At 59.2% G+C, this 88322-nt stretch carries 81 protein-coding genes and 1 pseudogene; 52 read left to right on the top strand and 30 right to left on the bottom strand.

Features of this window, described 5'->3' with window-relative positions; genetic code table 11:
* Positions 1–145: 145 nt before the first annotated feature.
* The 17 genes from AC559A_RS14210 to AC559A_RS14130 all read left to right on the top strand — a co-directional run bounded on the left by AC559A_RS14210 (position 146) and on the right by AC559A_RS14130 (position 13776).
* Positions 146–1171 carry a class I SAM-dependent methyltransferase gene (locus AC559A_RS14210; protein WP_498818411.1) on the top strand — a complete coding sequence of 342 codons (1026 nt, stop codon included), beginning with the start codon at positions 146–148 and terminating at the stop codon, positions 1169–1171.
* Position 1172: 1 nt separating this feature from the next.
* Positions 1173–2096, top strand: coding sequence for a hypothetical protein (locus AC559A_RS14205; protein ID WP_498818410.1), 924 nt, complete (start codon positions 1173–1175; stop codon positions 2094–2096).
* Entirely contained in the window at positions 2047–2769 is a 723-nt protein-coding gene (locus tag AC559A_RS14200; protein WP_498818409.1) for an acetyltransferase, read from the top strand. The genes AC559A_RS14205 and AC559A_RS14200 overlap by 50 nt, the downstream gene beginning before the upstream one ends.
* A gap of 25 nt (positions 2770–2794) precedes the next feature.
* Positions 2795–3028 (top strand): acyl carrier protein, encoded by a 234-nt coding sequence (locus tag AC559A_RS14195; protein WP_498818408.1) that lies wholly within the window; start codon positions 2795–2797, stop codon positions 3026–3028.
* Positions 3025–3765, top strand: coding sequence for an SDR family NAD(P)-dependent oxidoreductase (locus AC559A_RS14190; RefSeq protein ID WP_498818407.1), 741 nt, complete (start codon positions 3025–3027; stop codon positions 3763–3765). The genes AC559A_RS14195 and AC559A_RS14190 overlap by 4 nt, the downstream gene beginning before the upstream one ends.
* A complete protein-coding gene (locus AC559A_RS14185) occupies positions 3762–4553 on the top strand; it encodes a GNAT family N-acetyltransferase (RefSeq protein WP_498818406.1) in 792 nt (263 codons plus the stop codon). Before AC559A_RS14190 ends, AC559A_RS14185 begins: the two co-directional genes overlap by 4 nt.
* Positions 4554–4556: 3 nt before the next feature.
* The gene (locus AC559A_RS14180; protein ID WP_498818405.1) at positions 4557–6098 is read left to right on the top strand and encodes an amino acid adenylation domain-containing protein; all 1542 of its coding nucleotides are present in this window, start codon (positions 4557–4559) and stop codon (positions 6096–6098) included.
* 82 nt (positions 6099–6180) lie between these two features.
* The gene (locus AC559A_RS14175) at positions 6181–6525 is read left to right on the top strand and encodes an EamA family transporter (protein WP_498818404.1); all 345 of its coding nucleotides are present in this window, start codon (positions 6181–6183) and stop codon (positions 6523–6525) included.
* Positions 6526–6529: 4 nt separating this feature from the next.
* Complete coding sequence (locus AC559A_RS14170) at positions 6530–6880, top strand: hypothetical protein (protein ID WP_498818403.1); 351 nt, start codon at positions 6530–6532, stop codon at positions 6878–6880.
* Positions 6881–7043: 163 nt separating this feature from the next.
* Positions 7044–7535 carry a class I SAM-dependent methyltransferase gene (locus AC559A_RS14165; protein ID WP_498818402.1) on the top strand — a complete coding sequence of 164 codons (492 nt, stop codon included), beginning with the start codon at positions 7044–7046 and terminating at the stop codon, positions 7533–7535.
* The gene (locus tag AC559A_RS14160) at positions 7532–8431 is read left to right on the top strand and encodes a class I SAM-dependent methyltransferase (protein WP_498818401.1); all 900 of its coding nucleotides are present in this window, start codon (positions 7532–7534) and stop codon (positions 8429–8431) included. Before AC559A_RS14165 ends, AC559A_RS14160 begins: the two co-directional genes overlap by 4 nt.
* Positions 8432–8468: 37 nt before the next feature.
* Entirely contained in the window at positions 8469–9611 is a 1143-nt protein-coding gene (rffA, locus tag AC559A_RS14155; protein ID WP_498818400.1) for a dTDP-4-amino-4,6-dideoxygalactose transaminase, read from the top strand.
* Positions 9601–11211 (top strand): ArnT family glycosyltransferase, encoded by a 1611-nt coding sequence (locus AC559A_RS14150; RefSeq protein ID WP_498818399.1) that lies wholly within the window; start codon positions 9601–9603, stop codon positions 11209–11211. Before rffA ends, AC559A_RS14150 begins: the two co-directional genes overlap by 11 nt.
* Positions 11212–11306: 95 nt before the next feature.
* Positions 11307–12413, top strand: coding sequence for a glycosyltransferase (locus AC559A_RS14145; protein WP_498818398.1), 1107 nt, complete (start codon positions 11307–11309; stop codon positions 12411–12413).
* A 235-nt stretch (positions 12414–12648) separates the two neighbouring features.
* On the top strand, positions 12649–12888 hold the full coding sequence (locus AC559A_RS14140; RefSeq protein ID WP_028571101.1) for a hypothetical protein: 240 nt from the start codon (positions 12649–12651) through the stop codon (positions 12886–12888).
* A gap of 412 nt (positions 12889–13300) precedes the next feature.
* Positions 13301–13510, top strand: a complete 210-nt coding sequence (locus AC559A_RS14135; RefSeq protein WP_498818397.1) for a hypothetical protein — start codon at positions 13301–13303, stop codon at positions 13508–13510.
* Complete coding sequence (locus tag AC559A_RS14130) at positions 13507–13776, top strand: type II toxin-antitoxin system RelE family toxin (RefSeq protein WP_498818396.1); 270 nt, start codon at positions 13507–13509, stop codon at positions 13774–13776. Before AC559A_RS14135 ends, AC559A_RS14130 begins: the two co-directional genes overlap by 4 nt.
* A 569-nt stretch (positions 13777–14345) precedes the next feature.
* Here AC559A_RS14130 and vapB read toward each other — a convergent pair.
* A pseudogene (gene vapB, locus AC559A_RS14125) lies at positions 14346–14552 on the bottom strand (type II toxin-antitoxin system VapB family antitoxin); the annotation flags it as partial.
* Between the two features lie 266 nt (positions 14553–14818).
* Here vapB and AC559A_RS14120 point away from each other — a divergent pair.
* The 10 genes from AC559A_RS14120 (at position 14819) to AC559A_RS14075 (ending at position 27509) form a co-directional block, all read left to right on the top strand.
* Positions 14819–17176, top strand: a complete 2358-nt coding sequence (locus AC559A_RS14120; RefSeq protein WP_498818395.1) for an HDOD domain-containing protein — start codon at positions 14819–14821, stop codon at positions 17174–17176.
* Positions 17177–17304: 128 nt separating this feature from the next.
* The gene (locus tag AC559A_RS14115) at positions 17305–17724 is read left to right on the top strand and encodes a cytochrome c maturation protein CcmE (RefSeq protein ID WP_028571107.1); all 420 of its coding nucleotides are present in this window, start codon (positions 17305–17307) and stop codon (positions 17722–17724) included.
* 73 nt (positions 17725–17797) lie between these two features.
* Positions 17798–19714, top strand: coding sequence for a heme lyase CcmF/NrfE family subunit (locus tag AC559A_RS14110; RefSeq protein ID WP_498818394.1), 1917 nt, complete (start codon positions 17798–17800; stop codon positions 19712–19714).
* A 40-nt stretch (positions 19715–19754) separates the two neighbouring features.
* The gene (gene ccmA / locus AC559A_RS14105; protein WP_028571109.1) at positions 19755–20423 is read left to right on the top strand and encodes a heme ABC exporter ATP-binding protein CcmA; all 669 of its coding nucleotides are present in this window, start codon (positions 19755–19757) and stop codon (positions 20421–20423) included.
* Positions 20416–21096, top strand: a complete 681-nt coding sequence (locus AC559A_RS14100) for a heme exporter protein CcmB (RefSeq protein WP_035261191.1) — start codon at positions 20416–20418, stop codon at positions 21094–21096. Before ccmA ends, AC559A_RS14100 begins: the two co-directional genes overlap by 8 nt.
* Before the next feature lie 161 nt (positions 21097–21257).
* The gene (ccsA, locus tag AC559A_RS14095; RefSeq protein ID WP_084031800.1) at positions 21258–21932 is read left to right on the top strand and encodes a cytochrome c biogenesis protein CcsA; all 675 of its coding nucleotides are present in this window, start codon (positions 21258–21260) and stop codon (positions 21930–21932) included.
* A 229-nt stretch (positions 21933–22161) separates the two neighbouring features.
* Positions 22162–24228, top strand: a complete 2067-nt coding sequence (locus AC559A_RS14090; protein ID WP_498818393.1) for a polysaccharide biosynthesis protein — start codon at positions 22162–22164, stop codon at positions 24226–24228.
* A complete protein-coding gene (gene aroC / locus AC559A_RS14085) occupies positions 24225–25340 on the top strand; it encodes a chorismate synthase (protein WP_498818392.1) in 1116 nt (371 codons plus the stop codon). Before AC559A_RS14090 ends, aroC begins: the two co-directional genes overlap by 4 nt.
* A 34-nt stretch (positions 25341–25374) precedes the next feature.
* Entirely contained in the window at positions 25375–27024 is a 1650-nt protein-coding gene (gene pgi, locus AC559A_RS14080) for a glucose-6-phosphate isomerase (protein ID WP_498818391.1), read from the top strand.
* Complete coding sequence (locus AC559A_RS14075; protein WP_498818390.1) at positions 27021–27509, top strand: PaaI family thioesterase; 489 nt, start codon at positions 27021–27023, stop codon at positions 27507–27509. The genes pgi and AC559A_RS14075 overlap by 4 nt, the downstream gene beginning before the upstream one ends.
* A 76-nt stretch (positions 27510–27585) precedes the next feature.
* Here the strand turns inward: AC559A_RS14075 and msrB are convergent, their stop codons facing one another.
* Positions 27586–28605, bottom strand: coding sequence for a peptide-methionine (R)-S-oxide reductase MsrB (gene msrB / locus AC559A_RS14070; protein WP_498818389.1), 1020 nt, complete (start codon positions 28603–28605; stop codon positions 27586–27588).
* Positions 28606–29319: 714 nt separating this feature from the next.
* The gene (locus AC559A_RS14065; protein WP_028571115.1) at positions 29320–29763 is read right to left on the bottom strand and encodes a Fur family transcriptional regulator; all 444 of its coding nucleotides are present in this window, start codon (positions 29761–29763) and stop codon (positions 29320–29322) included.
* A 267-nt stretch (positions 29764–30030) separates the two neighbouring features.
* On the opposite strand from AC559A_RS14065, the gene AC559A_RS14060 reads away from it, so the two are divergent.
* The 3 genes from AC559A_RS14060 to AC559A_RS14050 all read left to right on the top strand — a co-directional run bounded on the left by AC559A_RS14060 (position 30031) and on the right by AC559A_RS14050 (position 32572).
* A complete protein-coding gene (locus AC559A_RS14060; RefSeq protein WP_498818388.1) occupies positions 30031–30303 on the top strand; it encodes a DUF6485 family protein in 273 nt (90 codons plus the stop codon).
* Complete coding sequence (locus AC559A_RS14055) at positions 30300–31361, top strand: GAF domain-containing protein (protein ID WP_084031803.1); 1062 nt, start codon at positions 30300–30302, stop codon at positions 31359–31361. Before AC559A_RS14060 ends, AC559A_RS14055 begins: the two co-directional genes overlap by 4 nt.
* Positions 31362–31546: 185 nt before the next feature.
* Entirely contained in the window at positions 31547–32572 is a 1026-nt protein-coding gene (locus AC559A_RS14050; protein ID WP_028571117.1) for a rod shape-determining protein, read from the top strand.
* Here AC559A_RS14050 and AC559A_RS14045 read toward each other — a convergent pair.
* The 4 genes from AC559A_RS14045 to AC559A_RS14030 form a co-directional block, all read right to left on the bottom strand.
* Positions 32569–33396, bottom strand: coding sequence for an ion transporter (locus AC559A_RS14045; RefSeq protein ID WP_028571118.1), 828 nt, complete (start codon positions 33394–33396; stop codon positions 32569–32571). The two genes, AC559A_RS14050 and AC559A_RS14045, sit on opposite strands and share 4 nt — an antisense overlap.
* Positions 33397–33591: 195 nt before the next feature.
* Positions 33592–34272 carry a DUF1007 family protein gene (locus AC559A_RS14040; protein WP_169732579.1) on the bottom strand — a complete coding sequence of 227 codons (681 nt, stop codon included), beginning with the start codon at positions 34270–34272 and terminating at the stop codon, positions 33592–33594.
* A gap of 137 nt (positions 34273–34409) precedes the next feature.
* Positions 34410–35825 (bottom strand): M16 family metallopeptidase, encoded by a 1416-nt coding sequence (locus AC559A_RS14035; protein ID WP_498818387.1) that lies wholly within the window; start codon positions 35823–35825, stop codon positions 34410–34412.
* On the bottom strand, positions 35806–37215 hold the full coding sequence (locus tag AC559A_RS14030) for a M16 family metallopeptidase (RefSeq protein ID WP_498818386.1): 1410 nt from the start codon (positions 37213–37215) through the stop codon (positions 35806–35808). The genes AC559A_RS14035 and AC559A_RS14030 overlap by 20 nt, the downstream gene beginning before the upstream one ends.
* Positions 37216–37552: 337 nt before the next feature.
* Here AC559A_RS14030 and AC559A_RS14025 point away from each other — a divergent pair, with 337 nt between their 5' ends.
* From AC559A_RS14025 to AC559A_RS14005, 5 genes are all read left to right on the top strand, one after another.
* A complete protein-coding gene (locus tag AC559A_RS14025; RefSeq protein WP_498818385.1) occupies positions 37553–38680 on the top strand; it encodes a branched-chain amino acid ABC transporter substrate-binding protein in 1128 nt (375 codons plus the stop codon).
* Between the two features lie 101 nt (positions 38681–38781).
* Positions 38782–39687, top strand: coding sequence for a branched-chain amino acid ABC transporter permease (locus AC559A_RS14020; RefSeq protein WP_028571121.1), 906 nt, complete (start codon positions 38782–38784; stop codon positions 39685–39687).
* A complete protein-coding gene (locus AC559A_RS14015; RefSeq protein ID WP_028571122.1) occupies positions 39684–40643 on the top strand; it encodes a branched-chain amino acid ABC transporter permease in 960 nt (319 codons plus the stop codon). Before AC559A_RS14020 ends, AC559A_RS14015 begins: the two co-directional genes overlap by 4 nt.
* On the top strand, positions 40640–41428 hold the full coding sequence (locus AC559A_RS14010) for an ABC transporter ATP-binding protein (protein ID WP_028571123.1): 789 nt from the start codon (positions 40640–40642) through the stop codon (positions 41426–41428). The genes AC559A_RS14015 and AC559A_RS14010 overlap by 4 nt, the downstream gene beginning before the upstream one ends.
* Before the next feature lie 2 nt (positions 41429–41430).
* Positions 41431–42144, top strand: a complete 714-nt coding sequence (locus AC559A_RS14005) for an ABC transporter ATP-binding protein (RefSeq protein WP_498818384.1) — start codon at positions 41431–41433, stop codon at positions 42142–42144.
* Between the two features lie 12 nt (positions 42145–42156).
* Here AC559A_RS14005 and AC559A_RS14000 read toward each other — a convergent pair whose 3' ends face one another.
* The 4 genes from AC559A_RS14000 to AC559A_RS13985 all read right to left on the bottom strand — a co-directional run bounded on the left by AC559A_RS14000 (position 42157) and on the right by AC559A_RS13985 (position 45813).
* Positions 42157–43041 carry an amino acid ABC transporter permease gene (locus AC559A_RS14000; RefSeq protein ID WP_498818383.1) on the bottom strand — a complete coding sequence of 295 codons (885 nt, stop codon included), beginning with the start codon at positions 43039–43041 and terminating at the stop codon, positions 42157–42159.
* Between the two features lie 76 nt (positions 43042–43117).
* Positions 43118–43960 (bottom strand): transporter substrate-binding domain-containing protein, encoded by an 843-nt coding sequence (locus AC559A_RS13995; protein WP_028571126.1) that lies wholly within the window; start codon positions 43958–43960, stop codon positions 43118–43120.
* A complete protein-coding gene (locus tag AC559A_RS13990; protein WP_211239076.1) occupies positions 43957–44748 on the bottom strand; it encodes an amino acid ABC transporter ATP-binding protein in 792 nt (263 codons plus the stop codon). Before AC559A_RS13990 ends, AC559A_RS13995 begins: the two co-directional genes overlap by 4 nt.
* A gap of 252 nt (positions 44749–45000) precedes the next feature.
* Positions 45001–45813: an amino acid ABC transporter permease gene (locus AC559A_RS13985; RefSeq protein WP_498818382.1), complete on the bottom strand. Its 813-nt coding sequence runs from the start codon at positions 45811–45813 to the stop codon at positions 45001–45003.
* Positions 45814–46298: 485 nt separating this feature from the next.
* Between AC559A_RS13985 and AC559A_RS13980 the strand changes: the two genes are divergently transcribed.
* Both AC559A_RS13980 and AC559A_RS13975 read left to right on the top strand, forming a co-directional pair.
* Positions 46299–46565, top strand: a complete 267-nt coding sequence (locus AC559A_RS13980) for a ribbon-helix-helix domain-containing protein (protein ID WP_498818381.1) — start codon at positions 46299–46301, stop codon at positions 46563–46565.
* Positions 46546–46878 (top strand): type II toxin-antitoxin system RelE family toxin, encoded by a 333-nt coding sequence (locus AC559A_RS13975; protein ID WP_498818380.1) that lies wholly within the window; start codon positions 46546–46548, stop codon positions 46876–46878. Before AC559A_RS13980 ends, AC559A_RS13975 begins: the two co-directional genes overlap by 20 nt.
* Before the next feature lie 32 nt (positions 46879–46910).
* Here the strand turns inward: AC559A_RS13975 and yihA are convergent, their stop codons facing one another.
* Complete coding sequence (gene yihA, locus AC559A_RS13970; protein WP_051434277.1) at positions 46911–47555, bottom strand: ribosome biogenesis GTP-binding protein YihA/YsxC; 645 nt, start codon at positions 47553–47555, stop codon at positions 46911–46913.
* A 107-nt stretch (positions 47556–47662) separates the two neighbouring features.
* Between yihA and AC559A_RS13965 the strand changes: the two genes are divergently transcribed.
* The gene (locus AC559A_RS13965) at positions 47663–48442 is read left to right on the top strand and encodes a hypothetical protein (RefSeq protein ID WP_498818379.1); all 780 of its coding nucleotides are present in this window, start codon (positions 47663–47665) and stop codon (positions 48440–48442) included.
* Between the two features lie 28 nt (positions 48443–48470).
* Here AC559A_RS13965 and AC559A_RS13960 read toward each other — a convergent pair whose 3' ends face one another.
* Positions 48471–48968: an acyl-CoA thioesterase gene (locus tag AC559A_RS13960; RefSeq protein WP_498818378.1), complete on the bottom strand. Its 498-nt coding sequence runs from the start codon at positions 48966–48968 to the stop codon at positions 48471–48473.
* An 80-nt stretch (positions 48969–49048) separates the two neighbouring features.
* On the opposite strand from AC559A_RS13960, the gene lgt reads away from it, so the two are divergent.
* The gene (lgt, locus tag AC559A_RS13955) at positions 49049–49867 is read left to right on the top strand and encodes a prolipoprotein diacylglyceryl transferase (RefSeq protein ID WP_028571133.1); all 819 of its coding nucleotides are present in this window, start codon (positions 49049–49051) and stop codon (positions 49865–49867) included.
* Between the two features lie 129 nt (positions 49868–49996).
* On the opposite strand, the gene argJ is transcribed toward lgt, so the two are convergent.
* Both argJ and AC559A_RS13945 read right to left on the bottom strand, forming a co-directional pair.
* Positions 49997–51187 carry a bifunctional glutamate N-acetyltransferase/amino-acid acetyltransferase ArgJ gene (argJ, locus tag AC559A_RS13950; RefSeq protein WP_498818377.1) on the bottom strand — a complete coding sequence of 397 codons (1191 nt, stop codon included), beginning with the start codon at positions 51185–51187 and terminating at the stop codon, positions 49997–49999.
* Positions 51184–53085: a sensor histidine kinase gene (locus tag AC559A_RS13945; protein WP_498818376.1), complete on the bottom strand. Its 1902-nt coding sequence runs from the start codon at positions 53083–53085 to the stop codon at positions 51184–51186. The genes argJ and AC559A_RS13945 overlap by 4 nt, the downstream gene beginning before the upstream one ends.
* 692 nt (positions 53086–53777) lie before the next feature.
* Between AC559A_RS13945 and AC559A_RS13940 the strand changes: the two genes are divergently transcribed.
* Positions 53778–54083 (top strand): hypothetical protein, encoded by a 306-nt coding sequence (locus AC559A_RS13940; protein WP_498818375.1) that lies wholly within the window; start codon positions 53778–53780, stop codon positions 54081–54083.
* A 432-nt stretch (positions 54084–54515) separates the two neighbouring features.
* Positions 54516–54713 carry a hypothetical protein gene (locus tag AC559A_RS13935; protein WP_498818374.1) on the top strand — a complete coding sequence of 66 codons (198 nt, stop codon included), beginning with the start codon at positions 54516–54518 and terminating at the stop codon, positions 54711–54713.
* 6 nt (positions 54714–54719) lie between these two features.
* Here the strand turns inward: AC559A_RS13935 and AC559A_RS13930 are convergent, their stop codons facing one another.
* Entirely contained in the window at positions 54720–55973 is a 1254-nt protein-coding gene (locus AC559A_RS13930; protein ID WP_498818373.1) for an ATP-binding protein, read from the bottom strand.
* A 211-nt stretch (positions 55974–56184) separates the two neighbouring features.
* Between AC559A_RS13930 and AC559A_RS13925 the strand changes: the two genes are divergently transcribed.
* The 5 genes from AC559A_RS13925 to AC559A_RS13905 are packed head-to-tail and all read left to right on the top strand — an operon-like array spanning position 56185 to position 60121.
* Positions 56185–57279 carry an SDR family oxidoreductase gene (locus AC559A_RS13925; RefSeq protein WP_498818372.1) on the top strand — a complete coding sequence of 365 codons (1095 nt, stop codon included), beginning with the start codon at positions 56185–56187 and terminating at the stop codon, positions 57277–57279.
* Positions 57276–58316, top strand: a complete 1041-nt coding sequence (locus AC559A_RS13920) for a DUF2156 domain-containing protein (RefSeq protein WP_498818371.1) — start codon at positions 57276–57278, stop codon at positions 58314–58316. Before AC559A_RS13925 ends, AC559A_RS13920 begins: the two co-directional genes overlap by 4 nt.
* A gap of 53 nt (positions 58317–58369) precedes the next feature.
* A complete protein-coding gene (locus AC559A_RS13915) occupies positions 58370–58723 on the top strand; it encodes a type II toxin-antitoxin system RelE/ParE family toxin (RefSeq protein WP_498818370.1) in 354 nt (117 codons plus the stop codon).
* Positions 58724–58727: 4 nt separating this feature from the next.
* Complete coding sequence (locus AC559A_RS13910; protein WP_498818369.1) at positions 58728–59006, top strand: helix-turn-helix domain-containing protein; 279 nt, start codon at positions 58728–58730, stop codon at positions 59004–59006.
* 17 nt (positions 59007–59023) lie between these two features.
* The gene (locus tag AC559A_RS13905) at positions 59024–60121 is read left to right on the top strand and encodes a GNAT family N-acetyltransferase (RefSeq protein ID WP_498818368.1); all 1098 of its coding nucleotides are present in this window, start codon (positions 59024–59026) and stop codon (positions 60119–60121) included.
* 155 nt (positions 60122–60276) lie between these two features.
* Here the strand turns inward: AC559A_RS13905 and AC559A_RS13900 are convergent, their stop codons facing one another.
* Positions 60277–61677: a sigma-54-dependent transcriptional regulator gene (locus tag AC559A_RS13900; RefSeq protein ID WP_028571135.1), complete on the bottom strand. Its 1401-nt coding sequence runs from the start codon at positions 61675–61677 to the stop codon at positions 60277–60279.
* A 45-nt stretch (positions 61678–61722) separates the two neighbouring features.
* Entirely contained in the window at positions 61723–64452 is a 2730-nt protein-coding gene (locus AC559A_RS13895) for a hybrid sensor histidine kinase/response regulator (protein WP_498818367.1), read from the bottom strand.
* A gap of 204 nt (positions 64453–64656) precedes the next feature.
* Between AC559A_RS13895 and AC559A_RS13890 the strand changes: the two genes are divergently transcribed.
* Positions 64657–65262, top strand: coding sequence for a nitroreductase family protein (locus AC559A_RS13890; RefSeq protein WP_498818366.1), 606 nt, complete (start codon positions 64657–64659; stop codon positions 65260–65262).
* Between the two features lie 153 nt (positions 65263–65415).
* On the opposite strand, the gene AC559A_RS13885 is transcribed toward AC559A_RS13890, so the two are convergent.
* Both AC559A_RS13885 and AC559A_RS13880 read right to left on the bottom strand, forming a co-directional pair.
* On the bottom strand, positions 65416–65778 hold the full coding sequence (locus AC559A_RS13885; protein ID WP_498818365.1) for a TusE/DsrC/DsvC family sulfur relay protein: 363 nt from the start codon (positions 65776–65778) through the stop codon (positions 65416–65418).
* Positions 65779–65903: 125 nt separating this feature from the next.
* Positions 65904–67505 carry a leucyl aminopeptidase gene (locus AC559A_RS13880; RefSeq protein WP_498818364.1) on the bottom strand — a complete coding sequence of 534 codons (1602 nt, stop codon included), beginning with the start codon at positions 67503–67505 and terminating at the stop codon, positions 65904–65906.
* A gap of 366 nt (positions 67506–67871) precedes the next feature.
* On the opposite strand from AC559A_RS13880, the gene AC559A_RS13875 reads away from it, so the two are divergent.
* Entirely contained in the window at positions 67872–68522 is a 651-nt protein-coding gene (locus AC559A_RS13875) for a 3D domain-containing protein (RefSeq protein WP_156932831.1), read from the top strand.
* 9 nt (positions 68523–68531) lie between these two features.
* On the opposite strand, the gene AC559A_RS13870 is transcribed toward AC559A_RS13875, so the two are convergent.
* The 10 genes from AC559A_RS13870 to AC559A_RS13825 all read right to left on the bottom strand — a co-directional run bounded on the left by AC559A_RS13870 (position 68532) and on the right by AC559A_RS13825 (position 80494).
* A complete protein-coding gene (locus AC559A_RS13870; protein WP_498818363.1) occupies positions 68532–69482 on the bottom strand; it encodes a histone deacetylase family protein in 951 nt (316 codons plus the stop codon).
* A 32-nt stretch (positions 69483–69514) separates the two neighbouring features.
* Positions 69515–70024 carry a 5-(carboxyamino)imidazole ribonucleotide mutase gene (purE, locus tag AC559A_RS13865; RefSeq protein ID WP_028571139.1) on the bottom strand — a complete coding sequence of 170 codons (510 nt, stop codon included), beginning with the start codon at positions 70022–70024 and terminating at the stop codon, positions 69515–69517.
* Positions 70025–70188: 164 nt separating this feature from the next.
* The gene (locus tag AC559A_RS13860) at positions 70189–70452 is read right to left on the bottom strand and encodes a type II toxin-antitoxin system RelE family toxin (RefSeq protein WP_498818362.1); all 264 of its coding nucleotides are present in this window, start codon (positions 70450–70452) and stop codon (positions 70189–70191) included.
* Positions 70449–70703, bottom strand: coding sequence for a type II toxin-antitoxin system Phd/YefM family antitoxin (locus tag AC559A_RS13855; RefSeq protein WP_028571140.1), 255 nt, complete (start codon positions 70701–70703; stop codon positions 70449–70451). Before AC559A_RS13855 ends, AC559A_RS13860 begins: the two co-directional genes overlap by 4 nt.
* A gap of 130 nt (positions 70704–70833) precedes the next feature.
* Positions 70834–73206: an FAD-dependent oxidoreductase gene (locus tag AC559A_RS13850; RefSeq protein ID WP_498818361.1), complete on the bottom strand. Its 2373-nt coding sequence runs from the start codon at positions 73204–73206 to the stop codon at positions 70834–70836.
* Positions 73203–73661 (bottom strand): four helix bundle protein, encoded by a 459-nt coding sequence (locus tag AC559A_RS13845; protein ID WP_498818360.1) that lies wholly within the window; start codon positions 73659–73661, stop codon positions 73203–73205. The genes AC559A_RS13850 and AC559A_RS13845 overlap by 4 nt, the downstream gene beginning before the upstream one ends.
* Positions 73662–73725: 64 nt before the next feature.
* On the bottom strand, positions 73726–75399 hold the full coding sequence (locus AC559A_RS13840) for a glutamate synthase-related protein (protein WP_028571142.1): 1674 nt from the start codon (positions 75397–75399) through the stop codon (positions 73726–73728).
* On the bottom strand, positions 75363–76493 hold the full coding sequence (locus AC559A_RS13835; RefSeq protein ID WP_498818359.1) for a class II glutamine amidotransferase domain-containing protein: 1131 nt from the start codon (positions 76491–76493) through the stop codon (positions 75363–75365). The genes AC559A_RS13840 and AC559A_RS13835 overlap by 37 nt, the downstream gene beginning before the upstream one ends.
* A 499-nt stretch (positions 76494–76992) precedes the next feature.
* Positions 76993–78942, bottom strand: a complete 1950-nt coding sequence (locus tag AC559A_RS13830; protein WP_498818358.1) for a DNA topoisomerase — start codon at positions 78940–78942, stop codon at positions 76993–76995.
* A 22-nt stretch (positions 78943–78964) separates the two neighbouring features.
* Positions 78965–80494: a GNAT family N-acetyltransferase gene (locus AC559A_RS13825; protein ID WP_498818357.1), complete on the bottom strand. Its 1530-nt coding sequence runs from the start codon at positions 80492–80494 to the stop codon at positions 78965–78967.
* Between the two features lie 414 nt (positions 80495–80908).
* Between AC559A_RS13825 and AC559A_RS13820 the strand changes: the two genes are divergently transcribed.
* The 4 genes from AC559A_RS13820 to AC559A_RS13805 all read left to right on the top strand — a co-directional run bounded on the left by AC559A_RS13820 (position 80909) and on the right by AC559A_RS13805 (position 88082).
* The gene (locus tag AC559A_RS13820; protein ID WP_498818356.1) at positions 80909–82234 is read left to right on the top strand and encodes a DEAD/DEAH box helicase; all 1326 of its coding nucleotides are present in this window, start codon (positions 80909–80911) and stop codon (positions 82232–82234) included.
* A 423-nt stretch (positions 82235–82657) separates the two neighbouring features.
* Positions 82658–85945, top strand: coding sequence for a response regulator (locus AC559A_RS13815; RefSeq protein ID WP_498818355.1), 3288 nt, complete (start codon positions 82658–82660; stop codon positions 85943–85945).
* Positions 85946–86041: 96 nt separating this feature from the next.
* On the top strand, positions 86042–87184 hold the full coding sequence (locus AC559A_RS13810) for a site-2 protease family protein (protein ID WP_498818354.1): 1143 nt from the start codon (positions 86042–86044) through the stop codon (positions 87182–87184).
* 163 nt (positions 87185–87347) lie between these two features.
* Positions 87348–88082, top strand: a complete 735-nt coding sequence (locus tag AC559A_RS13805) for a hypothetical protein (protein WP_498818353.1) — start codon at positions 87348–87350, stop codon at positions 88080–88082.
* The last annotated feature ends 240 nt before the right edge of the window (positions 88083–88322 follow it).

Genomic DNA, 88322 nt, shown 5'->3' with positions numbered 1-88322 from the left:
TTGTTCCAGGCAGCGAGAGCTCGGGCTCGCGGGTATCGAAACGTGGAGAATTTCATCATGATAGTCTACCTAATCGCGGCTCCGATTCAGATATTAATAACATCATGAATTCCACATCAAACGTCGAAGAACCAAAGAAAAGTTTATGTTTATCGAAGAATTAGCTAATTATAGATGCCCAGTGTCTATGAGGGAAATGAAAATTGTTGATTCAAAACATAATGACATTGGTGAAGTAGTTTCTGGAAGAATTCAATGTGCTGATTTTGAATATCTGATCGAAGCAGGAATACCTGACTTCACTTATCCCAAAGAACTACCAGAAGCTGATTTTAATTCAAGAGTAAGCTATAATTCAGTATCTGAAGATTATGATAATGTTCAAAACGTTACTTTTAAGATTTTAGAAGTGGACGAAAATGAAATTCGTTCAAATATGATTGATTTTTTACAACTTGAACTTGGTCATAGAGTTCTTGAAACAGCAGCTGGAACAGGCTTGAATTTCCCCTTTATTGTCAGGGCACTGAATGGTAAAGGGGAACTGTACGCTCAAGATATTTCAAATGGTATGCTTCAAAAAGCAAAGGCACAATATCATTCTAAGAAATACCAAAGCGAAATGTTTTTCTCTTATTCAATTTGCAACGCTGCTTACCTACCGTTTCCAGATAACTATTTTGATGCGGCATTTAGTTTTGGAGGCATTGGTGTTTTTAGCGATCAAAAGCGTGCTATTTGCGAAATGTGCAGGGTTGTAAAGCCACAAGGGAGAGTCGTTTTTGGTGATGAAGGCGTTGCACCTTGGCTTAGGGCCGCGGAATATGGTAAAATACTTATTGACAATAACAAATTCTATCAGAATGAAGTTCCATTGGATCTTTTACCAGTAGATGCTCGGGATCTTTGTGTACGCTGGATCATGGGTGGAGGCTTCTATCTTGTCGATTTTACTGTAGGTGAAGGTGAACCTGTGGCGAATTTCGATTATCCCATACCTGGACAACGTGGAGGAACACTCAGGACAAGGTATTATGGCAAGTTGGAAGGTGTTTCGCCCGAAACACAAGGACTTGTCAGGGATGCTGCAAAGAAATGCAAACTATCCATGCATGACTGGCTTGATGCAGTTCTCAAAGACGCAGCGAATATTACTCTAAAAGGTAAATAAGATGAAGTCATTTCGCTGGAAAAAGATAGGATTGGTCTATGAAAATGACATGGCTGGATGGTCACATAGTTCACATCCTTGCATTATAAACACGGAAGATGATAATTTTATTGTGGCATTTACTTGCCGTGATAACATGTCAAAATCGCATATTTTCTTGAGCAAGGCTATTATAAAAGATTCAACACTTCTGCTCTTCGACTCTCCAAAACTTTGCCTATCTCCCGGACCACTAGGTTTTTTTGATTGTGATGGTGCTATTAGTGTATGTTTTGTGAAGCACAACGATTTTCTCTATCTTTATTATGTAGGCTGGCAAAACCTACCTCAAAGAATGTGGATCTGCGATACTGGAAGGGTTATTGTAGATCATGTATCTTTAAAAATGGATAGAGAATTTTATGGTCCAATTATTGGGCGTGATAAGAATAATCCTTTATTTGCAGCAGCGACAGCTTTTTTAATAATAGATGGCATCTGGCATACTTGGTATAATTCAGGATTGAAGTGGGAGGAATCATCAAATGGCTTGAAACATTATTATGGAATACATCATGCAATATCTCCTAATGGTATTGACTGGAACTTTGATAATGAAATGTGCATTCCATTTGCGGATGAATATGAATATGCTTTTGGCAGGCCATCAATCATTAAAATAAATAATACATATTGCATGTGGTTTGCTCACAGAGCGACAAAATATATCGATAAGTATAGAATGGGTTTTGCGTATTCATATAATCTTAAGTCTTGGAATAGGGATGATAAGTTATCCGGAATTGACGTTTCCAATGATGGATGGGACAGCGAAATGATTTGCTACCCTTATGTGTTCGAACACAAGGGTCGTTATTTTATGCTCTACAACGGCAATGGATACGGAAAATCAGGTTTTGGTCTGGCCGTACTGGAAGAAGATTAAAATGAGGAATATCGTTATTATCGGCAACACCACTGGCGCGGAAATCCTCTACGGCTATTTGCAAAAGGATAGCCGCTACAAGGTCATGGCTTTTAGTGTTGATGCAGCATATATCACAGATTCAAAGCTTTGCGGCCTTGACGTCGTTCCCCTCGCTGAATTGACCAGACTCTACCATGCTGATCAGATCAATGTCCTGTTGGGCGTAGGCTACAACGGGCTGAACGCCGTCCGCTCCGAACTCTACCACCGAGTCAAATCCATGGGCTTTCTGGTAGAAACGTATATCCACCCCACGGCCACCATTCTCACGGAGTCCCCTGTCGGCGAAGGCTCCGTAATCCTTGCCTCCACGGTGGTCGAACCCTTTGCCGAAATTGGCTATAACAGCTTTGTATGGTGCAACTGCACCATTGCCCATCATGCCCGGGTTGGCGATCATGCCTGGATTGCCTCGAACACCATCATTTCGGGTCAAGCCGGGATCGGTGACCGGACTTTTGTCGGCGTAGGCGCGGTGGTGGCCAACAAGGTCAGGGTGGCGGAGGACAACCTGATTGGCGGCGGGGCCTTCATTTCCCGGGATACCCATCCCAATGAGGTCTGGCTGGCGCGCAGCGCGGAAAAGCATCGGTTTGACGCCCAGACGTATGCTGGACATTTTTTGGTTTGATTTTTTTCTCCAACAAGTAGAGATCATGCTCGATTCAAAATTGCAAAACATGCTCGCGGATGTGTTCGAACTTCAACCGCGGCAAATCCATGCCGCCTTGTCGCGTGAAGACGTGGACAACTGGGACTCGCTGAAACAGATGGATCTGGTGCTCAGCCTAGAACGGGGCTACGACATTTCCCTGACGTTTGACGAGATCATCGGCATCCAGTGCGTCCAGGACATTCTAGACCTGCTGGCGGCCCGGGGGGTGGGATGAACATTGCCAGAGCGAAAATTCTCGTAGCCGGTGGCGGCGGCGACATCGGATTTTTTCTGGCCAGGGATCTGCATAGCCGAGGGGCCGCCGTCTGCATCGCGGACCGGAACCTGGACCGTCTTCAAAACGCGGGGCTGGATATTCCAGGCTTTACGGTTGACGCCACTGATCCCGACTCCGTCCTGAACATGATTGCGGCGGTCATGGACACGATTGGCGGCCTTGACGTGTTAGTCAACTGCACAGGCGCCATCTACAGCGAGCCCTTGCTCAACCTGACCAATCCTCGCGACATGCGCCATAGCCACGCCGCGTTTACGCGCATCCTGGAAGCCAACCTGCACACGGCCTTTGTCCTGGGTTCGGTTGTGGCTGAACGGATGGCCCGCACCCGCACCCGCGGCCTGATCCTCAATTTCAGCTCCATCAGCGCCCGGGGCAATGCCGGGCAGACAGCGTACGCCGCAGCCAAGGCCGGACTGGAGGCCATGACCAGGGTCTGGGCCAAGGAACTGGGGCCGCTGGCCATTAGGGCCGTTGCCCTGGCCCCGGGATTCATTGACACGCCGTCCACACATCAGGCCTTGACCCCATCAATCATCAAGCACGTCCAAGCCAACACCCCCCTGCGCCGTCTCGGTCGACAGGACGAGGTGGCCAGCGCCGTGCGGTCCATCATCGAGAACGATTTCATCACCGGAATGGTGCTGGACGTGGACGGAGGGCTGACGTTTTGAGCCTGCACAGCGTTGAACCCGCGCACGTCCGTGGCCGGGCCTTCACGCAGTATGCAGCTACATCCAGTTTTTTCCCCATTATCGGGATGGTTCTGGAGGCCAAACAGGATGGCTGGATAATGGCCGCCAATCCCCTGGAACCGTCTTCACTGCTTGTTGTGCATAAATTCGGTTTTTGTCAGGTAGTCGATCTGGTTCCTAACAATCCGCTGGACCATGCCATCGTCGAAGTCTTGTCCGGCCGGACAGTATACGACTTCCTTCCATCGAAATTGCGCGTGTACGCTGTTACCAATACATGGTTCAGCGCGATCCAGGCCGATGCGCGTTATACGGTCGAGGAAAGCCAACGGGTCAGATTCTTGCCAGGTGACGCTCCGATGATTGCAAGGCCGCATGAAACTCTGACTATGGAAAATATTTATGATGTTTCCGCGGCATTGGGGCTTGAGCTTGGCTCGCGGTTCTGGAACAGTTCTGCTGATGCCGTTTTGCAGGGTCTGGGGTGTTTCCTTCGGGATGCGCACGGCAACCCGGCCAGTCTGTGCTATGCGGCTGCGGTCAGCAACAACACGGCTGAAATCGACGTCATGACCCATCCCGAACTTCGTGCGCAAGGCCTGGCTGTCCGCGCAGTGCAGGCCTTTGTCGGTCAGTGTCGCGAACGAGGGATCATCCCCCTCTGGGACTGCTTCGCAAATAATTCCGGCTCGGTCCAGACAGCTTTGCGCTGTGGGTTCAACCGTTCATACGCCTACCGTTTCCTGACCATCAAGCCGACGGAATGATCCATGCAGCACTACAACCTCTCCACCCTCCTCAACGTCTCCCTCCCCGCTTGGTCCGAGCGTCCGGCCCTGCACTACCCGGAGGCCGTGGTCACCTACGCAGAGCTGCAAGCCCGGTCCAACGGCTTTGCCGGACTGCTGCTGGAACAGGGGCTGTCCGCGGGGTGCGTCGTGGGCATTGCCTCCAGCAAGCGTCCAGACACCTATGCCCTGATGCTGGCCTGTCTGCAGCTTGGTATCCCCTACGTCAATCTGGACGTCACCAGCCCGGAGGAACGCCTGGAACGGATCTGCGTCACCTGCAGGCCGGACCTGCTTTTTGCCGATCATCCAGCACCGCTCTTTTCCAGCCTGGCCGCAAGGCTGGGCTCGATTTTCATCGGGCCTGACCGGGTCCTGCCCGAAGTTTTCCACATTCCCGAGGTCGTGCGACTGGCCGTGGACGGTTCGACCATCGCCTACATCATGTATACCTCCGGTTCCACGGGTATTCCCAAGGGCGTGGCCGTCACCCACCAGAATCTGCTGCACTTCATCGCCTGGACCAAGGACTTCTTCGGGATCACGTCCGAGGACAATTTCGCCCAGTTGAGCCCCTTGTACTTTGACAATTCTGTTTTCGACTTTTACTCCACCTTCTTCACCGGGGCCAGCCTGACCCCGATCCCCCAGGATCTGCTCACCCAGCCCAAGACATTGGTGGATCATGTAACGGCCATGAACTGCACGATCTGGTTTTCCGTGCCATCCCTGCTAGTCTATCTCCTGAACATGAAAGTGCTCACCGGCTGGGAGCTGGAGGCGGTCCGCGTCTTCACCTTTGGCGGCGAGGGGTTTCCAAAGACCGAGTTGCGCAAGCTTTACGACCTCTATGGCCACCGGGCTCGCTTGGTGAATGTTTACGGGCCAACTGAATGCACCTGCATCTGTTCCAATTGGGAGATCACTGAGGCCGATTTCACGGACATGACCAACTTGGCCCCCCTGGGGCGGCTGAACCCCAACTTTTCCTGCCTGATCATTGGAGAGGACAACCACCCGGTCCCGGACGGTCAGCCCGGCGAGCTGCACCTTTTGGGGCCGAATGTTTCCGCTGGCTACTACAACGATCCTGAGCGCAGCGCCTCGGCCTTTACCCCCTGCGAGCATCCGCCGCATCTGCTCAAGCCCTGCTATAAGACCGGCGACTTGGCCCGCCTGGAAAACGACGTCCTGTATTTCCACGGCCGCAAAGACAACCAGATCAAGCACATGGGATACCGCATCGAGTTGGAAGAGATCGAGGCTGCCTTGAACTCGTTGCCGGAAATCGGACAGGCTGCGGTGGTCTATCACCGCATTCAGGCCGCCTATGGCAAGATCGTGGCCTACGTGGCCCCGGACTATCCGGACAAGACATTGGAACCGGCACAGATCAAAAAACAACTAGAAAGCCTCCTGCCATCCTACATGATCCCCAGTAAGGTCATCGCCCTGGACCACCTACCCAGGAATGCCAACGGGAAGGTGGATCGGGTTTTGTTGAGCAATGACAGGGGGCAGTGAGCAATGAGTTGGGAATAATGGGCAATGAATTGAAAGTGAAATATCTCCATTTTTACAGCAGCAAAATCTTCTGAAGAGCAACATGACAAGCGCCCTGCTCATTGCCCTGTTCCTTCTGATCAACACGACCATCGCCGTGCTGTTCAAAACCATCGCCCTCGGCCCTGGCGGCTCCAGCTACATGGCCCTGGTCCTTGAACCCCGTTTCTATTTTGCCTGCATCCTCTTTGCGGCCCAGGCCGCAATATGGCTGGCCGTGCTCCGCCGTTTGCCCCTGTCTCAAGCCTACCCTTTCACCAGCCTGAACGTGGTTATCACTCTGGCCATCGCCGCATTCTTTTTCAACGAGAGCATCACCCTGGGCAATCTTCTGGGGGCAGTGGTGATCATGGCCGGGGTATGGGTGATTGCGCGTGGGGAGCATTGAACTCATGGCATACTACCTCATCCTCTACCTCGCCATCACCATGGCCGCTGCCGGCCAGGTCCTGCTCAAGCATGGCGCAGACAAGGGCGGTTTGAATCTCGGCATCCTGCGGCTGAATCTGTGGGTCGTGCTGGGCTTTTTGGCCATGGGTGGGTCCATGCTCATGGGAATCAGAGCGTTGAGCGTTGTGCCCTTGCGGGACATGGCATTCATCCTGCCTGCGGTCTTCATTTTTGTGCCGGTATTCGCAAGGGTATTCCTTGGCGAACGAATCAGCAGGGCAACCATGATCGGGACGATGATCATTCTGGCTGGCATGGTCGTTTTTCATCTGCCACTGGGCTGGCCATCCTGAAGTCATACTCATTTCCAATATGTGAGACACCATGGCTCAATGCACCACTGGGTGGCGATCCTGGCTCTCCCTTCCAGGTGTTTATAGTTTCTGCATGGACCTTCTGGGTGGGAAGCGGGGGGGGCAAATTTTCGTCGATACGTGCATCCGTCCCCAGTCGGGCATGTCTATTCTGGATATCGGTTGCGGACCGGCCGCGATCCTGGGTTATCTTCCAGAGGGTGTTGAATATGTAGGCGTTGATGTCAGCCAGCAATACATTGATGCGGCAACAAGGCAGCATGGGGGCAGAGGCCGTTTTTTTTGCATGTCCGTTGACGATCTCTCCGAGAATGATTTTGGCGTGTTTGACCTTGTCCTGGGTACCGGCGTCTTGCACCATCTTGACGATGCCCAGGCCAGGAGCTTTTTTAGTTTGGCGGGGCGCATGCTGCACACTGAAGGGCGCTGCCTGACTCTGGATCCCTGTTTGAACAAAGGGCAACATTGTATTGCCAGGGTGCTGATTCATCTGGACAGGGGCCGTAATGTGCGTACCGCGCAGGAATATGCCGCACTGGCAAGCGCATCCTTTTCCGATGTCTCCCAGACACTGCGCCATGACCTGTTGAGGGTTCCGTATACGCATCTGATCATGGAGTGCAGGAAATCATGATCACACCTTCCGCGCCTCACTTGGCCGCTTCTTTCGACCTTGACGCAATGATCAACCCCCATGTTGACGCATTGCTTCAGGACCATGAATTCATGCAATGCGCGTTTTCACCCATGATTCAGGAAGGGATGTCCTCATCGCCAGCGGACCAGCTGGCCATGCTGAAGCGTGAAGCTGAAAAAACGTTGCTCATGATTTCGCCGTATCTACGGCCAGGTATGCGGGTTCTTGAGATCGGCGGCGGCATCGGCTTGACGTATGCGGCCTTGCTCAACATGGACATTGACGTAACATCCCTGGAGCCGGGCGATCAGGGTTTTGGCGACCGCCATCGGGCAGGATTTCGGTTTTGCAAGATATTGGGAGTGGACCCCAGGGGATGGGTGAAGGCTGGAATTGAGGAATACCCTTTCCAGAAGCAAGGCTATGATCTTGTGTTTTCCTTCTTTGTACTTGAGCATATCCAGAACCTGAATCAAGCGTTTCGTGTCATGGCGGGCAATCTTCGACCCAAAGGCGTGATGGTGCATCGTTGTCCGAATTATTCCGTCCCATTTGAACCGCACTTCAATATCCCCCTTGTTCCCTTCTTTCCGCGGTGGACAGCCCACTTGCGCCCATGGCTGCGCAAAAGCCCGGTATGGAACGGGTTGCGGTTCACCACGACAGGCGGAATCAAAAGGCTCTGCGCCAGACACGGATTGCGACCGGTATTTCGTAAGGGCTTGATCGCCACAGCTCTTGAACAGGTGCTTGACGATCCTCTGTTCGCTTCCCGGAAACGCATGTTCATCAAATCCGCAGGCTTGTTGCGGAAAACCAAACTTCTTGTCTTATTGCACAGAACCCCGGCTGCATGGAATACTCCCATGGAATTTCTGGCCTCGAAAGTCTGATTTCCCATACTCTGCACCAAGGAACAGGTGAGCCATCGTGACCAATCGAATCCCCTTCAATCGCCCCTACATAGTAGGCAAGGAACTGTACTATATCGCCCAGGCCGTCATCGAGAACAACTGGATTTCCGGCGGCGGTCCGTTCACGAAAAAATGTCAGGTATGGCTGGAAAAAACCTTGGGCGCTCACAAGGCTCTTTTAACGCACTCTTGCACCGCTGCCCTGGAGATGAGCGCCATGCTCTGCGACATTGGTCCTGGCGACGAAGTGATCATGCCTTCGTTCACCTTTGTTTCCACGGCCAACGCTTTTGTCCTGCGTGGCGGAGTGCCTGTGTTCGTGGACATCCGGGAAGACACCCTGAACATGGACGAACGCCTTCTTTCCGAGACCGTCACGCCACAAACCAAGGCCATTGTTCCTGTACATTATGCCGGAACGCCCTGCGATATGAACGCGATTCTGGCCCTGGCCAGGAAACATGGCTTGCGCGTCATCGAGGATGCTGCCCAGGGGCTTATGTCCACCTACGGAGGCAAGAGCCTTGGCGCGTTGGGAGATCTTGGTTGCCTCAGTTTCCACGAAACGAAGAACATCATCAGCGGGGAGGGAGGTGCTCTGTTGATTAACGACCCGGCCTTGATCGACAGGGCGGAGATGATTTGGGAAAAAGGCACCAACCGCAGGCAGTTTTTTCAGGGCCAGGTGGACAAGTACACCTGGGTGGACATCGGCTCATCCTACCTGCCCAGCGATATCATCGCCGCCTTTCTCTACGCCCAACTGGAGATGGCCGATAAGATCATTTCAGCCCGATGCGCTTTGCTGGGGCTGTACATGGAGGGCTTAAAGGAACTGGAGGCCGAGGGACTTGTCCGGCTTCCGTCCGTTGACAGTCGCGGAACCTGTAACGGCCACATCATGTACCTCATCACCGGTTCATTGGAGGAACGGTCCAGGCTGATTGCCTATTTACTGGAGAGGGGCATTACCGCCGTATTCCACTATATCCCGTTGCATTCATCACCCATGGGTCTGAAACATTGCCGGATATCCGGCGGCATGGGCGTCACGAACCGGATCAGTGAGCGTCTTCTGCGCCTGCCCATGTTTTATGAAATGCAGGAAACCGAAGTGATGAAAGTGGTTGACGCCGTGCGAGGTTTTTATGATCGCTAGCGAAGTTTTCGAGCGACTGAGCGTCCAGGCCGGTAATCATCTTGAGAAGATATTGCAAAAGCCTTGGAAACTTTTTTCATTTTTTTTCTTGTTGATCGTTGCCTTGAAATGGCCGTTCTTCACAATTCCGCCAGTCTGGGACGAGGCGTTCAGCATTTTTCCCGCCGCTGACTTTCTGGTCAATAACGGATTCGACTATCGCCTGTTGCTGGAACAGCCGCGCTACCATGACGGCGGGCCGACTGCCCATGGTCTTTCCTTGTTGACCTTGTTCACGGCGCTGGTGCTGAAGATCACGGGGGGCGGGACGACGGCATGGATGGTGCTGCATACCGTGCAGTGGTTGATGGCGGCGGCCATCGGGGCAATGCTTTCAAGCATCTTCCATAGGGTATTCGAGCGCATCCCGTCCTTTCTGCTCGCGTTCGCCTGCCTTTGCTACCCGCTTGTGCTGGCCCAGCTTGGTTTCATGTACGTGGAGGTGCCGGTGCTTTTTTTTACGGTGCTGGCTTTTTATGTTTTTCTCCAGGATCGTATATGGCTCGCCTCGCTGTTCCTTGTCGTCGCATGCCTTACCAAGGGCAGTGCGCTGATCGGGGTTGGCGCTTTGTCCTTGACGGTTTTGTTTAGTTCCCCTGCTCTTTCCTGGATCAGGCGCATTGCCAACGCAATAGTTGTGGCGCTCCCGTCCCTGATAGCCGTCAAGGTCTATATGACTATGTACAGCGGAGGGCAGTCTCGAGCTGGGGTGGATATGTCTGGCATTATTCCTACTCTTGTACAAAAAAATCTGGCAGCCTATCATGGATATCTTGCTCTGGTTCCGGAAATATTGCTTCTTTTGATCGCGGGAATCGTTTTTTCATTAATTGCTATATTGATTCGGTTCAAAAACAATCAGTATGCCAATTTTTCGAAGAACAAGGTTGTCCTGATCAACGCTTTCTTCGTCGCAACATTTGTTGTTTTTTATTCGATAATTTACAATTTTTATCAGACAACAGACAGTCATTTTTTAACTCGATACCTAGCATATGTAATTCCTTCCATTTATTTTATGCTGTACTACACATTCAACAAATTGCCAATCAACTCAGCATTCAAAGTTTTTATCCTGTTAATATTTATTGCTGTATCGATTTTGAACAGAAACGGGTTGCTTTATCCACCGATACCTATATCAAGTATCGCAATGGCGGAGCGTTCGGAGGAATACATTAATGGCTACCTGGTCCAGAAAGAGTATACCGAACTTATCGAAAAAAATGTTCCGGCAGAAGTTCCAGTTTATGTCAGTCTTCCAGATTTTTATTTAATGAATTATCCTGTTTCAGGATATGTCACGGAGTCTCTGTCAAATATACACTACATCATACACACTCTCAAAAATAATGGGCAAAATTTTTATTACCCGGATCATTTCTTTCTTGTATATAGCTACCCTTGGTTAGGTGGGCAAATGATAGCGAGAATGATTCAGGACGTGATGCGTAATGACGAGTTTTCTCATGAAATTGTTGCGTCATATGAGCGTGGTTTTTTCAGCGCCTATGTGTTTGAAGTGAATAGGGTCAAAGATATCGTTCCGCAGCAATATTGATTGTTATTTGCGAATTATCGGGTCATATAACTGAAGTCTAATTCATTGATACTTAACCCAGCCAATCAAACCCAACCAGCCCTATGGCTTCCCCAATGAACCAGACACCCGTCACCCTCTCCCTGGTGATCCCCTGCTACAACGAAGAGCAGACCCTGGAACTCTGTATTGATCGTGTCCAGGCCATTGCGCATGAAGCTTTATCCCTGGAATTGATCATTGTCGACGACTGCTCCACTGACAGCAGCCTTCAGGTTGCTGAATCTCTGGCCCGGAAATACCCGAATGTTCAAGTGTTGCGCCATGAACGGAACCTGGGAAAGGGCGCGGCATTGCGCACCGGATTTGCCCGTGCCACGGGTGATTTTGTGGGAGTGCAGGACGCGGACCTGGAATACGATCCCAGGGACTTGCGGCACTTGCTGGTCCCCCTGGTCGAGGGGCGGGCGGACGTGGTTTTTGGGTCGCGGTATCTCTATGCCGGGGAACGGCGGGTGCTCTACTTCTGGCACAGCCAGATGAACCGGGCGCTGACCTTTCTTTCCAACATGTTCAGCGACCTGGGCCTGACGGATATGGAAACCTGCTACAAGCTCTTTCGCCGGGAGATCATTCAATCCATCCGCATCGAGGAAAACCGGTTCGGGTTCGAGCCTGAGCTTGTTGCCAAGGTGGCTGAGATGCGCTGCAGGGTCTACGAAGCCCCTGTTTCCTACCAGGGCCGTACGTATGCCGAGGGCAAGAAGATCAACTGGAAAGACGGGCTGCGGGCCGTGTACTGTATCCTGCATTACGGCGCTTACGCCTCCCCTCAGTCGCTCCAATTCCTGGTTTACCTGTTCATCGGGGGAACGTCGGCAATTCTGAACCTTGCCGTGTTTCTCGCCCTCTTGCCCCATCTGTCCATCGTACTGGCCGCGGGCATTGCTTTTTACGTCGGCGCGGCTTTGAACTACTGGCTCTCAACGCATATCCTCTTCCGAAAAAACATCAAATGGAAATCCTGGACGGAGCAGGTCGTGTATTATGCCGCGGTAACAGGAGTGGCCCTTGTCGACGTCTCCCTGACCAAAGCCCTGATTTCCGTTGGTCTCGCCGCCACATGGGCGAAAATTGCCGCTTCCGGAGCTGGATTGCTCCTCAATTTTCTGGCCCGAAAATATCTGGTCTTCCCAGGCAAGAAAATCCGTGACTGGAAATGAAACCGCCGGGGTGTTCGCTTTTCTCGACATTTCTTGCGAAATTTCCCAGCACTGATCATTTCCCCGCAAGCATCCTGCTTTTCACATCCCAGAAATCTCTGGGTCTCTTGAAGGGATCATCCGCCCGGCCTCTTGCCCGCCCATCCCTGCTGCCCTATACTGGAAGCATGAGGGAACGAAAACATGTATTTTGAATTTTTGATGAATGCATTCAAAGGAAGAGCTAGGAGAGATTATGACGTCAAGTGCCACGGTTGAACATATCGCGGACCAAGTAATGGCATTACAACCTTCTGAGAGAGCCCGACTTGTGGATTGGTTTTTCGACCTGGAACTCGGTCATGACAGCTGGGATGAGCAGATCGCCAAGGACTCACAACCTGGGGGGCGGCTCGAAGGAATCTTGTCAAAAGTGCGTCGCGACATTGAAGCAAAACAAACCCTTCCGCTTGATGAATTCCTCGACAACGCCTGATTTCTGGAGCGCGTATCGCGAACTGCCCTCTGATGTGCGACGCAGGGCTAAAAAAGCATATCGCCTCTGGTTGAAAAATCCACGCCATCCTTCTCTGCGGTTCAAGAAGGCTGGTCAACTCTGGTCGATACGTATCGGTTCAGAATACCGTGCCTTGGCTCTCCACCAAAATGCAGTCTATTATTGGTTTTGGATCGGAAGGCATGATGCCTATGAGCAGTTGATTGCGGATTCGTTTTTCCACAAGTAAAAATGAAATCATTTCCCCCAATCCTCCGGATTTCCTCGAAAAGAATTTGTCGCCTGAAGTGCTGGCCTATTTGGAGATTGTCACGCTACGACGCGTACCTGCTTCGTTCATCGACGAGAAGCTCTAAACCATGCAAGGCTTTACATAGGGAGGTCTATTGATATGCAGCTAACAGATGTATCACGTATTGAACTGACAACCATCATGAAAGAAGCTTTTGCAACCGTTCTCAGTGAACGTCGGGATCTGCTTGAAGACGCTGTTGCAGAGGCCATTTTGGATATGAAACTTGGCTTGGCTATCGAAGAAGGTGATGTTGGAGAATATGTCAGTGAAGAGATGGTGTTGGAGAAGCTGAGGACTTCAGCATGAAGATCAAGTATGCAAAATCATTTCTCAAAGATATTGAAAAACTTGCAGGGCAACAAAATGTTTCGGAAAATGTACTGAATATTATCAGCATATTGAAAGAAGCTCAGAGCTTAGTGGAAGTTGCAAATGTTAAAGCAATCCAGGGTTATGCCTCATACTATAGAATCAGAATAGGCAACCATCGAATCGGATTGAAGAAAACTGAAGAAGAAATTGAATTGATACGCTGTTTGCATCGGAAAGATATCTACAGAATGTTTCCTTGATGTTGGAAGAGTATCAGGATTTATTGAAGAGGCATCCAATTTTCGACAAGCAATCCAGGTACTCTAATGAACTCACGTCACCAGAACCAGCCCTTTACTTCTGGCATGCCCCGCGATCTGATTGTCATATGCTCCGATACTCTTACGGCGGGTCTCCAGGTCGGCAATGATCCGGCCACTGTGTAAGGCGGCATGCGCATCAAATTCTAAACTTCCAGCTTCGCGAAAAATCCCTCCACAACCTTCAGGTTCGCATCCGGTTTCCCTGATTTCTCGACACCTTTGATCAGTTCCATGACCGTAACTGAGTGTTGAAAAAGTCCTTATCCGGCAGTCCGTTCAAAAACCCCAAGTGCAAGGAGCAAAAAAAGTTCAAGGTCGAAGCGTATTTATTCATACGTGAGAGTTTGAACTTTTTGCAGCGACGCAGCAATTGGGAGTTTTTCAACGGACTGGTAACGGTGCTGATCACAACTGTCCGTGACAGCGGCGGAAATTCTCGCGAATAACGGCGGGACGGTTCTTGATGGTGTAAATGCAGATGCAGGTGTCGAGCATGTATTTGAGCATCAAAACCCCTCTCGGTCCTGCACGGCCGGCTGCTCACGCTCGTTCATGAAGTCCGCGGTCACGCCGGGGCCATCAAACCAGCTATCCCACGCCTCCCCGGCGGGGGCGATGATCCGGCTTCGCCCTACTGCCACAACATCAACGCGCTTCACGTCTTCCGGCAGGGTCACGGCCTTGGGAAGTCGGACCGCCTGGGATCGGTTGCTTTTGAATACAGAGGGTTGTTCCTTCGGCTTCTCCTCCTTCGATCAGATTCGTTTGTAAGGGGCAGAGTAGCAAGACCTTGGGATATGCCAACGGGATATCTTCAAGGCGTCTGCGATGAGGGAAGTGACTGGAAGCGAACCGCGGGTGTTGCTTTGACCTCCATGTGACTTATGTGCAAAGTAGCCATGAATACACGCTCCACCATTGGGATGCGATTTTCGCTTTTTCCAATTTGTTGGGGAACACCAAGGGGTTCAGGTGGTCAATGAAACACGCTATAGACCTGCCCACATCAGATGAATTGAAACGAATCATCACGCTGGAAGGCAGCAGGCTGCCCAGCTTTCCCCAGGCAGCCTTGAAGTTTCTGGAGATGGTCGGGGACGAGGATGTTTCCGTGAAGGACATGGCCCGGGTGATCGAATCTGATCCCGGGATTGCCACCAAGGTGCTGGCGATGGTGAATGCCGCGGGGTTTGGTCTCCGGCGGAAGATCTCCACGCTGACCGAAGCTCTGGTTTTTCTTGGAATTGATGAGATCAGAAAATTGTGCATCGGGATGACCGTCTTTCAGGGCCTGTTCGCGACATCCAGCTTAGGAACGTTCGGCCGGATCCATTTCTGGCGGCATTCCCTGTCCGTGGCCGTACTTTCCATGGAGCTCGCAAAGAAACTTCAGTTTCCAAACCCTGAAGAAGCATATGTCGCCGGTCTCCTGCACGACGTGGGCAAAATCTTTCTCGATCTTCAAGGTCACAGGGATTACGGTGACTTTCTTCATGATGCCGGCTCCATCCAGGAGCCGATCGTCGATCTGGAACGGAAAATCCTCGGCCTTGGACATGACGACGTGGGGGCTTACTTTTGTTCCCTCTGGGGCTTGCCCGAGAGCATCATCCTGCCGGTGAAGTACCATCACCAGCGTTTCCCGGCCGAGGACCTGCCCACTGATCAGTCGTTGCTCATCTCCATCGTGGCCCTCTCGAACTTCATCTGCTGGACCCAGGGCGTTGGGTCCTTTGAGAGTGAGACGATCTGCCCTCCGGTGCTGGCTCCTGAAATCGAGCGGTTTGTCGACCTGGACAAGATCGACGTCATTGCCAGGATCAGGGCCATGAACAGCGAAATGGAACGAATTTCCGAGTTCTACCGGTTCGTGTTTCCAACCCCCGGTGAAATCCAGGAGAGCATGCTCTGGATGAGCTTCAGTCTCGCCAGGGTGAATACCAGGCTCGCGCATCGGGACGTCACTCAAACTACACATGACTATCGCCAGGTAAGCGGGAACGTCGCCCTCCACGATGTGGGGTTTGCTTTCGGCAAGTCCCTGGCACAGGCCGGAACCGCCAGGGAGGTCATGGATATCGTTATGTTTCATATCGGGTCCTTTTTTGAACCAATGCACTGGGCCATACTGCTCAAGGATTCGAAGAGCGAGGGCGTGATCTTCAGCGCCGTGGAGGGGCTGAACAAGGAACGACTCCAGGGACTCAGAGTGCCCAAAGGCAAAGGGCTGTCCGGGTATCTCGCGGAACGGGATATGCCCTTGATCTCCGAGAATATATTTCAGGACGCCCACTTGGCCGGGCGCATGGGGCTGTATGTTGATTTTGAACCGCTGTCCTGCATGGGGACCTTGCTCAAAATCAATCAAAAGTTTTTTGGTGTTGTCGAGCTTGTCAATAAAATGAATGGATTGCCGTACACCCCGGAAGAATTGAAAATACTGGAATCCATTACAGAACAGGCATCCATGGCCATCGAAAGGCTTTCCTACCAGCAGTCGTTGCGGAAAATGGCCACGACGGATTCCTTGACCGGGCTGAAAAACAGGTGCTCCTTGGAGCGGATGTTGAGCAACAGGGATCTGGTGCTGCGACAGTATGGCCATGACCTTTCCATCATGATCATTGACATCGACAGGTTCAAGCGGATCAACGAAATGAAGGGGCGTAAGGCTGCCGATGAAATCCTGAAACAGGTTGCCGGTATTCTTCGGTCGGCCTTCAGGAAGTCAGACAATGTCTTCCGCTACGAGGGCGACAAGTTCATCGCCCTGCTGCCCGGAACCGACAGGCAGGCGGCGGATCAAGCCAGAATGCGGATGCTCAAGTCCTTTGATGCGCTTAAAGGCGACATGGGTGTAACCATCAGCATTTTTGTCCATTCCGTGAAATCGGATCATGCCCGAGGGCTGATCACCTTTCTTGAAGAACGTCTTGCCCAGGACAAAGCCGTGTTGGAATGCACGCCCGATGCTTCCGTGGAAGCGGAACTCCAGCCCTTGCTTGAACAGGAAGCAGCGCAACAGCCGGAAAGAAAAAGGATCTACCGGAAAAAAGTCCGCCTGGACGGTGTTTTCGAGCGCCCTTCGGCCAATAGCTACGGAAACATCCTGGTTGAGGAGCTCGCCCTGACTGAAATCGGTTTTCGGGTGACAACAGGACCACTCAATATCAAACCCGGTGACTTTCTCGAAGTCTCCTTTCGTCTGGACGATACGCTACACTCTTTGATTGAGCGACGTGTCGTCGTCAGAAGCGTCCAGGGGGAGCAGGTGGACGCGGAATTCTACAACCCCCCACCATATGCAAAGGATTTAGGCTTTTACCTCTTGGCCTGATGTGAGATGGGTGAGAGTGGGCAGGGGGGGCAGGGGATCGTCGAGGCTTGGGTTCAACTCTTGTCAGTCCGTGTCAAAAACAGTACAGTTCCGTCTCCTTTATCAACTGACACGAGGTGAGCACGCCCATGCAAAAGAAGAAAAATTCGCGCACCGTTTACATCGTGGCCCTGGCTCTCTTTCTGGTCGGCTTTGGGACGTTGTTGATGGCTGGTCTGAAGCAGAACAGCATTTACTTTTTGAATGTCTCCGAAGCATTGGCCATGCCGGCGGAGGATATTCAGCAGATTCGCCTGTTCGGGACCGTGGCCGGGGACGGCCTGGTTTTTGATCCCCAGCATATGGGGGTCCGGTTTATGCTGGCGGACAGCGACGATGCGTCGCAACGCATCCCGGTCCAGTACCGGGGCGTGGTCCCGGATCTGTTCGAGCCCGGGGCCGAGGTGATTCTGGAAGGCGGATACCTGATTCAGGAAGGGGTCTTCAACGCCAAGACCCTGATGACCAAGTGTCCTTCGAAGTACGAGGCCGAGAACCGGCCCGGATGATTTTTTCCCCTATTCCTTCTGCAGAAGCGGTCCGCGAGTGACGTGAGCGGGCCGTTTTTTTTGGAGCGCATTTATGCACATTATTCCGTATTACAGTCTTCTGGCCGCCTTGTTGCTCTCGTTGCTGGCGGCCGCGGCCTGCGTCCATCAAGCCTGGGAGGGCCGGTCCAAAGTGCTGCCCTGGGTGGAGAACGCCCAGATCGTGATCTGCACCTTGGTGACCATCAGCTCGTTTTTTCTGCTATGGGCGTTTTACGTCAAGGATTTCTCCCTGCTCTACGTCAGTCGCTACTCCGATCTGACCCTGCCGCTGTTCTACCGACTGACCGCCTTCTGGGCCGGGCAGGCCGGGTCCATGTTGTTCTGGGCGTGGCTGGTGGTGATTTGCGGGACGATCATTCTGTTCACCAAGCGATACCGACTGCTCGGCGGGCAGACGCGGGTCTTTTTCTGGATTTTCTTTTTGGGAATCCAGGCCTTCTTCATGTACCTGCTCACCGGACATCAGAATCCCTTCATGGAAATCTCCCCCGCGCCGTTGGACGGCCAGGGGTTGAATCCGCTGCTTCAGCACCCGGGGATGATCATCCATCCGCCGACCCTGTTCATCGGCTATGCCGGGTTCACCATCCCGGCCTGTCTGGCTTTGGCCTGCTGGATCACCGGAGAGAAGCAGTCCTGGATCCAGATCGCCCACAACTGGACCCTGACCGCGTGGATTTTTCTTTCCGGCGGGATCATCATCGGCGGATGGTGGGCCTACCTGGAGTTGGGATGGGGCGGTTACTGGGCCTGGGACCCGGTTGAAAACGCCTCCTTGATTCCTTGGCTCAGCGCCACGGCCTTTCTGCATACGGCCATCGTAGGCCAGGGCCGCAAGGCCCTGGGCAAAACCAACGTGCTGCTGATGGTTCTGACCCTGGTGCTGTGCTTCATGGCCACCTACCTGGTGCGCAGCGGGGTGATCGACTCCCTGCACGCCTTTGGCGACGGCGGGGTCGGCAATCCGTTGATGCTGTTCATGATGTTCAGCATTGTGGTCACGGCTCTGGTCCTGTTTTTCGGCCCGGCCCGGGATGATCGGCCCTTGAGCGGACTGGCCAGCCGGCAAGGCTTGCTGGTGGTCACGGCCTGGGTCTTTCTGACCTTGGGCCTGGTGGTTCTGATGGGCACCTTCTGGCCGGTGATCAGCAAGCTCTGGACCGAGAACCCCATGGGCCTGGACGCCGGATTCTACAACCGGGTCTGTTTGCCGCTCTTTGCGGTGATCGGCGCGATCCTGGTGATTTGCCCCTGGATTCAGTGGAAGGAAGGTGTGCGCCACGGCAAATGGCTCGCGGTGCTGGCCGGAATCTGGCTGGCCTTGGGCGTGCTGCTCTGGATCAACGGGATTCGCATGCCTCTGGCCCTGGTCGGCGCCAGCGCGGGATTGGCCATGGTGGTCAGCATCGTCATGCTGTTCATCCTGGACCCGTCCTTGCGGCGGCGGCGCACGGCCTGGGGGGCTTACGGGGTGCATCTGGGCGTGGCCCTGATGTTTCTGGGCGTGGCCATTTCCGGCCCGTACAAGGTCGAGGCCGAGGCCGTGCTCGCTCCCGGGGAATCCATGACCATCCAGGACTATACCATCACCTATGTGGGCATGGAAACCTGGAGCACCCCGGCCATGATGGTCTTCGCCTCCCGGCTGGAGGTTTCCCGTGACGGCAAGGTCATCGGCGAACTGGCCCCGCAGCGACGTTCCTACCGGACCTGGGATCGGCCCCATGCCAAAATCGACACGCGCTTCAGCCTGGGCGTGGAACTGTATGCCACGCTGCTGGGCTTTACCGAGGACGAGATCATCAGCCTGAAAATGAGCACCCAACCTTTGGTGAACTGGATCTGGATCGGTTGCGTCATTCTGTGTCTGGTGGGGTTTGTCGCGTTGCGCACTTCCAAGGGGAAGGTTCGGGAAACCGAAGCCGGAGCGGATGCTTCCATCGCCTGAGGGCGATGAAGAGCCGTGGCTTCGGAAGCAGTGGTCCTGAATGACCCAACGTGAATCAGCACTCGTCAGCCTGAGCGGCGTGGGCCATTTTTTCGGCCAACGTCTGATTTTTCGTCAGGTTACCCTGGACGTTGCTCCGGGGGAGGTGTTGCTGGTCCTGGGGCCCAACGGGGCCGGGAAGTCCACGCTGCTGCAGATCGTGGCCGGGCTGCTGACCCCGGGAAGCGGGGAGGTGGCCTGGAATCTGGAACACGGAGAGATCGGCTATCTCGGCCACGGGACCTGCGTGTACCCGTTTCTGAGCGCCTCGGAGAACCTGTTGTTTTGGGCCCGGATGCACGGCATGACGCCATCGATCCCGGAAATCTCCGCGGTCCTGGACCGGGTGGAACTGAAAGCCGCGGCCCTGGAACGGGCCGGCACCTTTTCCCGGGGCATGGCCCAGCGGCTCAGCCTAGCCCGCGTGCTCCTGCTCAACTCCCGGATGCTGCTTCTGGATGAACCGGCCACGGGCCTGGACACGGCTTCCCGGGCCATTCTGGACCGGGAGATCGATCAGGCCAAAGCCCGCGGGGCCGCGGTGATCTGGGTCAGCCACGACGCCCGCCGGGATGCCCGCCTGGCGGACCGGGTGCTGGTGCTGCAAGGCAAGCAACAGGCCTTTCTGGGGGCTGCCGCCGACTATCTGGAATGGTGCGGCGATGCTTAGATTGCCCAGGTTCCTGGTTCTGGCGCGTAAGGATCTGCGCCTGATGCTCGGACTGGGTCTGGGGCTGGCCCAGACGGTCCTGCTGGGGCTGCTGATCATCTTCGTCTTCAGCCTTTCCCTGCCCGTGGGCGAGACCATGACCGGACAGGCCGCGGCGGCCATCTTCTGGCTGGCCTCGGTCTTCGGCCTGGTTTTGCTGTTCAACGCCCTGTATCACCTGGAGGAGGCCAACGGCGTCCGTCTGGGGCTGCTCCTGGCGCCCATCAGTCCGGGGACCGTTTTCCTGGGCAAGGCCCTGGCCGGGGCCGCGCTGCTGTTTCTGGCCCAGATTTTTTTCCTGCTCGGGCTGGTGGTTTTTCTCGGCCAATCCCTGTATGGACAGTGGGCGTCGGCCCTGGGCTTGGTCCTGGCCGTGGACCTGGGCCTGGTCGTCCTGGGCTCCCTGCTGGGCGCGCTCAGTCAGGGTCAGGCGGCCAGGGAATCCCTGCTCAGCGTGATCCTCTTTCCGTTGCTGGTGCCCCTGCTGCTGGGCGGCGTCAAACTGGGCGGAGGGCTGCTGTCCGGGGTCGGATTCCAGGACGAATCCCAATGGTTGACGCTGATCCTGGCCTTCGACGCCCTGTTCGCCGCGGTGGCGTTGATTCTGTTTCCCCTGGTCTTCCGGGAGGGATGACAGTCCGTTGAAAAACTCCCAATTGCTGCGTCGCTGCAAAAAGTTCAAACTCTCACGTATGAATAAATACGCTTCAAACTTGCACTTTTTTTGCTCCTTGCACTTGGGGTTTTTGAACGGACTGTGGATAAGGACTTTTTCAACACTCAGATGAGCCGCTCATGAAGAATTCCGCCTTGCTTTCGACCCTGGCCGTGGCGGCCGCGCTGGCCCTGGTGGCCGCGCATCTGGCCATCTGGCTGCATGCCCCGGTGGAGGCGACCATGGGGCTGGTGCAGAAGATTTTCTATCTCCATTTGCCCCTGGCCTGGTGGGCCCTGCTCAGCTTTTTCCTGGTCTTCGTGGGCAGCGTGGGCGTGCTGGTGCGCAAAACTCCGGTCTGGGACGCCCTGGCCGGTTCGGCCGCGGAACTGGGCGTCCTGTTCAGCGGTCTGGCCCTGATCACCGGCTCCCTGTGGGCCAGGCCCATCTGGAACGTCTGGTGGACCTGGGACCCCCGACTGACCACGGCCCTGATCATGTGGTTCGTGTACATGGGGTATTTGGTGCTGCGCACCTCCCCGATCCCCGAGGTCAAACGTCGGACCCTCTGCGCGGTGCTGGGCATCGTGGCCTTCGTGGACATCCCGCTGGTCTTTTTCTCCACCAGGTTGTGGCGCAGCATTCATCCGTCCGTAATGTCCTCTTCCGGGGGGGGCATGGAACCCGAAATGTGGCAGGCCATGGGAGTTTCCCTGGCGGCTGTGGGCCTGCTTTGGCTTGTCTTGGTCGTTCTGCGCGTCAGGCAGATCCTGGCTCAGGATCGGTTGGACGGGCTTTGGGCCGCCCGGCTTTAAGTCTTTACAGTCCGTTGAAAAACTTCCAATTGCTGCGTCGCTGCAAAAAGTTCAAACTCTCACGTATCAAGAATACGCTTCGACCTTGACCTTTTTTTGCTTCTTGCACTTGGGGTTTTTGAACGGACTGCCGACAAAGGACTTCTTCAACACCCAGTTCAGCTCAGGTTAGCTCCGCCTGACGTTCGGAAAGCCAGCCCCTTCTTTTTTCCCACGATTCACACCGACCATGTTTCACCAGTTCAAAAATCCCAAACTCTACGTCATGTTCCTGACCGACGGCCTGTTGTTCGCCCTGGCCATGGTCCTGGGCTATCTGATTCGTTTCGATTTTCATGTTGACGACATCTACCAGGCGCAGATGATTCACCTGGTGATGATCGCCCTTCCGCTGAAGCTGGCGGTGTTCACAATCTTCGGGTTGTACCGGGGCATGTGGCGGTACACGGGATTGGGCGATTTGTGGCACGTGGTCCAGGCGGCATTGATCAGCAGTTTGCTCCTGGTGGCCCTGATGTTCACCTGGAACCGCCTGGAAGGGTACCCGCGCACGGTGTTCGTGCTGGACGCGGCTTTCACCATGCTTTTTGCCGGAGGGCTGCGGATGGTGATCCGGTCCGGTTACACCATGCAGGGCAGCATTCGCAATTTTCCCTGGTGTGTCCCTCTGCGGCGTACGCCCAAGGGCAAGCGGGTGCTGATCCTGGGGGCCGGGGACGCCGGGGAGAAGATTCTGCGGGAGATACTGGAAAATCCGGACCTGGATCATCACGTGCTGGGCTTTCTGGACGACGATCCGGGCAAGCGGGGACGAACCCTGCACGGGGTTCCGGTACTGGAAGAAATCGCCATGCTGCCGTACGTGGTGGAAAAGTTGGCGCCGGACGAACTGCTGATCGCCCTGCCTTCGGTCAGCGGCACCCGGATGCGCTCCATCGTCGAGTTGTGCAAACAGGTGGGCATCCCCTTCAAGACGTTGCCGGTGATCGGGGAAATCATTGACGGCAAGGTCAGTGTGCGTTCCCTGCGGGAGGTCAATTTTCAAGACCTGCTGGGTCGACCGTCCGTTATCTTGGACAATGACGGCATCCGCGGGATACTGGCCGGGAGGACCATCCTGGTCACGGGATGCGGAGGGTCCATCGGCTCGGAACTGTGTCGACAGATCATTCGCTACGCGCCCAAGAGACTGATCCTCCTGGATTCCGGCGAGACCAACCTCTACGCCATTCAGATGGAACTGGAGCACGAGCATCGTTTCACGGCCTATGTCCCGGTGTTGGGGCAGGTGCAGGACGAGGCCCTGATGGAGGAAGTGTTCACCGCTTACGCCCCGGAGGTGGTCTTCCACGCGGCGGCCTACAAGCATGTGCCCATGTTGGAGAACAACCCCTGGCAAGCGGTGTCGACGAACATCGTCGGCAGCAAGGTGGTCATGGAGAAGTCCCTGGCCCACGGGGTCCAGCGTTTCGTGCTCGTCTCCACGGACAAGGCGGTGCGGCCCACCAACGTAATGGGGGCCAGCAAGCGGGTGGCCGAGCTGCTGCTGCGGGGCATCCAGAACGGCCGGACCCGGTTCATGGCCGTGCGCTTTGGAAACGTGGTGGGGTCGTCCGGCTCGGTGATTCCCCTTTTCCGCCGCCAGATCGAACTGGGCGGGCCGGTGACCGTGACCCATCCGGAAATGATCCGCTACTTCATGACCATTCCCGAGTCCGTGCAGTTGATTCTGCAAAGCGCGACCCTGGGCAAGGGCGGGGAGATTTTCGTCCTGGACATGGGCACGCCGGTGCGCATCCTGGACATGGCCCGGGATCTGATCCGGCTTTCCGGAAAAGAACCGGACGTGGACATCCCCATCGTGATTACCGGCCCCAGGGAGGGGGAGAAGCTCTTTGAGGAATTGATCATCGAAACCGAGGGCGTGGACAGCACCAGTCACGAGAAAATCATGGTCCTGCGCGAAGACGGTCAAAACGGCGAGACCGAGGACTGGAACGTTCGGCTGGCGGCTCTGTACGGATTGCTGGATCAGCTCGAGACCGCGGCAGGACGGCACGACGCCGTTGCGATCAAGGACATCCTCGGTCAAGTCGTCCCGGAGTACAAGGCCCAGTGCGGGCGCTCGGTGTTTCCCTCCGAAGGTTTGGAGGAAAGGACCGCTTCGGTGCCGGAGATGAGGACCGTCAAGGAAAGCCCAAAGGAAAGCCCAAAGGAAAGCCCAAAGGAAAGCCCAGAGGAAAGTTTGACCGAAAGCCTGAGAGACCTGAGGGAAAGTCTGAAGGTGACGGCATGAGCGGAAACACCATCGGTCGTGTCTTTTGCCTGACCACTTTCGGCGAGTCCCACGGACCCGGCCTGGGCGGCGTGGTGGACGGCTGTCCGGCGGGGATCGCCCTGGACGAGGCCGTGATCCAGCGGGAGCTGGACCGCCGCAAGCCCGGGCAAGGGCTGGGGACCACCAGCCGCAAGGAGGCCGACCAGGTTCGGCTGCTCTCCGGGGTGTTTGAGGGCAGGACCACGGGCACGGCCATCGGCTTTTTCATCGCCAACGAGGACCAGCGTTCCCGTGATTACGGGCCCTTGGAATTCCTGCATCGCCCCGGCCACGCGGACATCACCTACCAAGCCAAGTACGGTGTCCGGGACTACCGCGGCGGGGGGCGGTCCTCGGGCCGGGAGACGGTCTGCCGGGTGGTGGGCGGAGCCATTGCCCAGGAGGTTCTGGCCGCGCAGGGCGTCACCGTGACCGCGTACACGGTGGAATTGGGCGGCATCGGGCTGGAGAGCGTATCTTGTTCCGGGAGTCATTGTGAGTCCAGTTCCGGAGCAAGCCCGGGAGTGATCCTGGAGGGCGTGGCGGAGCGCCCGTTTTTCGCCGTTCACCCCGAATTGGTCGGGCCGTGGGAGGAGCGGATCAAAGAGGTTCGCGGCCAGGGCGACACCCTTGGCGGAGTCGTGGAAATCCTGGCTCAGGGCGTCCCGGCGGGTTTGGGCGAGCCCGTATTGGACAAGTTGGACGCCCGTCTCGCGTATGCCCTGATGGGCGTGGGCGCGGTCAAGGGCGTGGAAATCGGGGCAGGATTCGCGGCGGCCCGGATGCTGGGCAGTGCGAACAACGACCCGATCCTCGCCAATGGATTCGCTTCCAACAACGCCGGAGGCGTTCTCGGCGGGATCAGCTCCGGCCAGCCTCTGATGGTCCGGGTCGCGGTCAAGCCCATCCCCTCCATCGCCAAGCCCCAGACCACGGTGGATCAACACGGGCGGGAGCACGAACTGCGCATCGGCGGCCGCCACGACATCTGCGCCATCCCCCGGATCGTCCCGGTGCTCAAAGCCATGGTCTGCCTGACCCTGGCGGACTTGCTTCTGCTGCACCGCGCGGCGGGGCATTCGCGATCGTAGGTTTCCCCAACAATTCTCCTCTGGAGGTAGTCTCATGAGCACATTGACGGCAACATCCGCCTGGAAGACCCTGGCAGGCCATGCCGAGGTCATGAAGCGTCGGCACATGCGCGATCTTTTCGCCGAGGACGCCGGTCGATTCGAGCGGTTCTCGGCCACGGTAAGCGATATTCTCGTGGACTACTCCAAGAATCTCATCACCGAAGAGACCATGCACCGGTTGCTGGACTTGGCTCGGGAAGCCGAGGTGGAAACGTGGCGAGGCAGGATGTTCGGCGGGGAGCGGATCAATTTTACGGAAAACCGGGCTGTTTTGCATGTGGCGCTGCGTAATCGGTCCGAGCGGGCGATCAAGGTTGACGGGCGGGACGTGATGCCGGATGTCCGGGCGGTGTTGGCCAAGATGCGCACCTTCAGCGACGCGGTCCGCGATGGGATATGGCTGGGGTTTACCGGCAAGCGGGTTCGGGACGTGGTCAACATCGGCATCGGCGGATCGGACCTGGGGCCGTACATGGTCACCGAGGCGCTGAAGTCCTACGGCCATCCGGATCTGCGGATGCATTTCGTGTCCAATGTGGACGGTACGCACATCGCTGAAACCCTGAAGGAGTGCGACCCGGAAACCACGCTGTTCCTGGTGGCGTCCAAGACCTTCACCACCCAGGAAACCCTGACCAATGCCCACACGGCCAAGGATTGGCTGCTGCGCGCCCTGACCGACCCGGCGGCCGTGGCCAAACACTTCGCGGCCATGTCCACGAACACGAAGAAGGTGCGGGAATTCGGCATCGACCCGACGAACATGTTCGAGTTCTGGGACTGGGTCGGCGGGCGCTATTCCCTGTGGTCGGCCATCGGGCTGCCCATAGCCGTGTTCATCGGCATGGACCGCTTCGAGGAGCTGCTGGACGGGGCCTTTGTCATGGACGAGCATTTCCGGACCGCCCCGCTGGAGCGCAACGTGCCGGTGATTCTGGCCTTGCTGGGCATCTGGTACAATAATTTTCTTGGCGCCCAGAGCCATGCCATTTTGCCGTACGACCAGTACTTGCACCGTTTCCCGGCCTATTTTCAGCAGGGCGACATGGAGAGCAACGGCAAGCGGGTCACCCGTGACGGCGAGGCGGCGGACCACTCCACCGGCCCGGTGATCTGGGGCGAACCCGGAACCAACGGCCAGCACGCCTTTTATCAGCTCATTCACCAGGGCACCAAGCTGATTCCCGCGGACTTCCTGGCTCCGGCCCAGAGCCACAACCCTCTGGGCGACCATCACCAAATCCTGCTCTCCAACTTCTTCGCCCAGACCGAGGCCCTGATGCGCGGCAAGACCGAGGATGAGGCGCGCCGGGAACTGGAGGCATCGGGCATGGACCAGACGCGGATCGAAAAGATCCTGCCGCACAAGGTGTTTCCGGGCAATCGGCCCACCAACTCGATCCTCTTTCCAAAGTTGACGCCCCACGTCCTGGGCAGCCTGATCGCGTTGTACGAGCACAAGATTTTCGTCCAGGGCGTCATCTGGCGGATCAACTCTTTTGACCAGTGGGGCGTGGAGCTGGGCAAGGAACTGGCCAAGGCCATCCTGCCGGAACTGCACGGGGACGCCCCTGTTTCCGGTCATGACGCGTCCACCAACGGACTGATCACGGCGTACAAGAAGATGCGCGGGCGATCATGAAGTCACAATCTGCCACCCAACTTTCCGTCCTGCTTCCCATCCAGCACCAGTACGCCGACGAACTCAGCCATTGCTACGGTTGCGGTCGGAACAATCCGGACGGGCTGCACGTGCGCAGCTACTGGGACGGGCAAACGTCCGTGGCCAGGTTTACGCCCAAACCGGAGCATATCGCCGTGCCGGGTTTTGTGTATGGCGGGCTTTTGGCTTCGCTGGTGGACTGCCACGGCGTGGGGACGGCCGCGGCGGCGGGAGCTGACTGGGCCGAAGGCGAGCCTCTGGGGCGATACGTCACCGCGTCGTTGCATGTGGATTTTCTCAGGCCGACTCCGCTGGGCGTGGAGCTGGAGCTGCGCGGACGGGTTCGGGAGCGCAAGCGCCGCAAGCTGGTGGTGGATGTGGAAATCCTGGTCGATGGCATGGTTACGGTCCATGGTGAAGTGGTGGCCGCGCCCATGCCCGGGAACATGGAGTTGCGAGGATGATCCACCTCAGGTGACGTAATGCAAAAAGGCGGCCCGCCAGGGCCGCCTTTTTGCGTTACGGGGAATATAGCGGGCGCTATTCCTGAAACAGCGTCGTGAATTGCCCGTAGCCCTCCAACTCCAAATCTTCCTGGGGGATGAAGCGCAGGGCCGCCGAATTGATGCAGTAGCGCAGACCAGTGGGCTCCGGACCGTCGGGGAAGACATGGCCCAGGTGGGAGTCGGCGTGTTTGCTGCGGACCTCGGTGCGGCGCATGAACAGCTTGCGGTCCACGTGCTCGGTGATGTTCTCGGCGACCAGGGGCTTGGAGAAGCTGGGCCATCCCGTGCCGGAATCAAACTTGTCCAGGGTGCTGAACAGCGGTTCTCCGGAAACCACGTCCACGTAGATGCCCGGGCGTTTGTTGTCCCAATAGGCGTTCTTGAAAGGCGGCTCCGTTCCATTCTCCTGGGTGACCTGGAACTGAAGCGGGGTCAGCCTGGTTTGCAGTTCGTCACGGGAAGGCTTGACGAACGGGGCGGCAAATCCCTTGGCCGTGGTGCGCGGCTGGACCACGGTGTCGCTCCAATGCGCGTCCAGGAAGGGCTGGCGACCGGACAGCTCCCGGTATCGCTGATAGTGGGCCGGGTTGGTTTCGGAATAGCTCTGGTGGGAGTCCTCGGCGGGATAGAAGGCTTGGGCCGGAAGGATCGGCGTGGCCACGGGCCGGGAGAACCGGCCGGAGGCGTCGAGGGCCTGCTTGGAGGCTTCGGCGGTGATGCGCTGGGATTCGTCGTGATAGAAGACGGCGGTCTTGTACTGCGATCCGCGATCCGCGAACTGACCGCCGGGGTCCGTGGGATCGATGGAGCGCCAAAAGGCATCCAGGATTTCGGTATAGGATGTCTTCGCGGGATCGAACCGGACCTGGACCGCTTCGACGTGGCCGGTTCGGCCGCCGGTCACCTGCTCATAGGTGGGGGATTCCACGGTTCCTCCGGTGTAGCCGGAAATCGCCTCCAGGACGCCGTCCAGTTTGCGGAGGTCGGATTCCAGACACCAGAAGCACCCGCCGGCCAGGGTGGCCGTCTGGATGGTTTCAGGGGCGTGCTGCATGGTGCTCTCCTTGGCTTCAGCCATTGTCGCGATCATCAGGGTCAGGATAGGAATCAGCGCCAAGATGGTAATACGTCTGTGCGTTTGCTGATTCATGTCTCTTGCGTGGGTAACTACTCAGTAGATTTTGTGTCCGCTCTTGCTCCGGCAATCGGTATCGGGGTCGGTATCGGAGTCGGAATCGAAACAGGAAATTTAGAACGCATCCCAGCGTTTTCGATCCCGATCCCGATCCCGATTCCGACCCCGGCAACAGAATTACTCTGTGCTGAGTAGTTACTTGCGTGGAAAAGTAGCCGGAGTGGATCACATAAGATCGGGAACCGGTATGGCAAGAAGGTGTGTATCTACTCAGCACATTTTGTATCCGACCTTGCTCCGGCAATCGGAGTCGGGGTCGCTATCGGAATCGGAATCGGAACAGGAAAAATTTTGAACGCTTCCCAGCGTTTTCGATCCCGATACCGACTCCGACCCCGACAACGGCATTACTCTATGCTGAATAGTTACGAAGGTGTGTGCGACAGGTCAGATACAAACAGTGCCGGAAGCCTTTTTAGCCAAGGGGATCGTGGGGAGGCTGGGTCGGGAAACGATCCGAGGGCATGAGTAAGACGCATTCTTGCATGCGCAAGGGAAGCGCCATGCGGGGTGGTGCACGGGGGGCGGGCTTTGAGCCCTTGAGGGAGGGTGTCGCCGGAGGTCGGGACGAAGTTACTGTTTTCGGCCGCTTCCCCGGCATTGCGGGCACAGACCGAACAGGTACATTTTGTGGCCGGTCAAGGTAAAGTCGTGGTCCTTGGCCAGTTGTTCCTGGAGGCTTTCAATTTGATGGTCCACGACTTCTTCGCTGCGGCCGCAACTGGTGCAGATCAGGTGGTCGTGATGGGCTTGGCCGAAGGTCGGCTCGTAGCGGGAGACGCCGTCTCCGAAGTTGACCTCCCGGGCGATCCCGGAGTCGGAGAGGAGTTTCAGGGTTCGGTACACGGTGGCTTGTCCGACACGCGGGTCGATCAGCTTGACCAGATTGTAGAGTTCCTCGGGGGAGACGTGGTCTCTGGTGTTCCAGAAAACGTCGAAAATCAGGCCACGCTGGGCGGTGAACTTGAGCTTTTTCTTGCTCAGGAAGTGGAAAAACTGATTGCGCGCATCGTGCATGGTAGGCATCTCCAAGGAAAGATTGATTTTGCTGTACAGTGCATCACACCCTCTGTCAATGTATGCCTCTTTAGCGTGGGTATGTGTAAAAAATAAGTAATTTCAATGTATTGACATTGGTGTCAAGAGAATTTATGGGTGTATGGCCATGACGCGCCATTTCGTTGAAATGGGGTTCCAGCCTCAAGGTACGGCCAAGAATGGAATGTGCTGAGTGGTTGCATATCGGATGGCACGAAAGAAAGGAAGACCTCCGTCCGACAGCGGATGGAAAGTGAAGGGCCGAGGCCCCCAGACCCTCTGATTCCTCGATTTTTGGAGCGTTTCATGACCAAGAACAGTCAATGTCCGCGAATCCGAATCAACACCAAATTTTGCACATGTACGCATCAGGGCTGTCCGAAGCATGGGCTGTGCTGCGAGTGCCTGCATTATCATCGCCAGCGTCGCGAACTGCCGGCGTGTTATTTCACTGAGGATGAAGAGCGTTCCTACAATCGAAGCATCGAATTTTTCGTGCAAAGACGCACGCCCAAATGACACTTGTCCCAAATCCCATGGACTCCTTGAACATGGGGTGCCTGAAGCACCTTCTCGGCATCGTGGCCAATTCCTTTGACGCTTACTCGACGGTGCTGTTTCTGCCCGACGAGGAAGGCGTCCTGAGGATGGCGGCGCACTTCAGCCTCGGGAACGACGTGGCCGAGGGGACGGAGGTCGTGCCGGGCAAGGGGTTGGTGGGCTGGATTCTGCGCAACGATCAGCCGCTCCTGGTCAACAACTTCGAGTTGCAGACCGAGTCTTTGGGATACTATTCCGGGCGAAGCGAATCCGCGGTCAAGTCGTTCATGGGATGTCCCTTGCGCGACGGGCAGGGGATCGTCTGCGTGGACAGCAAAAAAAGTTACTCCTTCAGCACCAAGGACCAAAAAATCCTGCATCAGTTCGCGGAATTTATTTCCAAATTGCAGTTGGATTCCTGCCGCCAGGAGACCAATAGGCAGGATTTCATCTACTACCAGGCCTTGCGGGAACTCCAGGAGCTTCGCCAACGGTATCCGCTTTGGTCCGCCTATCTGAATCAATTCCTCCATATCTTGGCCCGCACCACGCGGATCAAACACGTCGCCCTGGCCGCGCGAGACGAGTACGGCCAGAATTTTTTCATTGAGGGCTGGACGGACGATTTTCCCATCAATCAGCGTTCGAAAAACGAAAAATATCCCTTTGGCAGTGGGCTCGTGGGCTGGGTGTTCAAAAACGAGAAGCCGGTCTTTTCCGCGGACGCCGAGTCCGGCCATACCGGGTCGACCCTTTTCGGCAAGGACGTTATCGGGGGGCTGGCCTTGCATACCGTGATCTGCCTGCCGCTGAGCGTGCATAAGCGGACCAGGGCGGTGCTGATCCTCGCCGATGAGGCCCCGCGGGATATCAGCGATGAAATGCGGTTTTTTTTGCGTCTGGTCACGGAGTATCTGGAGTTTTTCCTGGAAAATCTTTATCTGAAAAACCAGTTGACCAAACTGCGAGCCCAACTTTCCCCAAAAACTTCGCTGATCTTTCCAAATACCGACGACCAGGACTTGCCACCAAGCTGAGGCGGCTGTATCAATTCTGACGCCATGTAGCGATGCACGGGGCGCGATACACAGGCGACCTTCAGGGCTTGCCGTTTTTTTCGCGTCCCGTAGGCTACCCGGCCAGGCTTGATTTTCGTGCCTCGTTTCGGCTGCTCCCGGCTTTTGCCGCACACTTTCCGTAATCCACAAGGTGGACTGCCACGATGTTTTTTCAACGTTTTTTTTCGTTCATGAGCAAGGACTTGGCCATGGACCTGGGAACGGCCAACACCCTGGTCTATACGCCCAAAGACGGTATCGTCCTGAACGAGCCGTCCGTCGTGGCCCTGGACAACCGAAGTGGAAACGTGCTGGCCGTGGGCAGGGAGGCCAAGGAGTTTCTGGGGCGGACCCCGAAAAGCATCCGGGCTATTCGTCCGTTGAAGGACGGAGTCATCGCGGACTTCGAGGTCACCAAGGAAATGATCGCCTACTTCGTGCGCAAGGTGATCAGGGGGATGCGGTTGGTCAAGCCGATGATCATCATCGGCGTGCCGGCGGGCATTACACAGGTGGAAAAGCGGGCTGTCATCGAGTCCGGGACCCAGGCCGGAGCCCGCGAAGTCCGGTTGATCGAGGAGCCGATGGCCGCGGCCATCGGCGCGGGGTTGCCCATTGACCAGCCCATTGGGAACATGGTCGTGGACATCGGTGGCGGCACCACCGAGGTGGCCGTGCTTTCGCTTTCTTCCGTGGCCTACTCCGAGTCCGTGCGCATTGCCGGGGACGAGATGAACGAGGCGATTCAACGGTACGTGCAGGACAAGTACCAGATGTTGATCGGTGAAAACATGTCTGAAAAGGTCAAGATCACCATCGGATCGGCCCATCCGTTGAAGACGCCGCTTTCCATCGAAATCGGCGGAAAAAACATGGTGGACGGCAACCCCCGCACCCTGATCCTGCACGACGCCGAAATCCGGGATGCCATCCAGGAGCCGGTCAACGCCATCGTCCTGGCGGTCCGCAGGGCCCTGGAAAAGACCCCGCCGGAACTGGTGGCCGACGTGGCCACCAACGGCCTGTACCTGGCCGGAGGCGGGGCGCTGCTCAAGGGACTGGACGATCGTATTTCCGAAAGTTCCCATATCCAGGTGATCAAGGACGACGATCCACTGACCACCGTGGTGCGCGGCGTGGGGAAGGTTCTTGAGGACCAGAAGCGTTACGCTTCGGTATTTATCAATTAGCGCGGACCGTCGCTTCGCCCGTTTCTTTCCTTCAGTAATTCCGCCAGCTTGGCGTCCATGCCCTCCAGGCGGCTTTCCAACTTCAGCCAGACCTTGGCTGGGTCCTCTTTCGTTCCTTCCTCAATGGCCTTTTCCTCCATCGCTCCGACGATGATTCCCACCACCAGATTGATGACCGTGTACGTGGTCACGATGATGAACGGCACGAAGAACATCCAGGCTTGCGGGTAGACCTCCATCACCGGTCGGACGATGCCCATGGACCAACTTTCCAGGGTCATGATCTGGAACAAGGTGTACAACGAGCCGCCGACCGAGCCGAACCACTCCGGGAAGGACGCCGAGAACAGCTTGGTGGAGATCACCGCCCCGACGTAGAAGATGATGCCTACGATTCCGGCCACGGAGCTGACTCCGGGCAGGGCGTGGAGCATGGCGGCGATGACGCGGCGCATGTTCGGCAGCGCGGAGATCATCCGCATCACCCGGAGCACGCGCAACGATCGCAGCACGGCCAATCCCCCATGGCTGGGCACCAGGGAGATGGCCACTACCAGGAAATCGAAGACATTCCACCCTTCCCTGAAGAAGCTGCGGCGCTGGGCGTACAGCTTCAGCCCGATCTCCACGATGAAAATGGCCAGGCAGAGCCGGTCAAGGCCCAGGAGCAACGGCCCGGCCAGTTCCATGGCCCAGGCCGAGGTTTCCAGGCCGAGGACGATGCCGTTGATGATGATCACGAAAATAATAGCGTTCTGAAATCGGCTGTTCTGGACGAGGTTCAGGATTCGATCGCGAGTACTTGTGTTGGGTGTGGTGGTCATGGGGTTGGTTCGTTGGGTGATGGTTGAGGAAAAGGACCGGATGATTGTTGAACACACGTCCTCTTAGCGGCAGTCCGATCAAAAATCTCAAGTGCAAGGATCAAAAAAAAGTTCAATGTCGAAGCGTGGTTATTGATACGTAAGAGTTTGAGATTTTTGCGGCGACGCGGCAATTGGGAGTTTTTCAACGGACTGTCAGGACGATTTCTGGAACTCCAGGGTGAGATGCCTGGGCTCCCAAGCCCCGCCCCAGAAGGAAAAGGCCTCGCTGCTGTGAAACGCGGAGCGGACCGAGACGTGCTCTTTGCCGCTGACGGACAGTCCGTCCGTCTCCAGCCCGAGGTCCACGAAGTATTCCATGTCCGCCACCAGCAGGTGCACGATTTTCGGCTCCGCGCCGACCGGAACGGGACAGGGGATGAAAAAGTCGTAGACCACCTGGTGGCCCTGGATGGAGGCCCGGAAGTCCGTGACCGAGGCCACGTGGAAAGGGGAGTCGTTGACCTTGATCTGGATGAAGTAGTCGTATTCGCTCAGATACTCGAACGCTCCCCGGCGGACCTCTTCGATCTCCTCGTCCGAAAAGACGCCGTTTCCGTCCGCGTCGAACATGTCCATGATCTGGCTGCTGAACATTTCGTCAAAGGTCCAACGGTGCTGAAATCCGACCAGCCCCGTGGCGTCGAACCGGGCCTCAATGGCGTAATCCACCCAGACGTGCGGATGGGCCCGGGCCGGTTGCGCGGTCATGAAGAGCAACGTGGTCACGGCCAGAAAAAAGAGGCTGGTCCGGCGAAGCCGATGCATGGCGTTGGTCCTTGTTCGTAACTGCTCAAATGCGGCAAGCATGGCCTGGATGCCCGCCTTCGCGGGCATGACGAGTTTGAGAAGCGTGCCAATCGAAGTCATTCCCGCAGAGGTGGAATCCAGATGCAAGGCAACCTTCAGGCAGTGCCCGACTTTTTTAAGTAGTTATCTTTGTTCTTTTTTGAGACAAGCGTGGCTAAAACGGGTTAGCTTTCCTCGAACGGTTTCCCTGAACGGTTATCCGGATGCTCATCCCGAAGTTCGTCCAATATGCCATCCGGCCCACCCACGACCACCGTGACCATCCGGTCCGCCATCAGCCGACGGGCCAGGGCGTCTCCGGCGTCTTCCCGGGTGACCCGCGCGACGTGGTCGGTGTACGTGGTCAGGTAGTCCGGCGCAAGGTCGTAAAACCCGATCATCCCCAGGGTCGCCGCGATGTCGCTGTTGGAGGCCAAGCCCAAGGGGAAGCGGCCGATGATGTTGTCCTTGGAAGCGGCCAGCTCCTCTTCGGTCACGCCCTCGTTGATGAAGACGGCCAGGGCGTCGCGAAGCACCGACAGGGCCTCGGCGGCGTGATGGACTCCGGTCTGCATGGTGATCAGGAACGGGCCTTCCGCGGCCATGGGCTGAATGTGGCTGGAAACGGAGTAGGCCAGCCCGCGTTCGGTGCGGACATCCTGAAAGAGCCGGGAGGTGAACCCGCCGCCTCCGAAAACGTGGTTGGCCACGCTCAGGGGAAAACGGTCCGGGTCGTCCAGGCGCAGGAGTGGCCCGCCCATGAAAATATGAGCCTGCTCCGAGGGAAAGGGAATGTGCTCCAGGATCGGTTCGGACGGCAATTCCGGTGAGGGTAGGGCCGAGGGCCGCTCGCCCTGGGGCAGGGTTGCGGCGATGCGTCGGCTCAATGCTTGCGCGGCGTCCAAGGACAGGTCGCCGGTCAGGGCCAGAACGGCGTTTTGCGCGGTGTAGTGATGTTGGTAAAAAAACTGGATCAGCGTTTTTTCCAGGGTGGGGACGCTTTGTTCCGTCCCCAGCGGATGGGCGGCGTAGGGATGATCGCCGTAGGCCAGCCGGTAGAACTCCCTGGCAGCGACGGCCCCGGGCTCCTGGCGCTCCCGCTGCAGGGCTTGCAGGGTCTGGCGGCGAGCCCTGGCCAGGTCGTCCTCGGGAAAGGCCGGGTCCGCGAGCAGGGAAACAAGGGTCGCCACGGCGGTTTCCATCCAGTCCGGCTCGGTCAGGGTGCGCAGATGGACGATGGCCATGTCCCGAGCCGCGCTGGTGCTGAACTGAGCCCCAACGGACTCGAAGCGCTCGGCCACGGTGTCCGCGTCCAGCTTCGGCGTGCCGAAGGCCAGGGCCAGGTTGGTCATCCGGGCCAACCCGCCATGTTCGCCGTCCCGGGCCGAACCGGCGTCGAAGACCAGCCGGATGTCCAGCATGGGCAGGGCCGGGGCCGGAGCGAAGAGCACGCGCAGCCCGTTGGACGTGGTCCAGGTTTCAAAATCAGCGGCCCGGGCCGGGGTTGTCGGCCCGCAAAGGAAACCGAGCAGCACCAGCAGGGCAAGGGCGGCCGGGCCGACGGAAGGCTGGAAAACGAGATTAGTGGTCGGACGGTTCATGTTGGGGTCCTTGGCGGTTTGGGGAGGTGGAGCCGTTTGCTCCGGGCATGGGCAACGGGTCCAGGATGGCCACGGTGCGGGTGTCCGGGATCAGGTAGGTCCGGGCGACGCGTTGGACGTCCTCGGCGGTCACGGCCCGGATGCGTTCGGCGTATTCCTCGCCGACCCGCCATCCCAGGCCGATGGTTTCCAGCATGCCCAGTTCGAAGGCCCGGGCGTTCAGGGAATCCTGGCGATAGACTTCCGATGCGATGACCTGGGCCTGGACCCGCTGCAGTTCGGCTTCGTCCACGGGGATTTCGATCAGCCGCCGGATCTGATCCAGCAGGGCCTGCTCCAGGGTTTCGATGTCGGATTGTGACGACGGGGCCGCGGAAAGGGTGAACAGGGTTTCCAACCGACTGTAGCCGCCGTACCCGGCCCCGGCTCCCAGGGCCAGTTCCCGTCCGCGAACCAGTTCGCGATCCAGGCGGGAGGAGCGCCCGGAGCCGAGGACGCCGGCCGCGACCATCAGGGCGTAGGCGTCGTCCGGGGCGGTGTCAGCGGCCAGAAGCGTCGGAATGCTCGGAACTTTCCAACCCATGATCAGGTGGGGCAGCTCCGCTGGAACCCGCAGGACGACCCTACGTTCGCCCCGCTGGGGAACCTCGGTCCGGGGCTTGATTTCCGGCAAGGGGCTGGCGGGAATGGGGCCGTAATGGCGTTGGGCCGCCTCGATCACCTCGCCCGGGTCCACGTCGCCCACCACCACGACCACGGCGTTGTTGGGCGCGTACCAGGCGTCGTACCAGGCCTGAACGTCCTCCAAAGCATAGTTCTCGATGTCGGTCATCCAGCCGATCACCCCGTGGCCATAGGGGCTGTTCAGAAACGCCGCGGCCATGAATTGTTCGTGCAGCAGGGCGGTGGGACGGTCGTCCCGGGTCAATCGGCGTTCCTCGACAACCACGTCCCGTTCCGGCTGGAACTGTTCCTCTGTCAGGCGCAGGGCGTGCATCCGCTCGGCCTCCATGGCCATGGCCGTTTCCCAATGCGCGCTGCCCAGAACCTGAAAGTAGGCCGTGAAGTCCGGGCCGGTGAAGGCGTTCTGGTTGCCGCCGAGGCGGGCGATGATCCGGGTGAACTCGCCGGGCGGGTAGGCTTCACTGCCTCGAAACATCATGTGTTCAAGCATGTGGGAGATCCCGGTGATGCCGCTCTGCTCGCTCCTGGATCCGACGTCGTACCAGATTTGGTTGGTGACCACCGGTGCGCGGGGATCCGGCAGCACCAGGACGGTCAACCCGTTCTCCAGACGGTGTTCCACGACGTCGGCCTGAGTCTGGGCCGAGACAGATAGCGACAGGAGCAAGAACCAGCAAATCAGAATCAACGTTTTGAATTTCAGCATGATGAGAATTTTAACCAGATTGTTGAAATGGGTGGGACGACGAATTGATTCAAAAAATGAACATTCCGGGCGGGGTTGGCAAGGGGAGGGGAAGACCGGATTTGATTGTGCTGCAATGACGAAGAGTTAGTTCATGCTTGGTTCGATAAATTATCTCAGGCCTGTTTATCTTGCAAGGTTGTTGATTTTCCACGTTTTTCACCGTATGAATCCCGATCGGTTTCAGTCTGGGCAACGGACGTTTCGGTCCTCTGCCTGGAGCTGGTTCAAAGCGTATGAGGAAAATTTTACGCGAACGAGGTGTGGTTAACCCTTTTCCCTGCAAGGAGGCACTTGCATGAAAAAACGACTGTTGTTGACTGTATTGGCGGGACTGCTGGCGTTGCCCCTGTTGATCGGCCAGGCTCACGCCCAGATCCGGATCGGTCTGATGGCGCCCTTGACCGGCTCCTGGGCCAGTGAAGGTCAGGCCATGAAGCAGATCGTGGATCTGCTGGCCGAAGAACTGAACAACGCCGGCGGCGTATTGGGGCAGAAGGTGGAGATCGTGGCCGAGGACGACGCCGGGGATCCGCGCACCGCGGCTTTGGCGGCCCAGCGGCTGTCCACCCGGGGCATCGTCGCCGTCATCGGGACCTACGGCTCCTCCATCACCGAGGCCAGCCAGAACATCTACGACGAAAACAAGATCGTCCAGGTGGCCACGGGGTCCACGGCCATTCGGCTGAGCGAAAAGGGTCTGCGCTACTTCTTCCGGACCTCCCCTCGGGACGACGAACAGGGGCTGGTGGCGGCCAACACCTTGAAGGACATGGAGTTCGGCAAGGTGGCCATCCTGCATGACAACACCACCTACGCCAAGGGCTTGGCCGACGAGGCTCAGTCATTGCTCAAGGATAGCGATGTGGAGATCGTCTTCTTCGATGCCCTGACTCCCGGCGAGCGGGATTACAGCGCCATCCTCTCCCAGTTGCGCAACCGCGCTCCCGAAGTCGTGCTCTTTACCGGCTACTTCCCTGAAGCCGGACTGTTGCTGCGTCAAAAGAAAGGCATGGGCTGGGACGTGCCCTTCATCGGCGGCGACGCCACCAATAATCCGGACCTGGTGAGCATCGCCGGGAAGGAAGCCGCCGAGGGCTTCATGTTCCTCAGCCCGCCCGTGCCCCAGGACTTGGGTTCTCCTGAGGCCACCTCGTTCATGGCCGCCTACCGGGCCAAGTACAATGATGATCCCGCCTCGGTCTGGGCCGTGCTGGCCGGCGACGCGTTCAACGTCATCGTGGCCGCCATCGAGGGGTCCGGCTCCACCGAACCGGACAAGATCGCCGAATACCTGCGCACCGGCCTGACCGACTTCGAAGGTCTGACCGGCGCCATCGCCTTTGACGACAAGGGCGACCGGGTGGGCGAATTGTACCGCGTGTATAAGGTTGACGGCGAAGGCCGGTTCATCCTGCAACCGTAAACATCGACGATTCCAGGGGCGGGTGTGAAACCCGCCCCTGCTCATGATGGATGTCCGGACGATCCATCGTCCCCATCCGACCACCATCCCAAGGACATGGCATGCAACTTTTTCTCGAACAATTGACCAACGGGCTGGCCGTGGGCGGGATCTACGCCCTGATCGCCCTGGGCTACACCATGGTTTACGGCGTGCTCAAGTTGATCAACTTTGCTCACGGCGACCTTTTCACCATCGGCGCTTTTCTCGGTCTGACCCTGCTTTTGTCCCTGGGGCTGACCGATCATATCGGCCCGGTGGCCGGGATTTTGGTGCTGGTGTTGATGGTCATGGGGCTGGTGGCCGTGATCGGCGCGTTGCTGGAACGAACGGCTTATCGCCCGTTGCGCACCTCGCCCAGGCTGTCCGCGGTGGTTTCCGCGCTGGGCGCGTCCATTTTTTTTCAAAACGCGATCATGCTCATCTATGGGGCCAGATTCCGGGTCTATCCCCACGACCTGCTGCCCACCACGGCGATTTCCCTGTTCGGAGTGGACATCCCGGTAATGCGCATTGTTCTTTTCGCCGCCTCCCTGGTGATGATGGCCGGGCTCTATTATTTCGTGCAGCGGACCAAGACCGGCACGGCCATCCGGGCCGCGGCCATTGATCAGGGCGCGGCGAAACTGATGGGCATCGACGTGAACCGGGTGATTATGTACGTTTTTCTGATCGGTCCGGCCCTGGGCGGAGCCGCCGGGATGATGGTCGGCCTGTACTACGGCCAGATCAACTTCACCATGGGCTGGGTCTACGGCCTGAAGGCCTTTACCGCGGCCATTCTCGGCGGCATCGGGAACATTCCCGGAGCCATGCTCGGCGGTCTGCTGTTGGGGGTGATCGAGGCCATGGGCGCGACCTACATCTCCCTGGCCTGGAAGGACGCCATTTCCTTCATGGTTCTGATCCTGATCCTGATCTTCCGGCCCACGGGAATTCTGGGCGAACGCGTGGCGGATAAAGTATGAAACCGGCGACCATCATCAACGTTGTCGTTGTGGCGGCCCTGCTCGTGGCCCCGTATTGGCTGAACGCCTACTGGGTGGACGTGCTCAATTCCATCGGCATCTACGCGGTGCTGGCTTTGAGCCTGAACATCATCCTGGGTTACGCCGGCCTGTTCCACATGGGCCATGCAGCGTTCTTCGCCATGGGCACCTATACGACGGCCATCCTGAACACCCAGTTCGGGATTCCGGTGCTCTGGCTGATGCCTCTTTCCGGGATGGTCGCCGGGTTCTTCGCCCTGCTGGTGGCCAGGCCGATCATCCATTTGCGCGGGGACTACCTGCTCATCGTGACCATCGGCATCGTGGAGATCGTGCGCATTGCACTGGTGAACAACGTCTTCGGGATCACCGGCGGGTCCAACGGGATCTTCGGGATCAGCCGACCGGTTTTGTTCGGCCATGTGATCCGTACGCCTCATGATTTTTATTACCTGATCTTCGCTTTTGCCGCGATCACTGTATTTTTCTTTTTGCGCCTGGAGAACTCCCGTTTTGGTCGAGCTCTGAACTACATCCGCGAGGACGACGTGGCCGCGGAGGGCAGCGGGATCGACGCGGCGCACTACAAGCTGGTGGCCTTTGTTCTGGGCGCGTTCTGGGCCGGGATGGCCGGGACCATCTTCGCGGCCAAGATGACCATCGTCTCGCCCCAGTCCTTCACCTTTTGGGAATCCGTGGTCATGTTCACCATCGTCATCCTGGGCGGGTCCGGGAACATTCGCGGCGTGATCCTGGGCGCCTTTCTGATCGTCGGCCTGCCGGAGGTGTTTCGGGAGTTCGCCGGGGCGCGGATGCTTATTTTCGGCGCGGCCATGATCCTGATGATGATCTTCCGGCCCAAGGGCATTCTTCCTCCTCCGCCCCGGACCTTCAATCTGGACTTTCTGTCCTCGGCCCGGGGAGGTGGGAAATGAACGCTTCTCCGCTTTTGCGACTGACCAGTCTGACCAAGTCCTTTGGCGGGGTCATGGCCGTGAACCAAGTCAGTTTTGACGTGGACCACGGCTCCATCGTCGGCTTGATCGGCCCCAACGGCGCGGGCAAGACCACGGTGTTCAACCTGATCACCGGCAACTATCGTCCGGACTCCGGCGAGATCCTCTTTGACGGCCGGAACATCGTGAACATGCGTACCAATCGGATCGTCTCCCTGGGCATTGCCCGGACCTTTCAGACCATCCGCTTGTTCCAGAACATGAGCGCCCTGGAAAACGTCCTGGCCGGGTGCCATTGCCGGATGCGCTCCGGCGTGGTCGGGGCCATGCTCCGGCTGCCCTGGCAGAAGCGGGAGGAGCGCGAGGCCCTGGAGATCGCGGTGAACGAACTGGAGTTCGTCGGCCTGCGGCCCCACCTTGACCAGGCGGCCCGGAACCTGTCCTACGGCAACCAGCGCCTTCTGGAAATCGCCCGGGCCCTGGCCACCAAGCCGCGCTTCCTGATTCTGGACGAACCGGCCGGGGGCATGAACGACTATGAAACCCAGGTCCTGGTCGATTTGATTTCCCAGGTCCGGGAGCGGGGGATCACCGTACTGCTCATCGAGCACGATATGAATCTGGTGATGCAAATTTGCGAAAAGTTGGTGGTGTTGGAGTACGGCATCATGATCGCCCAGGGCACTCCGGCGGAAATCCAGAAGGACCAACGGGTCATCGACGCCTACCTGGGGGCCCCGGACGAAGATGATGAGGACTTTTGATCATGTTGCTGCGCATTGAAAATCTGGAAGTGAAATACGGCAACGTGCAGGTGTTGCACGGGTTGAACCTGAACGTGGCCCAAGGCGAGATCGTGACCATCCTCGGGGCCAACGGCGCGGGCAAGTCCACCACCCTGATGACCATCAGCGGCCTGGTCAAGCCGTCCGGCGGGGGGATTTTCCTGGAAGACAAGCCCCTGCACAAACTGGAAGCTCACGACATCGTCAAGCTGGGCCTGGCCCAGGTCCCGGAGGGCCGGAGAGTCTTCGGCACCCTGAGCGTGAGAGAGAACCTGCACCTGGGCGCCTTTACCGCCACGGACCAGGCCCAGATCCGCAAGAACCTGGATTGGGTCTACGAGATGTTTCCCATCCTGCACAAACGCCGCAGCCAGCTTGCCGGAACCCTCAGCGGCGGAGAACAGCAGATGCTGGCCATCGGCCGCGGCCTGATGGCCAGCCCCAAGATCCTGCTCCTGGACGAACCCAGCCTGGGCTTGGCCCCGATCCTGGTCAAATCCATCTTTGCCACGGTCAGGGAAATCAACAAGTCCGGCGTGACCATCGTCCTGGTGGAACAAAACGCCCGCCTGGCCCTGAAACTGGCCGACCGGGGCTACGTTCTGGAACTGGGCAAAATCGTGCTCGAAGACTCGGCCAAAGCCCTGCTGGCCAACCCGGAAGTGCAGAACGCGTATCTGGGGGGAGTGGGGTAGCCGCCTTTTTCCTCACCCGTACGCCCGGCGCAGGCGGCGTTCCACGCGGCCGGCGAGGGTGGAGAAGGTGAGGGTCAGGAGGAGGTAGAGCACGGTGATGGTGATCATGATCTCGAAGGTCATGTAGGTGGAGGCCATCAGTTCCAGGCCCTGGAAGGTCAGTTCCTGGACGCTGATCACCGAGACGATGGCCGTGTCCTTGATGGTGGCGATGAACTGGCCGGACAGCGGGGGGACGATCCGGGAGACCGCCTGGGGCAGGATGACGTGACGCATCTGCTGCCAGGGGGAGAGGCCCAGGGCGTAGGCGGCCTCGCGCTGGCCCCGCTCGATGGACTGGATTCCGGACCGGACATGCTCGGTGATGTAGGCCCCTTGATAGACAGCCAGGGTGAGCAGGGCGGCCAGGAAATTGGACATCCGGTCCACGGGCACGGCCATCCAGGTCAATAATTCCTTGCCCCAATCCGGCAGGTTGCGGAGCATCACTTCCACGCCCAGCAAGGTTATCAGTTGATCTGCCAGGAAAAAATAGAAAATGAAGATCAGAACCAGGGGCGGAATGTTGCGGACCACCTCCACATAGGTCCAGCCGACCATCCTGGGGAACAGGGACTTGCCGCATCGGGCCAGCCCCATGATCACGCCGATCACCGTGGCCAGGAGCATGGTCCAGATGCTCAGGCGGATCGTGGTCAGCAACCCCTGGGTGATCAAACCGGGCACCCAGCGGCCGGCCGCTTCATCCCAACGCAGCAGGTAATTGGCCAGCAAATGCCAGCGCCACTGGTAATCCAGGGTGGCGTGGACGCGCCAGAGGAAAATCGCGGCAAAGGCGACGATCGCCAGAATCAGGACGGCGTCCAGGGTGGTGAAGCGGGTCCGCTTGGAAGGCATGGAGATGGTGTTTGTGCTGAGAGGGTTCGGCTGGGCAACATCCGTCGCCCAGCCGATACGTGGTTGCGCTGGTCGGTTATTCCACCTGGTCCTTCCAGTCCATGGTCGTGAACCAGTAGGCGTAGCGGTCCTGGATCCAGCCTTCGCCGGTGACCTGGAGGATCCAGCTGTTCACGTAGTTGAGCAGATCCGGATCGCCCTTGCGCATGGCGATGCCGATGGGCTCGTTGGTCAGGTTCCCTTCGACGGGTAAAAACAGTCGGTCCGGGTTCTTGATGGCCTCCTGGGAGGGCAGGGGGGCGTTGCCGATCAGAGCGTGGGCCCGACCCATGAGCAGTTCCTGGACGGCCTGGGGCTCCTTGTCGAAATATTTGCGTTGGGCCTTGGGAAAGAGATTTTCCGCGGCGCGCTGTGCCGTGGTCCCGGTGCGGGTGACGATGGTCACCTCGGGCTTGTTGAAGTCCTCCAGGGTGGTGAAGCCCGCGGCCTTTTCCTTGTGGGCCACCAGGGCCTGGCCGGTGAAGTAGTAGGGCATGCTGAAGTAGACCTGCTGGGCCCGATCCGCCCGGATGCTCATCCCGCCGATGAGCAGGTCGAACTTGCCGGTGAGCAGGGCCGGGATGATCCCCCGCCACGCCGTGGGCACCAGTTCGACGCGTACGCCGAGGTCTTCGGCGAAACGTTTGGCCACGTCGATCTCGAAGCCGATGAATTCCCCGGTCTTGTCCTGCATGGCCCAGGGCACGAAGGTGTCGAAGCCCACCCGCAACGCCCCGCGCTCCATGATGCCGGTCAGGGTGCTTTCCCTGGTGATCTGCTGGCTGATGTTCTGGGCCTGGGCCAGGGCGGCGACCAGCAGAATCAGGCCGACCGCCAGGGCCGCCAGACTGCTAAGGGCGAGTTTGCGTGTCGTGTTCATTTGTGCTCCTTTGAGTTGAGGTTTGATCCGGGCGACCCGGTGATTGAGCCTGGGACCGGTCCGCACAGAATTTGGCCGAGAAAGTCGCGGGTGCGCTCTTGTCTCGGGTTGTTGAAAAAGTCGTCGCTGGAGGCTTCCTCCAGGAGTCGCCCGTCTTCCATGAAGATCACTCGGTCACCGGCTTCACGGGCAAAGCCCATTTCATGGGTGACCACGACCATGGTCATGCCGTCCCGGGCCAGGCCCTTCATCACCTCCAGGACTTCGCCGATGGTTTCCGGGTCCAGGGCGCTGGTGGCCTCGTCAAAAAGCATCACCTTGGGATGCATGGCCAGGGCTCGAGCAATGGCCACGCGCTGCTGCTGACCGCCGGAAAGCTGGGCCGGATAGGCCCGGGCCTTGTCCGTCAGGCCGACCCGTGCGAGCAGGGCCATGGTGGCTTCCTCGGCCTCTTTCCGGGATTTGCCCCGGACCTGCTCCTGGGCCAGGTTGATGTTTTGGAGCACGGTCATATGCGGAAACAGGTTGAAGGACTGGAAGACCATGCCCACCTCGGTTCGGATGGTCAGCCGGTTTCGGGGATCGTCGTCCAAAGGCACGCCGTCGATGACGATTTCCCCGGAATCAATCTCCTCCAGGCCGTTCAGGCAGCGCAGCAGGGTGGACTTGCCCGAGCCGGACGGCCCGATGATCACAACCACCTCCTTTTGCCGTACGGACAGCGAAACATGATCCAGGGCGCGCAACCCTCCGGGATACGTCTTGACGATCTCCCGCACGGAGATGATTTCCGGGCCGAGGCGGACGTTTTCGCGTGTTGGTGCTTGTCGGGCTTCGATCATGGCGGGGATTGCGGTCATGCGGATGCTCTGGTTTTTTGGGTTCACGGTTTAACGGTTGCGGTCGCGGATGGTTTCAGGGAGTTATTTTTCTGACTTCTGACTTCTGACTTCTGACTTCTGACTTCTGACTTCTGACTTCTGACTTCTGACTTCTGACTTCTGACTTCTGACTTCTGACTTCTGACTCCTGCCCCCCCCTCATTCCGCCGTGCGCATCCGTTTGCCCAACTCCGCCACGAGCATGGACAGGGGGAAGGTGACGGCCAAATAGATGGCCGCCACGGTGAACCAGACCTCGAAGACCATGAAGGTGTCCGAGGAAACAATGTTGCCTTGCTGGGTCAGCTCATAGATGGCTATGGTGCTGGCCAGGGAGGAGTCCTTGATCAGGGTTACGCCCACGCCGGTCAGGGGAGGCAGGATGCGCCGGACGGCCTGTGGGACGATCACCTTGCGATAGGTGTCCAATTTGGACAGCCCCAGACTATGGGCGGCCTCCCACTGGCCTTTGTGGATGGAAACGATTCCGGCCCGGAAGATTTCCGAGGCGTAGGCCCCTTCGAACAGGGACAGGGCCAGGACGGCGGAGCCGAAGGCGCCTAGGCCGAAGACCGGGCCGATGACGTAGTAGATGAAGAAAATCTGGGTCAGCAGCGGGGTGTTGCGGATGAATTCCACGTAGCCCTTGGCCACGAGCCGGGCCGTGAACGAGTCGGAAAGCCGGAAGATCGCCGCGGTCAGTCCGAAGATCATGGCCAGGATCAGGCTCAGCCCGGAAATCTTGAAGGTCACGATCAGCCCCTGCAGCAGAGGCCCGAGCACCCAGCCGTCCTCGGTGAATTGCATCAGGTAGCGGGGCATGCGGTACCACTTCCAGTGATAGCCCATGCCTTGTTCGCCGCTGGCGATGAACCAGGCCACCGCGCCCAGGAACAGGCCGTAAAGCAGGAAGTCCCGGTAGTGGGCGGCCAGAAATCCAGATCGTGTGGCGGCCTTGGTTTGGAGGGTCACGGCGCGACCTCGGTGAATGTGGTCGAAACGGGGAAGAATGCGCTGCGGCGTGGTGAAGAGAGGCGGCGGGGAGCGGGGGAAGCAAAGAAAAGAACGGGAGGCAAGGGCGGACGGAGCGGGGCGAAGCACGTTCTCACCGGACAACCTCCGGGGCCGAAGAACACCTCGGAAAGTCGGCGCGACCTGGAGGGCCGTCGGATTGGATTGGAGTCGCCCAAAGCGCGGGCTTGGGCGCGGGGCTGGCGAGCGACACTATGCATGACGCTCATACCGTAGGTTTCGGGGGTGAGGTTGTCAAATACGTCTGTTCGGATCAAGATACTAGGCGGACATTTCTCCAAGCATGGGAAACAGATGACGAACGGGACCGGGTTCGCCTGGGCCGCAGCCTCGAGGGTGTTTGACGATGAGTTGCTCAATAATCTATCAAATCGTTTTACGAAGCAGGGAAAACGTATTCATAATCGTACCAAGGAGCTTGTGTGATGCGGGATATCGCGCTGTTGCGAAAAAAGCAGGTCGGACTGCGGTTGCCTGTGTATCTTGTCGATGAAATTGACGATTTATCACGAATGCATGACTTGAACCGCAGCGAGGTCATCACCGAGGCCATCCGGAGCTACGTGGAAGAGCAGAAGGCTCAGCGGCTCCATATTGAGTTCGACCAGGCCGTCAAGGAGTTGAAATTGGCGATTCAAGAGGGCGGAACCACTACGCTGAGCGAGCTGATCCATGAGCTTGAAGATATTTAGCCTGCCCAGCTTTGCAAGAGATGTCAAAAGGCTGCATAAGAAATACAAAAAATTGCCAGAGGACCTGAAGCGCCTTCAGGACACCTTGACGAACGATCCTCGGGCCGGGATCGCCCTTACCGCCTCATTGCACAAACTTCGCCTTTCCAACTCTTCGACGGCCACGGGGAAAAGCGGGGGATTTCGGGTTATTTACTACTATATCGACCGTCGGGGGCACCTGTATCTTCTCAAGCTGTATTCAAAGACGGAGGTGGCCGGCATCAGTGAGGACACGTTGAAGGCCATTCTTCAGGAGAATGGGTTGGCGTAGCATCTTCCGCGTTGCCTGGTTCGACAAGTCCGTCATTGCGCCTCAAGCTCGGGCAAAGGGTGGTCTTGGGAAGAGATCAGCAGCCGGATCTGTTCCCAGAGCGTTTCCCGGCCCTGGCGGGTCTTGGCGGAAAAGAAGACCGGGGCGGCTTCCGGACCCAGCAGCTCTATCCAGGCGCGCTTGGCGGCGGCGATTTCGCGCTGGGAGCACTTGTCCGCTTTGGTGAGCACGGGCAGGAGGGGTAGGCCCTGCTCCAGGGCCATGCCCGCCATTTCCTTGTCCGGGGCTTGGGGCGGCAGGCGGCTGTCCAGAACCAGGATCAGCCCCACCAGGCCCTTGTTGCTGGTCAAAAAGCGCCGCATCAAATTGCCCCAGGCGTTGCGCTCGCTTTTCGGGCGTTTGGCGTAGCCGTATCCGGGCAGGTCCACCAGGTAGTAGTGCTCCGGATGGACCAGATAGTAATTCAGGCTGCGGGTTTTGCCCGGAACCGAGCTGGTCTTGGCCAGGTTTTTTCGATTGGCCAGACAGTTCAACAGGGAGGATTTGCCCACGTTGGAGCGTCCGGCCAGGGCGATTTGCGGAACGGTGATCCGTTCCATCTGGTCCAGGGTATAAATGGTTTTTTCCAGGCTGACGCTGGAGGATTGTGGCGCTTGAGGGAGTTCCGGGCTTGTCATCGGGCGATTCCTGTACCATGATGCGGGGTTGAGGTGATAAGCGACGACGGTTCGCCGTCTCCTGTCTCCCCTACCCGTGGAAGATCAACTCTGCAAGGAGAAGTCTCGTGAAGTCGATCATCGTGCTGTTCCTTGGATTCCTTCAGGTCGTCCTGCTGTGCGCCTGTGCGCCCCGGGGCGCCGACCAGGGCTGGAAGTTTGCCGAGGAAGCCCCAACCGCGTTGTATCAGGAAACGGAGATCACGGTGTCCATTGTACCGGATCCGGTCATGGAATACGACGGAATGTGCGAGAAGCTGAGGACCGCGTCCCGGGAACAGGGCGTGGAGGAATTGTTGCACATGTACGTCACCCAGGCGATGTTGCTGCGCCCTTCGGCGCTCCCCATGACACTTCCCTCGAACGAGAGCGGAAACGCCGAGTTTCTGGAGGGCAGTCCAGAAATAGAGATCGCCGCTGCAAGCAATGAATCAAGTTGCGACCCTTGGCTGGACAGCGTCACGGGAATGGTTTTGCAGCGAACGGCCTTCTTTTCCACCCTGGTTCCGGAGCGACGCCTGGGAGGAGTGATCGACGCCCTGCAGGAAGACCAAACCATGGGGGGGATGCTTTCCAAGGCCTATGTTTCCTTGTGGGGCCCGCCCCAGGGGCAGGCGCCGATCCCGGTGCTCATCGTCCAGCGTTCCAGCGGCCTGGAGCAAGGTATGGTCCAGGTCATCGGGGCCGGATTGATTACGCAGACCACGGACACGACGAGCCAGATGCGCATTCTGGAGTCCACCCGGGAGATATTTCCGGGCGATCTGTTCTTCCAGCTTCAGGTCAGGGCCGAAGGGTTGCCCATGGAAGGCGATCTGTTGCCGCTGGGGCCGACCATGGACGAGTAGGCGTACAGGTGTCCGGACCCTCCTCCCGCTACTCTTGAAACGAGGAGTCGACGGCCCGTTCCCTGTTCTTTTCAGCCAGCCGCATTGCCCGGCGAACCTTGGCCTCTTCGAAACGGTGAATTTCATCCGGCGTGGTGGGGTGGTAGGGCCGGGCCGGGGTGGGGCGGCCTTTTTTGTCCAGGGCCACGAAAGTCAGATAGGCCGAGGCGGTGTGCCGGATTTCCCCGGTCAGGAGGTTTTCCGCCTCCACCCGAACCCCGACTTCGATGGACGTCCGGCCCACCAGGTTGACGCTGGCCTTGAGCATGAGCAGGTCGCCGACATAGGCCGGATGGTGAAAATCCAGCCGGTCGATGGACGCGGTCACGGCGTTGCCCCGGACGTGCCGGATGGCTACGATGCCCGCGGCGGTGTCGATATGCTTCATGATGATTCCGCCGTGGATGCTGCCGTACGGGTTCGCGTCCTGAGGCAGCATCTGTACGGCCATGGTCAGGGACGTGTCTGAAGTGCAGGTGGTTTGCATGGTGGCTCCGTGTCGCCGAGGTGAGTTCGAGATGGATTTTTCCCGTTGCCTCAAAACGTATCAACAAAAGGTTTTATCGCGTGTACCACCCGAATATTGATCCCGTGGCTTTCGCCCTTGGACCGCTGGAGGTCCGATGGTACGGCCTGATGTATCTGATCGGCTTTCTGGCGGCCTGGCTGCTGGGGCATCTGCGGGCCAAGCGGCCGGGGTCCGGTTGGAATCCCCAGGAACTGCCGGACCTGATCACCTATTGCGCCTTGGGGCTCTTACTGGGTGCACGGCTAGGGTACGTGCTGTTCTACGACTTCGCAACATTCATCGACCATCCCCTGGAAATCCTGAAGATATGGAAGGGCGGGATGTCCTTTCACGGCGGCCTGTTGGGCGTGATGCTGGCCATCTGGCTCTACGCCCTGCGCAGCCGACGGAGTTTTTTTCAGGTGGCCGATTTCGTGGCTCCGCTGGCGCCCATCGGGATCTGCGCCGGGCGGATCGGCAATTTCATCAACGGCGAGCTCTGGGGCCGGGCCACGGACGCCCCGTGGGGCATGATCTTCGCCGACCCGAACGCCGGATTCATTCCCCGGCACCCGTCCCAGTTGTACCAGGCCTTTCTGGAAGGCCTGGTCCTCTTCGCTTTGCTTTGGTCCTTCTCGGCCAAACCCCGCCCAACCATGGCCGTTTCCGGATTGTTCGCCCTGCTCTACGGCGTGTTCCGCTTCAGCGTGGAATTCTTCCGCGAACCGGACGCCCACCTCGGCTTTGTCGCCTTTGACTGGATGAGCATGGGCCAGGTTCTTTCCCTGCCCATGATCGCGTTGGGGGGGGTGTTGCTTTGGCTGGCGGGGAGGCGGAAGGAAGAGGTCAGGAGTCAGAAGCCAGGAGTCAGGAGATAGAAGCCGGAGCATCGACGAACGGTGTAGGGTTGGTTGGCGATCTGAAAACATTCTTATCGTGCCCGTGCCCAACCGCTTGCGGTTGGGCACGGGCACGTTTTTTTTGGTCCTGAAACGAAGAGAAACGCTTCACGTCCGATATTTCGCGTTGATCCGGATGTACTCCTCGGTCAGGTCCGAGGCCAGGAGGGTGTAGCGGCCCTGGCCCTGGCCCAAGGTGATGTCCATGTGGACGTCCTGACGGCAAAGGGCCGCGGCCAGGAGATTGTCCCAGTCCATTGGGACCGGGGTTCCCTGGTGGAAGATGGTTTGTCCGGCCAGGGCCACGCTGACGTGGTCGGGGTTGAATTCGGCTCCGCTGCGGCCCAGGGCGGCCACGATCCGGCCCCAGTTGGGGTCCTGGCCGTACATCGCGGTTTTGACCAGCGGGGAGTGGCCCACGGCTCGGGCTGCCAGTTCGGCCTGGCGGGTGCTTTTGGCCCCGCTGACCCGGATGTGGATCACCTTGGTCCCGCCTTCGGCGTCCTGGACGATCAGGCCGGCCAGTTCCGCGCACACTTCGGCCAGGGTCTTGGCCAGCGCGGCCAGTTCCTTTTTTCCCCGCACCACTCCGGCCCGTCCGTTGGCCAGGGCCAGGACGCAGTCGTTGGTGCTGGTGTCCCCGTCCACGGTGATCCGGTTGAAGCTGTGCTCCACGGCCGTGGACACGGCTTCCCGCCACCAGTCTTGATCCACTCCCGCGTCGCAGATGATGAAGCCGAGCATGGTGGCCATGTTCGGGCAGATCATGCCCGCGCCCTTGGCCATGCCCAGAAGCCGGACCTCTCCGGTCTCCAGGGACAGGGTGCGCCAGGTCAGTTTGGGGTACTTGTCCGTGGTCATGATCGCCCGGGCTGCGTCAAGAGCCGTGGCCCGTCCCAGGCTTTCACCCAGGGCCGGCAGGGCCTGCTTCCAGCGTTCCAGCTTGATCCGGTCGCCGATTACCCCGGTGGAGGCGGGGAGGATTTCCTCCGGTGACAGTCCGAGGGCTTCGGCGGTCATGGCCAGGGCGTCCTGGCAGTCCGCCAGCCCCTGTTCCCCGGTGCAGGCGTTGGCCTGTCCGGCGTTGACCGCCACGGCCCGGACCGGACGGTCCGGAGAGCCGGAGGCCAACAATTCCTTGACCACCAACACCGGCGCGGCCTGGAACAGGTTGCGGGTCAGCGTGGCGGCCCAGACGCAGGGCGCGTCGCTGCGGATCACGGTCAGGTCGTTGCGCTGGGCGTATTTGAAGCCGGCTTCGGCCACGGCGAAATCAAATCCTCGAGGGACGGGAATCATGCGGGTTCTCCTGAAGGCGAGGTTGAGGTGGATGAGTCGGAGTCGGTCGGACTATGATCCGGTGATGTCTGGTCCGGTGGTGGCTGGGTTGGGCCGCTCAAGGGCAGGCGGACGGTGAATCGCGCCCCTTGATCCGGGGCGGACCAGACCGTGATCTCGCCGCCGTGGTCCTGGACCAGTTTGTAGCTCACGGCCAGCCCCAGGCCGGTGCCTTTGGCCTTGGTGCTGAAGAAGGGGTGGAAGAGTTTTTTCATGATTTCTTCCGGGATGCCCCGACCGGTGTCCTTGATCTCGATCCGGACGAAATCAGCGTCCTGGCCGGTGCTGATGAACAGTTCTCCGCCGTCGGGCATGGCTTCCAGGGCGTTTTTGGTCAGGTTGATCAGCACCTGTTTGATCTGATTGGGGTCCACCAAGCAGGCTGGCAGCTCCGGGTCCAAGGCCAGCCGGGCGGTCACGCCTTGGGCAGCGGCTTGCTCTTGGAACAGATCGGCCACTTGCCGGACCAATTCGTTGAGCGTGGTTTCGGTCAGGGAAGGCCTGGGTGGGCGGGTGAAATCGCGTACTTCCACGAGCAGATGCTCCAGCCGCTTGGCCTCCCCGGCGATGATTCCCAGCTTTTCAACGCGCGGATCGTCTTCGGACAAGGTGCGTCGGACCTGCTGGGCGAATCCGCCCATGAGCAGCAAGGGATTCTTGATCTCATGAGAGAGATGGGCCGCGGCTTCGCCAATGGCGGCGAAGCGCTCCGAGAGCATCAGTTTTTCCTGGGTTTGCAGCAGCTGGTCCATGCTTTGGCGGACCTTGTCCCGTTCCCTGCGCAATTCCGTTTCCGAGCGCCGGAGGTGCTCGGTTTTAGCGTCCACTTCCCGTTTCAAGGTTTCTGACCAGCGCAGGGCGATGAACAGGAACGCGGCGGCGAAGAACACGGCCAGTAAAAACAGTCCGACCATCAACCATTGCCGCGCCACCACCGGCTGCATCAAACCATAGACCTCGGTGTCCGGAGCGGCCAGTCCCACGGACCAGAAGCGGCGCTCTCCGTCGAGCCCTGGGGGCAGAGCCACGGGGCTGAAGGCCAGGAGCTTGCGCATTTCCCCGCTCACGTCCCAGTGCCAGCCCGAAATGTACCAGTCCGTGCCTTCCTCGCCGGCAAGCAGACGGGTTCGTACCAATTGGTTGATTCGTTCGTAGGAAATGTCCGGGTTTCGAGCTTGGCGGATCGTATAGGAGCTTTGGCCGCGAAAGTCGCTTTCCACATGGAACAGGAAGTCGCCCTGGTGGTCGATGACCCAGGCGTATCCGGTCTTTCCGGAGCGGACGCCCGCGGCGTATCGCGCGGCCACGGCCTGGAGATCCAAAAGAAAAAACAAGACCTCGGGGCGTTCGGGCCTCGAAGGAAGGAGCAGGGGGGCCACGAAGCGTCCGACAAATGGACCGGAGGCGAGGGCGAGGGGAGTTCCGAGCATGGCCTGGTTCGGATCCCGATCGGTGGAAAGCCGGGCCGCGTCTCGGCTGATGCCGGCCGAAAGTTCCGAGGCTGGAACGTCTTCTCGGGGTGAGAAAAGCATGGTTCCAGGTTCAAGGGCGCCTTTGTCCGGGGTCGCCAGCCCGATCCCCAACACTCCCCATTCCTCGAAAAAGGAGAGGTAGTGATCCAGTCCGGCTTGATCCAGGGCCGGGCGACGTTCCGCGAGAAGCCGAAGGCCTTGCTCCAGAAGCTGGAAATTCGTCTGAATGTCCTTGGCGATCTGTCGGGTCAGCCCGAGTTGTTGCTCGTTGAACTGGCTGGAGACGAGTTTTTCCAGTTCGGTGTCCGCCCGCAGGGCCAACCCGAAAACGGCCAGTACAATGGCGATGCAGGAAAGGACGAGGCCGGTCAGGAAGCGTTTGCGCATGGGGTGACGAGGCTGGTTGGTGAATTGGGTGGCGTCCCCGAACCATTCGCTGATTACGCCTTTGACCCTGGGAATTCAAGGCGTTTGGTGGGCGAATCAGACTTTCAACGCATGTACGGTATCAAGAACCTCTTTTTGCAACCAAAAAAGTCCTGTCCCTGAAAGCCGTCAATTTCCGGCAAAGCCTTCGACCCCGCGGGCCGATCTGCTCATGCGAACCCCGGAATTGCTCAACGAGCTAGATCAAGCTGATCCAGGCCGCAGAAATCGAAGGCAACCCGGCCCTGGAGCAGATCCAGGCCAGGGGGCTACAGCGAGAAGTACCTGGGCCGACCCGGGATGACCGTCCACGAGCTGGGCCTGGTTTTCAGCAAGGCCGAGCGCAATGTGATTGCGTTGGATGGGAGGGAGGTCGAAGAGGCCGATAGGTCAGTCTGAAGGCGATCCTGGCGGCAAGCACCGGAAAGACGGAAAAGGGCGGCAACAACGCGGCATAACGTTTAGCCGTTGTTTTTTGGTTCCGGATTGACCACATGGGTCATATCGACTATCGAAAAGCGAATTTTATATGCATGGATGGACAATCCACCCGTATAGTATGCTATTCCGCCCTGAAAGACCCCCAATGACTGTCTTTTCCACACACACACACACACACAAGTAGGCCGGCCGCGCTGTGTCGTGGCGGACGGGTGGCGGCGTTTTCCTCCCTGCCCGCCCAGTGTAAACCGCACAATATTGCTGAGCGTACCCACGCCCGTTTCCGAATTATCTTTCGGGAGCGGGCGTTTTTTTGGGCCTGTCCACTATGGAAAACCGGTGTCCCCCAATCCCGAAAGGTCTTCGCCGACATCCTCCCCCTCCTGCGCACCTACACCGCCAAATGGAACGTGCCCACCCACCACTTCGACATCAACATTCCCCACCAGGGTGTCCACCTGGTCCGGGAACTGGTGGGCTGCACCCACGTCCAGACGGGAGCCGTGGTCAGGGTGTGATGGGCGTGCGCATGAAGTGTTGGAGAGTGGGATTGGTGTTGATTGATGAACGGCTCGGGACCTTCGGACTTCCGCACAAGAAGTCCTGTTATTTCGGATGACATGCGGCGCATGCCGTGGCGGGGGCTTGCCGGGCGGGCTGCCTTGTACGTGACCACGAACACCCTGAAGTGAAGGAAACTTCACATGACCAGATACTCCACGCAGATCGATCCCCTGGCCTCGACCTGGGGTGAGATGACACGGGGAGAGCGGGATGGTGCATCCCATGAGCATTCAGGACCAGACCTGGGACACCATGGATCAGGCGCGGCGGGAGCTGGTGGACGTGATGTGGGTGGATGGAGGTGGTCAATGAGGGATGGTGACGGTTGATCATCGGCAACTACCTGGCCCTCGGCCCGGACAACCCCCACCAGGAACACCAAGAACATGATGGAACTCTACGCGGAATGGTTCCTGATCTACAGAACCAGAGAGGAAATCCTGGCCTTCACCGCAAACATGGACCCGGCCATGATGGAAAGCGTGGAACTGAAAGACGAATACTTCGGCCTGAACGCCGCCGCGCCCGCGACCATCGGGTTTTTGATGGTGCGGAGGATCGGAGGGGGATCACATAGATATTGAAGAGCTTCACGGCTGGCCCAGCAGCGAGATGGGCAGGGCGTGGAATGTCTTGCCGTCAATCTTGAACGGGAGAATCTTGTCGCCGGAGTAGAAAAGTACCCCGTGGCTGAATCTTGCCCCTGCATAGTCCGCGAAGGTGGACAGGCCCCTGAAGTCCGCCGCCTTGACGCTCATCGCGGCCTTGACCTCCACGCCCACTGCCCTGCCGTCGGCCAGCTCGATGACCAGGTCCAGCTCGTGGCCCCTGACATCGCGGAAATGATGGAAGCGGACCTCTTCCTCGGCCCAGGCCGCATGCTTGAGCAGCTCGCAAAAAACGAAGTTTTCCACCAATCCGCCGAAATGCTGGGAGGTGTGCGTGGTTTGCGCCTGTTTCAGACCCAGCAGGTGGCAGGCCAGGCCGGTGTCGATAAAGTGCAGCTTGGGCATGCCCACCACGGGCCTTTTAGCCGCATTGCGTACGTAGGGGCTGAGTCTGCGGATGATGAACATCAGCTCCAGGATTTCCATGTACCGCTTCACGGTCTTGTCGTCCTGACCAAGGTTGTCGGCAATGTTGGCGTACTTGAGCAGGTTGCCTGTCATGCCCGCCAAAACACGGACAAGGGCGGACAGCCGCGAATGGTAATCACCCTTGGCCTGGTGCATGGCCTCAAAATCCTTGAGCAGCCGGCCTTCCACGTAAGAGGCGAACCAGACGCCCCGCGAGCGCGGGCTTTTGGCCACTGCCTCGGGATAGCCGCCCTGGATGAGCAGTTCGGCCAGGGCAACCCTGTCCAGGGCCGGAGACAGAACCGGTTCAAATCGTCCCTGGATGAGCAGGTCAATGATGTTCCGACTCCCGGCCCGCCGCTCCATCCAGGACAGGGGGTACAGTTCCACCCGGGCCATGTGTCCGGGCAGGGCCTCCTGCACCCTGGCCGACCGGAAGACGTCCGCGGATCCGGTCAGCAGGAAAATGCCCTTCTGACCTGCGGCGGCGTCCGAGATCATCTTGATGGCGCTGACCAGCTCCGGCGCCTGCTGGAATTCGTCCAGAACCGTCGGCCTGGGCAAGGCCGCCAGCAACCCCTGGGGGTCGCTCCGGGCCGAGGCCAGAAGTCCGGCGTCATCCAGGGTGACATACTCCATGCCGATTTCCCCGGCGACGGCCCTGGCAATGGTGCTTTTTCCGGACTGCCGCGGCCCGGTGAGATAGACGATGCGGAAATCGCTGAGCAGCTCGGTCAACCGGCCTTTGAGGTGTCGTTCTATGTACATCCTGGCCCTCCTGGTCACGGATCATGACGTGAAGATAACCGGATTAATGCACAACATAATCCGAGTTTTTCAAAACCATAATCCGGTTTATGCAAGTCAATATTCCGGGAAATATAGAGCGATTCGCAGGCTGTCAATACTGAAGGACACGCCGCTCACTTGGATTATCTATGAACACTGGCGCACTCTAAACCAGACTTGAGGAGCAACCATGGGTCTCACATTCTACACCGGCGCCACCGGGTTTCTGGGGCGCAATCTGCTGGGCGCGTTGCTCAGGGAAACCAGGGACGATTACCTTGTCCTGATCCGGTCCGAGCAGTCCAGGGAGATCATCGAGCGGCATGTGCCCGCCGACTGCCTGGACCGGATCACCTATGTCATGGGCGGCTTGCGCAGGCCGGGGTTCGGGCTTGCGCCGGACGACGCGGATCTGCTCAGGAAGTGCGACACGTTCTGGCATCTGGCCGCCTCCACGTCCTTCAACGACCGGGACCGGGACATGCTGCTGGAGGTCAACGTGGGCGGCACGAGGGCGATCCTGGAGGCCGCGCGCAAGGCCAGGAACCTGAACAAGGTGTACTACATGGGCACGGCCTTTGTGGCTGGAAACAACCCCGGCCCCATCCCTCAGGACGAGCTGCCGCCCAACAACGGGTTCAAGAACTGCTACGAGGAAACCAAGTATCTGGCCGAGGCCGAGGTCCACACGTCCGGCCTGCCCAGCGTGATTCTGCGCCCCAGCATCGTGCTGGGGGATTCAATCAACGGCGACTGCCAGGGCGAGACCCGCATGGTCTACGGCTACATCCTCGGCATTCATCATGCTTTGTGCACGCATCTGGGCGGCAACGGTGGATTTGCGGAACATTGGAACAACAGCGGGCTTCCGGACTCCATCCGTTTGCGGCTGGTCGGCCATCCGCAAACGGTCAAGAATCTGATCTGCATCAACCAATGCGTGGAGGCCATCCTGCGGATCGTGCGCAGCGACACGGTGAACAGAGGCTACAACCTGACCAGCCGCAACCCCTTGCATGGAATGGACATCCGGGACTCCCTGGAGCATTCCCTGCGGATCAAAAACGTTTCCTATGTCGGCGAGAGGATCGACAAGCCCAGCAGGCTTGAAAAATTCGCCGAACGCCTGACATCCCCTTTCCGGCCCTATTGCGTCTTTTCCGATCCGGTATGGGAGGTGGACGAGGACATGGACCTGGATGTTTCGCCGGACACGCTGAAACTGCTGTTCATGAATTTCGTCAGCAATCGCTTGAGCCAGTGTGCCTGCGAGGAAACGTCTTGAAAGAAAGCAAACAGATGCCTTTGCCTGCGCCTTATTATGCCTACGGCGACTTCACCATGGCCTATTCCGTCGTGGTGGACGAGAATATTGCCCTGTTCGAGTCCGGGCATGGCATTCTTGGATACGCCGACACGGGTAAAATGCGATTGTTCGTGGGCGACCCCATGTGCGCCCGCAAGGACATTGACGGCCTGATTGACGCCTTTCTGGAGCATTCCGCCGGGGCACGGATTGTCGGCCTGCAATGTTCCCGGGAAACCGGGGAGGCGTTTCACCGTCGGGGGTACAGCGCCACGTTGATGGGCGTGGAAACCATCCTGGACGTGGCCGGGTTCGATCTCAAGGGCAAGCGCAAGACCAAGGTCCGCAGGTGGATCAACACGGCCAGAAACGCCGGGATCGTGGTCACCGAGGGCAGGGTGGAGGGCAATCTGGACCGGATGCGGGAGATTTCCAGGCAGTGGCTGGAATGCAAGCCGTCCGAGGAGCTGAAGATCCTGCTGCGCCCCATGCCCGACCACGACACGCCCCATGCCAGGGTCTTTGTTGCCGCGGATGACGAGATACAGGGGTTCGTGATTTTTGACCCGATGTTCAGTGATGGACGGGTCACGGGCTACTACGCCGACATCTGCCGGTTCTCGAAGACCGCGCCCAACGGCGCGTTCGACCTGATCATCAACACCGCCCTGGACGTGTTCAGGGCCGAAGGCGTGGAGCAGCTTTCCTTCGGCCTTTCCCCCCTGGCCGATGTCCGATCCTGCGCGATGGACAACGCGGTGGTTCGGGCCATCGCCCGGATCAACTTCGCCTACGGCGAAAGCATGTACCCCTTCCAGGGCATCGACTTTCACAAACGCGCCTACCACCTGGAGCCCCAGTCCCTGCGCAGGCCGGTGTACTGCATCACCAAGGGGCGTGCGCCGGTCATGGACATTATCCGGACCTTCGGCGCAGTGGGGATCATCCCGGCCGGGAACCCGCTGGCCCCGCTGGGGCATGTTGCCAGGGGTGTGATCAGGTCGTGGAAGCGATGAGGGCCAGACTTTTTGTCCTTGACGCATGTACCATCCATGGTACAAAGTGATCCATGCACACGCCGCCGATCTTATCCGTTGTCTTTTTCCTGGCCGATACGGGCAATGAGCCTGTTCGGGACTGGTTGAGGTCGTTAGCGTCCGAAGATCGGAAAATCATTGGCGAGGACATCAAGCTCGTCCAGTTTCGATGGCCCCTTGGCCTGCCGCTGGTGCGCAAGCTGGAAGCTGATCTGTGGGAAGTTCGCAGCAAGGTTGGGCACGGCAATGTGGCCAGGGTCCTCTTTACGGTCAAGGGCAGCCAGATGGCCTTGCTGCATGGATTTATCAAGAAATCACAAAAAACGCCGCTCAAGGAGATGACCTTGGCGCGGACCCGAATGAAACAGTGGCTTGAAGGAGGATAGGCGCATGAACAGACATACCGGCAGCAATTTTGACGAGTTTCTGGAGAGCGAAGGCATCCTGGAAGAGGTTTCGGCAAAAGCGCGCAAACGCCTCATCGCGCTGCAGCTCGCGGACATCATGCGGGAAAACAGGATCACCAAAACCTGCCTGGCCGAAAGGCTGCAAACCAGCCGGTCCCAGCTTGACCGCATTCTCGACCCGAACAACACATCCATCACCCTGGACGCCCTGGAACGGGTCGCCCATGCCGTGGGCAGAAAACTCAGGATCGAGTTCGCCTGAACACTGAACTGATCACGATGAAAACCCTTGACGACCTCCGCCGACAGGAAGAGCGGATCATTGCCAAACATCCGTACCTGCTGGACGTGGATTTCCGCCCTGTTGTCCAATCCGGTTTGACCGCGGCCGAGATCGCCCGGTTTATGGACGACGCCTGGAAGCACACCTACCAGGGCCGGGAGCGGTTCATCTACGACGAGCCGTATCCGCGCTGGGCGTTCGGCTGGAAGGGTTTTGACTCGGATCTGTCCCTTCTTGCCTGCAAGGGCGAGAGACTGGTTGGGTGTGTGTTTTTTACACCAAGGACCATCTCCTTCGGCCAGAGACAGATCGCCACCGGGATTGCGTCAGGCCTGAGCGTCCTGCCCTCGGAAAAGGGCAACGGGCTGGGCAAGAGCATTTATGTGAACGTTTTGAAAAGGGCGTTTTCACGAATGCCCGTCATATTTTTCTGGTTCCACAAATCGCTGAAGCTTCACCACTCCAACTACAGAATCCAAACCAGGGCCGACCGTGATCTTGTTGATTACGGCGACCATGCCTTCAAGGCCCGGGTGTTCGACGCCGACCGGGCCGTGTCCAATTCCGACCTTTTGTTCCACGAAAAGGCGTTCATCAGGCTCTTGGCCCGGCCGCCGCGCAGGCAAAAGGCGACCGTCGAGATCATTGACGCGGGCAATCTGGAAGAATGCCTGGCATTCGCGAACAGCCATGCCCGAAAGCACGACGGCAGAATCTTTGCTCCTGATGAATTCGCCCGCTACGCGGCCTTTGAAGACGGCGGGTTCCGCAGCCTGGGGTTGATCACCAGGTCGAGCGGCAGGACCGGCGGCAAAATTCGGACCCTGGCCGTGGGGTATCCCATACCCACCGAGTTCAAGCGCCGGGACCGGGTGTTCTTCCTGGACTTCTTCATCACCCAGGGCGGCAACGACCTGCCCTGCCTGGAGGGGATCATCAGGGACCGGTTCGACGTGCATACCATCCTCTCCCTCTATCCCGGACACGGGATCAAAAACCTCTTTCTGCCCACCAGAAACGTCCTGGCCCTGAAGGCCGTGGAGTTCCGGGAAAGCCTGCGTCCGTGCAGGCCGATGCTGGTGGATCACAAGTGAGGGGAGCGGTCATCACTGGCCCAAAGCGAGCCAATCCCGATGAGGAAAAGGCCGATTGAAGAGCCGTGTGCGGGTGAATCGCATGCACGGTTCGGAGAGTTTGAGTTGTCAATATTCAAGCTGATTGCGCTCCAAGTGGGTGTTTGGTGGGCGAATCAAACCTCCAGTTCGTACTTTTTCAACAACGCGTAGAAGTGGGAGCGCGACAACTCGGAAATTTCGAGCATCCGGGGGATGTCGCCGCCGGTTTTGCGAATCAGGGTTTCCAAGTAGCGGTGTTCGCTGGCGGCCTTGAACGCCTTGAGGGACGGCAAGTCGCCTTCAAGAGGTGCACCTTCCAGGAAATCCGGTTCGCCGTCACGAACCTCGGGCTTGTCGGCCGTCAGCCGCGCCCGGGTCACCTTGATGCGCAGATCCTTGGGCAGATGCATGGCGTAGAGGAATTTTTCCACGCCCGAGGCCACGAAGGCCCGCTCCATGACGTTGCCCAGCTCCCGGACATTGCCCGGCCAGTCGTAATCGGCCAGGGCGGCGAAGAAATCCGAGCCGAAGACCTTGGTCTTGATCCCGGAAGCGACGCACAGTCGCTGGATGAAGTGGGTGGCCAGGGGCTTGATGTCCTCGGGGCGCTGGCGCAGGGCGGGCAGTTGAAGTTTGATGGTCTTGACCCGAAAGTAGAGATCTTGGCGAAACCTGCCGGATTCGATCAGTTCGTCCAGATTTTGATTGGTAGCGGCGATCAACCGGAAGTCGCTCTCCTGCTCCCGGTTTTCTCCCAGGGGGCGGAACCGGCGCTCCTGAAGCACCCGGAGCAGGGATTTCTGCATGGCCAGCGGCAGTTCCCCCAGCTCGTCCAGAAACAAGACACCGGTATGTGCCTGGCGGACGAGGCCTTCCCGGTCCGCCAGCGCACCGGTGAACGCGCCCTTGCGGTGCCCGAACAGGGTGCTTTCCAGCAGCGTGTCGGTCATGGCCGCGCAGTCCACGACCACGAAAGGGCAGGAAGCCCGGCGGCTGTTGGCGTGGATGGTCCGGGCCGCCAGTTCTTTGCCCACTCCGGTTTCCCCGGTGATCAGCACGTTGGCGTCGGAAACCGCGGCCTGGGCGATGACCTCGAAGCATTCCCGCATGGCCTGGCTGGAACCGATCATCCCGCTGAGGTCCAGGGTTCGTGGCGTGGTCCGGTCGCGTTGCTCCTTGTACTTCAAGGCCCGGTTGATGCTCAGGTTGATGTCCTTGATGGACGCGGGTTTGACCAGATAGTCCCAGACGCCGCCCTCGATGGCCAATTCCGCTCCTTCGGGGTCCCCCTTGCCGGTGAGGATGATCACCTCCGGAGGATTGGGCTGGGCCTTCAGTTCCGGAAGCAGGGACAGGCCGCTGCCGTCGGGCAGGTTCACGTCCAGGAGTAGCAGGTCGAAGGATTCGGATCGCAGCGTGCGGCGTGCGGCGTCCAGGCTTGCGGCCTGGCCCGAGGGGATTTGTTGTCGGCGCAGCAGGCTGGCCATGGTGGCGCGGATTTCAGGGTCGTCGTCCACGATCAGGATTCTCGGCACGGGAGAACGCCTCCAAAGGGGGTGATGCAGGTTGGCGCGGGCATGTTATTGTTCAGATCCTTGGCTAAGTTTGGGATCAGGCTTCTGGCCGGATGCCTGGTCCGTGGCCGGAATTTTGTTCATAACTTTGGAAAGAGCCGCTGACAGATCGGCCTTGTTGAAGGGTTTGGGGAGAACGAGCCGAATATTGTCCGCCGCCTCGCCCATTTTCAGAACATAGCTGCGACCGGAGACCAGGATAACGGGCAGATCCGGACGCATCAGCCCGGTCCGGCGGGCTAAGTCGATGCCGGTCAGGCCGGGCATGTCGTAGTCGGTGAGCACCAAGTCGATGTCCGGTCGCTGTTCGAGGATTTGCAGGGCCTCGTTGCCGGCCTCCGCGGAGAGGACCGTATAGCCGAGCTGTTCCAGGGTGCGGGGCGTGGTGGCCAACTGTTCCTCGTCGTCCTCCACGAACAGGATGACTCCGCTGCCTTTTAGGATGGGTTCGGGACGGGCGGTCAGCGCGGACCGATCCGCCGTAATCATGGGCAGCAGGATGCTGAACGTGGCCCCCTGGCCCGGAGTGCTGCTGACCCGGACCGCTCCTTTATGGTTTTTGACGATGCCCAGGACCATGGCCAGCCCCAAACCCGTGCCCTCGGCCTTGCCCTTGGTGGTGAAGAAGGGGTCGAAGATTTTGTCCAGGGTCTCCGGGGCGATGCCGGGGCCGGTGTCGCTGACGGTGAGCCGGAAGTACGCTCCGGGAGCGATGTTCAACTCTTCGGCGTCAGAGTCGGCGACCCGTGTTTCCTCCAGCCGGATCACCAGTTCTCCGCCAGTGGTCTGCATGGCCTGGAAGGCGTTGGTACAGAGGTTCATGAGCACCTGAGTGACCTGGGTCGGGTCCAGCATCACCGGATCGGTCTTGCCGGCGATGCTGTCGCGAATGACGATGTTGCGGGGCAGGGAGCGCTGGAGCAGGGTCACGGATTCACGGACCAGGGCGGGTAGATCCGTGGGGCGGAACCCTTCCTGTGAGGGACGGCTGAAGGTCAGGATGCGTTCCACCAGATTTCTGCCTCGGCTGGAAACCCGCAGGACCCGTTCCAGGTCCTCGGCCGTGGCTGACTCCGGGTCGATGTCTCCCAGGGCCAACTCCGTGGAATTGATGATTGAGGTCAAGATGTTGTTGAAATCGTGGGCGATCCCTCCGGCCAGGGTGCCGATGGCTTCCATTTTCTGGGATTGCAAAAGCTGACGTTCCAGGTTCATCTCGTGGGTGATGTTTTCCGCGGTGCTCAGGGTTCCGACCACTTCGCCCTTTTCGTTGTGCAGAGGCACCTTGTTGATTTCCAGCCAAGCGTTTTCGCCCTGGGCGTCCTGGACCGCGGTCTTGATCTTGCGCAAGGGGCGGTCATCTTCCACCACTTGACGATCCATCCGGGCCACCCAGTCCACGAATTCCGAATTGGGCAACATGGCCGCGTCGGTTTGGTGGAGCAGTTTGCGAGGCGATTCGATGCCGAAGAATTCGGCGAAGGCCCGATTCGCCCCCAGGTAGCGCTGCTTGCGGTCCTTCCAGCAGACCAGTTGCGGGATGGCGTCCATCAGGATTTCCAAAAAGGAGAGCTGGTGCCGGATTCTGCGTTCCACGGCCCGGCGCTGGATGATGTTCCGGATTAAAAAGCCCAGGACCACCACCAGGGTGAACAGGCTGACCATGATGACCTGAAAGACCTGCTTGTCCAACTCGTAAAAGGCTTCGGGCTCGTTGATGAACAGACTGTCGGCCGGAAGTTGGCGACGACTGATGTCGCGTTGCATCAGCACCTGGTAGTCGAACATGTACTGGTCCACGACCTCGGAGACCACCGGAATGGCCGACGGCGACTCGCCTTCCATGATGCGCAAGGCCATTTGTGCCGTGATCCTGCCGTGGAGGTGTCCGCTGAGCAGGCGTCCACCGACCATGCCGTGACCCAGCAGGAATTCCCAGTTGCTGTAGATGGGCAGGTCCGTGACCTGGGCCACGGCTTCCAGGACCTCCGAGGCGGACATGAACTGACCGCCCACGTTGTGAAAAAAGGGGATGAAGAATAAAAAAGCGTTGCGCGGCAGATCGCGGACCCGTTCCTGGATTTCCTCCAGCGAATATCGTTCCCAGAACTCGAACTCCAGTCGGTCCCCGAAATGGTGCTCAACGGCTTCGATCTGGTTGCGGATGGCCATCCCGGTTATGGACTCGTCGCCGATGACCACCAGCTTGTTTTTGTTGGGATGGATGCTCAAGGCCAGTTCCAGGGTGTCTCGAACGTCGATGTTTTCCAGGATGCCGGTGACGAAGGTCTGGTCGATTTCCTCCGGAGTGACGTCGTTCAGGCCGCAGAAGACCACCGGAATGTCGGGAAAAAGGCGATCGCGGTGTTCGAGGATGAAGTTGTAGGCGTCGTTGTCCGATACGATGACGATGTCGAAGTGCTCGTCGACGAATTTGTCCTGATAGAGCCGGAACAGGGTGTCGGCGATGATTTCATAGGGATATTTCTTGGCGTCCATGTATTCGATCTGGAGTTCGATATGGTACTGACCCTGCTCCAGGCCTTGCCGGATTCCCTCCTGAAGATGGTCCGACCAAGCATACCCGTTGTGATAGGAATTGAGGTAAAAGACCCGCCGTTTTTCCCGACCCGGATCGGGCTGGGAAAAGGCGGAAATCGCCGCGGCAGCCAGGAGCAACCCGCAGAGCGCAAGGGCCGCAAGGATGCGGGGAAGGGGATATCCGTTGAGGATCATGAAGCAGGTTCCTGGATGAGCGGCGTCACTTCGAACATGGTTCCCGCCAAGGTAGTGCTTGCTACGTTGTTTTTCAATCCTTTACAGTGCGGATCCGTGGTGAAAACGTGCCGACGCGACAATTCCCAATCCCCGCTATTTGAGTGACGGATATGGTCGGGCTGTCGAAAGCATCATGAATCCAAAGCATAAGGAGGTCGTGTCATGACGGTCAAAGAGGCCGTTGCGGCCAGACGCAGCATTCGTAAATTTACGGACCAGCCGGTGAGCGAAGAACAAATGGCGATGCTGCTGGAAGCGGCCAGGTTCGCGCCGTCCAGCACCAATTGCCAGCCATGGCGGTTCAAGGTGGTTACAGCGCGAGAGGATGTCCAGTGGCTTTCCGGTGCTCCGACCAAGGGACAGCGCTGGATTGCCGGGGCCGGGGCGGTTTTGGTTTGCTGCGCGGATGTCCAGCGGTTTATCGAGGATTCAGCAACCAATGTGCGCTTTTTGCGCGACAGCGGCGTGCTTCCGCCGGAAATGCTGGAAGGGTTGAACGAGTATCTGAGCCGGGCCGAGAACGCCCAGCCCGAAGTGCTGCGCTGGGCCGCGGCGGCCAATTGCGCCATCGCCCTGACTCAGGTGATGCTCCAGGCCGTGGAACTTGGCCTGGGAACGTGCTGGGTCGGGATGTTCGAAGAGGCCGCGGTGAAAGAGCGCTTTCAAATCCCCGAAGCCATGCCGGTGGTGGCCATGCCGGCCGTGGGGCATCCGGCCGAAAACCCGGAGCAGCGGCCCAGAAAAGGCGTGGAGGATATTTTCCTGTAGTCTTTGCCCAACGTGTTGAATGGACGCGGAAAGCCGCCGAAGCGCCGGGAGAGCGTTTCGGCGGCTTTCATTTTGTCGGAAGCTTCCCGCCGGAATTTTTCGATTCCGGCTCGAAAAGTGGCGGGCATTGAAGCCGCGGGGTTCGTGCGAAATTTATTGGGCGGAGATAAGTCGATAAAACTTGTGATCCTTGTCCACGGCTTCGGAGAAGACGGTTTCCGGTTTGGGCAATCCCGCGGCCTTCCAGGCCAGCAAGGGATCCAGGAACTGCTCACGGACGCAGTCCTTGGGTTGGTGCAGGTTTTTGCAGACCGCCTGCAAAATCGGGAAGGCGTTGAACTTCTGGAAATAGTCGCGCAGAAACTGAAGCATGGCCAACGTCTGCTCGTTCAGTTCAGGACCTCCATGGTGCTTGAGAATCGCCTTGGCCACATCTTCGTTCCAACATTTCGGATCAAGCAAAAAACCGTCCTGGTCCACTTCACAGCTTTTACCGTTCAATTCGAGCTGGGGCATACGAATCTCCTTTCCAGAATTGATGTTCAAGAGGGGTCTGGTTTTGTACTCCGCACCTCCTGCGTAAAATATTCACCACGATTCGGCAAGGGCCACTTCAGTTTACGGCGTGGTGACGACCCGCCTCAGTCCTCTTCCGGCCAATCCCGTGCCAGTTCCACCAGTATCCGCACGCCGAAGCCGGTTCCTCCGGCGATGCCGTGGTCGCCTTTTTTCTTGGCAAAGGCCGGGCCGGCGATGTCCAGGTGGACCCATGGGGTGTTCTCCGGGACGAAACGCTGCAGGAACAGGGCCGCGTGGATCGCGCCGCCTTCTCGTGCGCCGACGTTTTTCAGGTCCGCGACGTCGCTTTTCAGCTCATCCTTGTAGTCTTCCCAGAGCGGCATGGGCCAGCAGGGCTCGCCGACCCGCTCGCCGATGCGTCGGACCTGTTCGGCCAGCGACTCCGGCGCGGCAAAGGCCCCGGCGATGCGCGGGCCCAGGGAGACAACCATGGCTCCGGTCAGGGTGGCCAGGTCCACGATGCCCAGCGGATCGTAACGCTTGCTGTAAGCCAGGGCGTCGCAGAGCAGCAAGCGGCCTTCGGCGTCGGTGTTGATGATTTCCACGGTTTTGCCGGAACAGGTTGTGACCACGTCTCCAGGCTTGACCGCCTTGGGGCCGGGAAGGTTCTCGGTGCAGGGGATGATCCCCACCACCCGACGCTGGTCGTCGCCGTTTTGGCCCAGGCGGCCATGGACCTCGAAAAAGCCGAGCACTGCCGCGGCCCCGCCCATGTCCCCCTTCATCTCCTCCATGCTCTGGCTGGGCTTGAGGGAAATCCCGCCGGTGTCAAAGGTGATCCCCTTGCCGATCACCACCAAGGGCTTTTTTTGGTCCTTGGGGCCAGGCTTATCAGTTGTACCGGGCGTGCCGGGCGTGCCGGGCGCAGCGGGGGCGTTGGGGTGCGTGTCCAGAATGATCAGCCGGGCCTGTTCCCGGCTGGCTTGGCAGACAGCGGCATACGCCCCCATGCCCAGGGCTTCGATTTGGTCCGCGTCCATGACCTCCACGCCGAAACCGTGTCGCGTGGCCAGGTTCCGGGCCGTCTCGGCCAGGTATTCCGGGGTGGCCAGGTTGGCGGGCATGTTCACCAGGTCCCTGGCCAGGTTCAGCCCGTGACCCGTTGCCAGAGCCTTGTCCAAACGATCCTTCAGGTATGCGGCCGCTTGGTCGTTCACCTGGTCGTCCAGCAGGAAGCGTAGCTTTGGGGGCTGGCTGGAGGACTCGTCTTTCTCCGTCTTCAGTCTCTCAAAGCGGTACACGGCCGTCATGGCGGCGCAGGCCGTCTCCTCCACTGCCTGCGCGAGATCCAAAGCCGTGTCCGCCAGGACGTTGGTATTCAGGCCGATGTCGCTCAGTCGCAAGTCCATGGCGCAGCCTACGGCCGCGGCCACGGCCCGGCGCAGTTCCCGCGGCCCGAAGTTCTTGCGCTCGCCCAGCCCCACCAGGATCACGGCCGGGGAAGCGGTGCCGCTTGGCGGGAAAAAATAGCGCACGGACTTCGCTTTTCCGGAAAAGGCGGCCAAGCCGTTGTTCCCGGCCAACCAGCCGCCTTGCGCGGCTAACCAGGTCTCTAGGCCAGGCCAAGTCCGCAAGTCGGGCGATTTCTCAGTTTTTTTTTCGAACACGAAAAAGACCAAGGCTTCGCCGTCGAACTCGCCCTGGAATCGTAAGTTGATATCCATTGATCCTCCTGAGGTGAATGCTCCAAAAAACCTATTTCCGTAGCGCGAACCATGCTTTCCGTCCAGTCGTGCGATTTCGTCCGCACGGGAAAAGCGGTTCGGAATTCTTTTTCATCCCAGCGTATTGAGAAAAAACACCGTATCCATGGAAAAAGGCGAGGGTTGCTTCCGGGCAGGCAGGGTTATGAGCACGATGTCTTTGTTTTTTCCGGGAAAAAGTCGGAAATATCCTCGATTATCAACATTGCGAAGGTGCAATCATCCGGTTACGAACAGATTTCCCTCGAAAACACCCTTCCTCTCACTCCATTGCTCCGGACAATCCCGATCCGCACCGGAGCGTGTCCACTCCATGAGGAGATGATCATGCGCTACGCTCTGCCCCTCATTATTGTTCTGGCCCTGATGAACCTTTACCACGTGCTCAAACCCGTGGACGGGGTCGGCGGGCAGCCGGCGGTCCTGACCAAGGAGTACCGGTTCAGCCTGGAGAAGGACCTCGAACTGCTCAAGGCCCAGGACGAAATCCTGATCCTCAAGATGCTCCTCAACGGCTACCGGGAGAACAAGGGAAACCGGGAAAAAGAGCTGGGCAAGCTTCTTGAGGAAAATTTCGTACTTAAACAGATGATCAACGGCTATCGGGACGCCAACACCCATCGATTACGCCTGACCGCGTACACGGCCCGGCCCGAGGAATGCAACGACGACGTGGACAACACCGCGATCATGCAGACTCCGGTTTCCGGCTGGACCGTGGCCGTCTCCCGTGACTTGAAGGGCTGGCTGGGCAAACGGGTCTATATCGAGGGCTTCGGTGTCCGCCTGGTCAACGACCTGATGAACGCTCGCTACACCAACGCCATCGACGTCCTGGTGGCGGACGTGCCCACGGCCAAACGGATCGGCGTCAGAAAAAACGTCCTGGTAACCCTGGTGGAGCCGCTGGCAACGGACGTCACGGACCTGGATCGGGAATTGGTGGCCTTGTTCAGCAAAGGCTCGCGTATGGAATGACGGCGATTGTCAGGCAGTCAAAGCGCGGACGTGCACCAGCGCGGCGAGGGCCATGGAGTGGAGGTCGTAGCCGCCTTCCAGCAGGGAGACGATGCGTCCCTGAGCGCCGTTTTTGTCGGCGATGTCCCGGACAATGGCGGTCAGCTCAGTGAAGTCTTCAGGGTGCAGGCGGAATCCACCCAGCGGGTCGGCCTCCAGGGCGTCGAAGCCGGCGGAGATCAGCACCAGTTCCGGCTGGAAATCACGGGCCGCGGGCAGGAGGCGTTCCAGGAACGCCTCGCGGATCGGAGCAAGGCCGGTGCCGTACGGGAAGGGGCAGTTGATGGTGAAGCCCTCTCCGGCGCCGTCGCCGGTTTCGTGGGCCGCGCCGGAGTAGGGGTACCAGTTGCTTTGATGGGTGCTGAAGAACAGGACGGACGGGTCGTCGTAGAAGATTTCCTGGGTGCCGTTGCCGTGATGCACGTCCCAGTCCACGATCAGGATCCGCTCCAGCCCATGGGCGATCTGGGCGTGACGGGCGGCCAGGGCCACGTTGTTGAAGAGGCAGAAGCCCATGCCTTGCTTGGGGCGGGCGTGGTGGCCCGGGGGGCGGACCACGCAGAAGACGCTCTTTACGTCTCCCTGGAGCACCGCGTCCACGGCGGTCATAGCTCCCCCGGCGGCATGCACCGCCGCGTCCCAGGAACCGGGGCCGACGTTGGTGTCTGGAAATCCCAGGCTGCGACGGCCTTCCTGGATGCGTCGCCGAACCAGTTCAATATATCCGGGGCCGTGGCAAGAGGCGAGTTCCTTCTCCGTCGCCGGCCGAGGGCGCAACCGCGGAAGTCCCGCGGTTTCCCGATCCTCTTCCAGGGCGCGGACCAGGGCCGTGTAGCGCATCGCGCTCTCCGGATGCCCGGCCCCGGCGTCGTGGACCGCGAAAACCGGGGCGTACAGCAGGGCCGTGGTCATGGACCGCATGGAAGCTCGTTTCTCATGTCGTCGCGACGCGATCAGCCCGTGCTGCCGGGATGCCGGGTCCGCAGATCAGCCGCGGCCTTTTCCACGCCGTCGATCATCTTCCGCCGATTCGCGTGCAGCTTTTCAGCCAGTTCCGGATCATCCAGAGCCAGAATCTGGGCGGCCAGCCAGGCGGCGTTGCGCGCCCCGGCGCTGTCCAGGGCCACGGTGCCCACGGGAAAGCCGGGAGGCATCTGGACCGTGGCCAGCAGCGCGTCCAGTCCGCCCAGGGACGAGGCGGTCAAGGGCACGCCGAGCACGGGACGGGTGGTTTTCGCGGCCACGGCCCCGGCCAAGTGAGCGGCCATGCCCGCCGCGCAGATGAACACCTTGCAGCCCTGATCCTCCAGCTCCCGAACCAGCCGCTGCACCCGCTCCGGGGTGCGGTGGGCCGAAGCCACGGTGAACAAATGCGGGATGCCCAGCGAACCGAGCACTTCGGCGCAGGGGGCCATCTTGTCTTCATCCGAGATGCTGCCCATGAAAATGGCGACTTTGGTCATATCAAGGCTCCTTTCGTATTTTTTGGGGGGAGGTGAAAGAAAAACCGCGTTGCCGCATCCGATAAAAATACCGACGAACGTTCCGCCGAGCATTTATCCAGATCCGATCAACACGGTCTAGAATACGTGAATCCTTTTCGTTCGTCCAATATATGAGGAGCGTCTCAGAGTCCTCGATACACTTCACGGCGATGTCCAACAGCGACGATCAGGACGACAAGCTCGCTGTTTCGAAGTTGATAAACGATCCGGTACCGTCCATGCCGGACCCGATAAAGGTTATCCTGGGCGGACAACTTTTTGGCTGCGGGAGGGATTGGGATTTCGGCCAGTTGATCGATTATCGGTGTGAGTTCGAGTTGGACGTTTCGAGGAAGCTTTGCAAACTGACGAGCTGCTCCAGGGCGAAAATGGACGGTGAAGTTCATTGTCCCAGGCTGAGTTGCTTCTTGAGTTCGCCCCAAGGCACGTCCTCGCCCGCTTCCGCGAGAACGTTTCGGGCCTGCCCCACATCCAGACGGTCTTCCAGCAACTCAAGAAGCTCCAGGTCCTCCAGCGGAACCATCGCGGCTATTCTTTTTCCATGCCGGGTGAGGACGACGCGTTCCTTGGCATAGCTCGTCCGGTTCAACAGATCCGCGAAGTGATCTCTTGCCTGCGCGGTGGTAAGTGTTTCCATCGGTCCATTCCTGCCTTTTTTTGTACAAAAAGTACAAGTGAGCCGTGATCTGGTCAAGCCCACCCGAACACGTTCAGTAAACAGCTTGTCCGGGCGGGCATTCAGCTCCCGCGGAAGAGATCGTGAGGAATCAACCCATAGGGGTATTCTCGACCAAAGCCCAGACTCCGCACGGGCAGCATTTCCCGCAGAAGCCGCAGCCGATGCATTTGTCCGGGTTGGAGACGCGTTCGTATTTGCCGTTGCCCAGGTTTTTTCGCTCGATGGCCGCGGTGGGGCAGACCGCGTCGCACAGGCCGCAGTCCATGCATGAGCCGCAGGAGGAGCACTGGGAGGCGCAGTGCTCCATGTCGTTGTATTCGGTGATCCGGGGGTCGTAGTATTCCAGGGTCATCCGGGAGTAGTCGATGCGCTCCGAGGTTTCGCTGTACTCGATGGAATAGTCCTTGAGCCAGCCAGAATCCACCTGGGGGCGCTTGCCCGAAGCCATTTCGTCGATGGTTCTGGCCGCCTTGCGTCCCGCGCCGATGGCGTCGGTGAGCAGGCCGGGTTTGACGATGTCGCCGATGGCGAAGACCTGGGGGTCGGAGGTCTGGCCCATTTCGTTGACCAGCACGAAGCCGCGGTCCACGGCGATGGTCTCGGGCAGAAAGCCCAGGTCCGGCAGGTCGCCGATGGAGATGACCACGGTGTCCGCGGGGATGACTTCGCCGGTGGTCAGCAGCACGCCCTCCGGGGTGATCTCCTTGGTGAAGCAGGGATACCGGAAGACCGCTCCGGCCCGTTCGGCCTCCTTGCGCTCCTCGCCGAAGGAGGCCGGTTCCTGGATGTCGATCAGGGTGATCTCCTCCGCGCCCAGGCGGTGGGCCACGGTGGCCACGTCGCAGCCCACGTTGCCCGCCCCGATGATCACGAGGCGTTTGCCCACGGGCTGGTTGTCCAGCTTGGCGTTCTTGAGAAAGGTCAGGGCCGGGATGATCCGCTCGGAACCGGGAATGGGAATGGTCCGGGGCTTCTGCGCGCCGGTGGCGATGACCACGTAGTCGAAGTCCGCCTTGAGCTGGTCGAACTCTTTGTGGGTCAGGTTCTGTTGGAGATGCACGTGGGGCAGAACCTTGCGCACCCGTTCGATCTCCGCCTCCAGAACCTCCTTGGGAATGCGCTGCTCGGGAATGGCCGTGGCCATCTTCCCGCCCAAGACTTTTTCCAGGTCGTAGACCCAGGTGTCGTGACCCTTGAGTCGGAGCTGCCAGGCCACGGAAATCCCGCCCGGGCCGCCGCCGATGACAGCCACCCGTGCGCCGCCGAGGTCCGGGAGCTTTGGGGGCTTGGAGGATACCCCCTTTCTGCCCAGCGGAGTGATGTCCACGGGCTGGAGGTTGCCGGCCACGCCCTTGGTGCAGCCCTGCATGCACAGATGGGGACAGAGATACCCGCAGATGGAGGCCGGAAAAGGGGTGAAAGCCAGGGCCACGTCCACGGCCTCGTCCACCTTGCCCTCGCGGATCAGCCGCCAGCGCTCCTGGACCGGCATGCCCGTGGGGCAGGCGGACTGGCAGGGGGCCAGGTACTTGCGGTGCTCCCAGACCGGAACGTAGCGGCGCAGATCCCCGGTGGTGATCAGGGGGACGGGACTCCGGTCCAGGTCGGTCAGGTCGCCGATCATTCCGCCCCGGCCCAGTTCCTTGTCCCAGACGTCGCGATGAAACTGGGCCATGGAGCGGCGCTTGGCCCCGACCTTTTCCATGGGCGTGCGCACGGCGATGCACTGCCATTCTTCGCGCACCGTGAGCTTTTTGAGCAACCGTTTGCGTTTGATTCTGCCCAGGAACAGTTCCATATTTTCGGTCAGCCAAGTCCATTCCTCGTCGGAAATGGGGATCAGCTTGGCGTCGGCCTGGCTGTAGCCGTGGATCGGGCCGCGAAAGAAGATCTTCCCTCCGACCATGCCCACGCAGGGCCGGTAGCCCAGGACGTTGTGCGGATCCTGGGGCTCGTGGCCGCAGATCACCGCGACGCCGCCGGCCATGAACTCGGCGAAATAGTCCCCGGCCGAGCCCAGGACCCAGAGTTCCGGATGGGCGAACCGGGGGTTGTACTTGGTCATTGTCATGCCCCGAGAGCCGATGTTCCCGGCCACCCAGACCTTGCCCTGGGCCATGGCGTTGCAGGCCCCGTTGGTGGCGTAGCCGTGGACCACGATTTCCGCCCCGGCGTTGAGCCAGCCGATGTCGTCCGAGGCCGGACCGTGAATCTCGATGGTCGTACCCGGCGAGCCCATGGAGCCGGTGCGCTGTCCCGGAGAGCCGGTGATCTGAACGGTGACCGGCTTGTCCTGGGGCTGAAAGATCCGTCCGCCGATGCCGTGCTGGCCGAACGCGGCGATTTCCAGATTACACGCCCCGCCGCGCACCGCCTCCTGGATGCGCTCCTCCAGAATCCGGGAAGACACCCGACCAGCTTCGTCCTTGCCGGCGATGTGAACTGTTTTTGCCTTGCTCATTGCTCTGCCTCTTCAGGTTTGTTTTCTCTGGAATCGCCATCGAAATCGTGATCGAAATCGAAATCGACTTCATCATATCCATGGCCCGCCAGGTCTTCCTTTACGCAATACCCTCTTCCGCCTAATCCACTGAGCATTTGGGCCATGCGGTCCAGCTCAACCTTCCGTGCACGGCTTTCGCTATCAGCAAGCGCTTTCCCGATCACCAGAACATCCTGGATCGCTGCGCATTCCAGGGCTGATCCGCGGGCGATTTCAAAGTATCGCCTGCGGTCGGCCTCAGCCGTCTTGCCGTTTCCTTCGGCAATATTCAGCGGTATGGATTGGCTGGCTCGAAGCCATTGATCGCGCGCTGTCCGGTAGATTCCGCTCAGATTGGCGGCCTTCTCGAATCCCCATGCCACATAGCTTATCGAGAGGCGATATACGTCGAGTTTTTCGTGTCCGATGGCCATATTTTTCGATTTCGATTGCGATTTCGATTTGGATTTCGATAAAAGCCAGGTAAAGGCGGCATCGCTAAACCACGTACTTGATCTGCAGCCGTTCCGCCGCGGCCCGGTCCGCGATGCCCAGGGCGTCGGACATGCCGATGGGCAGGGAGGTGGAGCGGCCCAGGGGGGCGACGATCTTTTTTAGTTCCGTGTCAAAGCCCACGTACACGTCCACCACCCGTTCGGCCACCTGTTCCGGGTCTAAACGCCGATACAGGCGCGGGTCCTGGGAGGTGATGCCCTTGGGGCAGCGGCCGATGTTGCAGATGTTGCAGCGGTCGCCCTCGGAGCCCAGGCAGCCGGCCGCGGCCTGCATGATGTACTTGCCGATCTGGACCGCGCTGGCCCCGAGCATGATCAGGGCCGCGGCATTGGCCGCCAGGTTGCCGTTCTTGCCCGTGCCGCCGCCGGCGATGATCGGCAGCTCGTTCTGTTTGCCCAGTTTGACCAGGTTCAGATAGCAGTCCCGCAGATTGGAGGCGATGGGGTGGCCCATGTGGTTCATGGACACGTTGTAGGCCGCGCCGGTGCCGCCGTCCTCGCCGTCGATGGCCAAGCCCGCGGCGTAAGGATTGCGGGTCAGGTTGTTCAGTACGGCCAGGGACGTGCTGGAGGCCGAGATCTTCGGATAGACCGGCACCCTGAAGCCCCAGGCCATGCTCATGGACTGGATCATCTTGGCCACGGCCTCTTCGATGGAGTACTTGGTCTGATGGGTGGGCGGACTGGGCAGGCTGACCCCCGGCGGTACGCCGCGGATGGCGGCGATGAGCTGGTTGACCTTGTGCCACTGGAGCAGGCCGCCGTCGCCGGGCTTGGCACCCTGGCCGTACTTGATCTCCACGGCGCAGGGGTCTTCCTTCATGTGCGGGATGGCGTGAACGATCTCGTCCCAGCCGAAGTAGCCGCTGGCGATCTGCAAAATCACGTACTTCAAGAACCGGGAGCGGAGCAGCCGGGGCGGACAGCCGCCCTCTCCCGTACACATCCGCACGGGCATGCCCAGTTCCTCGTTCAGGTAGGCCACGCCCATCTGCAATCCCTCCCACATGTTCGGGGAGAGCGCGCCAAAGCTCATGGAGCCGATCATCAGCGGATAGATTTCCCGTACCGGCGGCATCCAGCCATTCTCCCGCCGGGTCTTGAGGGCCTCGGCCGGGGGCAGGATGCGTCCGATCAGGGTGCGCAGCTCGAACTCGTGGCGGCCGGCATCCAGGGCCGGGTCGGTGAGCATGGAAATGCGCATGAACTTGATCTGATCCAGAACGCTGTCTCCGGCATTGCGCCGACCGCCCCGGGTTCTGGGCTGCCCCCCCCGGTCGCGGTGGAAGCGGAGCAGGTCCGTGGATTCGGACTTGTGGGGCTTGATGGCGTTGTTCGGGCAGACCATGTTGCACATGGCGCAGCCGATGCAGGCATAGGCCGGGTCCGTGCGCTGGCGGATACCGTAGTAGATATTGGAGGTGGACGAGGGCTTGTCCTGCTGACCAGAGGGCTTGTCAGGCGTCCGCTTGTCCAGCAGGCCCAGGGGCGGGGTGAAGATGGTCCGCTTGCGGAACGTCCCGAACTCGATGGCGTTCACTGGGCAGACCGCGGTACACCGCCCGCACAGGGTGCAGGTCTGGATGTCCCAGTCGATCTGCCAGGGCAGATCCCGCTGGCTTAGTGTTGACGGGGTAACGGCTGTGTTTGCCGGCATATTCGTACCTCCTGACAGTCCGGCGAAACAATGGCCGTGTCAAGGTGCATGGGTTGAAAATCCTTGGACTTGTCGCGATCCGGAATGGCCGCGTCCAGGCCGCAGGCCTCGGAGGAAAAGGCGTACAGTCCGGGCCGTCCGCCGACGATTCCGGGCCGTAATTTCTTGCGGTCCTGGACCATGAACATGGTCTTGTCCGGCAAACAGCCGATCACGCAGTTCGGGCCGTCGATGATCAGTCGGCGGCAGGCCTGTTTCATGGTGTGCAGAAAGTCCCGGTCCGGATGGGCTTCCAGGTCGTCATCCTGGAGCGGGGTGATCACGTGCTTGTAGGCTTCCAGGCTCAGTCCGAGACCTTTCAGGGTGAAGTGCAGGATATGGGTGAAGACCTCGGAATCGGACTGGTATCCTTCATATCCCGGCACGCCCTGGCTGCCCAGGTACTCCTTGATGGGCACGAAGGCCGTGTTCTCTCCGTTGGTCATGGTGGAGACGCCCTGGATGAAAAAGGGGTGGCAGGCGTAGAGATTGATCCCGTAGTTGGTGTTCTGCCGGCCCTGGGCCAGAATCCGTCCGGCATACACCTCTTCCCGGTCCAGCCCCAGATAGGCCCCGATCTCCATGGGATCGCCGACCTCCTTGATCATCAGCACGTCCGGCCAGAAGCTGAAGACAACGATGTCTTCCTCGGCCTGGCCCATGTGGCGCAAAGCCAGGCGGGTCTTGGTCAGTTCCTGTTCGCGCACGGCCGGGGCCAGATCGGCCCAGGCCGAGGGCGGTTCAAAGACCTGGGACAGATAGATATCCCGTTTCGGGGTGCCCGGTGGCGGGGATTCCTTGGCCTCCAGGGTCAGGCGGTATCCGGGCGTGAAGCCCTGGCTGGACATGAATTCTTCCATCCGGCGCAGACCCGCATGGGTGAAGATGCCGGAAAGGATGGGCAGGTGCTTGCAGTCCTGGAAGGGACCGGCCAGGTCGGTCAGAAACAGACCGATTCCCGAACCGTCATGACCTTCCTTCATCACGTCCAGCGCCTCGATGGCCCGCATCGGGGAGATGGGGACGGAGCTGGTCAGGGAGAACAATCGGCACATGGATTCTACTCGTGGGGCAAGAGGGGGAGAGATGGGCATCCGGATCGCGGTCCGGATGCGGACCTGGGTTCAAAAAAATGACAATTTTTTTCAATTTGCTCTAAAATGACAACCAATTTTTTATTGATGATACAAAAATGTAGCTTCAGGGAGACGAATAAATGGCAAAGCGGCCATCTGTCAACGCTCCACAACCAAAAAAAACACGCACTACCGCATTTTCAGAGTACAAGACCAAGTCGCCTCAGGCATGCTCGACGAACTTTAATCCGCGTGGATACTAGCCTGAGAGGACGTAAAAACGAATTCTTTTCGCGGTCGGAAATGACGACTTGCCATTTTTGAAAGGTGTGTAATGAATGCGCAAGACCATGGCAAGGGATTTGGGCCATGGATTGGGAGGGCGGTGAAGCAGGTCGGTTACGGGGAAGGTTTGATCGGCGAGAGGAGTGCGGGGGGGAGATTCAAGGGCTGGGCCGGTTGTTCCGGCCTTCTGTCCCTATGGGCCCGTCTCCCGTGGACCGTCCGGCCGAGGGACGCGAGGGCGATTGGGTTGGCGGGACATGATCTTGATGCCTTCGGAGGTGAACTGTTTGATTCGGGCGATGAATTCCCGGGGATCGTCCCGGCCCTGGGCGATGTCCTCCAGGGCTTTTTCCCAGACATGGGTGATCTTGGCCGAGGTGAGATGGGGGACGGTGGATTCCACGAAGTCGATCAGGGTGATCCCGGTGTCCGTGGCGATGAGGCGCTTCTTGTCCCGGCGGACGTAGCCGCGCTCCACCAGCAGTTCGATGATCGCGGCCCGGGTGGAGGGTCGGCCGATGCCCACGGCCGGGGCGGGACGGGATTGGTCCTCCAGGCCCATGAGGGAGTTCAGCGCGGTTTCGCGATCAGATCCCGGCTCGGCGCCGTTTTCCGCACTTGTCGGGTTGTCGCCCGCTTGCGAGCCTGAAGTATCGAAATCCCCCCGCTCCATGGCCGCCAGGAGGGTTTTTTCCGTGAAATGGGATGGGGGCTTGGTCTTGCTGGCCTTGACCTCGGTGGCGTCCACATGGATTGGGCTGCCTTGCTCCAGGGCCGGGAGGACCACGTCGTCGCCCTTGCGCCAGGGCTCGGCCACCAGCCAGCCGGAATCCAGGAAGACCTTGCCAGCGGCCTGGAGCTTTTGCCCATCCACGTCCAGAAGCATTTTCGTGTTGCGGACCCCGGCTGCGGGCAGGAATGCGGCGATGAGCCGTCGGGCCACCAGGTCGTAGATCTGTTTCAGGCGCTGATCCATGCCCGAGGAGGGCGTCTTGCCCGTGGGCAGAATGGCGTAGTGGTCCGTGACCTTGGCGTCGTTGACGCAGGCAAAGGATGCTCCGGACTTCAGGCGCTCCAGGGCCAGGTCGGTCAGGGGCTTGTAGCCTTTGGGCAGGGCGGCCAGGCGCTGGGGCATTTCCTTGAAGATTTCCTGGGTGATGTACCGGCTGTCCGTACGCGGGTAGGTGATCACCTTTTCCGCTTCGTAGAGCTTCTGGGCCATGTCCAGGGTCTGTTTGGCCGAAAAGCCGTACTTGGCGTTGGCCTCTTTCTGCAGCGCGGTCAGGTCGTAGAGCAGGGGCGCGGCGATGGTCACGTCCTTCTGCTCCAGGGTCGCGACCACTCCGTCCAGGCCGTTCACCTTGGCGGCCTGGTCCTGGGCCTCCCGCTTGGTCTTGAACCGGTCCGCGGCAAAGTCCGGCGGGGCCAGAACCTGGGCCGGAAAGGGCTCGCCCTGGGGAAACTGCGGGGAAGAGAGCGTAGCCGTGCAGGTAAAGAAGGGCTCGGAGACAAAGGCGTCAATGGCCTTGCGCCGATGGACCAACAGGGCCAGGACCGGGGTCTGGACCCGGCCGATGCTGAATTTGTCCCCGCCCTTGATGGTGTAGGCCCGGGAAAAGTTCATGCCCACCAGCCAGTCGGACTCCGAGCGGGCCCGGGCCGAGGCGGCCAGGTTGTCGAAGCGCCCCCCGGGTTGCAGTTCGGCGAAGGCCTTGCGGATCCCGGCGTCGGTATTGTCCAGAATCCACAAGCGGCGGAAAGGTTTGGCGCACCCCAGGTAATCGTAGAGGTGGCGAAAGATCAGCTCGCCTTCCCGGCCCGCGTCCGTGGCCACGATGATTTCGCCCACGTCCTCCCGGGCCAGCAGGCCGCGCAGGATTTCAACCTGCCGGGCGGTGTTCGGCAATTCCTTGAGCAGGAAGCGCTCCGGAAACATGGGCAGCGTGGCGAAGGACCATTTCAGCCAGGCCGGGTTCTGCTCGCCGGGAAAGGCGTAGCCCAGCAGATGGCCGATCATCCAGGACACCACGTAGCGGTCGTCCTCCAGAAAGGCCGCGGAACGGGCCTTGGCCGGGGCGATTTTGAGCACCCGGGCCAAATCCCGCCCGGCCGAGGGCTTTTCAGCCAGGATCAGGGTTTTCATCGGAATTGTCGCGGATCGTGGTTCAATGCCCGATCCACTTCAGCCGGTACAGGTCCCGCCGTCGGCTCTTCATGTTTCGCACGCTGCCCTGGCGGCGCAGTTCCTTGAGCAGGTCCAGGTCCACATCCGTGATCAGAGTGGTTTCCGTGTTCGGGGTGGTTTCCGCGGCAATGGCGTCGTGGGGAAAGGCGAAGTCCGAGGGGGTGAAGATGGCGGACTGGGAGTACTGGATGCCCATGGTTTCCACCTTGGGAATGTTGCCCACGCTGCCGGAGATGACCACGTAGCATTCGTTCTCGATGGCCCGGGCCTGGGCGCAAAGGCGCACCCGCAGATAGGCGTTCTTGGTGTCCGTCCAGAAGGGAACCAGGAGGATGTTCGCGCCGCGCTCCACCAGCAGCCGGGCCAGTTCCGGGAATTCGATGTCGTAGCAGATCAGGATGCCGATCCGGCCGATGTCCGTATCAAAGGTCTTCAGCGCCTCACCCCCGGTCAGGCCCCAGGAGCGATTTTCCTCGGGCGTGATGTGCAGCTTGTATTGGGCGTCCCAGGTTCCGTCCCGGCGGCAGAGAAAGGAGACGTTGTACAGTTTGTGGTCCCGGTACTCCGGCACCGAGCCGCTGACGATGTTGATGTTGTAGGCCAGGGCCAGGCGCATCAGCTCCTCGCGCAGCACCTCGGTGTACTCGCCCAGCCGACGCATGGCCTCGGGCGGACTCTCGTCCTCGTACTGGGCGATCAGCGGGGCGTTGAACAGTTCCGGAAACAGGACCAGGTCCGTGCCGTAGTCTGAAACCGTGTCCACGAAGAACTCCACCTGCTGCTGGAAATCGTCGAAGGACGCGAAGCGGCGCATCTGCCACTGGACCGCGCCCAGCCGGACCACGGTCTTGCGTCCGCCGATGAGTCGGGTCTTGGCCTCGTAATAGATGTTGTTCCATTCCAGGAGCACCGCATTGCCCTCGGACTGGTGATCCGTAGGGTAGTAGTTCTTGAGCAGCCGCTTGATGTGGAAGTCGTTGGAGAGTTGGAAGGACAGCACCGGATCGTAGATTTCCTTGCGCTTGACCCGGTTGATGTATTCCTGGGGGGTGATTTCGTCCTTGAACTTGCGGTATCCCGGAATTCGCCCGCCGACGATGATCCCCCGCACATTCAGCTTTTCGCAGAGTTCCTTGCGGGCGTCGTACAGTCTGCGGCCCAGACGCATGCCCTGGTATTCGGGATCGACGATGATCTCGATGCCGTAGAGGTAGTCCCCCTCGGGTTCGTGGTTGGACAGGGTTCCGTCGCCCACCACCTGCATGTAGGTGTGCTTGCCGACATAGTCCGCGTAGTCGATCATCATGGTCAGGGCCACGGCCACGGCCCGGCCCTTGTCCTCAATGCAGATCTGTCCTTCGGGAAACCGGTGGATCATGGCCTCGATCTGGGATTTTTCCCAGGGAGTGTCCACAGTTCGGTAGACCCGCTGCATCATGGCCCGGACATCGGCGTAGTCCTCGGCGTGCAGGTTGCGCAGGTTCAGTTTGTGGGAGACGGTTTTTGACATGGTGATAGCACGTTCTCTATTTAAAATGGTTTGTCGCGGGGTGTCGGGGTCGGGAGTGAGCGGTTTTTGGTTGGACCGAAAGGGTTCCGCCTGTGCTTCCTTACAAAAGGAGCGCGGGCCGGGCAAGGGGAGCGGATTGCCTCGGTTTCACGATTCGAATGCGTCGAGTTGGCGCAACGCTTACAGCCGTGCCGCTTTACTTTCCCCGGAAAGTGGATATTGTCCGGCCTTGCTCTTGCGTGATTGGAATTGAGCATCTTCTTTCGTCGCCTCCATCGGCCCCCTCTCGCCGGTCAGAGTCCAGCCCGAACGAATTCTCGAGCCCAGAGCTTTCCCCTACCTCGCCGAAGTTTCGGCACGCAGTCCGTATCACGCCGTTTTGCGGATTTTCATCTCTTTTATTTTGGAGTTATTGTGAATTTTGAAGCCTTTGCGCTGGATAAGCGCATCATGGTCGGCGTTTCTCGCGCCGGATACCAGGTCCCGACCCCCATCCAGATCCAGGCCATTCCGCCGTTGCTGGAAGGGCGGGACGTTCTCGGTTTGGCCCAGACCGGCACGGGCAAGACCGCTGCTTTTGCCTTGCCTATTTTACAGAAACTGCTCGCTCTGGATGTTCCCAAACAGGGACCGGTCCGGGTTTTGGTCCTGGCCCCGACCAGGGAACTGGCCGTGCAGATCCACGAAAACTTCGTGGAATTGGGCGCTGAAACCGGGATGCGCTGCGCCGCGGTCTTCGGCGGAGTGAACCAGAACCCCCAGGTCAAGAGTCTGAGCCGGGCGACCATCGTCACGGCGTGCCCTGGTCGTTTGCTGGACCTGATGAACCAGAAGCTGGTGGATCTGTCCAAGGTGGACACCCTGGTTCTGGACGAGGCGGATCGGATGCTGGACATGGGCTTTGCTCCGGACATTCGGCGCATCGTTTCCCGGTTGCCCGGCAAGCGCCAGACCATGCTTTTTTCCGCGACCATGCCCGACGAGATCCGGAAGTTGACCCGTGAGTATCTGCGCGATCCGGTGGAGGTGAAGGCCGAGATCACGGATCGCAAGGCGTCCATCTCCCATGCGTTTTATCCCGTTCCGGGCCATCTCAAGGCCGGGCTGCTGGAAGAACTGCTGCGGTCCACGGACCACGAAACCATGCTGGTCTTTACCCGGACCAAGCACCGGGCCAAGTCCCTGGCCAGAAAGCTGGAAGGCAAGGGCTGGGCCGCCACGTTCCTGCAGGGCAACATGTCCCAGAACCGGCGCCAGGAGGCCATGATCGGCCTGCGCACCGGCAAGTACACGATCATGGTGGCCACGGATATCGCCTCCCGGGGCATCGACTGCGAACGGATCACCCACGTGATCAACTTCGACATGCCGGACACCACCGAAAGCTATACCCATCGCATCGGCCGCACCGGTCGAGCCCAGCGCACCGGGGAGGCCCTGTCCCTGGTCACCCGTGAGGACGACGAGCAGGTCCGGGCCATCGAGCGCAAGTTCGGCGGCAAGATTGAACGCCGAACCCTGGAAGGCTTCGACTACGCCGCACCCGGCAGCGTGGAGCCGGAACGGGACCGGGACGGCGACCGTTCCCGCCAAGGCCGATCGTTTCACGGTCGGTCCGGTACGTCGCGAGGGATGTCTCAGGGCCAGTCCCAGGGTCAGTCCCAGGGTCGGTCCCAGGGCCAGTCCCAGGGCCAGTCCCGGGGCCGGTCCCGAGCTGGGGCTGAAAGCCGGGCTCGATAGATTCCGTCGCGAATTCTGAACCAAAAGGCCCCGGAGTGATCCGGGGCCTTTTTGTTTTCGTCTCCAGAATCGGAACGTTCGGGGCGGCTTGTATCCGGGCCGGCGGGCCTGGGCCATTTTGTTCTCTGGCAAATATCCATAATTTCGGAGTGGAAGATTGCAGGGGGGGCAAGGAGAACCTCCAAGGGGGGGCCGGCAATCATCGAAATCGCTGTCGAAATCGGAATGTTGCCAGAAATCGATTTCGGTCACGATTTCGATTTCGATACCGATCCAGAGTGCCCGTGATTCGATAACAAAAATGCCCTGGTCGGCGGGTCTGGGCTGGTTGTCATTTGCAGACCGTCGCGGTAGGCATTCGAGTGCGACGATATCTTTTATCAGCCGGTGGAGGCGGGGGGGATGATGGGTGGGAGATGCACCGTGCCGCGAGGGATCGCGGTTTTTGATCCGATTCGCGGAGGCGTGAAAGGCCTCGCCAAAAGGCTTGTCTGGCTGGGACTCGCCCTGAGCCTGCTTTTGGGGGGCATTCCTGGAAGCGCGGGCATCGCTCGGGCGGAACAGGGCTCGCCGCGCACTTTCGGCTATGAAATGTTCGACCGACACGGTTCGGTCATGCTGCTGATCGAGCCGGAGTCCGGGGTGATCATCGACGCCAACCGGGCGGCTGCGGATTTCTACGGGTATCCCCGCGCCCTGCTCCGGACCATGACCATCCAGGACATCAACGCCTCATCTCCCGAGGAAGTCCGCCAGGAGCGGGAGGCAGCGGCCCGGCAGGACCGCAACTACTTCGTCTTCGAGCATCGCCTGGCCGACGGCCGGATCCGGACGGTGGAGGTGACCTCCTGGCCCATCAAGTTCGGCGACGCCACGGTCCTGTTCTCCATCATCCAGGACGTCACCGACAGGGCCGAACTGGCCGCGGCCATGGAGCGGCGGACGAAGCATTTCTTCTGGTCCCTGGGATTGGGCATTTGCGTCCTTCTGGGCATCATCGCCGTCCTCGTCCACGTCCTGAGACGGCGCAAACAGGCCGTTCTGGCCCTGGACGCCCAGGCCCGCTTCCTGCACACGATCATCAATTCCCTGAGTTATCCCTTTTACGTCATCAACGCGGAGACCTACGCCATCGAACTGGCCAACCGGGCCGCGCTGCCCGACGGCATGCCGCCGGAGGGACTGACCTGTCATCGCTTGACCCACCAGGTGGATCATCCCTGCCACGGCCTGGAGGAGCAATGTCCGATGCGGATCGTCAAGCAAACCGGGAAGCCGACGATCGTTGAACATACCCATCGCGACCAGCAAGGCGTCAAGCGCATCGTCGACGTCCACGCCTACCCGATCTTCAACGAGGCCGGAGAGGTGGTCCAGGTGATTGAATACTCCCTGGACGTCACGGACCGGCGCAAGATCGAGGAAGCGTTGCAGCAGGCCAATGCGCGGCTCGAGGAGGCCATGGGGCAGGCCAAGCGCATGGCCATGGCGGCGCAGGCGGCCAACGTGGCCAAGAGTCAGTTTCTGGCGAACATGAGCCACGAGATCAGGACGCCCATGAACGGCGTGATCGGCATGACCGGCCTGCTCCTGGACATGAATCTCACGGAGGAGCAACGCGGCTACGCGGAGATCATCCGGACCAGCGGCGAAAGCCTGTTGTCGCTGATCAACGACATTCTGGACTTTTCCAAGATCGAGGCGGACAGGCTGGACCTGGAAGAGGTGGATTTCGATCTGCGGGCCGCGGTGGAGGATACGATCCAGGTCCTGGCCCACAAGGCGCACGAAAAGGGTTTGGAACTGGTCTTGCGGATCGACGCCGAGACGCCCACCCTGCTGCGCGGCGATCCCGGCCGATTGCGGCAGGTTCTGTTGAACCTGTGCGGCAACGCCATCAAATTCACCGCCGTCGGCGAAGTGGTGACCGAAGTCGCCCTGGAGCGGACCACGGAAGACGGCGTCCTGATCCGGTTTACGGTGCGGGACACGGGCATCGGTATTCCAGAAGAAAAACTCGCCGAGATTTTTGATCCTTTTCATCAGGTGGACGCCTCGGTTTCCCGCAATTTCGGCGGGACCGGCCTGGGGCTGACCATCTCCAAGCGGCTGGTGGAGATGATGGGCGGCAGCCTGGGCGTTGAGAGCACGGAAGGCCAGGGCTCCACGTTCCGGTTTACGGCGTCCTTGGGTCGGCAGGAGCGGGAGGCCGACGCGGCTCAACCGTCCTTGTTCGGCGACATGCGGGATGTTCGGGCACTGATCGTGGACGACAACGCGACCAACCGGCTGGTGTTTCGGGAGCAGCTCAGCCGGTGGGGGTTGCGCTGCGATGAGGCCGAGGGGGCGGAAGAGGCGTTGGCGGCCTTGCGCCAGGCTCACGCCGGGGGCGATCCGTTTCGGGTCGCCCTGCTGGACATGCAAATGCCGAAAATGGACGGCGCGAACCTGGGCATGGCCATCAAGGCGGACCCGGGCCTGCGCGACACCGTGCTGATCATGCTGACCTCGTTGGGGGTCTATGGCGACGCTCGGCGCATGGATGAGATCGGCTTTGCCGCGTACCTGCACAAGCCGGTCAGGCAGTCGCAGCTTTTCGACTGCCTGCAGACGGTGCTCACCGGCCCTGAATCGGGACGCCCGCTCCAGCCTGCCCGGCCCTTTGATCCCGAAGCCGGGCTGGCCATGGAGACGGATCGTCGGCGACGGGCGCGAATCCTCTTGGCCGAGGACAATCCGGTCAATCAGATGGTCGCCGTGAAGATCCTGGAACGGCTCGGATACAAGCCGGACGTCGTCGCCAACGGTCGGGAAGTGCTCGAAACCCTGGAGAGCCGGAGCTATGACCTGGTCCTCATGGATGTCCAGATGCCGGTCATGGACGGGCTGGAGGCCGCGCGGGAGATCCGTCGTCGGGAGACGGAAAGAGATGCTGGAATGCTGGAATACGAGGATGCCGGAATTGAGAAGTCGGGAAGAGGCGCTGATACTTCAGCCTCTACAGAGCAGTCAGCGCAACAACCCGTCTTGGACAATACTCCCCCATCCTCTCCCAATACTGCATTCCAGCATTCCAGCATTCCAGAATCTCAGGAGACGAGAATCCCGATCATCGCCCTGACCGCCCACGCGATGCAGGGAGACCGGGAACGATGCCTTCAGGCCGGGATGAACGACTACCTGAGCAAGCCGTTGCAGCCGGTGGATCTGCTCCAGATGCTGCGCAAGTGGCTGAAGCGCGATGACGACGAAACGTCGGGCCGGGCATCGACGCCTGTGCCGGATACCGCGCCGCCAGACGCTGATTCAGACGATCCGGGCGTTTTGGAGGACTTCGGCGCTGTTCAGACGGACCGCTCGGCGTCCGTTCCGGTGTTCGACAGGGCGAACCTCATGGAGCGCATCGGCGACGATGAGCAGGTCGCCAGGCAGCTGGCGGCATTGCTTCTTACGGATGTGCCTCGGCACCTGGATGAACTGGAGACGGCTCTTGGCGACAAAAATTCGACCACGGTCCGGGAAATCGCCCACACGGTCAAAGGCATCGCCTTGAACTCCGGGTGCCTGGCCTTGGGGGGGGTGGCCAAGGAAGTCGAAGACGCCGCGACCCGGGGCGATCTTGGACGGCCCGGCGAATTGATGCCCGAGTTATGGAAGGAATTCGATCGGCTTCGGGAAGTTCTGCGGGAAGAATTCGGAGAAACGGCCTAACGGCCCGGAAGGACCGGGGTGCGCGGTTTGTAGGGATACGGCGCGCCGTGCTCCTACGTTTTCGAGGCCGCGGGCTCTGAAAGGGAGGAGGACCGCATGTTTGGAAAGAGTTTCAAGCTGTTTGAGGCGTTCGGCTTTGAATTCAAGGTGGACCCGAGCTGGATCGTCATCGCGGTGCTGGTGACCTGGTCCCTGGCCGTGGGCTTTTTTCCGCACGTGCTGGAGGGCCTGGAACCGCTGGATTACTGGAAATTGGCGCTGATCGGCGCTTTTGGCCTGTTTTTCTCCGTCCTGTTCCATGAATTCTGGCATTCCTGGGTGGCCCGGAAATACGGAGTGGAAATCCGGGGCATCACCCTGTTCATCTTCGGCGGCGTGGCCGAGATGACCCAGGAGCCCAAGACCCCGCAAAGCGAGTTCTGGATCGCCATCGCCGGCCCGCTGGCCAGCCTGTTTTTGGCCCTGAGCTTTTATCTGATTTACGACTCCGGCATCCGCTTCGGCATGGGCGAGGCCCTGAACAGCGTGTTCATGTACTTGGCCCTGGTCAATCTGATTCTGGCGATTTTCAACCTGATCCCGGCCTTTCCCATGGACGGGGGCCGGATTCTGCGGGCCGCGCTCTGGAAGTTCAAGAAGGATCAACTCTGGGCCACCCGGGTCGCGACCAACTTCGGCATGACCTTCGGCCTGGTCCTGATCGGGCTCGGTCTGCTGAACGTGCTTACAGGCAACCTGGTCGGCGGCTTGTGGTACTGCCTGATCGGCTTTTTCATCCGCTTCGCGGCTCGGAATTCCTATCAGCGCATGGCCGTGAAGCAGGCCCTGGCCGGAGAGCGGGTCAGGGCCTTGATGAAGCCGCCGCTGACCGTTACCGGCGCCATCACCTTGCAGGAGTTGGTGGAGGACTATGTGTATCGTTATCATCACAAGTTCTACCCTGTCCGGGACCAACACGGCGTCCACGGATGCATCACCACCCGGCAGGTCGGGGAGGTGTCCCGGGAAAAATGGCCGACGACCCAGGTCCGGGAGGTCATGAATCGCTGCTCCCTGGTCAACACCGTAGCCCCGGAAGAGGACGTGGTGGACGTGCTCCAGAAGATGAACGCCGCGGGCTTGAGCCGGATGATGGTCATGGAAGGGCAAAATCTGGTGGGGATCATCTCCCTGAAGGACATCCTGGGCTATCTCACCGCCAGGATGGAGTTGCAGGGCGAGCAAGGACTCGGGGAGTAACAGTCCGCTGAAAAACTCCCAATTGCCGCGTCGCTAAAAAAAGTTCAAACTCTCACGTATCAGGACATACGCTTCGACCTTGAGCTTTTTTTGCTCCTTGCACTTGGGGTTTTTGAGCGGACTGTTGAAGAACGACTTTTTTGATACGCGGATGGATGTGGTTATGGAAAGAACATGGCTGGTCGGATTTTCAAGGGAGCACGCCGGGGTGATGCGCGCCGCCCTGACTCTGGGACTGGAGTTGTGCGACCTGAAGATCGATTTTGTTTGTGAAATGTTTTCAGCGCGGCACGGGGGCAATGTCGAGGGCGAAAGCAGGATGGCCGAGCGCTTCGACCGCAAGCCGGAAGATCCAGCGTGCCTGGCCTTGCGGGAAGCCTTCACCCGCCTGGTTCAGGCAACCGCTTCCGCACCGGCGAGCGCCGAGGAAATCGAAGACCTCGCGACCTGCCTCGAAAAAATCCAGGCCGCGCCCGTTGACGCCGAAAACCGGGCCTCGGCAACGTTTTCCACCGCCGAACTGTCCAGCCTGCGGACAGCCTGTGAACTCTACGCTAGGCTGGCCATCGGGCAGGGTTGGGCCGTGGCCGGTTACCTGGGCTGTCCCGAGGACGCCGCCCAGGCGGCCCAGGCCTTTGACCAACGCTTCAGGGAAATCTTCTTCCCCGAACTGCGGGGCGACGCCTACTACGGAATCAACAGCCAACTGGTCCACGACAACGCAAGGGTGGCCTGGGACGTCCTGCAGGTGGTCCGCCGACACCTGGCCTTCCACGCCCTGGGCAAGGTCGTCGGCCGGGACAAGCGAGACGTCCAAACCATGGAAGGCCCGGATTTCGACGACCCCATGCAGCGGTCGCGCCTGGAATTGATCCGCTGTGTCCCGGAAAATCCGTAGTTATTCAGATTATCACCGCGGCGTCATCGAGCCGAACCCGGCGAACATATCCGTGATGCTCTTGAGCAACGCGCCGTAGCCGGGCAGGAGCTTGGTTCCTATCTCTTCCAGCGTCATGCGGAAGCTGTTCACCATTGTTTGCTGGCACTAGTGTCCCAACATTGTCATTGCCAAGACATGTATTTGTTTGAAATTAATGGATTAATAGGAGTTTTTGCCATGTAACGACTTGAAAGGCTT

The sequence above is a fragment of the Desulfonatronum zhilinae genome (genome assembly GCF_900182865.1).
GTDB lineage: Bacteria > Desulfobacterota > Desulfovibrionia > Desulfovibrionales > Desulfonatronaceae > Desulfonatronum > Desulfonatronum lacustre.
This window is presented reverse-complemented; position numbering and strand designations above follow the sequence as displayed.

Coding starts and splice junctions, on each gene's coding strand:
- AC559A_RS14210 (WP_498818411.1), top strand. CDS start 146: ATGTTTATCGAAGAATTAGCTAATTATAGATGCCCAGTGTCTATGAGG.
- AC559A_RS14205 (WP_498818410.1), top strand. CDS start 1,173: ATGAAGTCATTTCGCTGGAAAAAGATAGGATTGGTCTATGAAAATGAC.
- AC559A_RS14200 (WP_498818409.1), top strand. CDS start 2,047: ATGGATACGGAAAATCAGGTTTTGGTCTGGCCGTACTGGAAGAAGATT.
- AC559A_RS14195 (WP_498818408.1), top strand. CDS start 2,795: ATGCTCGATTCAAAATTGCAAAACATGCTCGCGGATGTGTTCGAACTT.
- AC559A_RS14190 (WP_498818407.1), top strand. CDS start 3,025: ATGAACATTGCCAGAGCGAAAATTCTCGTAGCCGGTGGCGGCGGCGAC.
- AC559A_RS14180 (WP_498818405.1), top strand. CDS start 4,557: ATGCAGCACTACAACCTCTCCACCCTCCTCAACGTCTCCCTCCCCGCT.
- AC559A_RS14175 (WP_498818404.1), top strand. CDS start 6,181: ATGACAAGCGCCCTGCTCATTGCCCTGTTCCTTCTGATCAACACGACC.
- AC559A_RS14170 (WP_498818403.1), top strand. CDS start 6,530: ATGGCATACTACCTCATCCTCTACCTCGCCATCACCATGGCCGCTGCC.
- AC559A_RS14165 (WP_498818402.1), top strand. CDS start 7,044: ATGTCTATTCTGGATATCGGTTGCGGACCGGCCGCGATCCTGGGTTAT.
- AC559A_RS14160 (WP_498818401.1), top strand. CDS start 7,532: ATGATCACACCTTCCGCGCCTCACTTGGCCGCTTCTTTCGACCTTGAC.
- AC559A_RS14150 (WP_498818399.1), top strand. CDS start 9,601: ATGATCGCTAGCGAAGTTTTCGAGCGACTGAGCGTCCAGGCCGGTAAT.
- AC559A_RS14145 (WP_498818398.1), top strand. CDS start 11,307: ATGAACCAGACACCCGTCACCCTCTCCCTGGTGATCCCCTGCTACAAC.
- AC559A_RS14140 (WP_028571101.1), top strand. CDS start 12,649: ATGACGTCAAGTGCCACGGTTGAACATATCGCGGACCAAGTAATGGCA.
- AC559A_RS14135 (WP_498818397.1), top strand. CDS start 13,301: ATGCAGCTAACAGATGTATCACGTATTGAACTGACAACCATCATGAAA.
- AC559A_RS14130 (WP_498818396.1), top strand. CDS start 13,507: ATGAAGATCAAGTATGCAAAATCATTTCTCAAAGATATTGAAAAACTT.
- AC559A_RS14120 (WP_498818395.1), top strand. CDS start 14,819: ATGAAACACGCTATAGACCTGCCCACATCAGATGAATTGAAACGAATC.
- AC559A_RS14115 (WP_028571107.1), top strand. CDS start 17,305: ATGCAAAAGAAGAAAAATTCGCGCACCGTTTACATCGTGGCCCTGGCT.
- AC559A_RS14110 (WP_498818394.1), top strand. CDS start 17,798: ATGCACATTATTCCGTATTACAGTCTTCTGGCCGCCTTGTTGCTCTCG.
- ccmA (WP_028571109.1), top strand. CDS start 19,755: ATGACCCAACGTGAATCAGCACTCGTCAGCCTGAGCGGCGTGGGCCAT.
- AC559A_RS14100 (WP_035261191.1), top strand. CDS start 20,416: ATGCTTAGATTGCCCAGGTTCCTGGTTCTGGCGCGTAAGGATCTGCGC.
- ccsA (WP_084031800.1), top strand. CDS start 21,258: ATGAAGAATTCCGCCTTGCTTTCGACCCTGGCCGTGGCGGCCGCGCTG.
- AC559A_RS14090 (WP_498818393.1), top strand. CDS start 22,162: ATGTTTCACCAGTTCAAAAATCCCAAACTCTACGTCATGTTCCTGACC.
- aroC (WP_498818392.1), top strand. CDS start 24,225: ATGAGCGGAAACACCATCGGTCGTGTCTTTTGCCTGACCACTTTCGGC.
- pgi (WP_498818391.1), top strand. CDS start 25,375: ATGAGCACATTGACGGCAACATCCGCCTGGAAGACCCTGGCAGGCCAT.
- AC559A_RS14075 (WP_498818390.1), top strand. CDS start 27,021: ATGAAGTCACAATCTGCCACCCAACTTTCCGTCCTGCTTCCCATCCAG.
- msrB (WP_498818389.1), bottom strand. CDS start 28,605: ATGCAGCACGCCCCTGAAACCATCCAGACGGCCACCCTGGCCGGCGGG.
- AC559A_RS14065 (WP_028571115.1), bottom strand. CDS start 29,763: ATGCACGATGCGCGCAATCAGTTTTTCCACTTCCTGAGCAAGAAAAAG.
- AC559A_RS14060 (WP_498818388.1), top strand. CDS start 30,031: ATGGAAAGTGAAGGGCCGAGGCCCCCAGACCCTCTGATTCCTCGATTT.
- AC559A_RS14055 (WP_084031803.1), top strand. CDS start 30,300: ATGACACTTGTCCCAAATCCCATGGACTCCTTGAACATGGGGTGCCTG.
- AC559A_RS14050 (WP_028571117.1), top strand. CDS start 31,547: ATGTTTTTTCAACGTTTTTTTTCGTTCATGAGCAAGGACTTGGCCATG.
- AC559A_RS14045 (WP_028571118.1), bottom strand. CDS start 33,396: ATGACCACCACACCCAACACAAGTACTCGCGATCGAATCCTGAACCTC.
- AC559A_RS14040 (WP_169732579.1), bottom strand. CDS start 34,272: ATGCCCGCGAAGGCGGGCATCCAGGCCATGCTTGCCGCATTTGAGCAG.
- AC559A_RS14035 (WP_498818387.1), bottom strand. CDS start 35,825: ATGAACCGTCCGACCACTAATCTCGTTTTCCAGCCTTCCGTCGGCCCG.
- AC559A_RS14030 (WP_498818386.1), bottom strand. CDS start 37,215: ATGCTGAAATTCAAAACGTTGATTCTGATTTGCTGGTTCTTGCTCCTG.
- AC559A_RS14025 (WP_498818385.1), top strand. CDS start 37,553: ATGAAAAAACGACTGTTGTTGACTGTATTGGCGGGACTGCTGGCGTTG.
- AC559A_RS14020 (WP_028571121.1), top strand. CDS start 38,782: ATGCAACTTTTTCTCGAACAATTGACCAACGGGCTGGCCGTGGGCGGG.
- AC559A_RS14015 (WP_028571122.1), top strand. CDS start 39,684: ATGAAACCGGCGACCATCATCAACGTTGTCGTTGTGGCGGCCCTGCTC.
- AC559A_RS14010 (WP_028571123.1), top strand. CDS start 40,640: ATGAACGCTTCTCCGCTTTTGCGACTGACCAGTCTGACCAAGTCCTTT.
- AC559A_RS14005 (WP_498818384.1), top strand. CDS start 41,431: ATGTTGCTGCGCATTGAAAATCTGGAAGTGAAATACGGCAACGTGCAG.
- AC559A_RS14000 (WP_498818383.1), bottom strand. CDS start 43,041: ATGCCTTCCAAGCGGACCCGCTTCACCACCCTGGACGCCGTCCTGATT.
- AC559A_RS13995 (WP_028571126.1), bottom strand. CDS start 43,960: ATGAACACGACACGCAAACTCGCCCTTAGCAGTCTGGCGGCCCTGGCG.
- AC559A_RS13980 (WP_498818381.1), top strand. CDS start 46,299: ATGCGGGATATCGCGCTGTTGCGAAAAAAGCAGGTCGGACTGCGGTTG.
- AC559A_RS13975 (WP_498818380.1), top strand. CDS start 46,546: ATGAGCTTGAAGATATTTAGCCTGCCCAGCTTTGCAAGAGATGTCAAA.
- yihA (WP_051434277.1), bottom strand. CDS start 47,555: ATGACAAGCCCGGAACTCCCTCAAGCGCCACAATCCTCCAGCGTCAGC.
- AC559A_RS13960 (WP_498818378.1), bottom strand. CDS start 48,968: ATGCAAACCACCTGCACTTCAGACACGTCCCTGACCATGGCCGTACAG.
- argJ (WP_498818377.1), bottom strand. CDS start 51,187: ATGATTCCCGTCCCTCGAGGATTTGATTTCGCCGTGGCCGAAGCCGGC.
- AC559A_RS13945 (WP_498818376.1), bottom strand. CDS start 53,085: ATGCGCAAACGCTTCCTGACCGGCCTCGTCCTTTCCTGCATCGCCATT.
- AC559A_RS13935 (WP_498818374.1), top strand. CDS start 54,516: ATGATGGAACTCTACGCGGAATGGTTCCTGATCTACAGAACCAGAGAG.
- AC559A_RS13930 (WP_498818373.1), bottom strand. CDS start 55,973: ATGTACATAGAACGACACCTCAAAGGCCGGTTGACCGAGCTGCTCAGC.
- AC559A_RS13925 (WP_498818372.1), top strand. CDS start 56,185: ATGGGTCTCACATTCTACACCGGCGCCACCGGGTTTCTGGGGCGCAAT.
- AC559A_RS13915 (WP_498818370.1), top strand. CDS start 58,370: ATGCACACGCCGCCGATCTTATCCGTTGTCTTTTTCCTGGCCGATACG.
- AC559A_RS13910 (WP_498818369.1), top strand. CDS start 58,728: ATGAACAGACATACCGGCAGCAATTTTGACGAGTTTCTGGAGAGCGAA.
- AC559A_RS13905 (WP_498818368.1), top strand. CDS start 59,024: ATGAAAACCCTTGACGACCTCCGCCGACAGGAAGAGCGGATCATTGCC.
- AC559A_RS13895 (WP_498818367.1), bottom strand. CDS start 64,452: ATGATCCTCAACGGATATCCCCTTCCCCGCATCCTTGCGGCCCTTGCG.
- AC559A_RS13890 (WP_498818366.1), top strand. CDS start 64,657: ATGACGGTCAAAGAGGCCGTTGCGGCCAGACGCAGCATTCGTAAATTT.
- AC559A_RS13885 (WP_498818365.1), bottom strand. CDS start 65,778: ATGCCCCAGCTCGAATTGAACGGTAAAAGCTGTGAAGTGGACCAGGAC.
- AC559A_RS13880 (WP_498818364.1), bottom strand. CDS start 67,505: ATGGATATCAACTTACGATTCCAGGGCGAGTTCGACGGCGAAGCCTTG.
- AC559A_RS13875 (WP_156932831.1), top strand. CDS start 67,872: ATGCGCTACGCTCTGCCCCTCATTATTGTTCTGGCCCTGATGAACCTT.
- AC559A_RS13870 (WP_498818363.1), bottom strand. CDS start 69,482: ATGCGGTCCATGACCACGGCCCTGCTGTACGCCCCGGTTTTCGCGGTC.
- purE (WP_028571139.1), bottom strand. CDS start 70,024: ATGACCAAAGTCGCCATTTTCATGGGCAGCATCTCGGATGAAGACAAG.
- AC559A_RS13860 (WP_498818362.1), bottom strand. CDS start 70,452: ATGAACTTCACCGTCCATTTTCGCCCTGGAGCAGCTCGTCAGTTTGCA.
- AC559A_RS13855 (WP_028571140.1), bottom strand. CDS start 70,703: ATGGAAACACTTACCACCGCGCAGGCAAGAGATCACTTCGCGGATCTG.
- AC559A_RS13850 (WP_498818361.1), bottom strand. CDS start 73,206: ATGAGCAAGGCAAAAACAGTTCACATCGCCGGCAAGGACGAAGCTGGT.
- AC559A_RS13845 (WP_498818360.1), bottom strand. CDS start 73,661: ATGGCCATCGGACACGAAAAACTCGACGTATATCGCCTCTCGATAAGC.
- AC559A_RS13840 (WP_028571142.1), bottom strand. CDS start 75,399: ATGCCGGCAAACACAGCCGTTACCCCGTCAACACTAAGCCAGCGGGAT.
- AC559A_RS13835 (WP_498818359.1), bottom strand. CDS start 76,493: ATGTGCCGATTGTTCTCCCTGACCAGCTCCGTCCCCATCTCCCCGATG.
- AC559A_RS13830 (WP_498818358.1), bottom strand. CDS start 78,942: ATGAAAACCCTGATCCTGGCTGAAAAGCCCTCGGCCGGGCGGGATTTG.
- AC559A_RS13825 (WP_498818357.1), bottom strand. CDS start 80,494: ATGTCAAAAACCGTCTCCCACAAACTGAACCTGCGCAACCTGCACGCC.
- AC559A_RS13810 (WP_498818354.1), top strand. CDS start 86,042: ATGTTTGGAAAGAGTTTCAAGCTGTTTGAGGCGTTCGGCTTTGAATTC.
- AC559A_RS13805 (WP_498818353.1), top strand. CDS start 87,348: ATGGAAAGAACATGGCTGGTCGGATTTTCAAGGGAGCACGCCGGGGTG.